104 protein-coding genes and 2 tRNA genes (2 of these 106 only partly in view) are annotated in these 115343 nt (G+C 73.3%); 83 read left to right on the top strand and 23 right to left on the bottom strand.

Annotation, left to right across the window (positions count from 1 at the left end):
• On the top strand, positions 1-127 hold the end of the coding sequence (locus tag C1N71_RS08820; protein WP_137756051.1) for a peptide deformylase. It extends 365 nt beyond the left edge of the window; only the last 127 of its 492 coding nucleotides appear in the window; its start codon lies beyond the left edge, outside the window; the stop codon is at positions 125-127.
• Positions 128-200: 73 nt separating this feature from the next.
• On the opposite strand, the gene C1N71_RS08815 is transcribed toward C1N71_RS08820, so the two are convergent.
• On the bottom strand, positions 201-2021 hold the full coding sequence (locus C1N71_RS08815) for an AMP-dependent synthetase/ligase (protein WP_254677958.1): 1821 nt from the start codon (positions 2019-2021) through the stop codon (positions 201-203).
• Positions 2022-2151: 130 nt separating this feature from the next.
• Here C1N71_RS08815 and C1N71_RS08810 point away from each other — a divergent pair, with 130 nt between their 5' ends.
• Positions 2152-2868, top strand: coding sequence for a lysophospholipid acyltransferase family protein (locus C1N71_RS08810; protein ID WP_137756050.1), 717 nt, complete (start codon positions 2152-2154; stop codon positions 2866-2868).
• A gap of 49 nt (positions 2869-2917) precedes the next feature.
• On the top strand, positions 2918-4282 hold the full coding sequence (locus C1N71_RS08805) for a class II 3-deoxy-7-phosphoheptulonate synthase (protein WP_175414167.1): 1365 nt from the start codon (positions 2918-2920) through the stop codon (positions 4280-4282).
• 69 nt (positions 4283-4351) lie between these two features.
• Here C1N71_RS08805 and pknB read toward each other — a convergent pair whose 3' ends face one another.
• A complete protein-coding gene (pknB, locus tag C1N71_RS08800) occupies positions 4352-6307 on the bottom strand; it encodes a Stk1 family PASTA domain-containing Ser/Thr kinase (RefSeq protein WP_254677957.1) in 1956 nt (651 codons plus the stop codon).
• Positions 6308-6417: 110 nt separating this feature from the next.
• Between pknB and C1N71_RS08795 the strand changes: the two genes are divergently transcribed.
• A complete protein-coding gene (locus C1N71_RS08795) occupies positions 6418-6705 on the top strand; it encodes an Rv2175c family DNA-binding protein (protein WP_137757278.1) in 288 nt (95 codons plus the stop codon).
• A 35-nt stretch (positions 6706-6740) separates the two neighbouring features.
• Here C1N71_RS08795 and C1N71_RS08790 read toward each other — a convergent pair whose 3' ends face one another.
• The gene (locus C1N71_RS08790) at positions 6741-7865 is read right to left on the bottom strand and encodes a polyprenyl synthetase family protein (protein WP_137756049.1); all 1125 of its coding nucleotides are present in this window, start codon (positions 7863-7865) and stop codon (positions 6741-6743) included.
• A gap of 58 nt (positions 7866-7923) precedes the next feature.
• On the opposite strand from C1N71_RS08790, the gene C1N71_RS08785 reads away from it, so the two are divergent.
• The 24 genes from C1N71_RS08785 to C1N71_RS08675 all read left to right on the top strand — a co-directional run bounded on the left by C1N71_RS08785 (position 7924) and on the right by C1N71_RS08675 (position 34312).
• Complete coding sequence (locus C1N71_RS08785; RefSeq protein ID WP_137756048.1) at positions 7924-8304, top strand: DUF3040 domain-containing protein; 381 nt, start codon at positions 7924-7926, stop codon at positions 8302-8304.
• A 315-nt stretch (positions 8305-8619) separates the two neighbouring features.
• A complete protein-coding gene (mraZ, locus tag C1N71_RS08780) occupies positions 8620-9051 on the top strand; it encodes a division/cell wall cluster transcriptional repressor MraZ (RefSeq protein WP_137756047.1) in 432 nt (143 codons plus the stop codon).
• A gap of 101 nt (positions 9052-9152) precedes the next feature.
• Positions 9153-10103, top strand: coding sequence for a 16S rRNA (cytosine(1402)-N(4))-methyltransferase RsmH (gene rsmH, locus C1N71_RS08775; RefSeq protein ID WP_137756046.1), 951 nt, complete (start codon positions 9153-9155; stop codon positions 10101-10103).
• Complete coding sequence (locus C1N71_RS14990) at positions 10100-10681, top strand: hypothetical protein (protein WP_175414166.1); 582 nt, start codon at positions 10100-10102, stop codon at positions 10679-10681. Before rsmH ends, C1N71_RS14990 begins: the two co-directional genes overlap by 4 nt.
• Positions 10682-10734: 53 nt before the next feature.
• A complete protein-coding gene (locus tag C1N71_RS08770; RefSeq protein WP_175414165.1) occupies positions 10735-12540 on the top strand; it encodes a peptidoglycan D,D-transpeptidase FtsI family protein in 1806 nt (601 codons plus the stop codon).
• 16 nt (positions 12541-12556) lie between these two features.
• On the top strand, positions 12557-14086 hold the full coding sequence (locus C1N71_RS08765) for a Mur ligase family protein (protein WP_254677955.1): 1530 nt from the start codon (positions 12557-12559) through the stop codon (positions 14084-14086).
• A complete protein-coding gene (locus tag C1N71_RS08760) occupies positions 14083-15483 on the top strand; it encodes a UDP-N-acetylmuramoyl-tripeptide--D-alanyl-D-alanine ligase (protein ID WP_137756043.1) in 1401 nt (466 codons plus the stop codon). Before C1N71_RS08765 ends, C1N71_RS08760 begins: the two co-directional genes overlap by 4 nt.
• Positions 15480-16625 (top strand): phospho-N-acetylmuramoyl-pentapeptide-transferase, encoded by a 1146-nt coding sequence (mraY, locus tag C1N71_RS08755; protein WP_137756042.1) that lies wholly within the window; start codon positions 15480-15482, stop codon positions 16623-16625. The genes C1N71_RS08760 and mraY overlap by 4 nt, the downstream gene beginning before the upstream one ends.
• Positions 16626-16686: 61 nt before the next feature.
• Positions 16687-18147, top strand: a complete 1461-nt coding sequence (gene murD / locus C1N71_RS08750; RefSeq protein ID WP_441297038.1) for a UDP-N-acetylmuramoyl-L-alanine--D-glutamate ligase — start codon at positions 16687-16689, stop codon at positions 18145-18147.
• Entirely contained in the window at positions 18092-19303 is a 1212-nt protein-coding gene (locus tag C1N71_RS08745; RefSeq protein ID WP_137756040.1) for a peptidoglycan glycosyltransferase FtsW, read from the top strand. The genes murD and C1N71_RS08745 overlap by 56 nt, the downstream gene beginning before the upstream one ends.
• The gene (locus tag C1N71_RS08740; RefSeq protein WP_137756039.1) at positions 19303-20382 is read left to right on the top strand and encodes a UDP-N-acetylglucosamine--N-acetylmuramyl-(pentapeptide) pyrophosphoryl-undecaprenol N-acetylglucosamine transferase; all 1080 of its coding nucleotides are present in this window, start codon (positions 19303-19305) and stop codon (positions 20380-20382) included. Before C1N71_RS08745 ends, C1N71_RS08740 begins: the two co-directional genes overlap by 1 nt.
• Complete coding sequence (murC, locus tag C1N71_RS08735) at positions 20379-21785, top strand: UDP-N-acetylmuramate--L-alanine ligase (RefSeq protein WP_137756038.1); 1407 nt, start codon at positions 20379-20381, stop codon at positions 21783-21785. The genes C1N71_RS08740 and murC overlap by 4 nt, the downstream gene beginning before the upstream one ends.
• Positions 21782-22816 (top strand): FtsQ-type POTRA domain-containing protein, encoded by a 1035-nt coding sequence (locus tag C1N71_RS08730; RefSeq protein WP_137756037.1) that lies wholly within the window; start codon positions 21782-21784, stop codon positions 22814-22816. Before murC ends, C1N71_RS08730 begins: the two co-directional genes overlap by 4 nt.
• Before the next feature lie 181 nt (positions 22817-22997).
• Positions 22998-24179, top strand: a complete 1182-nt coding sequence (ftsZ, locus tag C1N71_RS08725; protein WP_137756036.1) for a cell division protein FtsZ — start codon at positions 22998-23000, stop codon at positions 24177-24179.
• Between the two features lie 9 nt (positions 24180-24188).
• The gene (locus C1N71_RS08720; RefSeq protein WP_137756035.1) at positions 24189-24860 is read left to right on the top strand and encodes a YggS family pyridoxal phosphate-dependent enzyme; all 672 of its coding nucleotides are present in this window, start codon (positions 24189-24191) and stop codon (positions 24858-24860) included.
• 26 nt (positions 24861-24886) lie between these two features.
• Positions 24887-25354 carry a cell division protein SepF gene (locus tag C1N71_RS08715; RefSeq protein WP_137756034.1) on the top strand — a complete coding sequence of 156 codons (468 nt, stop codon included), beginning with the start codon at positions 24887-24889 and terminating at the stop codon, positions 25352-25354.
• A gap of 1 nt (position 25355) precedes the next feature.
• Entirely contained in the window at positions 25356-25646 is a 291-nt protein-coding gene (locus C1N71_RS08710; protein WP_175414163.1) for a YggT family protein, read from the top strand.
• Positions 25647-25770: 124 nt separating this feature from the next.
• Positions 25771-26394: a DivIVA domain-containing protein gene (locus C1N71_RS08705; protein ID WP_137756032.1), complete on the top strand. Its 624-nt coding sequence runs from the start codon at positions 25771-25773 to the stop codon at positions 26392-26394.
• Positions 26395-26973, top strand: a complete 579-nt coding sequence (gene lspA, locus C1N71_RS08700; RefSeq protein ID WP_137756031.1) for a signal peptidase II — start codon at positions 26395-26397, stop codon at positions 26971-26973. It begins immediately after the preceding gene.
• The gene (locus C1N71_RS08695; RefSeq protein ID WP_137756030.1) at positions 26973-27890 is read left to right on the top strand and encodes an RluA family pseudouridine synthase; all 918 of its coding nucleotides are present in this window, start codon (positions 26973-26975) and stop codon (positions 27888-27890) included. Before lspA ends, C1N71_RS08695 begins: the two co-directional genes overlap by 1 nt.
• A 72-nt stretch (positions 27891-27962) precedes the next feature.
• Complete coding sequence (dnaE, locus tag C1N71_RS08690) at positions 27963-31463, top strand: DNA polymerase III subunit alpha (RefSeq protein WP_137756029.1); 3501 nt, start codon at positions 27963-27965, stop codon at positions 31461-31463.
• A gap of 71 nt (positions 31464-31534) precedes the next feature.
• Entirely contained in the window at positions 31535-32818 is a 1284-nt protein-coding gene (hisD, locus tag C1N71_RS08685; protein ID WP_137756028.1) for a histidinol dehydrogenase, read from the top strand.
• 1 nt (position 32819) lies between these two features.
• The gene (nrdR, locus tag C1N71_RS08680) at positions 32820-33287 is read left to right on the top strand and encodes a transcriptional regulator NrdR (protein ID WP_137756027.1); all 468 of its coding nucleotides are present in this window, start codon (positions 32820-32822) and stop codon (positions 33285-33287) included.
• Positions 33288-33289: 2 nt separating this feature from the next.
• Positions 33290-34312, top strand: coding sequence for a quinone-dependent dihydroorotate dehydrogenase (locus C1N71_RS08675; RefSeq protein ID WP_137757277.1), 1023 nt, complete (start codon positions 33290-33292; stop codon positions 34310-34312).
• Positions 34313-34321: 9 nt separating this feature from the next.
• Here C1N71_RS08675 and C1N71_RS14985 read toward each other — a convergent pair whose 3' ends face one another.
• The 5 genes from C1N71_RS14985 to ku all read right to left on the bottom strand — a co-directional run bounded on the left by C1N71_RS14985 (position 34322) and on the right by ku (position 40824).
• Positions 34322-34480, bottom strand: a complete 159-nt coding sequence (locus tag C1N71_RS14985; RefSeq protein ID WP_175414162.1) for a hypothetical protein — start codon at positions 34478-34480, stop codon at positions 34322-34324.
• Between the two features lie 28 nt (positions 34481-34508).
• A complete protein-coding gene (locus C1N71_RS08670) occupies positions 34509-35279 on the bottom strand; it encodes a methyltransferase family protein (RefSeq protein ID WP_175414026.1) in 771 nt (256 codons plus the stop codon).
• Positions 35219-37009 (bottom strand): HNH endonuclease signature motif containing protein, encoded by a 1791-nt coding sequence (locus C1N71_RS08665; protein WP_137756025.1) that lies wholly within the window; start codon positions 37007-37009, stop codon positions 35219-35221. Before C1N71_RS08665 ends, C1N71_RS08670 begins: the two co-directional genes overlap by 61 nt.
• Before the next feature lie 616 nt (positions 37010-37625).
• Entirely contained in the window at positions 37626-39977 is a 2352-nt protein-coding gene (gene ligD / locus C1N71_RS08660) for a non-homologous end-joining DNA ligase (protein ID WP_254677954.1), read from the bottom strand.
• Between the two features lie 10 nt (positions 39978-39987).
• Complete coding sequence (gene ku / locus C1N71_RS08655; protein WP_137756024.1) at positions 39988-40824, bottom strand: non-homologous end joining protein Ku; 837 nt, start codon at positions 40822-40824, stop codon at positions 39988-39990.
• An 84-nt stretch (positions 40825-40908) separates the two neighbouring features.
• Here ku and C1N71_RS08650 point away from each other — a divergent pair, with 84 nt between their 5' ends.
• Genes C1N71_RS08650 through C1N71_RS08640 form a run of 3 tightly spaced genes read left to right on the top strand, consistent with a single transcriptional unit; the run spans position 40909 to position 46304 of the window.
• On the top strand, positions 40909-42876 hold the full coding sequence (locus tag C1N71_RS08650; RefSeq protein WP_137756023.1) for a hypothetical protein: 1968 nt from the start codon (positions 40909-40911) through the stop codon (positions 42874-42876).
• Between the two features lie 48 nt (positions 42877-42924).
• Complete coding sequence (locus C1N71_RS08645; protein WP_137756022.1) at positions 42925-44853, top strand: hypothetical protein; 1929 nt, start codon at positions 42925-42927, stop codon at positions 44851-44853.
• A complete protein-coding gene (locus C1N71_RS08640) occupies positions 44850-46304 on the top strand; it encodes an MFS transporter (protein ID WP_137756021.1) in 1455 nt (484 codons plus the stop codon). Before C1N71_RS08645 ends, C1N71_RS08640 begins: the two co-directional genes overlap by 4 nt.
• Here the strand turns inward: C1N71_RS08640 and C1N71_RS08635 are convergent.
• The 3 genes from C1N71_RS08635 to C1N71_RS08625 all read right to left on the bottom strand — a co-directional run bounded on the left by C1N71_RS08635 (position 46301) and on the right by C1N71_RS08625 (position 48082).
• The gene (locus tag C1N71_RS08635) at positions 46301-46783 is read right to left on the bottom strand and encodes a DUF6328 family protein (RefSeq protein ID WP_137756020.1); all 483 of its coding nucleotides are present in this window, start codon (positions 46781-46783) and stop codon (positions 46301-46303) included. The two genes, C1N71_RS08640 and C1N71_RS08635, sit on opposite strands and share 4 nt — an antisense overlap.
• 52 nt (positions 46784-46835) lie before the next feature.
• The gene (locus tag C1N71_RS08630) at positions 46836-47093 is read right to left on the bottom strand and encodes a Rho termination factor N-terminal domain-containing protein (protein ID WP_137756019.1); all 258 of its coding nucleotides are present in this window, start codon (positions 47091-47093) and stop codon (positions 46836-46838) included.
• 74 nt (positions 47094-47167) lie between these two features.
• Positions 47168-48082, bottom strand: a complete 915-nt coding sequence (locus C1N71_RS08625; protein WP_137756018.1) for a DMT family transporter — start codon at positions 48080-48082, stop codon at positions 47168-47170.
• Between the two features lie 74 nt (positions 48083-48156).
• Between C1N71_RS08625 and C1N71_RS08620 the strand changes: the two genes are divergently transcribed.
• Genes C1N71_RS08620 through C1N71_RS08590 form a run of 7 tightly spaced genes read left to right on the top strand, consistent with a single transcriptional unit; the run spans position 48157 to position 55094 of the window.
• Entirely contained in the window at positions 48157-48969 is an 813-nt protein-coding gene (locus C1N71_RS08620) for an EI24 domain-containing protein (protein WP_175414161.1), read from the top strand.
• Between the two features lie 10 nt (positions 48970-48979).
• On the top strand, positions 48980-50035 hold the full coding sequence (locus tag C1N71_RS08615; RefSeq protein WP_137756016.1) for a lipid II:glycine glycyltransferase FemX: 1056 nt from the start codon (positions 48980-48982) through the stop codon (positions 50033-50035).
• Positions 50032-51093, top strand: a complete 1062-nt coding sequence (locus C1N71_RS08610) for a lipid II:glycine glycyltransferase FemX (RefSeq protein WP_137756015.1) — start codon at positions 50032-50034, stop codon at positions 51091-51093. Before C1N71_RS08615 ends, C1N71_RS08610 begins: the two co-directional genes overlap by 4 nt.
• 14 nt (positions 51094-51107) lie before the next feature.
• Positions 51108-52178, top strand: coding sequence for a lipid II:glycine glycyltransferase FemX (locus C1N71_RS08605; protein WP_175414160.1), 1071 nt, complete (start codon positions 51108-51110; stop codon positions 52176-52178).
• A gap of 51 nt (positions 52179-52229) precedes the next feature.
• On the top strand, positions 52230-53312 hold the full coding sequence (locus tag C1N71_RS08600) for a lipid II:glycine glycyltransferase FemX (protein WP_137756013.1): 1083 nt from the start codon (positions 52230-52232) through the stop codon (positions 53310-53312).
• 59 nt (positions 53313-53371) lie between these two features.
• Positions 53372-53881 carry a hypothetical protein gene (locus tag C1N71_RS08595; RefSeq protein WP_137756012.1) on the top strand — a complete coding sequence of 170 codons (510 nt, stop codon included), beginning with the start codon at positions 53372-53374 and terminating at the stop codon, positions 53879-53881.
• Positions 53882-53900: 19 nt separating this feature from the next.
• A complete protein-coding gene (locus tag C1N71_RS08590) occupies positions 53901-55094 on the top strand; it encodes a phosphotransferase family protein (RefSeq protein ID WP_175414159.1) in 1194 nt (397 codons plus the stop codon).
• Between the two features lie 11 nt (positions 55095-55105).
• On the opposite strand, the gene C1N71_RS08585 is transcribed toward C1N71_RS08590, so the two are convergent.
• Both C1N71_RS08585 and C1N71_RS08580 read right to left on the bottom strand, forming a co-directional pair.
• The gene (locus tag C1N71_RS08585) at positions 55106-56140 is read right to left on the bottom strand and encodes an App1 family protein (protein ID WP_137756010.1); all 1035 of its coding nucleotides are present in this window, start codon (positions 56138-56140) and stop codon (positions 55106-55108) included.
• A 23-nt stretch (positions 56141-56163) separates the two neighbouring features.
• Positions 56164-56847 (bottom strand): SOS response-associated peptidase, encoded by a 684-nt coding sequence (locus C1N71_RS08580; RefSeq protein ID WP_254677953.1) that lies wholly within the window; start codon positions 56845-56847, stop codon positions 56164-56166.
• Positions 56848-56992: 145 nt separating this feature from the next.
• Between C1N71_RS08580 and C1N71_RS08575 the strand changes: the two genes are divergently transcribed.
• From C1N71_RS08575 to cydB, 7 genes are all read left to right on the top strand, one after another.
• Positions 56993-57640: a TetR/AcrR family transcriptional regulator gene (locus tag C1N71_RS08575; protein WP_175414158.1), complete on the top strand. Its 648-nt coding sequence runs from the start codon at positions 56993-56995 to the stop codon at positions 57638-57640.
• Positions 57637-58449, top strand: a complete 813-nt coding sequence (locus C1N71_RS08570; protein WP_137756007.1) for an ABC transporter ATP-binding protein — start codon at positions 57637-57639, stop codon at positions 58447-58449. Before C1N71_RS08575 ends, C1N71_RS08570 begins: the two co-directional genes overlap by 4 nt.
• A gap of 10 nt (positions 58450-58459) precedes the next feature.
• Complete coding sequence (locus tag C1N71_RS08565) at positions 58460-59089, top strand: ABC transporter permease (RefSeq protein WP_137756006.1); 630 nt, start codon at positions 58460-58462, stop codon at positions 59087-59089.
• Entirely contained in the window at positions 59089-59778 is a 690-nt protein-coding gene (locus C1N71_RS08560; protein WP_137756005.1) for an ABC transporter permease, read from the top strand. The genes C1N71_RS08565 and C1N71_RS08560 overlap by 1 nt, the downstream gene beginning before the upstream one ends.
• Before the next feature lie 114 nt (positions 59779-59892).
• Positions 59893-60816 (top strand): ABC transporter substrate-binding protein, encoded by a 924-nt coding sequence (locus tag C1N71_RS08555; protein WP_175414157.1) that lies wholly within the window; start codon positions 59893-59895, stop codon positions 60814-60816.
• A 126-nt stretch (positions 60817-60942) separates the two neighbouring features.
• A complete protein-coding gene (locus tag C1N71_RS08550; protein ID WP_137757275.1) occupies positions 60943-62349 on the top strand; it encodes a cytochrome ubiquinol oxidase subunit I in 1407 nt (468 codons plus the stop codon).
• Positions 62349-63383, top strand: a complete 1035-nt coding sequence (gene cydB / locus C1N71_RS08545) for a cytochrome d ubiquinol oxidase subunit II (protein ID WP_137756003.1) — start codon at positions 62349-62351, stop codon at positions 63381-63383. The genes C1N71_RS08550 and cydB overlap by 1 nt, the downstream gene beginning before the upstream one ends.
• A 39-nt stretch (positions 63384-63422) precedes the next feature.
• Here cydB and C1N71_RS08540 read toward each other — a convergent pair whose 3' ends face one another.
• Positions 63423-65525 (bottom strand): acyltransferase family protein, encoded by a 2103-nt coding sequence (locus C1N71_RS08540; protein WP_175414156.1) that lies wholly within the window; start codon positions 65523-65525, stop codon positions 63423-63425.
• Between the two features lie 148 nt (positions 65526-65673).
• Here C1N71_RS08540 and C1N71_RS08535 point away from each other — a divergent pair, with 148 nt between their 5' ends.
• Together C1N71_RS08535 and cydC are read left to right on the top strand one after the other, a co-directional pair.
• Positions 65674-67266 carry an ABC transporter ATP-binding protein/permease gene (locus C1N71_RS08535; protein ID WP_137756001.1) on the top strand — a complete coding sequence of 531 codons (1593 nt, stop codon included), beginning with the start codon at positions 65674-65676 and terminating at the stop codon, positions 67264-67266.
• The gene (cydC, locus tag C1N71_RS08530) at positions 67263-68879 is read left to right on the top strand and encodes a thiol reductant ABC exporter subunit CydC (protein WP_137756000.1); all 1617 of its coding nucleotides are present in this window, start codon (positions 67263-67265) and stop codon (positions 68877-68879) included. Before C1N71_RS08535 ends, cydC begins: the two co-directional genes overlap by 4 nt.
• Positions 68880-68888: 9 nt before the next feature.
• On the opposite strand, the gene C1N71_RS08525 is transcribed toward cydC, so the two are convergent.
• The gene (locus C1N71_RS08525) at positions 68889-69527 is read right to left on the bottom strand and encodes a DedA family protein (RefSeq protein ID WP_137757274.1); all 639 of its coding nucleotides are present in this window, start codon (positions 69525-69527) and stop codon (positions 68889-68891) included.
• Complete coding sequence (locus tag C1N71_RS08520) at positions 69524-70327, bottom strand: aminotransferase class IV (protein WP_137755999.1); 804 nt, start codon at positions 70325-70327, stop codon at positions 69524-69526. The genes C1N71_RS08525 and C1N71_RS08520 overlap by 4 nt, the downstream gene beginning before the upstream one ends.
• Before the next feature lie 12 nt (positions 70328-70339).
• Here C1N71_RS08520 and C1N71_RS08515 point away from each other — a divergent pair, with 12 nt between their 5' ends.
• The gene (locus tag C1N71_RS08515) at positions 70340-71692 is read left to right on the top strand and encodes an anthranilate synthase component I family protein (RefSeq protein WP_254677952.1); all 1353 of its coding nucleotides are present in this window, start codon (positions 70340-70342) and stop codon (positions 71690-71692) included.
• On the opposite strand, the gene C1N71_RS14980 is transcribed toward C1N71_RS08515, so the two are convergent.
• Positions 71668-72138: an SRPBCC domain-containing protein gene (locus C1N71_RS14980; RefSeq protein ID WP_175414155.1), complete on the bottom strand. Its 471-nt coding sequence runs from the start codon at positions 72136-72138 to the stop codon at positions 71668-71670. The genes C1N71_RS08515 and C1N71_RS14980 overlap by 25 nt on opposite strands.
• 114 nt (positions 72139-72252) lie before the next feature.
• Here C1N71_RS14980 and leuS point away from each other — a divergent pair, with 114 nt between their 5' ends.
• The 5 genes from leuS (at position 72253) to holA (ending at position 79345) form a co-directional block, all read left to right on the top strand.
• Entirely contained in the window at positions 72253-74823 is a 2571-nt protein-coding gene (gene leuS / locus C1N71_RS08505) for a leucine--tRNA ligase (protein ID WP_441297177.1), read from the top strand.
• A 107-nt stretch (positions 74824-74930) separates the two neighbouring features.
• Positions 74931-75482 (top strand): KH domain-containing protein, encoded by a 552-nt coding sequence (locus C1N71_RS08500; protein WP_137755995.1) that lies wholly within the window; start codon positions 74931-74933, stop codon positions 75480-75482.
• A gap of 117 nt (positions 75483-75599) precedes the next feature.
• A complete protein-coding gene (locus C1N71_RS08495; RefSeq protein ID WP_137755994.1) occupies positions 75600-76151 on the top strand; it encodes a ComEA family DNA-binding protein in 552 nt (183 codons plus the stop codon).
• A gap of 3 nt (positions 76152-76154) precedes the next feature.
• Entirely contained in the window at positions 76155-78344 is a 2190-nt protein-coding gene (locus tag C1N71_RS08490) for a ComEC/Rec2 family competence protein (protein ID WP_137755993.1), read from the top strand.
• Between the two features lie 35 nt (positions 78345-78379).
• Positions 78380-79345, top strand: a complete 966-nt coding sequence (gene holA, locus C1N71_RS08485) for a DNA polymerase III subunit delta (RefSeq protein ID WP_137755992.1) — start codon at positions 78380-78382, stop codon at positions 79343-79345.
• Positions 79346-79436: 91 nt separating this feature from the next.
• Here the strand turns inward: holA and rpsT are convergent, their stop codons facing one another.
• Both rpsT and C1N71_RS08475 read right to left on the bottom strand, forming a co-directional pair.
• Positions 79437-79697, bottom strand: a complete 261-nt coding sequence (gene rpsT / locus C1N71_RS08480) for a 30S ribosomal protein S20 (RefSeq protein WP_137755991.1) — start codon at positions 79695-79697, stop codon at positions 79437-79439.
• Between the two features lie 180 nt (positions 79698-79877).
• Complete coding sequence (locus C1N71_RS08475) at positions 79878-80513, bottom strand: hypothetical protein (RefSeq protein WP_137755990.1); 636 nt, start codon at positions 80511-80513, stop codon at positions 79878-79880.
• Between the two features lie 160 nt (positions 80514-80673).
• Here C1N71_RS08475 and lepA point away from each other — a divergent pair, with 160 nt between their 5' ends.
• Genes lepA through hemW form a run of 3 tightly spaced genes read left to right on the top strand, consistent with a single transcriptional unit; the run spans position 80674 to position 84396 of the window.
• Positions 80674-82515, top strand: a complete 1842-nt coding sequence (lepA, locus tag C1N71_RS08470; RefSeq protein ID WP_254677951.1) for a translation elongation factor 4 — start codon at positions 80674-80676, stop codon at positions 82513-82515.
• A gap of 10 nt (positions 82516-82525) precedes the next feature.
• The gene (locus tag C1N71_RS08465) at positions 82526-83161 is read left to right on the top strand and encodes a DUF1990 family protein (RefSeq protein ID WP_137755988.1); all 636 of its coding nucleotides are present in this window, start codon (positions 82526-82528) and stop codon (positions 83159-83161) included.
• Complete coding sequence (hemW, locus tag C1N71_RS08460; RefSeq protein ID WP_441297035.1) at positions 83161-84396, top strand: radical SAM family heme chaperone HemW; 1236 nt, start codon at positions 83161-83163, stop codon at positions 84394-84396. The genes C1N71_RS08465 and hemW overlap by 1 nt, the downstream gene beginning before the upstream one ends.
• 66 nt (positions 84397-84462) lie before the next feature.
• Here hemW and C1N71_RS08455 read toward each other — a convergent pair whose 3' ends face one another.
• A complete protein-coding gene (locus C1N71_RS08455) occupies positions 84463-85113 on the bottom strand; it encodes a DUF4870 domain-containing protein (RefSeq protein WP_137755987.1) in 651 nt (216 codons plus the stop codon).
• 128 nt (positions 85114-85241) lie between these two features.
• Here C1N71_RS08455 and hrcA point away from each other — a divergent pair, with 128 nt between their 5' ends.
• The 23 genes from hrcA (at position 85242) to C1N71_RS08340 (ending at position 109994) form a co-directional block, all read left to right on the top strand.
• Positions 85242-86264, top strand: a complete 1023-nt coding sequence (gene hrcA, locus C1N71_RS08450) for a heat-inducible transcriptional repressor HrcA (RefSeq protein WP_137755986.1) — start codon at positions 85242-85244, stop codon at positions 86262-86264.
• The gene (locus C1N71_RS08445) at positions 86261-87352 is read left to right on the top strand and encodes a DnaJ C-terminal domain-containing protein (protein WP_137755985.1); all 1092 of its coding nucleotides are present in this window, start codon (positions 86261-86263) and stop codon (positions 87350-87352) included. Before hrcA ends, C1N71_RS08445 begins: the two co-directional genes overlap by 4 nt.
• Positions 87352-88062 (top strand): 16S rRNA (uracil(1498)-N(3))-methyltransferase, encoded by a 711-nt coding sequence (locus tag C1N71_RS08440; RefSeq protein WP_137755984.1) that lies wholly within the window; start codon positions 87352-87354, stop codon positions 88060-88062. Before C1N71_RS08445 ends, C1N71_RS08440 begins: the two co-directional genes overlap by 1 nt.
• Positions 88063-88082: 20 nt before the next feature.
• The gene (locus tag C1N71_RS08435; RefSeq protein ID WP_137755983.1) at positions 88083-88430 is read left to right on the top strand and encodes an HIT domain-containing protein; all 348 of its coding nucleotides are present in this window, start codon (positions 88083-88085) and stop codon (positions 88428-88430) included.
• Between the two features lie 34 nt (positions 88431-88464).
• A complete protein-coding gene (locus tag C1N71_RS08430; protein ID WP_137757272.1) occupies positions 88465-89442 on the top strand; it encodes a PhoH family protein in 978 nt (325 codons plus the stop codon).
• The gene (gene ybeY / locus C1N71_RS08425; RefSeq protein ID WP_137755982.1) at positions 89439-89894 is read left to right on the top strand and encodes an rRNA maturation RNase YbeY; all 456 of its coding nucleotides are present in this window, start codon (positions 89439-89441) and stop codon (positions 89892-89894) included. Before C1N71_RS08430 ends, ybeY begins: the two co-directional genes overlap by 4 nt.
• Complete coding sequence (locus C1N71_RS08420) at positions 89887-91152, top strand: hemolysin family protein (protein WP_137755981.1); 1266 nt, start codon at positions 89887-89889, stop codon at positions 91150-91152. The genes ybeY and C1N71_RS08420 overlap by 8 nt, the downstream gene beginning before the upstream one ends.
• On the top strand, positions 91149-92036 hold the full coding sequence (gene era / locus C1N71_RS08415) for a GTPase Era (protein WP_137755980.1): 888 nt from the start codon (positions 91149-91151) through the stop codon (positions 92034-92036). The genes C1N71_RS08420 and era overlap by 4 nt, the downstream gene beginning before the upstream one ends.
• 272 nt (positions 92037-92308) lie before the next feature.
• Positions 92309-93247: a trypsin-like serine peptidase gene (locus C1N71_RS08410; RefSeq protein ID WP_137755979.1), complete on the top strand. Its 939-nt coding sequence runs from the start codon at positions 92309-92311 to the stop codon at positions 93245-93247.
• A 132-nt stretch (positions 93248-93379) separates the two neighbouring features.
• Positions 93380-94528 (top strand): sensor histidine kinase, encoded by a 1149-nt coding sequence (locus C1N71_RS08405; RefSeq protein WP_137755978.1) that lies wholly within the window; start codon positions 93380-93382, stop codon positions 94526-94528.
• Positions 94525-95160, top strand: coding sequence for a response regulator (locus C1N71_RS08400; RefSeq protein WP_137755977.1), 636 nt, complete (start codon positions 94525-94527; stop codon positions 95158-95160). Before C1N71_RS08405 ends, C1N71_RS08400 begins: the two co-directional genes overlap by 4 nt.
• Positions 95161-95256: 96 nt before the next feature.
• Entirely contained in the window at positions 95257-95997 is a 741-nt protein-coding gene (locus C1N71_RS08395; RefSeq protein WP_137755976.1) for an ABC transporter ATP-binding protein, read from the top strand.
• The gene (locus tag C1N71_RS08390; protein ID WP_137755975.1) at positions 95994-97358 is read left to right on the top strand and encodes an ABC transporter permease; all 1365 of its coding nucleotides are present in this window, start codon (positions 95994-95996) and stop codon (positions 97356-97358) included. Before C1N71_RS08395 ends, C1N71_RS08390 begins: the two co-directional genes overlap by 4 nt.
• Before the next feature lie 154 nt (positions 97359-97512).
• On the top strand, positions 97513-99282 hold the full coding sequence (gene leuA / locus C1N71_RS08385; RefSeq protein WP_137755974.1) for a 2-isopropylmalate synthase: 1770 nt from the start codon (positions 97513-97515) through the stop codon (positions 99280-99282).
• Positions 99283-99295: 13 nt separating this feature from the next.
• Positions 99296-100048, top strand: a complete 753-nt coding sequence (recO, locus tag C1N71_RS08380) for a DNA repair protein RecO (protein ID WP_137755973.1) — start codon at positions 99296-99298, stop codon at positions 100046-100048.
• Between the two features lie 11 nt (positions 100049-100059).
• Positions 100060-100866: an isoprenyl transferase gene (locus tag C1N71_RS08375; RefSeq protein ID WP_137755972.1), complete on the top strand. Its 807-nt coding sequence runs from the start codon at positions 100060-100062 to the stop codon at positions 100864-100866.
• 106 nt (positions 100867-100972) lie between these two features.
• Positions 100973-102460, top strand: a complete 1488-nt coding sequence (locus tag C1N71_RS08370; RefSeq protein WP_137755971.1) for a putative Ig domain-containing protein — start codon at positions 100973-100975, stop codon at positions 102458-102460.
• Between the two features lie 92 nt (positions 102461-102552).
• Positions 102553-103389 carry an endo alpha-1,4 polygalactosaminidase gene (locus C1N71_RS08365; protein ID WP_137755970.1) on the top strand — a complete coding sequence of 279 codons (837 nt, stop codon included), beginning with the start codon at positions 102553-102555 and terminating at the stop codon, positions 103387-103389.
• Between the two features lie 101 nt (positions 103390-103490).
• On the top strand, positions 103491-104873 hold the full coding sequence (locus C1N71_RS08360; RefSeq protein WP_137755969.1) for a glycine--tRNA ligase: 1383 nt from the start codon (positions 103491-103493) through the stop codon (positions 104871-104873).
• Between the two features lies 1 nt (position 104874).
• A complete protein-coding gene (gene dusB, locus C1N71_RS15340; RefSeq protein WP_137755968.1) occupies positions 104875-106038 on the top strand; it encodes a tRNA dihydrouridine synthase DusB in 1164 nt (387 codons plus the stop codon).
• The gene (locus tag C1N71_RS08350) at positions 106028-107260 is read left to right on the top strand and encodes a deoxyguanosinetriphosphate triphosphohydrolase (protein ID WP_254677950.1); all 1233 of its coding nucleotides are present in this window, start codon (positions 106028-106030) and stop codon (positions 107258-107260) included. Before dusB ends, C1N71_RS08350 begins: the two co-directional genes overlap by 11 nt.
• On the top strand, positions 107260-109209 hold the full coding sequence (dnaG, locus tag C1N71_RS08345) for a DNA primase (protein ID WP_137755966.1): 1950 nt from the start codon (positions 107260-107262) through the stop codon (positions 109207-109209). The genes C1N71_RS08350 and dnaG overlap by 1 nt, the downstream gene beginning before the upstream one ends.
• Positions 109206-109994, top strand: coding sequence for an ATP-binding cassette domain-containing protein (locus tag C1N71_RS08340; protein WP_137755965.1), 789 nt, complete (start codon positions 109206-109208; stop codon positions 109992-109994). The genes dnaG and C1N71_RS08340 overlap by 4 nt, the downstream gene beginning before the upstream one ends.
• 363 nt (positions 109995-110357) lie before the next feature.
• On the opposite strand, the gene C1N71_RS08335 is transcribed toward C1N71_RS08340, so the two are convergent.
• Positions 110358-110430, bottom strand: a tRNA-Asn gene (locus tag C1N71_RS08335).
• 68 nt (positions 110431-110498) lie between these two features.
• Complete coding sequence (def, locus tag C1N71_RS08330) at positions 110499-111062, bottom strand: peptide deformylase (protein ID WP_137755964.1); 564 nt, start codon at positions 111060-111062, stop codon at positions 110499-110501.
• A gap of 43 nt (positions 111063-111105) precedes the next feature.
• Between def and C1N71_RS08325 the strand changes: the two genes are divergently transcribed.
• The 3 genes from C1N71_RS08325 (at position 111106) to C1N71_RS08315 (ending at position 113396) form a co-directional block, all read left to right on the top strand.
• Positions 111106-112047 (top strand): multidrug DMT transporter permease, encoded by a 942-nt coding sequence (locus tag C1N71_RS08325; RefSeq protein WP_254677949.1) that lies wholly within the window; start codon positions 111106-111108, stop codon positions 112045-112047.
• Complete coding sequence (locus tag C1N71_RS08320; protein WP_254677948.1) at positions 112044-113312, top strand: glycosyltransferase; 1269 nt, start codon at positions 112044-112046, stop codon at positions 113310-113312. Before C1N71_RS08325 ends, C1N71_RS08320 begins: the two co-directional genes overlap by 4 nt.
• A 10-nt stretch (positions 113313-113322) precedes the next feature.
• Positions 113323-113396 (top strand) — tRNA-Ile (locus C1N71_RS08315).
• A 32-nt stretch (positions 113397-113428) separates the two neighbouring features.
• On the opposite strand, the gene C1N71_RS08310 is transcribed toward C1N71_RS08315, so the two are convergent.
• A complete protein-coding gene (locus C1N71_RS08310; protein ID WP_137755963.1) occupies positions 113429-114817 on the bottom strand; it encodes a dihydrolipoyl dehydrogenase family protein in 1389 nt (462 codons plus the stop codon).
• A gap of 87 nt (positions 114818-114904) precedes the next feature.
• On the opposite strand from C1N71_RS08310, the gene C1N71_RS08305 reads away from it, so the two are divergent.
• Positions 114905-115343, top strand: partial view of a hypothetical protein gene (locus C1N71_RS08305; protein WP_137755962.1) — the 5' portion only. The gene runs 71 nt beyond the window's last position; the window shows 439 of its 510 coding nt (coding positions 1-439); the start codon lies at positions 114905-114907; the stop codon falls past the right edge of the window.

Below are 115343 nucleotides of genomic sequence, written 5' to 3'. Positions count from 1 at the left end.
CGGCCTCATGGCGCAGATGCTGCAGCACGAGTGCGCGCACCTCGAGGGCAGGCTGTACGTGCAGACGCTCGAGCGCGAGACGCGCGCGCAGGCGATGGCCGACATCCGCGCATCCGCCTGGTTCTGAGCCGTTCGCGCACGAACGCCCCGGCGACCTCGCGGTCGGCCGGGGCGTCGTGTCGTCGATGCGTTCGGCGCGCCTACGGCACCGAGACGCCGTAGGCGTCGTCGGCGTACAGGCGGTCGATCTCGTCGGCGAAGTCCTTCACGATGTTGTGGCGCTTGATCGACATCTTCGGCGTCAGGTGCCCGCCGGCCTCGGTGAAGTCCACCGGCAGGATCGCGAACTTCCGCACGCCCTCGGCGCGCGACACCTGCGCGTTGCCCGCCTGCACGGCGCGCGTGACCTCGGCGATCACGGCCTCGTGCCGCACGGCGTCCTCGACGCGCATCGACTCGTCGAGGCCGTTGTTCTTCAGCCACGTCGGCAGCATCTCGGTGTCGAGCGTGACGAGCGCGCCGACGAAGGGCCGCTGGTCGCCGACCGCGACGACCTGGCCGACGATGAGGTTCGACCGGATCGGGTCCTCGAGCGCGGTGGGCGAGACGTTCTTGCCGCCCGCCGTCACCATGATCTCCTTCTTGCGGCCCGTGATCCGCAGGTAGCCGTCGGCATCGAGCTCGCCGATGTCGCCGGTCTTGAACCACTCGCCGTCGAAGGACTCGGCCGTCGCCTCGGGGTTGTTCCAGTACTCCTTGAACACCGCGATGCCGGCGACCTGCACCTCGCCGCCCTCGCCGATGCGCACGCCGTTGCCGGGCAGCACGGGGCCCACGGTGCCGATCTTGAAACGGTCGGGGCGGTTGACCGTCGCGGGCGCCGTCGTCTCGGTGAGGCCGTAGCCCTCGAGGATGCGGATGCCGAGGCTGCGGTAGAAGTGGCCGAGGAACGTCGACAGCGGTGCCGAGCCCGAGACGGCATAGCGCACGCGGCCGCCGAGCGCGGCCTTCAGCTTCTTGTAGACCAGGGCGTCGAAGACGCGGAACTGCAGCGCGAGGCCCAGCGGGACCTTGCCCTCGTCGAGGGCCTTCGAGTGCGCGACCGCGACCTCGGCGGCCTTGCGGAAGATCTTGCCCTTGCCGCCGGCCTCGGCCTTCTGCTCCGAGACGTTGAAGACCTTCTCGAACACGCGCGGCACCGCGAGCAGGAACGTGGGGGAGAAGGAGGTCATCGACTCGACGAGCCTCTTCGTGTCGGGCTGGTGGCCGACCTTGACGCCGGCCGTGACGGCGAGCGCGGCGATGAAGCGCGCGAAGACGTGCGCCGTCGTGATGAACAGCAGCGTCGAGGCGCCGGGCGCGACGACCTCCTTGAGGTCGACGGCGGCATTGCGCGAGAGGTCGACGAAGTTCGCGTTCGTGAGCACGACGCCCTTGGGGCGCCCCGTCGATCCCGAGGTGTAGATGATCGTCGCGATCGTGTCGGCGGTCGCGATGCGGCTGCGACGCTCGATCTCCTCGTCGGGCACGTCGACGCCCTTCGCGACGAGCTCGTCGAGGTGGCCCGAGTCGATGCGCCACACGTCGCCGATCGCGGGGAGGTCGCCCTGCACCTCGTCGAGCCGCGCGAGCATCTCCGCGGTCTCGACGATGATGCGCGTCGCGCCGGAGTCGGAGAGGATCCACTGGATCTGGCTCGGCGCGCTCGTCTCGTAGACGGGCACGAGGATGGCGCCGGCGAACCAGACGGCGAAGTCGATGAGCGTCCACTCGTAGCGCACGCGCGACATGATGCCGATGCGGTCGCCCGGCTCGACGCCCGCCGCGACGAGGCCCTTCGCGAGCGCCACGACCTGCGCGTGGAACTCGCGCGTCGAGACGTCCTTCCATCCTGCGCCGTCCGGCACGGCGAACAGGGGCGCGTCGGGCGAGATCGTCATGCGGTCGCGCAGCAGGTCGCACGTGTTCGCATTCGGATCGCGCTCGACGAGCACGGGTCGGATCTGGCCGGCGTCGGTCACGGTGGCTCCTTCGGCTCCGTACGTGAGGGCTCGTCACGATCCTACGGGGCGAGGCTGGAGGATGCGGCGGCGGCATGCCCCACGCCGCGGAGGCCCGTGGCTAGAGTGGTGCGCCGGGGGTGGTGCGCCGATGTTCTACTGGCTGCTGAAGCACTGGATCGTGGGCCCGTACATCCTCACGGTGTTCCGGCCGTGGATCACGGGCATGGAGCACATCCCCGCCAAGGGCCCCGTCATCATCGCCGGCAACCACCTGTCGTTCATCGACTCCGTGCTCATGCCGCTCGTCGTCCGTCGGCGCGTCTTCTTCCTCGCGAAGTCCGACTACTTCACGGGTCGCGGCCTGAAGGGGCGGCTCGTGCGCTGGTTCTTCGAGGCGTCCGGACAGCTGCCGATCGACCGCTCCGGCGGCAAGGCGAGCGAGGCGAGCCTCAACACGGGCCTCAAGGTCCTCGCGCGCGGCGACGTGCTCGGCATCTACCCCGAGGGCACGCGCAGCCCCGACGGCAAGCTGTACCGCGGCCGCACGGGCGTCGCCCGCATGGTGCTCGAGGGCCAGGTGCCCGTCGTGCCGTGCGTCATGATCGGCACCGAGCAGATCATGCCCACGGGGCGCATCCTGCCGAAGGTCGGCCGCGTCGGCATCGTGTTCGGCGAGCCGCTCGACTTCTCGCGCTACTACGGCCTCGACACCGACCGCTTCGTGCTGCGGTCGGTGACCGACGAGATCATGTACGCCCTCGCGCGGCTGAGCGACCAGGAGTACGTCGACGTGTACGCCTCGAGCGCGAAGGCGAAGCGCGCCGACGCGCGGCGCCCCGAGGCGGCGCCGAGCACCTCCGCCTGAGGCGGCGCGGTCGCCGCGCGGCACCCCCGCGCGCGTAGACTCGACCCTCGTGACCACCGCAGCCATCAGCCCCGATCCCACCCTCGTCGCCGGGCTCGACGCGTATCGCTCGCTGCCCGTGAAGCAGCAGCCCGCGTGGCCGGATGCGGATGCCATCGAGGCCGTGCGGGCGGAGCTCGCGACGCTGCCGCCGCTCGTCTTCGCCGGCGAGGTCGACATGCTGCGCGACCGGCTCGCCGCCGCGTCGCAGGGGCACGCGTTCGTGCTGCAGGGCGGCGACTGCGCCGAGACGTTCGCGGGAGCGACGGCCGACCAGATCCGCAATCGGGTCAAGACGATCCTGCAGATGGCGGTCGTGCTCACCTACGGTGCCGCGATGCCCGTCGTGAAGATGGGCCGCATGGCGGGCCAGTTCGCGAAGCCCCGCTCGAGCGACACCGAGACGCGCGAGGGCGTCACGCTTCCGGCGTACCGCGGCGACATCGTGAACGGCTACCCGTTCACGCCCGAGTCGCGTGCGGCCGACCCGCAGCGCATCCTGCGCGGCTACCACATGGCCGCATCGACGCTGAACCTCGTGCGCGCCTTCACCCAGGGTGGCTTCGCCGACCTGCGCGAGGTGCACTCGTGGAACAAGGGCTTCGCGAAGAATCCGGCCAACGCGCGCTACGAGGCGCTCGCCGGCGAGATCGACCGGGCCATCCGGTTCATGGAGGCCGCTGGCGCGAACTTCGACGAGCTGCGCGCCGTCGAGTTCTACACCGGCCACGAGGGGCTGCTGCTCGACTACGAGCGCCCCATGACGCGCGTCGACTCGCGCACGGGCCTCGCCTACGACACGTCGAGCCACTTCCAGTGGATCGGCGAGCGCACCCGCGAGATCGACGGCGCGCACGTCGACTTCTTCTCCCGCGTGCGCAACCCCATCGGCGTGAAGCTCGGGCCCTCGACGACCCCCGACGACATGGAGCGGCTCGTCGACCGGCTCGACCCGGACCGCGAGCCCGGCCGCCTCACCTTCATCACGCGCATGGGCGCCGGCCGCATCCGCGACGCGCTGCCCGCGCTGCTCGAGGCGTCGAAGGGACTGGAGTCGACGCCCGTGTGGATCACGGATCCGATGCACGGCAACGGCATCACGACGCGCAACGGCTACAAGTCGCGGCGCTTCGACGACGTCGTCGACGAGGTGCGCGGCTTCTTCGAGGCGCATCGCGCCGCGGGCACCTTCCCGGGCGGCCTGCACGTGGAGCTCACGGGCGACGACGTCACCGAGTGCCTCGGCGGCTCGGAGCAGATCGACGAGGCCGCGCTCGAGAGCCGCTACGAGTCGCTGTGCGACCCGCGCCTCAACCACATGCAGTCGCTCGAGCTCGCCTTCCTCGTCGCGGAGGAGCTGCGCGCGATCTCCTGATCGTCGAGCCACGGCACGAGGGCCGGTCCGCATCGCGGGCCGGCCCTCGTCGCGTCGGCGCTCGCCGGCTCAGTACTGGGCCGTGACGGTGACGGCCGAGCCCTCGTCGACCGTCGCGCCCGGCTCGGGGCTCACGGCCGTCGGTCGCGCGACGCCCTGCAGCGGTCCCGGCACGTTCGTGTCGAGCGACACGTCGAATCCGAGCGCCTCGAGCGCCGCGACGGCGTCCGGGATGCTGCGCTCGAGGATGTCGGCGGGGATCTGCACCTGCGGGGGCCCGCTCGAGACGACGATCGCGACGGGGGCACCCGACCCGTACTGCGCGCCGTCGGGGTAGCTCGCGCGGATGATCTGCCCTTCCGCGACCTCGCGGCTCGGCTCCGTCGACACGGCGCCGAGCGTGAGGCCCACGGCCTGCAGCACCATCTGCGCGTTCGCCTGGTCGAGGCCGACGAGGCTCGGCTGCGGACCGCGCGAGACGACGGGATGGAACGCCGTGCCGCGCGGCCACGTCTCCTGCGTCGACGCGTCGGCGCCGCCGTCGGCCCATGCGGCGACGACCGTGCCGGAGGGCTGGTCCGAGAAGACGTCGATCGTCGACGTCGCCACGAAGCCGGCAGCCTCGAGCGTGGCCGCGGCGTCCTGCTCCGCGACGCCCGCGAGCTGCGGGGCGGGCAGCATCTCGACGCCGAGCGACAGCACGAGCGTGACGACGCCCCCGCGCTGGAGCTCGGCGCCCGGACCCGGATCCGTGCGGATGAGCGTGTCGACGAGCACGTCGGGGCTGTGCTCGCGCTGGACCTCGTCGGCGACGACGAGACCCGCCTCCTCGAGCGCGGCGCGCGCATCCACCTCGCTCGTGCCCTGCGCGATCTCCGGCACGGTCGTGCGACCGCCCGGGCCGTCGTTGAACCACCAGCCGGCCCCCGCCGCGAGCAGCGCGAGGACGAGCACGAGCGCGAGCAGCACGAAGCCCCTGCGCCGTCGAGCCACGGCCTTGCGCTGCAGCGCGCGTGCCGCGGGCGGCACGTCGCCGGTGTCGAGCGCAGGCAGGTCGCCCGTGCCGAGCCCGCCGCGCCGAGGTGGGGTCGCGGCCGGGGCGTCCACGATCGCGGTCGCGGCGTCCGACGGCGCCGCCGCCGTGACCGGGAGCATGCGCGTGTGCGCGCTCGTGCCGGAGCGCTCGCCAGCGCGGATGCGCTGCACCTCGTCGAGCATCTCGCTCGCGTCGGCGGGCCGCAGGTTCGGGTCGCGATGCGTCGCCCAGTGCACGAGCAGGTCGAGCTCGCGCGGCACGGACGGCTCGAGCGACGAGGGCGAGGGCACCTGCTCGTGCGCGTGCTGATACGCGATCTGCAGCGGCTGCTCGCCCGTGTAGGGCTGCTTGCCCGTGAGCATCTCGAACAGCATGATCCCGACGGCGTAGATGTCGCTGCGCGCGTCGGCGACGCCGCGCGTGACGAGCTCGGGGGAGAGGTACGCGATCGTGCCCAGCAGCGCCTTGCCGGTCGCGGTGTTCGCGGTCGCGGCGCGCGCGAGGCCGAAGTCGGCGATCTTGATGCGGCCGTCGTGGGCGAGCAGCACGTTCTCGGGCTTGATGTCGCGGTGCACGATGCCGGCACGGTGCGCGGCGGCGAGCCCCGCGAGCACCGCCTCGAGCACCTGCAGGGACTGCTCGGGTCGCAGCCGGCCGCGCTCGAGCAGCAGGTCGCGCAGCGTGATGGACGGCACGTGCTCCATCGCGAGGTACGCGAGCCCCGGCTCCTCGCCCTGGTCGAGCACGTTCACGACGTTCGGATGCGCGAGCCGCGCGGCCTGCCGCGCCTCCTGGATGAACCGCTCGCGGAACTGGTCGTCGTCGGCGAGGTGCGGATGCATGACCTTGATGGCGATGCGCCGATCGAGCCGCAGGTCGGTGGCGACGTAGACCGTCGCCATGCCGCCGCGCGCGATGCGCTCGCCGACCTGGTACCTGCCGTCGACGAGGCGCCCGTAGAGCGGGTCGTCGTGGGGAGCAGCAGGCACGTCAGGATCGTAGGCCGTGCTCGGCGCTGCGCCGTGCGGGCACGCGGAGGACAGGGCACACTGGTGCCGTGGACACCGCCTGGCTCACGATCCCCGACCTCGTCGACCGCATGGGGCTCACGCCCTCCCGCATCCGCCGCCTCGTGGAGGAGCGCGCGCTGCCCGCCACCAGGCGCGAGGGCGTGCTCGTCGTGCCCGAGGTCTTCCTCGACGACGACGACGCGCCGATGAGCGAGCTGCGCGGCACCGTCATGCTGCTCGGCGACCTCGGCTTCGACGACGACGAGGCCGTGGCGTGGCTGCTCGACGACGAGCCGTCGCTCGGCACGAGCCCCATCGAGGCGCTGCGCGCCGGTCGCAAGGCCGAGGTGCGCCGCGTCGCGCAGGCGCTCGGCTAGACCCGGCCGCGTAGGACCCCGCGAGGACCCGACGCTCAGCGGTCGCGGTTCGCTGCCGCGGCCGCCAGGCGCTCGAGCTCGAGCACGGCGCCGCGCGAGAGCTCCGCGTCGCGCAGGGCCTCGAGCGCGCCGCCGACGGCGCGCTCGATCATCGCCTCGAGCCGCTCGAGCGCGCCGGCCTCCGCGATCGTGCGCTGCAGCATCCGGATCTGCTCGGGCTCGAGGTCCGGGTCGCCGAGCAGCTCGTCGAGCGTCGTACGCGGACCGGGCGCGAGCTCGCGGCGCGCGAGCTCGACGAGCACGGTGCGCTTGCCCTCGCGCAGGTCGTCGCCCGCGGGCTTGCCCGTGACGGCGGGATCGCCGAAGACGCCGAGGATGTCGTCGCGCATCTGGAAGGCGGTGCCCACGGGCACGCCGTAGCCGCACAGCGCCTCGACCTGCTGCGCGCTGCCGCCCGCCATCGTCGCTCCGAGCACGAGCGGCGCCTCGACGGAGTACTTCGCGGACTTGTAGACCGCGACGGCGTGGGCCCTCTCGAGCAGCGTGTGGGGCTCCTGGCGCACCCACGCGGACTCCTCGAGCACGTCGAGGAACTGGCCGTAGCCGACCTCCTCGCGCATGGTCGAGAAGACCTGCATCGCAGCGGCCTGCCGCTCGGCGGGCAGCGCGCCGGCGCCGGCGCGGGCGAGGTCGTCCGCCCATCCCAGCAGCAGGTCGCCGACGAGGATCGCGCCGTTCACGCCGAACGTCTCGGCGCGGCCGCTCCACTCGGCGGCGCGATGCGCGGCCTCGAGCCTGCGGTGCACGCTCGGGGCGCCGCGGCGCGTGTCGGAGGAGTCCATGACGTCGTCGTGCACGAGCGCCGCGGCGTGGAAGACCTCGACGGCCGCTGCCATCGAGACGATCGCGTCCCACTCGGGGTCCGAGGGGCTGCCCGTCGTGTGCGTCGCGTGGGGCCTCGCGGCGGCCACGGCATGCCATCCCCAGTGCAGGAATCCGGCGCGCATGCGCTTGCCGCCCGTGGTCAGCGCGGCCAGCGCGTCGAAGATGGGGGAGAGGTCGCCGGAGATGGCAGCGGCCGCCGCACGTCGCTCGGCGAGGAAGTCGCGGATGCGGACGTCGACCGCGGTGGAGAAGCGGGAGCCGGGCGACACATCCATAGCCTAGTGACAGTCCCAGGGCGTACACTGACACGTCCGGGAACCCTGGGGGGATCACATGCCACTGAGCGAGCAGGAGCAGCGCCTTCTCGACGAGATGGAGCGCAATCTCTACAAGCACGAGGCCGACATCGTGTCGACGCCCTCGGGTCCTCGCACCGTCAACTACACGCGCGTGGCGCTCGGCATCGCGCTCGTCGCGGCGGGCCTCGCGGTCGTGGTCGTCGGCGTCGTCGTGCAGTTCGCCCTCGTCGGTGTCGCGGGCTTCGGCCTCGCGGTCGGCGGCGCGATGGTCGCGCTGACGGCGTCGCGCCCGGCGGAGGTCGACGAGCAGGGCTCCGGCGCATCGCCGAAGGGCGGCGCCGCGCCGAAGGCGAAGGGTCGCTCGTCGCTCATGGATCGCCTCAGCGCGGAGTGGGACAAGCGGCAGCAGCAGTAGCGCGCCTCGAGCCTCCACCCGGCTCCACCAGCTCTCGAAGGCCGGCCCCACGGGGCCGGCCTTCGTCGTTCGTGCCCAGGGCCCTCGGCCCTCCACCTCCCTCCACCGTCACCGCCCCGAGCCGCCGTCGTGCGGCTCGGGGCGTTCGCATGCGCACTGGGAGCCGAAATCCCTCCACCCCGCTCCACCCCGCCATTCCTGGGAACTCGGCACGAATGTGTGCGAATCTCATCATCAGGTGGATGAAAGTGGAGTACGGTGGAGGGACGTGCAGGACGCACGTCCCAACCACTGGCCGGATGGAGAGGGGGCGCAGTGTTCCTCGGCACCTACGCCCCGAAGCTCGACGACAAGGGCCGCGTGATCCTCCCGGCGAAGTTCCGGCAGGACCTCGAGTCGGGCATCGTCCTCACGCGCGGCCAGGAGCGCTGCATCTACGTCTTCTCCGCCGTGGAGTTCCAGAAGGTGCACGAGCGCATCCGCCAGGCGCCGCTCACGAGCGCCGGGGCGCGCGACTTCCTGCGCCTGTTCCTCTCCGGCGCCTCGAGCGAGTCGCCCGACAGCCAGCACCGCATCACGATCCCCACGTCGCTGCGCGAGTACGCGGGCCTCGAGCGCGACCTGACGGTCATCGGCGTCGGCGACCGCGCCGAGATCTGGGCCACGGACGCGTGGACCGCCTACTACGAGGCCAAGGAGGCCAACTTCTCGAGCACCACGGAGGAGGTGATCCCGGGCATCTTCTGATCCCGTCTCCTCGACCCTCAGCCGAGGCCGTGCCGCACCTTCCCCGGTGGCACGACCGCGGATGGGGATCCGGGATCCGGGATCGCGAAGCCCCTCGCATCATGGACGCCAGCTCCCTCCACACCCCCGTCATGCTCGAGCGCTGCCTCGAGCTGCTCGCACCCGTCGCCGCGCGCGACGGCGCCGTCGTCGCCGACGCGACGCTCGGGATGGGCGGCCACGCCGAGCAGCTCCTCGAGCGGCACCCCGGCCTGACCCTCGTCGGCATCGATCGCGACCCCGACGCCATCCGCCTCGCCGGCGAGCGGCTGCAGCGCTTCGGCGACCGCGTCCGCATCGTGCGCCACGTCTACGACGAGCTCGAGGCGTCGCTCGACGACGCGGGCGTCGACCGGCTCGACGGCATCCTGTTCGACCTCGGCGTGTCGAGCCTGCAGCTCGACGACGCCGAGCGCGGCTTCGCCTACGCGAAGGACGCGCCGCTCGACATGCGCATGGGGCAGGAGGGGCCGACGGCTGCCGACCTCGTCGCGACGCTCGACGAGCGCGAGCTCGCGCGCATCATGCAGCGCTACGGCGACGAGCGGCTCGCCGGCCGCTACGCCCGCGCCATCGTGCGCGAGCGTCAGCAGCGGCCCATCCTCACGAGCGCGCACCTCGTCGAGGTGCTCGACGCCGCGACCCCCGCCGCCGCCCGGAAGCCGGGCCACGTCGCCAAGCGCGTCTTCCAGGCGCTGCGCATCGTCGTGAACGACGAGCTCGGCGTGCTCGAGCGCGCCATCCCCGCCGCCCTCGACGCCCTCGAGCCGGGCGGGCGGATCGTCGTGATGGCCTATCAGTCGCTCGAGGACCGCATCGTCAAGACGGCGTTGCGCGACGCGACGACGGACCGCACGCCGCTCGGCGTGCCCGCCGCGCTGCCCGAGCACGCCGCGCCCTACCGGCTGCTCGTGCGCGGCGCCGAGCTCGCCGACGAGGCCGAGCGAGCCAGGAACCCCAGATCCATCCCCGTGCGGCTGCGTGCCGCCGAGCGCATCGGAGGTGCGGCGTGAGCGCACTGGAGAGCATCCGCACGCTGTCCGACCCGGCGCCCCAGCGCGCTCCGGAGCGGGAGCGCGAGCCCCGCCGTCGGCTCGTCGCGCTGCCGCGGCCCACCGTGCGGCGCGCGCCGAGCGTCGCCCACGGCGTCGTGGCGCTCGCCGGGCTCGGCGCCATCATCCTCGGCCAGCTCGGCCTGTCGATGGCGATCGGCGAGGGCGCCTACGAGATCGCGAGCCTGCAGTCGACGTCGGCGCAGCTGAGCCGCGAGCAGCAGACGCTCCAGGAGCAGCTCGACGCGCTCGAGTCGCCCCAGCAGGTGGCGCTCGCCGCCGAGTCGCTCGGGATGGTCCAGGGCCAGGCGAGCGAGTTCCTGCAGCTGTCGACCGGTGCCGTGCTCGGCGGCCCCGACGCGCTCCACATGCAGCAGCCGAGCGTCGGCGCGGACGGCAGCCTGCTCGTCGGCAACGAGATCCTGCAGGCCTCGACGCCCGCGCCGCAGGCGCCCGTCGCCGAGGAGCCGGCCGAGCCCGAGCCATATCCGGGGATGCTTCTGCCCGCGGAGGGCGTGGCACCGACCGTCGGCGGCTGACCGCCGATACCGTCCGAACCCAGCGGATCCGTCCGCACGCGAGAGGGGGAGCCGTGGCGAAGCGCCAGCGCACCGCAGGCACGTCGAGATGGCGACCGATCGTCACGGGGATCGTCGTCGTCGCGCTCGTGGGCGCGTGCGTCGTACGGCTCGTGGACATCCAGCTCGTGCGTGCCGATGCGCTCAACGCGGAGGCCGCGGGTCGCGTCGGGGCGACGGCCCCCATCCACGGCACGCGCGGCGACATCGTCGACGCGAACGGCACCGTGCTCGCCGGCACCGTCGACCGGTGGGACCTCACGATCTCGCCGCAGTTCGTGCACGACCTCACCGAGCGCGACGGGCTCGAGCCCGGCGAGGTCGTGACGGGCGGGCAGATCTTCGAGCGGCTCGCCGCCATCACGGGCGACGACCCGCTCGTCTACCAGGCCGCCGTCGACGCCGCCCTGCAGGCGAACCCCGAGTCCGACTACCTCGTGCTGGCGACGGGACTCGACGGCACGCAGTACCAGCAGATGCGCGACCTGCAGCAGGAGCTGCCGATCGGATTCGTGACGTTGCGATCGAACCCGCAGCGCGTGTACCCCTCCGGCGCGGTGGCGGGCAACCTCGTCGGCTTCATGGGCACGGACGGTCCGCTCGCCGGGCTCGAGATGACCGAGGACCAGTCGTGCCTCGCACCCGAGCCGGGGGAGCAGTCCTTCGAGCGCGGCGCGGACGGCACGCCCATCCCGGGCTCCACCGTCGTCACCGAGGAGTCCGCGGACGGCGGCGAGCTGCAGCTCACGATCGACGCCGACGTGCAGTTCCAGGCCCAGCAGCTCGCCGAGCAGTACCGCCAGCAGTACCAGGCGCAGTCGGCGAACGTCATCGTCGCGCGCGTCGACGGGTCGCTCGTGGCCGTCGCACAGACCCCGACCGTCGACCCCAACGACCCTGCGGCGACGGACGCTGCCGACTACGGCGCCTTCGCGTTCACGCAGGGCCTCGAGCCCGGCTCGATCTTCAAGACCATGGCGATGGCGGCGATGCTCGACCTCGGCCTCGTCACGCCCACCGACGAGCGCACCGTGCCGTGGCGCTACGACCCCGACGGCCCCGTGCGCGTCTCCGACGCGCACTCGCACCCCGACATGCCGTGGACGGCGACGGGGATCCTCGTGAACTCGTCGAACGTCGGCATGGTCGACCTCGCGCAGGGCATGAGCCGCGACGACTACTTCGACTACCTCGCCCGCTTCGGCTTCGGCGAGCCCACCGTCGGCTTCCCCGGCGAGTCGAGCTTCCCGCTCGCCGCCGACCCGTCGGGCCTCGACGCGCAGACGCAGCTGAACGTGCTCTTCGGCCAGGGCATCCAGGTCACGCCCATGCAGATGGTCGGCGCGTACCAGGCGATCGCGAACGGCGGCGTGCGGCAGGACCTGCGCCTCGTCGAGTCGTGCACGCTCGCCGACGGCACCGTCGTGACGCCAGAGCAGGGCGACGACACGCGCGTCGTCAGCGAGCACACCGCCGACGAGCTGCTCGCGATGATGGAGCACGTCGTCACCGACTATGGCGCCGTCACGTTCCCGATCCCGGGCTACCGCGTCGCGGCGAAGACCGGCACGGCCGAGGTCGTGCTCGACCCGGCGGCGGGCTACGACCCCGTGCAGCGCATCGTGACGACGGCCGGCGTGTTCCCCGCGGACGACCCGCAGTTCGTCGTCTACGTGCAGCTGAACCTGCCGCAGACGGAGCGCACGAGCGCGGCGGCCATCCCGCTGTTCCACGATATGGTGAGTCTCCTGATCCGGGAGTACGACATCCCGCCGAGCACGTCGCAGGCCCCTGACCTGCCGCTCGAATGGACCGACTGACATGGACGGGGGAACGGTGGAGGGAGTCGTCCCGCCGATCCTGAGGCCCGAGCATCCGACACCCAGACCGCTGAGCGCGCTCGTCGACGAGTTCACGCTCGACGTGGTCGGGGATGCGGATGGCGTCGAGGTGACGGGCATCACGAACGCATCGCACGACGTGCGGCCCGGCGACATCTTCGCCGCGCTGCCAGGGCTGCGCCGCCACGGCGCCGAGTTCGCGAGCGACGCCGTCGCGCGCGGCGCCGTCGCGATCGTCACCGACGCAGCGGGCGTGCCGCTCGCCGGCGTCGACGCCCCGATCATCGTGCTCGACGAGCCGCGCGCCGCCCTGGGCGAGATCGCCGCGTGGGTCTACCGCACGCGGGAGGACCCGCCGCGCCTCTACGGCGTCACCGGCACGAACGGCAAGACGTCGACGGCGTTCATGCTCGAGGGACTGCTCGCCGACCTCGGCTTCGTCACCGGCCTGTCCACGACGGCGGAGCGCCACGTCGGCGACGAGGTCGTCACGTCGAAGCTCACGACGCCGGAGGCGAGCGAGCTGCACGCGCTGCTGGCGCGCATGCGCGAGGCCGGGGTGCGGGCCGCGGTGCTCGAGGTGAGCGCACAGGCCATCGAGCGCCACCGCGTCGACGGGGTCGAGTTCGACGTCGTCGCGTTCACGAACCTGAGCCACGACCACCTCGACGACTACGGCTCGATGGAGGCGTACTTCGCCGTCAAGCTCGAGCTCTTCACGCCCGACCGCGCCGAGCGCGGCGTCGTGTGCGTCGACTCCGAGTGGGGTCGCCGCGTCGCCGAGGAGACGCGCATCCCCGTCACGACCGTGAGCTCGACGGATGCGGAGGCGGACTGGCGGGTCGAGATCCTCGCCGAGCGGGTCGACGGCACGCGCTTCGCGCTCGTCGGACGCGAGCGCACGGTCGAGGTCGAGATCCCGTTCATCGGCAGGCACCTCGCCGTCGACGCCGCCATCGCCATCCTCATGCTCGTCGAGGACGGCTTCGAGCTCGACGCGATCGCCGAGTCCGTCGAGCGCGGCGTGCGCCCCACGCTCCCCGGCCGCATGGAGCGCGTCTCCGGCGACCGCGGGCCGGCGCTCTTCGTCGACTACGGGCACAGCCCCGACGCCTTCCAGGCGACCCTCGAGGCGCTGCGCCGCGTCACCCCCGGGCGCCTCGTGTTCGTCTTCGGCGCCGACGGCGACCGCGACGCCACGAAGCGCGCCGAGATGGGCCGCATCGGCGCGACGTTCGCCGACGAGCTCGTCGTCACCGACTTCAACCCGCGCACGGAGGATGCCGCGAGCATCCGCGCGCAGATCCTCGAGGGCGCGCGCGGCGTCGATCCGGGCCGCGTCCACGAGGTCAGCCCCGAGGAGGACGCCATCCGTCTGGCCGTCACGCTCGCCGGTCCCGGCGACACGATCCTGTGGGCGGGCCCCGGCGACGCCGACTACCGCGACGTCGCAGGCGTCCGAGAGCCGTTCGTCGCCCGCGACGAGGCCAGGCTCGCGCTGCACGAGGCGGGCTGGACCGAGTGATCGCGCTCCAGGCATCCGAGATCGCGCGCGTCGTCGACGGCGCGCTCGTCGGCGACGACGTGCGCGTCGAGGGCTCCGTGCAGACCGACTCGCGCCTCGTCGAGCCGGGCGACGTGTTCGTCGCCATGCCCGGCGAGGTCACCGACGGGCACCGCTTCGTCGGCACGGCCGTGGAGGCCGGCGCCGCCCTCGTCCTGTGCGAGCGGCCGATCGACGCCGACGTGCCGCACGTCGTCGTCTCCTCGGGCCTCGCCGCCCTGCAGGCGCTCGCGGCGCACGTCGTCGCCGCCGTGCGCGAGCGCTGCACCGTCGTGGGCATCACTGGCTCGAACGGCAAGACGACGACGAAGAACATGCTGCAGGCGATCCTCGAGCAGCACGGCGAGACGGTGAGCCCCGTCAAGTCGTTCAACAACGAGGTCGGCGCACCCATGACGATGCTGCGCGTCACCGAGGCCACGCGCTACCTCGTGCTCGAGCTCGGCGCGAGCCGCGTGGGCGACATCGCCTCCCTCGTGGCGCTCGCGATGCCCGACGTGTCCGTCGTCCTCAAGGTCGGCCTCGCGCACGCCGGCGAGTTCGGCGGCGTCGAGCGCACGCAGCGCGCGAAGCACGAGATCGTCCGCGACCTCCCGGACACCGCCGTCGCCGTGCTCAACCGCGACGACGACCGCGTCGTCTGGATGGCCGACCGCACCGCGGCGCGCGTGCGCTGGTTCGGCCTCGACGCCGGCGGCGACGCACCCGCGGACACCGTGTGGGCGTCGGACGTCGCCTCGTCGATCGATGGCACGTCCGCGACGATCCATCGGGGCGAGGAGTCCTGGCCCCTCACGCTGCGCATCCTCGGCGAGCACCACGTCATGAACGCCCTCGCGGCGCTCTCGGTGGCCGACGAGCTCGGCGTGCCGATCGACGACGCCATCGCCGCGCTCGAGTCGATGGTGCGCGCCGAGCGCTGGCGCATGGAGCTGCTGCGCCCCGAGTCGGGCGTCGTCGTCATCAACGACGCGTACAACGCGAGCCCCGACTCCATGGCGGCGGCGCTGAAGACGCTCGCGCACGTGTCGCGGACCTCGGGCGCGCGCTCCGTCGCCGTCGTCGGCGCCATGACCGAGCTCGGCGACAGCCAGGTCGAGGAGCACGACCGCATCGGCCGCCTCGTCGTGCGCCTCGGCATCGACCGGCTCGTCGTGGTCGGCGAGGGCGCGAAGCCCGCGCACGACGCGGCCGAGCACGAGTCCTCCTACGGCCAGGACACGACGTACGTCGAGACGCAGGAGCAGGCGCTCGCGCTGCTGCGCGCGACCCTCGAGCCCGGCGAGGTCGTGCTCGTGAAGTCCTCCCTGTCGGCGGGCCTCAAGGACCTCGGCGACCGGCTCGGCGGCGTCGCATGATCGTCCTGCTCGTCTCCGCGACGATCTCGCTCGTCTTCGCCCTCGCCGCGACGCCCGTGTACGTGCGGCTCGCCACGCGCCTGGGATGGGGCCAGTTCATCCGCGCCGACGGTCCGCAGTCGCACCACACGAAGCGCGGCACGCCCCAGATGGGTGGCCTCGTCTTCATCGTCGCGACGATCGTCGGCTACGCAGGCGGCAAGCTCGTCGGCTCGCTCGACGGCGTGCCGAACTACCCCAGCGCGCCGGCGCTGCTCGTGCTCCTGCTCATGGTGGGCCTCGGCGCCGTCGGATTCGTCGACGACTACCTCAAGGTGCGCAAGCGCCAGTCGCTGGGCCTCGGCGGATGGGCGAAGATCGCGGGCCAGGTCGCCGTCGGCGTCGTCTTCGCCGTCCTCGCGCTGCAGCTGCCGGACCGCTACGGCCAGACGCCCGCATCCACGGCCATCTCCGCGGTGCGCGACATCGAGTGGCTCGACCTCACCCGGCTCGGCCTCGTCGTCGGCATCGGGCTCGCCGTGCTGTGGTTCCTCTTCATCATCGTCGCGACGTCGAACGCCGTGAACGTGCTCGACGGCCTCGACGGCCTCGCCGCGGGCTCCACGATCTTCTCGGCGTCGGCGTTCGTGCTCATCGGCTTCTGGCAGAACGGCCAGGCGTGCCTCGGCGGGCTCGCCGATCGCGTCGCACCCGGGGGAGCGGTCGACGCCGACCTCTACCGCTGCTACCCCGTGCAGGCGCCCCTCGACCTCGCGGTCGTCGCCGCGTGCCTCGCCGCCGCGCTCATCGGCTTCCTCTGGTACAACACGAGCCCCGCGCAGCTCTTCATGGGCGACGTCGGCTCGCTCGGCCTCGGCGGCGCGCTCGCGGGCCTCGCGATCATGACGCACACGCAGCTGCTGCTCGTGCTCGTCGCGGGCCTGCCGCTCGTCGTCACCGGCAGCGTCATCCTGCAGCGCCTGTACTTCAAGGTCACGGGCGGCAAGCGCATCTTCCTCATGAGCCCGCTGCACCACCACTTCGAGCTGAAGGGGTGGGCGGAGATCCGCATCGTCGTGCGCTTCTGGATCGTCTCCGGCCTCTTCGTCGCCCTCGCCGTCGGCCTGTTCTACCTCGATTGGGTGATCCATCCTGTCCCGTGACGCCGCCCGCGACCTCGACGCGCTCACGAGCTGGCACGACGACTGGACGGGCATCCGCGCCGTGGTGCTCGGCCTGGGCGTGACCGGCTTCGCCGCCGCCGACACGCTCGTCGAGCTCGGCGCGAACGTCACGGTCGTCGCAGAGCGCGGCGACGCGGAGCGCGAGCGCATCCTGTCGGTGCTCGGCATCGACACGGTCGTGACGGACGCCGGCGAGACGCCGGACGTCCTCGCCGCCGCCGAGCTCGTCATCGCCTCGCCGGGGCTGCCCCCGACGCATCCCTGGCTCGTGGGCGCCGCGGAGCGCGGCGCGACGATCTGGGGCGACGTCGAGCTCGCATGGCGCGTGCGCGACAAGGTGCGCGCGGCGGAGTGGGTGCTCGTCACCGGCACGAACGGCAAGACGACGACGACGCAGCTCGCCGCGCACATGCTCCAGGCGGGCGGCCTCCGCGTCGCGCCGGTCGGGAACATCGGCACCCCCGTGCTCGACGCCGTCCGCGATCCGGAGGGCTTCGACGTGCTCGTCGTCGAGCTGTCGTCGTTCCAGCTCCACGCGCTCGGCGAGATCTGGCCGCACTCGGCCGTCTGCCTCAACCTCGACGACGACCACCTCGACTGGCACGCCGGCGCGCAGGCCTACCGCGATGCGAAGGCGAAGGTGTACCGCAACGCCCGTGTCGCGGCCGTCTACAACGTCGCCGACCCGGCGACGATGCGCATGGTCGAGGAGGCCGACGTCGTCGAAGGGTGCCGTGCGATCGGCTTCGGGCTCGGCATGCCGGGCCGCTCGGAGCTCGGGATCGTCGAGGGCATCCTCGCCGATCGCGCCTTCCTCGACGACCGACGCGACTCGGCGCTCGAGCTCGCGACGCTCGCCGACCTCGAGGTCGCGGGCCTCGCGACGCCCCACATGGCGCAGAACGTGCTCGCCGCCGCAGCGCTCGCACGCGCGGTCGGCGTCGAGCCCGCGGCGATCCGCGACGCCATCCGCTCCTTCCGCCTCGACCACCATCGGACCGAGGTCGTCGCCGACATCGGCGGCGTGCGCTTCGTCGACGACTCGAAGGCGACGAACCCGCACGCGGCGAACGGCTCGCTCCAGGCGTTCGCGTCGGTCGTGTGGATCGTCGGCGGCCTGCTGAAGGGGGTCGACGTCGCTCCGCTCGTCGAGCGCCACGCGGCACGCCTGCGCGCCGCCGTCGTCATCGGCGTCGATCGCGCCGCGATCCTCGCCGCGTTCGCGCGACACGCGCCCGGCATCCCGCTCGTCGAGGTCGACGAGGCGGACACTGAGGAGGTCATGCCGACGGCCGTCGCGGCTGCGCGGGCGCACGCATCCAGCGGCGACACCGTGCTCCTCGCCCCGGCTGCGGCGTCGATGGACCAGTTCGAGTCCTACGCGGATCGTGGCCGGCGGTTCCAGCGAGCCGTGCACGACGAGCGGATGCGAGAGGGAGGCGCCGATGGCCCAGGTGGCGGTGGACGCACCCCCGATCCCGGCGGTCCGCGGTCGCGGTAGCACCGCGGTCGTCCGGCTGCGTCGGCTCTTCCCGACCGTCACGGGCAACGAGCTGCTGCTCGTCGGGACGACGCTCTTCCTCGTCGTCTTCGGCCTCGTCATGGTGCTGTCGTCGTCGGCGATCGAGAGCCGCGCCGAGTACGGCAGCATGCTGGGCGCGTTCCAGCGCCAGGGGCTCTTCGCGCTCGTCGGCGTGCCCCTCATGCTCGTCGCGAGCCGCGTGCCCGCCATCTGGTGGCGTCGGCTCGCCTGGCCCGGCATCGGCCTCGCGATCGCGCTGCAGGCACTCGTCGTCTTCACGCCCCTCGGCGTCGTCATCGGCGGCAACCGCAACTGGCTGTCGATCGGCGGCTTCACGCTGCAGCCCGGCGAGCTCGGCAAGCTCGCGCTGTGCGTGTTCATCGGCGCGATCTTCGCGATGAAGGGCGACCTCGGCAGGCGCTTCTGGCACGCGTGGATCCCCGTCGCGCCCGTCGGAGGAGCCTTCATCCTGCTCGTGCTGCGCGGCAACGACTTCGGCACCGTCGTCATCCTCGCGCTCGTCGTGCTCGGCGCCATGTTCTTCGCGGGCGTGCGCTGGTGGCACCTCCTGCTGCCCGCGGTCGCCGCGGGCGTCGCGGCCGTGCCGGTGCTGCTGTCGGCCGACTCGCGCGTCCGCCGCCTCGAGTCCTTCCTCGTGGGCTGCCAGAACACCGACGACGACTACTTCTCGGGCTGCTGGCAGCAGCTGCACGGCACGTGGGCGCTGGCGAACGGCGGCCTGTTCGGCGTCGGCCTCGGCAACTCGCGGGCGAAGTGGATGTGGCTGGCCGAGGCCGACAACGACTACATCTTCGCCATCATCGGCGAGGAGCTCGGCCTCGTCGGCGCCGTCGTCGTGCTGCTGCTCTTCGTCGTGCTCGCCGTCGCGCTGCTGCGCATCGTGCGCGAGGCGACGCTGCCGATGACGCGCATCGTCACGGGCGGCGTGCTCGTGTGGCTCGTCGGCCAGGCGATCGTGAACGTCGCGGTCGTGCTCGGCCTGCTGCCCGTGCTCGGCGTGCCGCTCCCGCTCATCTCGGCGGGAGGATCGCAGCTCGTCGCCGCGCTGCTGGCGATCGGCATCGTGCTGTCGCTCGCACGGCACGATGCGCGCCTGCGCCAGACTGGGACCTGATGGCGTCCTACCTCTTCGCCGGCGGCGGCACCGCCGGCCATGTGAACCCGCTGCTCGCGACCGCCGACCGGCTGCGCGAGCGCGAGCCCGACGCCCGCGTCGTCGTGCTCGGCACGCAGGAGGGCCTCGAGCGCGAGCTCGTGCCGGCCGCGGGCTACGAGCTCGTGACGATCCCCAAGCTGCCCTTCCCGCGCCGCCCGGATGCCGCGGCGCTGCGATTCGCGCGCTCGTGGGCGCCGACCGTCGCGCGCGTGCGGCGCCTGCTGGGCGAGCGCGACGTCGACGTCGTCGTGGGCTTCGGCGGCTACGCCTCCGCTCCCGCATACCGCGCGGCGCACCTCGCGCGCACGCCGCTCGCGATCCACGAGGCGAACGCGCGCCCCGGCATGGCGAACCGCCTCGGCGCGAGGTGGACGCGTCACGTGGGCCTCACGTACGCGCCGACGACGCTGCCGGGCACGGTCGTAGGCATGCCGCTGCGCCGCTCGATCACGACGCTCGACCGTGCGGCGCTGCGGCCCCGCGCTCGCCGCGAGCTCGGTCTCGACCCCGATCGCCCGACGCTGCTCGTCACGGGCGGCTCGCAGGGCGCGCGGTCGATCAACCGCGCGATCGTCGCCGCCGCGGGCGCGATCGTCGACGCGGGCTGGCAGATCCTGCATCTCTCGGGCGGGCGGCAGACGGACTTCGTGCCAGCGACCGTCGACCACTACGTCGCCGTGGAGTACCTCGACGGCATGCATCTGGCCTACGCGGCCGCCGACCTGGTCGTGTGCCGTGCAGGCAGCCTGACGGTGAGCGAGCTCATGGCCGTCGGCCTGCCGGCGGTCTACGTGCCGTTGCCCTTCGGCAACGGCGAGCAGGCGCTCAACGCCCACGATCAGGTCGCCGCGGGCGGCGCGCTGCTCGTCGACGACGCGCTGCTCGCGCAGGGGTGGGTCGAGGACGCGCTCGTGCCGCTCCTCGCCGACCGCGAGCGGGTCGCCGCGATGGCCGCCGCGACGCGCGGCTCGGGCATCGCCGACGGGGACGACCGCATGTGCGACCTCGTGCGGCGAGCGATGGAGGACGACGCGTGATCGAGCCCGACCTGACCCAGCCGATCCCCGAGCGCATCGAGCGCGTCCACATGATCGGCATCGGCGGCTCCGGCATGTCCGGCATCGCGCACATGCTGCTCGACGAGGGCGTGCGCGTGACGGGGTCCGACCGTTCGGGCTCGGCGACGGTCGACGCGCTCGTCGCGCATGGCGCGACCGTCGCCGTCGGGCACGACGCGGCGAACCTGCCGCACGACGTCGACGCCGTGGTCGTCACGAGCGCCCTGTGGCCCACGAACCCCGAGCTCGTCGCCGCGCAGGAGCGCGGCGTGCCCGTGCTGCACCGCTCGCAGGCGCTGCACCTGCTCGCGCGCGGCAAGCGCCTCGTGGCCGTCGCGGGCGCGCACGGCAAGACGACCTCCACCGGCATGGTCGTGTGGGCGCTGCATCGGCTGGATGCGGGCGCGAGCTACGTCAACGGCGGCACCATCGCGGGCCTCGGCGGCTCGAGCGGCCACGGCACCGGCGACCTCTTCGTGCTCGAGGCCGACGAGTCCGACGGCTCCTTCCTCCTCTACGACGTCGCCGTCGCCCTCGTGACGAACGTCGACACCGACCACCTCGACCACTACGGCACGCCGGGCGCCTTCGACGCGGCCTTCGCACGCTTCGCCGACGGCGCATCGGAGGCGGTCGTGATCTCCTGCGACGACGCCGGCGCGCGTCGCGTGCGCGACCTCGTGCACCACGAGCGCGTCGTGACCTTCGGCGAGCGCGAGGAGGCCGACGTGCGCGTGACGGACATCGTCACGGGCGAGGGCATCGCGTGCGTCGTCGAGCACGCGGGGCAGCGGCACGCGATCGCGATGGACGTCGTCGGCAGGCACAACGCCGTGAACGCGGCCGGCGCCTTCGCGGTGCTCCTGCAGCTCGGCATCGAGCCGGCCGCGGCCGCCGACGCGCTCTCGGGCTTCGCAGGCACCGGGCGGCGCTTCGAGTCGCACGGCGAGCGTCGCGGCGTGCGCGTCTACGACGACTACGCGCATCATCCCGCCGAGGTCGAGGCCGCGCTCACGGGCGCGCGCACCGTGCTCGGCTCCGGGCGCCTCATCGCCGTGCACCAGCCGCATCTCTACTCCCGCACGCGCGACATGGCGGACGAGTTCGCGGCCGCCTACGAGCGCCTCGCGGACCACACGATCGTGCTCGACGTCTACGGGGCGCGCGAGGATCCGATCCCCGGCGTCTCCGGCGCCCTGGTGTCGGCGGCCTTCGACGACCCGTCGCGCGTCGACTTCCTACCCGACTGGCAGGCGGCGGCGGATCGGGTCGGCGAGATCGCGCGCGAGGGCGACCTCGTCATGACGCTCTCGTGCGGCGACGTGTACCGCATCATCCCGCAGCTGCTCGACGCGCTCGAGGCCACGGACGGCGACGGGTGAGGCGGCCGGAGGGCTTCGACGGGCCGCCGCGTCGGCCCGAGCCGCCGTCGGGCGCAGATCCTCGCGCGTCCGAGCAGCGCGAGCCCGAGCCGGTCGAGCCGCGGCAGCCCCGCGAGGCGCGCGCGCAGGCGGATGTGGCGGCGACGGAGGACCTCGACGCCGTCGTCGTGGCGCGCGTGCGCGGTCGCAGGCGCAGCGAGTCGAACGCGAGCCGCACGGATCGACTGCTGCGCGAGGCCGAGCTGCGCCAGCTGCGGCTCGATCGTGGCGAGCAGCGCAGGGCGCAGGCCGTCGCACGACAGGCGGCACGCGCGCGGCGTCGTGCCGAGCGATCGGAGGTGCGCCGCTTCACGGCGACGTCGCGTCGGAGGCTGCGCCGCTCGCTCATCGTCGTCGGCGTGCTCGTCGCCTCCTTCGCGCTGCTCGTCGGCCTCGTGCACTCGCCGCTCATGGCCGTGCGCGAGATCGAGGTCCAGGGCACGCAGCGCCTCGACGCCGCGGCGCTGCGCGCCGCGCTCGCCGGGCACCTGGGACAGCCGATCGCGACCGTCACCGACACGGGCGTGCGCGAGGACCTCGAGCGCTTCACGGGGCTCGAGTCGTTCGTCGTTGACGTCGTGCCTCCCGGCACGATCGTCGTCCGCGTCGTCGAGCGGCAGCCCGTCGTCGTCGCGTCCATCGACGGGCAGGACATGATGCTCGATCCCGCGGGCGTCACGCTCGGCATGCCGGACGACACGCCCCTGCCGCGGCTCGAGGACGTCGAGGTGGGATCGGCGGCGTACGAGGCCGTCGCGGCCTCGCTCGTCGCGATGCCGAGCGCGCTGCGGCAGCAGGTCGCGGCGATCACGGCGTCGACCGATGCCGATGTGACGATGACGCTCGCCTCGGGGCAGCAGGTGGTGTGGGGGAGCGCCGACGAGGCGCGCCTCAAGGCCGACGTGCTCGCGGCGCTCGTCGCCGCCGCGGATCCCGCGGTCCCCGTCACGTTCGACGTCAGCGCGCCCGAGCACCCCGTCGTCCGTCCCTGATGCGACGTCGTCGGCGCACGGCGACACGCGCGGGATGCGCCAGCATCGCGTCCTCGTCGTCGCGCGGCGTGTCTCGGGGCCGGGTTCCAGCCGCGGCCCTACCGTCGGAACCGACAACGAACGCTGAGGAAATCTCTAAACCTCTACCTGAGGTTGAAGGTTTCGATCGAGGGGCCGGACCGTGACTTCGAACAACAACTACCTCGCCGTCATCAAGGTGGTCGGCGTCGGCGGCGGCGGCGTGAACGCCGTGAACCGGATGATCGACCTCGGCCTGCGCGGCGTCGAGTTCATCGCCATCAACACCGATGCGCAGGCGCTGCTGCTCAGCGACGCCGACGTCAAGCTCGACGTCGGTCGCGAGCTCACGAAGGGGCTCGGCGCAGGTGCCGACCCCGAGGTCGGCCGCCGTGCGGCCGAGGATCACGCGGAGGAGATCGAGGAGGCCCTCGCGGGCTCCGACATGGTCTTCGTGACCGCGGGCGAGGGCGGCGGCACCGGCACGGGCGGCGCGCCGGTCGTGGCGCGCATCGCCAAGAGCCTCGGCGCGCTCACCGTCGGCGTCGTGACCAAGCCGTTCTCGTTCGAGGGCAAGCGCCGCCAGGCGCAGGCGGAGGCGGGCGTCGAGGCGCTGAAGAACGAGGTCGACACGCTCATCGTCGTGCCGAACGACCGCCTGCTCGAGATCTCGGACATGGGCATCTCGATGGTGGAGGCGTTCGAGACCGCCGACCAGGTGCTCCTCGCCGGCGTGCAGGGCATCACCGACCTCATCACGACGCCGGGCCTCATCAACGTCGACTTCGCCGACGTGAAGAGCGTCATGCAGGGTGCGGGCTCCGCGCTCATGGGCATCGGCTCGTCGCGCGGCGCCGACCGCGCGATCAAGGCGGCGGAGCTCGCGGTCGCGAGCCCGCTGCTCGAGGCGAAGATCGACGGCGCGCACGGCGTGCTGCTGTCGATCCAGGCCTCCAGCAACCTCGGCATCCACGAGACCTACGACGCGGCCAAGCTCGTGCAGGAGGCCGTGCACCCCGAGGCGAACATCATCTTCGGCACCGTCATCGACGACACGCTCGGCGACGAGGTGCGCGTCACGGTGATCGCGGCCGGCTTCGACGGCGGCGCGCCGCTCGCGCGCACCGACGACGAGGTGCTGCGCACGACGCCCGCGCGCGACATGGGCATCGGCGGCTTCCTCGGTGCCTCGGCCACCGAGGCGGCCGACGAGCCAGCGCCGACGCCGGGCCGCCACGCCGCACCGACGCCCGAGGTGCCGCAGCACCTCACGGGTCCCGTGCAGCCGCTCGGCGACAGCGACGAGGACGAGGACGAGTTCCTGCCCGACTTCCTGCGCCAGTAGGTCGCGCGCATGTCGACGGCGGCCGAGCGGCTCGCAGCCGTCCGCGACGAGATCGCGTCGGCGCCGGGAGGCGCCGACGCGACGCTCGTCGTCGTGACGAAGTTCCATCCCGCGTCCCTCGTGGAGGAGCTCGCCGCGGCGGGCCAGCGGGACATGGGGGAGTCGCGGCATCCCGAGGCGCGCGAGAAGGCCGCGCAGCTGGCGCACCTGGGCTTGACGTGGCACTACGTGGGGCAGCTGCAGCGCAAGAAGATGCGACAGGTGGCCCGGTACGCCGACGTGCTGCACTCGATCGACGCGCCAGAGCTCGTCGACGCCCTCGAGGGCGGCGAGAGCCCGCACGAGATCCCCGTGCGCGACGCGTTCGTGCAGGTGAACCTCACGGCCGATCCGGGGCGCGGCGGCGTGCAGCCCGACGCGCTCGAGGCGCTCGCGGAGCGGGTCGAGGCGTCGCCGGCGCTGCGCCTGCTCGGAGTCATGGCCATCGCGCCGCTCGACGAGGAGCCCGCATCCGCGTTCGCACGCCTCGCGACGTACGCGGATCGCGTCCACCGCATCGCGCCGACGGCCCGCTGGCTGTCGGCGGGCATGTCGCAGGACTGGCGCGTCGCGCTCGAGCACGGCGCGACACACCTGCGGATCGGCACGGCAATCACGGGAGAACGGCCCACCACTCCGTAGCCTGGAGTGCAGATCGGGAGGATCGCATGAGCAACGCATTGAAGAAGGCGGCCGTCTACTTCGGCTTCGCCGAGGAGGACGAGCTGACGCAGGAGTCGCCCGCCGTGCGCGCCTCCGAGCCGGAGCCGCGCGAGGAGCGTGCCGACCGTCGGCACGAGCGCCAGGAGGCCAAGCCGCGCGCCGTCGCGCCGCTGCGCCCCGCAGCCCAGGAGGTCGGCTCGATGCACGAGATCATGACGGTGCACCCGCGCCAGTACAAGGATGCGCAGGAGATCGCCGGCGCGTTCCGCGACGGCACGCCCGTCATCATCAACCTGTCGCAGATGACGGACGGCGACGCGCGTCGCCTCATCGACTTCTCGGCCGGCCTCACGCAGGGCCTGCAGGGTCGCATCGAGCGCGTGACGACCAAGGTGTACCTGCTCACGCCGGAGCACATCGCGATCGCTGGCGGCCGCACGGAGGTCGGCGAGGCCGACGCCTTCGCCCACTGACGTGCAGGTCGTCGCCCTCGTCGTGTACGTCGCGGCGAACGTGCTCTTCTACGTCCTGTGGGCACGCGTCATCCTCGACGTCGTGCGGCAGGTGCGTCGCGACTGGAAGCCCCGCGGGCTCTGGCTGGCGCTCTCCGTCGCGATCCTCACGCTCACCGATCCCATCCTGCGCGTCGCACGCCGCGTCGTGAAGCCGATCCGCGTCGGCGGCGCGATGCTCGACCTGTCGATGCTCGCCGTCATGGCGATCGTGCTCGTCGTGGTCGTGGTCTCCGGCGCGCTCGCCTCCTGAGCGCCCGCGTGCGGACCGATCACGCGGCGCCGGGCACCCGCGACGCCGGGTAGGCTCGTCACTCGATCCATCCCCCGGAGCCGCCCACTACAGTGGACTCCGATCCTCGAGGAAAGGCTGCACGATGGCACTGACGCCGAACGACATCGTCGAGAGGACGTTCGAGACGACGCGCTTCCGCGACGGCTACGACCAGGATGAGGTCGACAACTTCCTCGACGAGATCGTCACGGAGTTCCGCAAGGTCATCGCCGAGAAGGAGCGCCTCGAGGCGCGCGTCGCCGAGCTCGAGGCCGGCGCGCCCGCCGCCCCTGCCGCCGCGGCACCGGCGCCCGAGGCCGCGCCCGAGCCGGTCGTCGAGCAGCAGCCGGCCGCGACGAGCGAGGCCGACGCATCGGCGTCCGCCGTGTCGCCCGAGGGCCTCCTCGCCCTCGCGCAGCGCGTGCACGACGAGCACGTCGCCGAGGGTCAGCGCCGCAAGGACGAGCTCGTCGCCGAGGCCGAGACGCAGGCCGCCGAGATCGAGACCGCCGCGACGAAGCGTCGTGCGGACCTCGAGCGCGAGTTCGAGAAGACGAAGTCGGCCCTCGAGCAGGAGAAGTCGGACCTCGAGACGAAGATCGACGAGCTGAAGACCTTCGAGCGCGACTACCGCCTGCGCCTGCGCGGCTACATCGAGAGCCAGCTGCGCGACCTCGACCGCACGTCCTTCGCGTTCGGCGGCTCCGGCGCACCCGCGCAGCAGTAGGTGACCGCCTCCCGCGGCGTCGCCTGGCGCCTCGTCGCGCTCATCGTCGGCCTCGCCGCGGTCGTGTGGGCCGTCGACCTGCTCGTGAAGGAGTGGGTGCTCGCGACGCTGCCCGAGGGGCGGCAGGTGCAGGTGCTCGGCGAGGTGCTGCAGTGGCACTTCGTGCGCAACCCCGGTGCCGCCTTCTCGCTCGCGGCAGGCATGACGTGGATCTTCACGCTCATCTCGGCGGTCGTCGCGGTCGCGGTGGTCGTCGTCGCCTTCCGCGTGCGCTCCCTGCCGTGGGCGATCGTCCTCGGCTGCCTGCTCGGCGGCGTCGTCGGGAACCTCACCGACCGCATCATCCGCGAGCCGGGCGGCCTCCAGGGGCACGTCATCGACTTCATCCAGGTCTGGGGCTTCCCCGCGATCTTCAACGTCGCCGACATGTTCGTGGTGTGCGCCATGGGCGCGTTCATCGTGCTCGTGCTGCGCGGCGAGGGGATCGACGGGGTGCGCCGCACCGACGAGCCGGGTGCCGAGCCGGAGCCGGCTGCCGAGGAGAGCGCCGAGCCCGAGGCGCGGAGCAGCGCCGACTGATGGAGGAGCGCTCGCTCATCGTGCCGCCTGGGCTCGACGGCCAGCGCGCCGATGCCGGCATCGCCCGCGTCCTCGGGCTCTCGCGGACGGCGGTCGCCGAGGCGATCGAGGCGGGCGGCGCCGTGCAGGACGGCCGCGTGCTCGGCAAGTCGGATCGCCTGCGCGGCGACGCGTGGCTCGAGGTGCGGTGGGAGGCGAGGCGCGAGCCGACGATCGAGCCGATCCCCGTGCCCGAGCTCGGCATCGTGCACGACGACGACGACCTCGTGGTCGTCGACAAGCCCGCCGGCGTCGCCGCGCATCCCTCGATGGGATGGACGGGTCCGACGGTCGTCGGCGCGCTCGCCGCCGCCGGGTACCGCATCTCGACGTCGGGCGCCGCGGAGCGGCAGGGCGTCGTCCATCGGCTCGACGCGGGCACGAGCGGCCTCATGGTCGTAGCGAAGAGCGAGCGCGCCTACGCGTCGCTCAAGGCGCAGTTCCACGACCGCGAGGTCGAGAAGGTCTACCACGCGGCGGTGCAGGGGCGTCCGGATCCGCTGCGCGGCACGATCGATGCGCCCATCGGGCGGCATCCGAGCCACGAGTGGCGCTTCGCCGTCGTCTCGAGCGGCAAGCACGCCGTGACGCACTACGAGACGCTCGAGGCGTTCCGGGACGGCAGCCTCGTCGAGGTGCACCTCGAGACCGGGCGCACCCATCAGATCCGTGTGCACATGGCGGCGCAGCGCCATCCGTGCCTCGGCGACGCGATGTACGGCGCGGACCCGACCCTCTCGGCGCGCCTGGGCCTCGAGCGGCAGTGGCTCCACGCCGTGCGGCTCGGCTTCACGCATCCCGGCACGGGGGAGTGGCTGGAGTCGACGAGCGAGCCGTCCGCCGACCTGCGGCACGCGCTCGAGGTGCTCGAGACCTGAGCCGGGCCGCCGCCGATCGCGGCTCGTGTCGGGTCGTGTCGTGACGGTGGCCGCTCGTAGCATGGAGGTCCCATGGCCGAGCAGTTCGCGCATCTCCACGTCCACACCGAGTACTCGATGCTCGACGGCGCGGCGCACGTCGGCCCCCTCGTCGAGGCGGCGGTCGAGCAGGGCATGCCCGCCATCGCGATGACCGACCACGGCAACGTGTTCGGCGCGTTCGACTTCTGGTCGAAGGCGACGGCCGCGGGCATCAAGCCCATCATCGGCATGGAGGCGTACGTCACGCCCGGCACGCATCGCAGCGACCGCACGCGCGTCAAGTGGGGCGACGACGCCGGTGGCGACGACGTGTCGGGCGGCGGCTCGTACACGCACATGACGCTGCTCGCGGAGACGACCGAGGGCATGCACAACCTCTTCCGCATGGCGTCCCTCGCGTCGATGGAGGGCTACTACTTCAAGCCGCGCCTCGATCGCGAGCTGCTCGCCCGGTACTCGGAGGGCATCATCGCCACGACGGGCTGCGTCGGCGGCGAGGTGCAGACGCGCCTCAGGCTCGGCCAGTACGACGAGGCGAGGCGCGCCGCGGCGGAGTTCCGCGACATCTTCGGCAAGGAGCGCTTCTTCGCCGAGGTCATGGACCACGGCATCGACGTCGAGCGGCGCACGATGGGCGATCTCCTGCGCCTGGCGAAGGAGCTCGACCTGCCGCTCGTCGCGACGAACGACCTCCACTACACGCACGCCTCCGACGCGACGGCCCACTCGGCGCTGCTGTGCGTGCAGTCGGGCACGACGCTCCACGACCCGAAGCGCTTCAAGTTCGACGGCGAGGGCTACTACCTGAAGTCGGCCGCCGAGATGCGGCACATCTTCCGCGACCACCCGGAGGCGTGCGACAACACGCTGCTCATCGCCGAGCGCGCCGACGTGCGGTTCGACACCTCGGCGAACTACATGCCGCGCTACCCCGTGCCCGAGGGGCACACGGAGGAGTCGTGGTTCCGCGCCGAGGTGGCCGCAGGCCTCGAGCGCCGGTACCCGGCGGGCATCCCCGAGCGGGTGCAGGCCCAGGCCGACTACGAGATGGGCGTCATCGCCCAGATGGGCTTCCCCGGCTACTTCCTCGTCGTCGCCGACTTCATCAACTGGGCGAAGGACAACGGCATCCGCGTCGGCCCCGGACGCGGCTCGGGCGCAGGCTCGATGGCGGCCTACGCCATGCGCATCACCGACCTCGACCCGCTCGAGCACGGCCTCATCTTCGAGCGCTTCCTGAACCCGGACCGCGTCTCGATGCCCGACTTCGACGTCGACTTCGACGATCGGCGTCGCGGCGAGGTGATCCGCTACGTGACGGAGAAGTACGGCACGGAGCGCGTGGCGCAGATCGTGACGTACGGCACGATCAAGTCGAAGCAGGCCCTGAAGGACGCCACGCGCGTGCTCGGGCAGCCCTTCGGTCTCGGCGAGCGGCTCACGAAGGCGATGCCCGCGCCGATCATGGCGAAGGACATCCCGCTCTCGGGCATCACCGACCCCGAGCACCCGCGCTACAAGGAGGCGGGCGACTTCCGCGCCATCCTCGACGCGGATCCCGACGCGCGCACCGTCTACGACACCGCGCTCGGCCTCGAGAACCTCAAGCGCCAGTGGGGCGTGCACGCGGCCGGCGTCATCATGTCGTCCGACCCGCTCATCGACATCATCCCCATCATGAAGCGGGAGCAGGACGGCGCGATCATCACGCAGTTCGACTACCCGACCTGCGAGGCCCTCGGCCTCATCAAGATGGACTTCCTCGGGCTGCGCAACCTCACGATCATCTCGGACGCGCTCGACAACATCGTCGCCAACCGCGGCGAGACGCTCGACCTCGAGACGCTGCCGCTCGACGACCGCGGCGCGTACGACCTGCTCGCACGCGGCGACTCCCTCGGCGTCTTCCAGCTCGACGGCGGGCCGCTGCGCTCGCTCATGCGCCTCATGCGGCCGGACTCCTTCGAGGACATCTCCGCCCTCATCGCGCTCTACCGCCCCGGCCCCATGGGCGCGAACTCGCACACGAACTACGCGCTGCGCAAGAACGGTCAGCAGGCGATCACGCCGATCCATCCCGAGCTCGCCGAGCCGCTCGCGGAGATCCTCGAGGAGTCGTACGGCCTCATCATCTACCAGGAGCAGGTGATGGCGATCGCGCAGAAGGTCGCCGGCTTCACGCTCGGCGAGGCCGACATCCTGCGCCGCGCGATGGGCAAGAAGAAGAAGGCGGAGCTCGACAAGCAGTTCGCCGGCTTCTCGCAGGGCATGCTCGACCGCGGCTACTCGATGTCGGCGGTCGAGAAGCTGTGGGAGATCCTGCTGCCGTTCTCGGACTACGCCTTCAACAAGGCGCACTCCGCGGCGTACGGCGTCATCTCGTACTGGACGGCGTACCTCAAGGCGCACTACGCGCCCGAGTACATGGCCGCGCTGCTCACGAGCGTCGGCGACTCGAAGGACAAGATGGCGCTCTACCTCTCGGAGTGCCGTCGCATGGGCATCACGGTGCTGCCGCCGGACGTCAACGCCTCGTCGCTGCGCTTCACGGCCGTCGGCGACGACATCCGCTTCGGCCTCGGCGCCGTGCGGAACGTCGGCGCGAACGTCGTCGACGCCATCGTCGCGGCGCGGTCGCCGGAGCCGTACGAGTCGTTCCACGACTACCTGAAGAAGGTGCCGGTCGCGGCCGCGAACAAGCGCACGGTCGAGTCGCTCATCAAGGCGGGCGCCTTCGACTCGATGGGATCGACGCGGCGGGCGCTGCTCGAGGTGCACGAGGCCGCGGTCGACCAGGCCGTCACCGACAAGAAGCGCGAGGAGTTCGGTGCCGTCGGCTTCGACTTCGACGCACTGTGGGACGAGCCCGAGCATCAGCAGAAGGTGCCCGAGCGGCCCGAGTGGGTCAAGCGCGACAAGCTGGCCTTCGAGCGCGAGATGCTGGGCCTCTACGTCTCCGACCATCCCCTCGCCGGCCTCGACCTCGAGCTCGCGAAGCACGCGAGCCACCAGATCCAGACGCTCGCCGACGACTGCGAGGACGGCGACACCGTGACGATCGCGGGCCTCATCACGACGGCGCAGCATCGCGTCGCTCGGCAGTCGGGCAATCCCTACGGCATCCTCACGATCGAGGACTTCGGCGGCGAGGTCGACGTCATGGTGCTCGGCAAGACGTACACCGCCTTCCAGCACGACATGGCCGCCGATCGCATCGCCGTGGTCAAGGGGCGCTTCCGCACGCGCGACGAGGGCTTCACGCTGCACGCGAACCACCTCGAGTTCCCCGACCTGCTGCCGGTCGACGAGTCGAAGCCGCTCGAGCTGCGGCTCATGGAGCGCCGCGCGACGCTCGCCGTCACGCGCGACCTGCGGGCCGTGCTCGAGCGCCACCAGGGGCCGACGGAGGTGCGGATGCGCCTCGAGCGGCCGGGCGCGGCGCGCGTGTTCCGACTGCAGCATCAGGTGCAGATCTCCTCGGCGCTCTTCGGCGAGCTGAAGAGCCTGCTCGGCCCGTCGGCGCTCGTCTGACGCCGGCGACCGGAAGGCGAGCGGATGCCACCCGGTTCGAGGGAGCATCGTCGGCGCAATACCCTGGATGCATGCTGCGACGCCTCGATCTGTCCGCGCGCGCCGACCTCCCCGAGCTGCCCCGTGCGGCGCACGACGTCGACCGCGCGCTCGATGCCGCTCGCACGCTGATCGAGGCCGTGCGCGCCGAGGGTGCCGAGGCCCTGCTCGCGCAGGCCGAGCGCTTCGATGCCGTGCGCCCCGCTGCGCTGCGCGTGCCGCAGGCCGCGCTCGATGCGGCCCTCGCCGCGCTCGACCCTGCGGTGCGCGCGGCGCTCGAGACCGCCATCGCGCGCGTGCGCCTCGCGACGGCCGCGCAGGTGCCCCCGCCCGCGTCGACGACGCTCGCCGCCGGCGCGGTCGTCGAGCAGCGGTGGATGCCGGTCGCCCGCGCCGGCGTCTACGTGCCAGGAGGCAAGGCCGTCTACCCGTCGAGCGTCGTGATGAACGTCGTGGCCGCCCAGGTCGCGGGCGTCGAGCGCATCGTGCTCGCCTCGCCGCCGCAGGCCGACCACGACGGGCTGCCGCACCCGACGATCCTCGCGGCGGCGGCGCTGCTCGGCGTCGACGAGGTGCTCGCGGCCGGCGGTGCGGGCGCGATCGGCGCGCTCGCCTACGGCGTGCCCGGCGTCGTCGACGCCGTCGACGTGGTCACGGGGCCCGGCAACGTCTTCGTCGCCGCGGCGAAGCGCGTCGTCGGCGGGCACGTGCGCGTCGACTCCGAGGCCGGGCCGACCGAGATCCTCGTCATCGCCGACGCCACGGCCGACGCCGACCTCGTCGCCGCCGACCTCGTGAGCCAGGCGGAGCACGACGAGCTCGCCGCCGCCGTCCTCGTCACCGACTCCGTCGCGCTCGCGGATGCGGTCGACGCCGCCCTCGAGGTGCGCGTGGCGGCGACGCCCCACGCGGGGCGCGTGCGCGTCTCGCTGACCGCCGAGCAGTCGGCGACCATCATCGTCGCCGACGTCGACCAGGCGATCGCGGTCTCGGACGCCTACGCGCCCGAGCACCTCGAGATCATGACGGCCGACGACGACGCCGTGACCCGGCGCATCCGCAACGCCGGCGCGATCTTCGTCGGACCCGCGACGCCCGTGAGCCTCGGCGACTACGCCGCGGGCTCCAACCACGTGCTGCCCACGGGCGGTCAGGCGGCTCGGGTCTCGGGGCTCGGCGCCGCGACGTTCCTGCGTCCGCAGCAGGTCGTGCGCTACGACCTCGAGGGCCTGCGCGGCGTCGCGGACGCGGTCGTCGCGCTCGCCGAGAGCGAGGACCTGCCCGCGCATGCCGAGGCGATCCGAGCGAGGCTCTGACATGCACTGCCCCTTCTGCCGCCATCCCGACTCCCGCGTCGTCGACACGCGCTCGTCGGACGATGGGCTCTCGATCCGTCGCCGTCGGCAGTGCCCGCGCTGCGAGCGACGCTTCACGACGACGGAGTCGGCGAGCCTCCTCGTCGTGAAGCGCTCGGGCGTCGTCGAGCCCTTCAGTCGCGACAAGGTGATCGAGGGCGTGCGCAAGGCGTGCCAGGGCCGACCGGTGACGGACGCGGACCTCGCGACGGTCGCGCAGAGCGTCGAGGAGGCCATCCGCGCGACGGGCGTGAGCCAGATCGACGCGAACGACATCGGCCTCGCCGTGCTGCCGCCGCTGCGGGAGCTCGACGAGGTCGCGTACCTGCGCTTCGCGAGCGTCTACCAGGCGTTCGAGTCGCTCGAGGACTTCGAGTCGGCGATCGAGGGGCTGCGCCGCGACCACGGCGTGCAGCGGGCGGACGCATGAGCCTGTACGGCGCGCTGTACGACCACGTGCTCACGCGCATCGACGCCGAGCGTGCGCATCACCTTGGCGCGATCGTCGTGCGGGCCGCGGGCCGGGTGCGGCCGGGCGTGCGGACGGATCCGTCCCTCCGCGTCCGTGCCCTCGGGCGCGAGTTCCCGACCCCGTTCGGCCTCGCCGCGGGCTTCGACAAGGACGCGTCGATGATCGCGGGGCTCGGCGCGCTCGGCTTCGGGCACGTCGAGGTCGGCACCGTCACCGCCATCCCGCAGCCCGGCAACGATCGTCCGCGGCTCTTCCGCCTCGTCGCCGACGCGGCCCTCGTCAACCGGATGGGCTTCAACAACGCCGGCGCCGAGGCCGCGGCCGAGCGGCTGCGCGCTGCGCGTCGCGCGCGGTCCCGTCCCGTGATCGGCGTCAACATCGGCAAGAGCCGCGTCGTCGACGTCGACGACGCCATCGACGACTACCTCGTCTCGACGCGCCTGCTCGCGCCGCTCGCCGACTACCTCGCCGTCAACGTCTCCTCGCCCAATACGCCGGGGCTGCGCGGGCTGCAGGACGAGGAGCGTCTCGCCCCGCTGCTCGAGGCCGTCCGCGACGCCGCGGGCGCGACGCCGGTGCTCGTGAAGATCGCTCCCGACCTCGACGACGAGGCGATCGAGGGGGTCGCGACGCTCGTGCAGCGCCTCGGCCTCGCGGGCGTCATCGCGACGAACACCACGATCGCGCGCGACGGCCTCGTGTCCGACGCCGCGCTCGTGGAGGCCGCGGGCGCCGGCGGGCTCTCCGGCGCCCCGCTGCGAGCGAGGTCGCTCGAGGTGCTCCGCGTGCTCCGACGGGTGCTGCCTCGCGACGTGTGCGTCATCTCGGTCGGCGGCGTCACCACCGCCGAGCACGTGGCTGAGCGCCTGGCGGCCGGCGCGACGCTCGTGCAGGGCTACTCGGCGTTCGTGTACGAGGGCCCCGGGTGGGCGGCCCGCATCAACCGCGAGCTGCCTGCGCTGCTCGCGGCAGCGCGCGCCTGAGACGGTCCGCTAGAGCTGCGACTCGTCCTCCGCCGTCGCGTCCGGCGTCGGCGCCGGGCGCTCGTGCGTGATCGGATCGTCGTGGATCCACTCGGTGTCGGGCAGCGGCGACGCGGACTGCACGCCGCTCACCAGCCGCCCCATCTCGTCGACGGACTTCTCGGTCATGGCGACCTCCTTCGTGCTCCTGTGGACGCTACGCCCGCTCGTGACCCGGGGGAAGGGGGTGGCCGGGGACCCAGCAGCGCACGCGATCGCGGTAGGCGGCGTAGTCGGCTCCGAAGCGCGCGAGCAGATCCGCCTCCTCCTCGGGCCGCACGACGTGGTTCCACACGAGCGAGCCGGCAGCGGCCCACACGACGACCATCCACGAGCCGATCGCGAGCCCCACGGCGATGCCCTGCACGATGCCGGCGATCGCCATGGGGTTCCGCACCCACCGGTACGGGCCCGCGACGACGAGCCTGCGCGGCTGCGCCGACGGCAGCGGCGTGCCCTCGCCGTACGTGACCATCGCGCGCGCCGACGCGATCCCGAGGACGCTCGCAGCGACGAAGAGCAGGATGCCCGCCGCCTGCACGATGGGCGGTGGCTCGACGCGCAGCTGCCATCGAGCCTCGACGAGCGCGATGAGGATCGGGAGCACGATGAGGAAGGTGCCCCAGAACACGACGATCTGCCCCGCGGTGCGGGCGCCGTTGGCGCGCGCCGCCGCGACGGGGGCGACGGCGAAGGCGAACGGGCCGCGCACGACGAGCTCGCTCGGGACGCGGCCGAGCAGCACGAGGCATGCCGCAGCGACGCTGGCCGCTGCAGCTGCGAGCATGAGCACGGCGCCGATGCCCGCGAGCTGCGTGACGGTCGCGTAGCCGGCCATGCCGACCGCGACGAGCAGCGTCCACGCCGTCACGAGCCACGCCGCCCATCGGATGCCGGCGGCGGCGATCGCCGATGCTGCGACGAACAACGGGATGTCGAACGCGGCGACGAGCACGGGCGGTAGGTCGCCGAGCGTCGCCTCGCGCACGCCGGGGACCACGAACACGGCGATCCACCACGCGGCGCCGGCGAGTGCCTGCACGCCGAAGTACGCTCGGCCGAGGCGACGAAGGCGATGGTCGGGCGGCGGCGATGCGGGCGCGCTCGAGTCCATGCAGCGAGGGTATCCATGCGACGGAGCGGTGCCCGCAGCACGGTCGGCGGGCCGTGCGGCGGGTCGTCGGGGCCGTTCGTCGCGCGCGCGAGCTCGGGCTGCGACCAGTCCGGGAGCCGCAGGGCTCGGGAGCCGAGAGGAAGCGGACTCGGCGACCGCTGGAAGGTCGGCTGCTGGAAGCCGGAGCCGGCGTCCGTCGCGGCGGTCGGTGGACCCCATGCGTCGGCTGCTGCGATGGCAGCGGTCGACTCGGATGCGTCGGTGAAGGTGGGTCCGGTCGCTGGTGGTCGGTCGACGTAGTCCTCGCCCAGCGGTGATCGCCAGTGGAGGTGGCCGGGTCGTGGTTGGTGGACGGTCCAGGCGGTGGCGTGCTTGAGGGTGTGGCGGCGTCTGCAGAGGTGGGCGAGGTTGCTCAGGCTGGTGGTGCCGCCGTGGTCCCAGGCGATGGTGTGGTCGACGTCGGCGGTGCGTGCGTGGGATGCGCAGCCGGGGAATCGGCAGTGCTGGTCGCGGGCGATGAGCAGCCGGCGTTGGGCGGCGGTGGGCTGGTAGGTGTCGACCTCGACGACGGTGCCGCGGATCGGGTCGGTGAGCAGTCGCTCCCAGGTCGCGGCGACGACGGCGAGGATGCGGGCGGTCTCCGCGTCGATGGGCTGGACGCCGTCGAGCGTGGCGGGTGCGTCGTCGTGCCCGGTGAGGGTCGTGACGGGGATCGTGACCTGCACGACCGGACGGACCGTCGAGAGCAGACCTGCATGCTCGGTCGCATCGTCGGCGCCGACGCTCTGGGTGGCGCCATCCGGCGCGCCGCTGCCGGTGAGGAGGAGCTCGCAGAATGCGTCGGCGCGCCATTGGTCGATGGTGCGCGGGTCGTCCTTGGGCTTGGTGCGGGCGCCGGCGCGGAGGCGGTGGTCGATGCCGTGCGCGAGGACTGCGGGGACGTAGGCGCCGATCCACGCCATCCCGTCGTCGGCGGGTTCGATGGTCACGCGTCTGTCGTCGCGGGCGGCGCGGTGGCGGTCGACGAGCGGCTCGGCCAGTTGCGCATCCGCAGCCTTCCGGGCAGCCTTCGCGACGCGGGCGGGCGTGGTCGTCTCGGCGAGGGCGACCATCCGCTCCTCGTAGGCGGCGCGCTGCTCCGCGGTCACGTCGGAAGACGAGAGGACCGAGCCTGCCTCCGTGATCGCGCGCACATGGCCGCGGCTGATGCGTCCGTCGGCGAACGCGTCGAGCACGAGCGGCCACGTGTCGACCAGGTGCATCGCATCGCCGATCTGCCGCTCGACCGTGCGATCCGACACGCGCGCCTGGACGCCGATCTCGGCGGCGATGGATCGCAGCTCCATCGCCGACCGCTCGCTCGACCCACCCCCGGCACGCTCGAGCGCGAGATGCCCGAGGGACGCGAGGAGCCGCAGCTCGTAGGCTTCGAGCGCCTGCCTGCCGAAGCGGAGCGCGGCGAGCTGGGAGAGGGCGTTCGCCTCGATCGCGGCCAGCGCGGCAGGGTCAGGACCCGGTGCCGTGCCGTCGATCTCCTGCGCCATGACCCGACTCTGCCAGCGACCACCGACACGGAACCCCCGGCGCGGATGGCCGGTTCGGGAGGGTCGGTGCTCCTTTCGAGGCTCGCTGCGCTCGCACCTCAAGGAGCGGTTCGGGGGAGCGGCACGGGACGGTCGGAGCGAGCGCAGCGCGCGTCTCGAAGGGTCCACCTCGAGGAGCGGTTCGGGGAGGTGGCGCGGGTCAGTCGGGTGGCCGGAGTGGGAGGGTCGGTGCTCCTTTCGAGGCTCGCTGCGCTCGCACCTCAAGGAGCGGTTCAGGGGAGCGGCACGGGACGGTCGGAGCGAGCGCAGCGCGCGTCTCGAAGGGTCCACTTCAAGGTGCGGTGCGGGGAGGTGGCGCGGGTCAGTCGGGTGGCCGGGGTGGGAGGGTCGGTGCTCCTTTCGAGGCTCGGTGCGCTCGCACCTCAAGGAGCGGTTGGGAGAGACGGCACGGGTCAGGCGGGTGGCCGGGGTGTGAGGGTCGGTGCTCCTTTCGAGGCTCGCTGCGCGGGTCCTGAGGAGCGAGCGCAGCGAGCGTCTCGAAGGGCGCACCGCAAGGAGCGGTGGGGAGGAGCTGGGAGATCGCCATTCGCGGCCGGGTTGCTCCTCACGCCGCGGCTCAGCGATCGGGGAGCGGGGTCAGGTCGTCGAGCGACTTGTCGGGGCGCAGGCCGCGCCACACGGGCTGGCGGAATGCGCCCGCCTCCGTCACCGCAGTGAAGCGCACCTCGCCGACGGCGGCGCGCATCCACGTCATCGCCCTCGCGACGTCGGGCGGCACGTCGTCGACGGCGCGGGAGGCGCGCGTCTGGTCGGGCAGCCGCTCGCGGATCGTCGCGCGATCGCGGGCCGAGAAGCCCGTGCCGACGCGGCCGGCGTAGCGCAGCCGCCCGTCCGCGTCCGGCGCCGCCAGCACGAGCGAGCCGAAGGTGCGGCCGAGCGAGCCCTCGCCGGGCAGCCATCCGACGACCGCGACCTCGTGCGTGCGCACGTGCACGACCTTGCGCCAGTCGTCGCTGCGCGCGCCCGGCTGATACGTCGACGACAGGCGCTTGGCCACGAGCCCCTCGATGCCGAGCCGCTGCGACGCCTCGACGATCGCCGCCGCCGACCCCGAGAGCTGCTCGGTGATCGCGACGCGATCGGAGGGCACGACGATGCGCTCGAGCTCCTCGCGCCGCTCGGCGAGCGGCAGGCGCAGGAGCGAGCGTCCGTCGACCTCGAGCGCGTCGAAGAGCACGAGGGCCACGGGCTCGCCGCGGTCGACGGCGCGCCCACGCGCGCGAGGGTCGCCAAGCCGGCCCTGCAGCGAGGAGAAGTCGCCGCCGCCAGCGCCTGCGACGAGCTCACCGTCGACGATGGCGCGCTCCGCGGTCACCGCCTGCCGGATGGGCGCGAGCAGCTCCGAGAACCCGTCCGTGAGCGACTGGCCGGACCGCGACCGCAGCCGCACGTCGTCGCCGTCGACGGTCACGAGCGCGCGCCATCCGTCCCACTTCGGCTCGAACACCCATCCGTCGCCGACGTCGGCGAGCGAGCGCGTCGACGCGAGCATCGGCGACGGCGTGCGCGGCACGGCAGCACCGCGCGAGCGCTGCGATCGCTCTGCCGACGCCGTCGGCAGCCGCATGCGGTGGCACAGCCACTGGTCGCCGTCGGTCTGCACGAGCGCGATCCGCACGGGCGAGCCGCCGAGGCCGCCGTCGGGTCGCCCGTGCAGCGTGACGGCCTTCAGGCCCGGATCCCAGTCCTTCACGGTGTAGTCGCCGGCATCCCAGATGCGGATCTCGCCCGCGCCGTACTCTCCCTTCGGGATCACGCCCTCGAAGCGGCCGTACTCGAGCGGATGGTCCTCGGTGCGCACCGCGAGCCGATCCTTCTCGCCGGAGGTCGGGATGCCCTTCGGGATCGCCCACGACATGAGCACGCCGTCGTGCTCGAGCCGGAGGTCCCAGTGGAGGCTCGAGGCGTGATGCTCGTGGATCACGAAGGAACGGCCGTACGTCGGCTGCGGCGCCTCGTCGGGCACGGGCTCCGGGGTGCGGTCGGCGGAGCGCTTCTGGCGGTACACGGCGAGACGGTCGACCATGGGCGGTGGCGCGAGGGGCGCGAGGAGGTCGCCGTCGCGGGCGACGCGCTCGAGCACCTCGCGGTAGGTGAGCTGCGCGAGCCCGTCCGACTCGATCTCGCGCCACGTGCGCGGTGCCGCGACGGTCGGCGTCGGGCGTCCGCGCAGCGAGTAGGGCGCGACGGTCGTCTTGGCGCCGGAGTTCTGGCTCCAGTCGACGAGCACCTTGCCGACACGGCTCGCCTTGCGCTGCGACGAGACGACGAGATCGGGATGCAGCTCCTCGAGCGACACGGCGATCGCCTTCGCGAGCGCGGACGCCTGCTCCGCATCCAGGCCGTCGATGCGCGCGTAGAGGTGGATGCCCTTCGAGCCGCTCGTGACGGGCAGCGGCCGCAGCCCCATGTCCTCGAGCAGGTCGCGCGCGAGCAACGCCACCTCCTGGCACTGCGCCAGCCCGGCGCCCTCGCCGGGGTCGAGGTCGAGCACGAGCCGGTCGGGATCGCGGCGCGCGCCGTCCGGACCGAAGCGCCACTGCGGCACGTGCAGCTCGAGCGCCGCCATCTGCGCGAGCCATGCGAGCGTCGCGGCGTCCTCGACGAGCGGGTACTCCTTCGGCCCCTCCTTGTGCTCGATGGGTCGGCGGGGGATCCACGAGGGCGCACCCTGCTCGAGCGCCTTCACGAAGAAGACCTCGCCGGGGTCCTCGGCCGTGCCGACGCCGTGCACCCAGCGCTTGCGGGTCACGGGGCGGTCGCGCACGTGCGGCAGCATGACGGGCGCGACCTCCTGCAGGTACGCGATGACGTCGGCCTTCGTCGTGCCTGCGTCGGGGTAGAGCACCTTGTCGAGGTTCGACACGCCGAGCGTGCGACCACCGACGCGCACGCTCTGCTCGGCCACGCGCGACTCCTCAGGCCGACTTCGAGCGCTTCGAGCCCGAGCCCTTCGCGCCCTTCGCGTCGGCCTTCGCGCCCTTGCGGCGCTCGACGGACCGCTGCAGCGCCTCCATGAGGTCGAGCACCTCGGCCTCCTCGGCCTCCTCGCCGAACGTCGCGGCCGTGTCGATCGCATCGCCCTGCTCGAGCTTCGCGTCGACGAGCTGCCGCAGCTGCACCTGGTAGTCGTCCTCGTACTCCTCCGGCGCGAAGTCGCCCGAGAGCTCCTTGACGATCGCCTTCGCGAGGTCGAGCTCCTTCGCGGCGATGCGCGGACGCTCGTCGAGCGAGGCGAACTCGGCGGCGCGGATCTCGTCGTCCCACAGCATCGTCTGCACCATGAGCACGTCGTCGTGCACGCGCAGCACGGCGAGGCGCTGGCGCTGGCGGATCGAGATGCGCACGATCGCGGTGCGGGCGGTCTCGTCGAGCACGCGTCGCAGCAGCGTGTACGCCTTGAGCGCGGAGCCCGTGGGCTCGAGGTAGTACGACTTCTCGAGTCGGATGGGGTCGATCTGCTTCGACGGCACGAACTGCACGACCTCGATCTCGCGCGAGCGCTCGACGGGCAGCGACTTCAGGTCCTCGTCGCGCAGCACGACCGTCTTGCCGTCCTCCTCGTACGCCTTGTCGATGTGCTCGTACGGCACGACCTCGCCGCACACCTCGCACTTGCGCTGATACCGGATGCGGCCGCCGTCCTCGTCGTGCACCTGATGCAGCCGCACGTCGTGGGTCTCGGTCGCCGAGTAGAGCTTCACGGGGACGTTGACGAGCCCGAAGGCGATGGATCCCTTCCACATGGCGCGCATGCAGCCATGCTGCACCGGCGTCGAACCTTCGACAAGGCCTCGAGGGATGCGGTGCTCAGGTTGCCGCGACGCTCGGATGCGAGCATGGCGGGCGACGAGAGGGGCGGCATGGCGCAGCGGCGACGGCGATCGTGGCGCGACCACGACCGCGGCCGCTCCGCCGAGGCGGCGTCGCGGGTCGACGACGGGTCGGAGCGCTGGCGTCGTCCTCGTGCCCGGACGCGGGTTGCGACGCCGCCCGAGCCCGTGGGGCCGCCGCCGCCCGTGCGACGGCTGCTCGTCGAGGTCGACGGCTCGCCCGTCGAGGTGGGCTCGCTGCGCGTGGAGGGCGAGCCGAGCCCGCAGGAGCTGCTCGGCTCCCTCGCCACGCTCGGACTGGACGATCTCGACGCCGAGGTGCGCGCGTCCCAGGCCGCCCTCGCCGCGTCGCTGCGCGTCGAGCGCTCGCCGCGGACGGCGCTGCTGCGGGCGCTCGCGGTCGCGCGGCGGGTGCTGCGATGGCGCGGATGGCCTCCGGTCGCGGGTCTCGTGGGATTCGCCGCAGCGCTCGTGGTCCTCTGCGCCCCCATCTGGGTCTCGGCGCGGCGGGACGTCGACCTGCGCGGCGAGCTGGAGGCGACCGCGCTGCTCACGGGCGCGGGCGCGTTCGTGCTCGTCGGGCTGCCGCTCTCGCTCACCATCGAGCCGAGGCGGCCGACGGCGGCACCGGCCGGCCGGCCGGGCGTCGGCGCGGGCGGGGTGCTGCTCATGGTCGGCCTCCTCGTCTGGATGCTCGTGCCGATCGTCGTGCTCGTCGTCCGCACGTCGTCCCTCTCGGCGTGGCAGCCCGGCATCGTCGCCGGGCTCGCGGTGCACGCGGCCGCGCTCGTCGCCTGGGTCGTGCTGCTGATCGTGCTGCGGCGTGGGCCGATCGTGCTCGAGCCCGCGGCGCACGCGCCGAGCGCGCGCACGGCGCCGCCCGAGCAGGCGATCGTCGCGCTCGAGCGCACGTTCCGAGGGCGCCTGGCGGCGCTGGATGCGGGCGACTGGACGGCGCTGCGCTCCGCGGTGGCGTCGCAGACCGACCGGCTCGTCGCATCCGGCACCGTCGATGCGGGCGCGCGAGCGGCGATGCTGCGCGTGGGTCCGACCGGCGTCGCGCTCGACGCCGCGCTCGCCGCGCGGCTCGCGCACGACCCGTCGGTCGAGGTCGTGCTCCGGCCGCACCTCCCGGTGCCGGTCGTCGCCGCCGTCATCGGCGGCCGGCCGCGCTCGGCTGGGCTCGTGCGCCGCGTCGTGCGCGAGGTGGCGGGGGAGCGGCTCGCCGTCGGCCTGCCCTTCGACGCAGCCGTGCTCGTCGACCTCGTCGCCGCGGCGCGCGTGCCCATCCTGGCTCGCGATCGCAGACTCGCCATCGCGCTCTCGCGCCTGTGGCCGACCGTCGTCCTCGCGGGCTGGGGCACGGCGCTCGGCAGCCTCGCCGCGACGCTCGCATGGCTGCCCGAGGCAGCGGCGTTCCGCGAGCCGACGTCGCCGTCCGCCGCCGTCGCCTTCGCATGGATCGCCGCGGTGCTGCTCGCGCTCGTCGACGTGCGCGAGCGCGTCGGATCCCTGCGCGCGCGCCCGACGACGCTCGGGTGGATTGCAACGGCGGCGTGCGCGGGGATCGCCGCCTCCCTCGTCGCCGGAGCGGGCGCGTCCTCGCCCTACCTCCGCGGCCTTCGCGCCGGGGACGTCGCGATGCTCGCGGTCGTCGCGCTCGTCGCGCTCGCGGCCGGTGGGTGGCGCGTCGCGGAGGCGCTCGGCGGTCGACGGCACGACGCGGTGCATCCGGGATCCGCCGAGTGGCCCCTCTCGCGTGCACGCGCCGCGCAGGTGGAGGCGGATCGCCGGCGTCGAGCCCTCGTGCAGGACGCGCTGCTCGACGAGGTCGCCGACGAGCTCGAGCCCGCGCTCCGCCTCGCGGTCGACCTCGGCAGGCTCGACGCGGCGGTGCTGAACTCCGTCGCCACCGCCGCCCGCCGCGCGAGCTGGTCGAGGGAGGCGGACGCGCGCGACGCCGACGACGCCTGATCCGCCGCACCCGCGACCCCTTGGCAGCGGAGCGCGGAGCGTGGGATCGTGAGCCCTGGACGAGGGGAGCGCCCCATGACGGCGGATCGGCGCGATGCCGACGCCGCGAGCGCCCTCGAGCGTCGCTGGTCGCGCCACGACGACGGCGCCCAGGACGCGGGCGCCGTGCGCGCACCCGACGCCCCCGCGCATCCCGGGCTGGGCGCCGCGAGCGCCACGATCGCCGTGCTCGACGTCGACCCCCGCGCGTCCCTGTCCGACCAGGCGCTGCGCGACGCGCTCGCGACGCTCGTGCTCACCCGGTCCGATGCCGAGCTGCGCCGAGCGCAGGAGGCCCTCGTCGGCGCGTTCGCGGTCGCGGGCACCACGCTCGGCCGCATCGCGCGCCTGGAGGGCCGTGCGCGCGCCGCCGGCCGGCGCCTCGGGCTCGCAGGGCGCGTCGCGGGCGTCGCGCTCGCGATGGCGGCCGTCATCGGCACGGTCGGCGCGCCCGTCTGGCTCGTCGCGACCGACGGCGAGACGCTGCGCGACGACCTCGGCGCCTGCGCGCTCGTCGCCGGCCTGTCCGCGCTCGTCGTCGCGAGCACGGTGCTCGCGACCGGCGAGGCGGGCAGGGAGCGCGGCGGAGCCCTGCGCGCGCTCGCGCCGCTCGAGCTCGCAGCGGGCCTCGTGTCGCTCATGCTGTGGGCGGCGACGTTCGCGATCGTCGTGCTGCGCGCCGGCGAGCTCCAGGCCTTCTCGCCCGCCGTCGCCGCCGGCCTCCTGCTGCAGTGCCTCGCAGGGGTCGTCGGCGTCTGCGCCGTCGTCGTGGCAGTCGCGCCGCAGCTGCTCGGGCGCTCGGCGGCCGAGCCGTCGCTCGGGGTCGTGCTCGCCACCCCGAGCGTGCGCCTGCGCGCGCTCGCCGCGCGCTTCGACGACAGCATCCGCTCGCTCGACGCCGCGGAGGGCCGCGAGCTCGTCGAGGCCATGCGGGCATGGACGGCGCGTCTGATCGAGCGCGGCATCCTCTCGACGCGGGCGTGGGATGCGGTCGCGCGCATCGACGTGCGACGCCTGCGGCTCGACGCGCACCTCGCGGCGCGCTGCGCGCTCGCCCCCGACGCGCCGGTCGTGCTGCGCCCGTCGCTGCCGATCGGCGCCGTCACGGCGGTGCTCGACGGTGGCGCGCACGGCGGCAGGCTCGTACGGCGCATCGTGCAGGCCGTCTCGGGACGGCGGTCGCGTCGACACGTGCCGTGGGAGGCGGGCATGCTCGTCGACCTCGTCGCCGCGGCGCGCGTGCCCGTGCTCGAGGACGACGCCCCGCTGCCGATCGTGCGCGCATACGGCCGCACCGTGCTGCTGGTCGTCGCGTCCTCCGCGATCGCCGCGGCGACGTGGGCGCTCGGCGCGTGGAGGGCGGTCGCGGCCGACGCCACCGACGTCGCAGCGCCCGCGGCGACGCTCGCGCTGCTCGGGCTCGCCGCAGCGCTCGTCGCGGCCGCCGACGTGCTCGAGCGCGCCGGTGGGGTCCGATCGGCGCCGACGACGACGGCGTGGGCGATCCTCGCCCTCGCGGCAGGCGCGGCGAGCGGGGTCGTCGCCGCCGCGACCCCGTACTCGGCCTACCTCGTGCAGGCGCGTGCGCCGTGGGCGGTCGCGCTCGCCGCGCTCGCGGTCGCCGCGGCGCCCCCGTGCGTCGTGCGTCTCGCGGCACGGCTGCGCGGACGCCCGCACGACGCCGTGCAGTGGACGTCCGCGTCCTGGCCCATGACGCGCGCGTCGGTCGACGCGCACGAGGCGCGCCGCCGCGCGCGGATCGCGGCGGCCTCGGCCGCGCACGTCGACGCGCTCGTCGAGCGCGTCGCGCCGGCCATCGCCCTGGCGGTCGACGTGGGGCTGCTCGAGCCGCGCGTGCTCGCATCCCTGCCGCACCCCGCCCGCCACGCCGCACCTGCGGAATGCGCGCCGACCGCCGCGGGTTCGCCCTCGCGATGAGCACCTCCAGCGCCCCTGCCGCCTCCGCCGTCGGCCTCCGATCCGAGCGCGGGCCGCTGCTGCTCGCGATGATGCTCTCGACGGGCCTCGTCGCCATCGATGCGACGATCCTGTCGACGGCCGTGCCGACGATCGTCGACGACCTCGGCGGCTTCGCGTCGTTCCCGTGGCTGTTCTCGATCTACCTGCTCACGTCGTCGGTGACGACGCCGATCTACGCGAAGCTCGCCGACACGATCGGTCGCAAGCCGGTCATGCTCTTCGGCATCGGGGCGTTCCTCGTGGGCTCGCTGCTGTGCGGCGTCGCGTGGGACATGCCCTCGCTCATCGCCTTCCGGGCGGTGCAGGGCATCGGCGCCGGCGCGATCCTGCCGGTGTCGATGACGATCGTCGGCGACGTCTACACGCTCGAGGAGCGGGCTCGCGTCCAGGGCTACCTCGCGTCCGTGTGGGCGATCTCGGCGGTGGTGGGCCCCACCCTCGGCGGGATCTTCGCCCAGCTCGACGCGTGGCGCTGGATCTTCCTCGTCAACGTGCCGCTGTGCATCCTCGCGGGGTGGCTCGTGATCACGCGCTTCCAGGAGCGCGTGGAGCGCACGACGCATCGGCTCGACTGGCTGGGAGCGCTGCTGCTCACCGGCTCGCTTTCCCTGCTCATCCTCGGCGTGCTCGAGGGCGGGCGCGCATGGGCGTGGGCGTCGCCGATCTCGATCGCCGTCCTCGGCGTCGGCGCCGTGCTGCTCGCGCTCTTCGTCGTCGTCGAGCGCCGCGCCGCGGAGCCGATCCTCCCGCCGATGCTGCTCACACGACCGCTGCTGCGCACGACGGCGCTCATGGGCCTCGCGATCGGCGGCGGCCTCATCGGCCTCACCGCCTACGTGCCGACCTACCTCGAGGGCTCGATCGGCCTCGCGCCGATCTGGGCCGGCCTCGCGCTCGCGACCCTGACGATCGGATGGCCGATCGCCGCCTCGTTGTCCGGCCGCCTGTACCTGCGCATCGGCTTCCGCGCCACGACCATCGTGGGCGGCGTCATCCTCGTCGTCGGCGCGGTGACGCTCGCCGCGCTCGCAGGAGCTCCGTCGCCGTGGATCGTCGGGGCGCTGTGCCTCCTCGTCGGGCTCGGGTTCGGATTCACCGCCGTGCCGAGCGTCGTCGCCGCGCAGGCGAGCGTCGACTGGTCCGAGCGCGGCGTCGTCACGGGTGCCCAGATGTTCTCGCGCTCGATCGGCCAGGCGATCGGCGCCGCCGTGCTCGGCGCGCTGGCGAACGCGACGGTGGATGCCGCGGGTGGCGACGCGAGCGACCCCGCGACGATCGTCTCCGCCTCGCAGGTCGTCTTCGTCGGCACGGCCGTGCTCGCGGTGCTCGTGCTCGTCGCGGCCATCGCGATGCCCCGCGATCGCGGCGTGCACGCGGCGCAGGCCGCCGAGGAGCCGGCGGCGGGCTAGTCGGAGCGCGCCCGCAGGCGCGCGCCGATGCCGAGCGCCCACATGCCGCAGGCGACGAGCGCCGCCACCGCCGCGGCGACGAGCCCCGCGACCGCGCCCGCGACGAACTCGAACACGAACGCCGCGACGCCGATCACGAGCAGCGTCACGACGACGAGCGTGGCGAGCAGGAGCCGGTTGCCCAGGCGCACGGTCGCGGCCTTCACGCGCCTGCGGAACAGCAGCCGGTGCACCGCGACCGGTGCGAGGCCGAGGAGGGTCGCGAGCGCCGCGAGCCCCACGAGCACGAGGTAGTGCACGACGAGCTCGGGCGTGAGGTCCTCGAACCGCGACTGGAAGGCGACGGCGAGCAGGAAGCCCGAGATCAGCTGCGTGCCCGTGAGGGCCACGCGCAGCTCCTGCAGGATGTCCTGCCAGTTGCGGTCGAGCCGCTCGTTCGCGGTCTCGTCGCGGCCGTCGCCGGGCACGTCGTCGTCCATTCGCTCATCCTGCACGCGCATGCGCAGCCGGTCGCGCGACGCGCGGGCGCGATCAGTGCGAGCGGATGCGGTCGACGAGCTGCTGCTTGCGCAGCCCGGAGTAGCCCGTGATGCCGAGCTCCTTCGCGCGCGCCCTGAGCTCGGGGACCGTGCGATCCTCGAGGTCCTCGGCCGTGCCGCCGCGACGCCCGACGGCCTTCCGTCCGTCGCGTGCGGCCGCGTTCGCGATGCGCGCGGCCTTCTCGGCGCTCGCGCCGTCCTCACGCAGCTCGCGGTAGAGCTCCTCGTCCTTGATGCTGGGGTTCGGCATGCTCCCACGCTCGCGCTCGACGACGGGTGGGGCGAGGGGCTTGACGCGAGCGCGAGGCCGTCCGAAGGCGTTCCCTACCGCACGCGCATCCGGGCGCGCAGCGCGCCGAGCCCGCGCGCGGGCACGCTCACGAGCACGATGCCGACCGCGACCGCCGCGAGGCCCGCCCACGCGAGGGCCGAGAGGCGCTCCTGCACCACGACGACCGCGAGCAGCGTCGCGACGACCGGCTCGGCGAGCGCGAGCGTCGTCGCCGTCGAGGCGGTGAGGGCGCGCAGCGCGAAGCCGAACAGCAGATACGACGCCGCCATCGGCACGAGCGCGAGGTACGCGACGGTGAGGGCGCCGTGGCCGGAGGCGAGCGGCCCCGGGCCGAGCAGCAGGAAGAGCGGCAGCATGACGGCGCTGCCCACGAGGAAGACGGCCGCCATCGACCCCTGCGACGATCGGCCGCCGGCGATGAGGCGCGCACCCGAGTACGAGTAGAGCGCGTAGCCGACGCCCGCGGCCAGCGCGAGGAGAATGCCGGCGATGGGGTTCGTCCCCGTCGTCGACTCGCCGGATGCGACCGCGAGCGCAGCGACGCCGACCGCGGCGATCGCCGTGGCGATGCCCCAGCGCACCGTGGGCCTGCGTCGATCGAGCGCCCACTCGAGCGCCGCCGCGAAGATCGGACCCGAGCCGAGCGCGAGCACGTTGCCGACCGCGACGCCCGCGAGGTCCATCGCCGGGTAGTACGCGGTGGGGTAGAGCACGGCGCCGGCGCCGCCAGCGAGCAGCCAGCCCCACGCGCGCCGGTCGCGCAGCACCCGCGCCACGGCGCGCCACGAGATGACGGCGAGCACGAGGCCGCCGAACCCGAACGTCGCCATGCCGATGAGCAGCGGCGACGAGCCCTCGGGTGCGAAGTGCGCGACGGTGCCGGTCGTGCCCCACAGCACGGCCGCGGCGAGCACGGCGGCGGTGTGCCGGGGCCGCGGATCGCTCACGCCTCCGAGCCTAGGCGGCGCGCGCCGCGACGATGCTCCAGGCGGTTGCAGGATGCGTCGGGGAGGATGTGCGCGTGCGACGCATCCGATCCCTCCTCCACGGCATGTCGATCCTCGCCGCAGGGCTGCGCCTCAGCTGGCGCAACCCGCGCCTGGCGATCCTCGGCATGGTGCCGCCGATCGTCGTCGGCGTCGCCTTCGTCGTCGGCCTCGTCGTGCTCGGCCTCAACGCCCTCTCGCTCGCGACCGCGCTCACGCCGTTCGCCGACGGCTGGGCGGATCCCTGGCCCGACGTGACGCGGGTCGTGCTCGCGATCGCGATCGTCGCGGGCGCCGGCGTGCTCGGGGTGCTGCTGTTCGCCGCCGTGACGCTGCTCGTCGGCGCCCCGTTCTACGAGCGCATCTGGCGGCGCGCGGAGGACGAGCTCGGCGGCATCCGCGACGAGGTCGAGCTCTCGATCGGCCAGTCGATCGCCAAGGGCATCGACGACGGCCTGCGCCTGGCGGGCGTCGCGATCCTCACGGGCCTCGTCGTCGTGCTGCTCGGCCTCATCCCGGGCGTCGGCACGATCCTCGGCTGGGTCGGCGGGGCGCTCGTGGGATCGCGCGCGCTCGCGGTCGAGCTCTCGGGCATGCCCGCCGACGCGCGCGGGCTGAGCCTCGACGAGCGGCGCAGGCTGCTCGACGCCGCGCCCGACGTCGCGCGCGGCTTCGGCCTCGCCGTCTACCTGCTCTTCCTCGTGCCCGGCGGCGCCGTGCTGTGCACGCCCGCCGCGACGGTGGGCGGCATGCTGCTCGTGCGCGAGCTCCGCGGCGAGCCGACGGGACCGCTCGCCCGCGATCGAGCGGTCGCGGACGAGGCGCCGCCCCCGCCGCCGCTCGCGTAGGCTTGGCGCAATGTCGGGCCCCTTCACCGTGCGTGCCGCCACTCGCGACGAGATCGGCGACTGGGACGATCTCATCGCCCGGAACCCGGACGGCGGGCACATGGTGCAGTCGGCGGCGTTCGCCGAGGTCAAGCGCGGCGACGGCCTCGAGCCGCGCTTCCTCGTGATCGAGGGTCCGCAGACCATCCACGTGCTCGCGCTCGAGGGCCGCGTGTGGCTCGGACGCTACTGGTACGTGCCGCTCGGTCCCACGGGCGACGACCTCGAGGGCATCGTCGCGGCGCTGCGGGCCTACGCGCGCGCGCAGCCGGGCCTGCTCGTCGTGAAGATCGAGCCGCGGCTCGAGCGCACGGACGCGCTCGTCGCGCGCCTGACGGCGATGGGCCTCGAGCCGAGCCGCGACATGCAGGTGCAGACGCACACGGTCGTGCTCGACCTCGCGCAGGGTGCGGAGGCGCTGCTCGCGTCGTTCTCGCAGTCGACCAGGCGCCACATCCGCAAGGCGGAGCGCGACGGCTATCGCGTCGAGCGGGTCGACGTCACGCCCGAGACGCGCGACCGCATGCACGCCATGATGCAGACGGTCGCGGGCGGCAAGGGCATGGAGGGCATGCGCGAGCGCGCCTACTACGACCGCTTCTGGCAGGCGTTCGCCGACCACGGCACGGGGCAGCTCTACCTCGGCTTCGACGACGACGGCGACGAGCCGCAGGCGGGGATCTTCGTGACCTTCTCGGGGCGCACCGCCGTCTACAAGGACGGCGGATCCCGCCCGGATCGGCGCATCGCGGGCGGCGCGCCCCTGCTGCTCTACACGGCGATGCAGGACGCCATCGCGCGGGGCTGCACCGCCTTCGACCTCGCGGGCACGCCGCCGGCGGATCGACTCGACGATCCCGAGCATCCGTTCCACGGGCTCGGCCAGTTCAAGACGCGCTTCGGGCCCGTGACGAGCCACCTGCCCTCGTTCGACCTCGTGCTGCATCCCGTGCGGCACCGACTCTGGGAGCATGGCCTGCGCAGGATCGAGTGGCGGCTGCGGCCGGGACCGGACACGCTGCGATGACGGGGGAGACGGTGCACGAGCTGCGCGAGGCGACGGCGGCCGAGATCGCCGACTGGGACGCGCTCGTGGCGCAGAACCCCGACGGCGGGCAGTTCACCCAGACGCTCGCGTTCGCCGAGGTCAAGCGGTGGGACGGCTTCCGCACCCACCACATGGTCTACGACGGCGACGAGCCGGTGCGCGCGCTCGTGCTCGAGCGGCACGGCGTCGTCGGCCGCTTCTGGTACGTGCCGTCGGGCCCGTGGCATCCGCGCCTCGACTCGATCGTGGCGGCGACGCGCGCCTACGTCGAGCGGCACCGCCGCGACCTCGTGTCGGTGAAGCTCGAGCCGCGCCTGCGACGCACCGACGAGCACATGGCGCTGCTGCGCGACGCCGGGCTCGTGGAGGCCGACGACGTGCAGATCCACACGCACACGGTGATCGCGGACCTCGCGCAGGGCCCGGACGCGCTCTTCGCGAGCTTCTCGAAGGCGGCGCGCAAGAACATCCGCCACGCCGAGCGCGAGGGCTACACGGTCGAGCGCGTCGAGCCCACGCCGGCGCTCATGGACCAGATGTGGGCGCGCATGCAGACGATCTCGGGCGGTCGCGGTCTCGCCGGCATGCGCGGCGAGGAGTACTACCGCACGGTGTGGAAGGCCTTCACCGACCACGGCATGGCCGACTGGTGGGTCGGCGAGGACGGCGGCGACGGCCCCCAGACCATCACGTTCACGATCCCGTTCGGCCGCGACGTCATCGACAAGGACGAGGGATCGAGGCCCGACCGGCGCATCAACGGCGGCGCCCACCTGGGCCGCTGGACCCGCATGCGCCACTACGCCGAGCGGGGCTTCGAGGGCTTCGACATGATGGGCGCGCCGCCGTCATGGCGCAAGGACGACGAGACGCACTTCATGCACTCGCTCGCGCGCTTCAAGACCCAGTTCGCGCCGATCGCCGACTTCGTGCCCTCGTTCGACCTCGAGCTGAAGCCCGGCAGGCAGCGGCTGTGGGACCGCTACGTGCGGCCGATCGAGTGGCGCGCGAAGCGCCGGTACACGGGACTGTGGTGATGGGAGCGGATGCCGTGGCGACGCTGAGGACGGCGACGGCGGCGGAGGTCGCCGACTGGGACGCGCTCGTGCAGGCGAATCCCGACGGCGGGCAGTGGGCGCAGGGCGAGGCCTACGCGGCGCTCAAGCGCCACGAAGACGGCCTGCATCCCCTCCACCTCATGCTCGAGGGTGCGCCGGGCGTCGACGGCGCGATCGCGATGCTCGCGCTCGAGCACCGCTCGATCGTGGGCCGCCAGTGGTACCTGCCGCAGGGTCCGAGCCTGCCGATCGAGGCCGTGCCGGCGTTCACCGAGGCGCTGCGCGCGTTCGCGCGGACCGTGCCCCGCCTGTACGCCGTGCGCATCGAGCCGTTCGTCGTCGACGAGCCCGAGGTGCGCGGCATCCTCGCGGACGCCGGCTGGATCGCCTCCGACCGCATGCAGCAGAACCAGCACACGGTGCTCGTCGACCTCGAGCCGGAGACGGACGCCATCTTCGCCGGCTTCTCGAAGAACCTGCGCAACCACATCCGCAAGGCGTCGCGGGACGGGTACCGCGTCGAGAAGGTCGAGCCGACCGACGACAACCTCGAGACGATGTACCGCCTCATGCAGACCGTCTCCGGCGGCAAGGGCGTCGCCGGCATGAAGCCGTACCGCTACTACCGCAGGCTCTGGACCGAGCTGCGCGACCGCGGCCAGGGGCACCTGTGGTTCGGCTACGACGGGGCGCACGAGGGCCCCCAGGCGTCGTCGTTCATGATCGGCTACGGCCGCTATGCCCTCGCGAAGGACGGCGGGTCGGTGCCCGACCGCGCGATCCGCGGCGGCGCGCACCTCATCCGCTGGACCGCGATGCAGTGGTTCAAGGAGCACGACGGTCGCAGGATCTACGACGCGTACGCGACGCCGCCGTCGTGGAAGGCGGACGACCCGAGCGAGCAGCTGTACGGCCCCGGCCGCTTCAAGCTGCTCTTCGGACCGATCACCGACCACGTGCCGAGCCACCTGCTGCTGCTCGACGCGCGCCGCTGGCGGCTCTTCTCGCGGCTCGTGCTGCCGATCGAGTGGCGCGTCCGCCGCCGCCCCTACGGCATCTGGTAGCGCCCTGGGAACGAGGACACCTCACCCCCGCTAGCGTGGCTCGCGGGGGACATGATGACGCGAACGGGCCAGTGGTCGCTGCGGCGCGCCACGACGGCGGAGGTGCGCGACTGGGATGCGCTCGTCGAGCGCAACCCGGACGGCGGCCAGTGGACGCAGGGTGCGGCGTTCGCCGCGCTCAAGGCGCCGGAGCGGCTCGTGCCGCGCTTCCTCGTCCTCGAGCGCGACGACGCCACCCGCATCCACGTGCTCGCCCTCGAGCACCGCAGCCTCGCCGGTCGCTTCTGGTACCTGCCCACGGGCCCCGGCGTCGCATCGGTCGACGACCTCCCCGGCATCGTCGCGGCGCTGCGTGCCGAGCGCTCCGGGCTGCTGCGCGGCGTCTTCGCGTGCAAGCTCGAGCCGTTCCTGGTCGACTCGCCCGAGCGTCGCGACGTGCTGCGCGACGCGGGCCTGCGGGCCTCCGCGGTCATCCAGAAGAACGCCCACACGGTGATCGTCTCGCTCGAGCCGGAGCCCGAGCAGATCTTCCGCGGCTTCTCGAAGAGCCTGCGCAACCACATCCGCACCGCCGACCGCCTGGGCTACCGGGTCGAGAAGGTCGAGCCGGGCGAGGAGACGTATCGCACGATGTACCGCCTCATGCAGACGATCTCCGGCGGGCGCGGCAGCCCGCTCACGCGGCCGTACGCCTACTACCACCGGCTCTGGAGCGAGCTGTGCGCGCGAGGCCAGGGCCACTTCTGGTTCGGCTACGACGGCGCCCACGACGGTCCGCAGGCCTCGGCGTTCATGATCGGCTACGGCCGGTACGCCATCGCGAAGGACGGCGGCTCCGTGCCCGACCGCGCGATCCGCGGCGGTGCCGCGCTCATCCGCTGGACGGCGATGCAGTGGTTCCGCGCGCACGGACGCACGATCTACGACGCCTACGTCACGCCGCCGTCCTGGCTCGCCCACGACCGGGACCAGCCGATGCACGGGCCGGGCGTCTTCAAGCTGCAGTTCGGGCCGATCGTCGACCATCTGCCGAGCCACGACCTCGTGCTCGACGAGCGGCGCTTCCAGCTCTTCACGCGCCTGCTGCTGCCGATCGAATGGCGCCTGCGACGTCGTCCCGGCGGCATCTGGTAGCACGCGGCTCGCCGCCGACGACGCCGGATCGGTGGGGGACGGCCCGCTACGCTGGCTCCATGGCACGCGTCCAGGATCCTGCCGAGCTCGCTCGCATCCTGCGGGGCGAGTGGGCCATCCGGGCGACGACCTTCCCGTACTGGCTCTCGCCGAACCGCCGCAACACGCGCGTGACGATCGAGACGATCGAGGGCTCGCCGCTCAGGCTGCGCGAGACGTACGAGTACCACCGGCCCGACAAGGGCTACCGAGAGCTCGTCGCCGAGCTGCGATGGAAGGGCGACCACTTCGCGTGGAAGGCGCTCGGGGCGACGAAGCTCATCCGCACCGCGTGCGTCGTGAGCGACACGCCGGCCACGCCGGACATCGTCAGCGTGCACTACGGGCGAAGCGCGATGGTCGGTCAGCCGGCCGTGAGCCTGCTCGCGCGGCCCCACCTCGATCCCGACGACGTGCGCGCCATGGTGTCGCGCGACACGCACTCGTTCGAGCTGTCGGCGAGCGAGTTCTGGCGGCTGCAATGGCTGCAGGTGCACCCGATCGTGTCGTCGGAGCCCACGCCCACCTGAGTCGTGTTGGATGGGGGGCATGCTCGACGACGCAGGCGGCATCCTCAGGCGCCTCGCCGCGAGCACCGGCCGCGAGCTGCTCTCGTTCCGGCAGCAGGATCTCGAGCCCGTCTCGGACGGCATCATCCTCGGCTACGCATGCACGCTGCGCGGCTCCGACGACCGCGTCGAGCGCGTCACGATCTACGTGAACACGTCGCCGGACGCCCCCGTGGGGGAGCAGACGGTGCAGCTCGTCGACCGCGCGACGGGCGAGCGGCTCACCGCGTGGACGTACCCGCAGGATCCCTCGCTGCCGTCGCTGCCCGCCGTCTCGTATCCCGAGGCCGCGGGCGTCGTGCTGGCGAAGTTCGGCATCGAGGCGGCGGGAGCCACGCTCACGATGGAGTCGTACCGGCCGGGCAAGCGCGCCGTGCTGCGCGTCGACACCGGCGGCACGCAGCACTTCGCCAAGGTCGTGCAGCCCGCCCTCGCCGCGACGATCCACGACCTGCACGTCGCGCTGCACGCCGCGGGCCTGCCCGTGCCGCGCAGCCTCGGCTACTCGGAGGCCGGCCTGCTGCTGCTCGAGAGCATGCCGGGCGATCCGGCCCTCGAGCACGTCTCGGCGATCGCCGACGACCCGCGATTCCTCCACGGCCTCGAGCAGCTCGTCGCTCGGCTCGCGAGCGTGCGCGTCGGCGTCGCCGCGCGCGAGTCGCTCGCCCGTCGGGCCGACTGGTACGCGGCGCGCATGGCCGAGACCGCGCCGGTGCTCGCGCCGCGCGCCGGAGCGATCGTCGAGCGCGTACGGGCGCTGTACGGCGCGACCGCCGTGCCGTCGCCCGTGACCGTCCACGGCGATCTGCACCTCGGGCAGCTGCTCGTCGATCCGCGCGAGCCGTGGCGCATCACGGGCCTCATCGACATCGACACCGCCGGGCTCGGCGACCCCGCCGACGACGCTGCGGCGCTCGCGGCGCACGTCGTCGTGACGGCGTTCGAGTCGGCCACGGCGGGCGCCCGCTCCGACGCGGATGCGCTGCGCCGGCTCGCAGCCACGCTGCGATCACGCTGGCATGACGGCGGCCGCACCGCGGCGATCGCAGCCATCCATCTCACAGGTCACGCGCTCGCCGTCGCCGGCCGCGGCGACGAGCACCTGCCGGTCGCGGCGCGCCTCCTCGACGAGGCGGACCTCGCCCTCGCGACGACGCTGCATCCGCAGCGCTGACGCCTGCCCGCTCAGTCGAGCGGGATGCCGGCGTCGCGCAGGCTGCGCTCGAGCCCGCCGCCGTTCGGCGCGAAGTGCCACGGCACCGACGAGTCCTGCCGCTCGTGCTTGCGGCCGCCGGCGAGCACGGCCTCCTGCGGCGAGAGCTGCCGGATCGCGACCGCCGCGACCGACTCCGGATGCTCCTGCGCGAAGGCGGCGTAGATGGACTCGTCGTGCTGGCCGTCGTCGCCCACGAGCAGCCACCGGATGTCGGGGAAGTCGCGGACGAGCCTGCGCAGCTGCGCGCGCTTGTGCGCCTGGCCCGACCGGAAGAAGCGGTCGTGGGTCGGGCCCCAGTCGGTGAGGAGCAGCGGGCCGGCGGGGTAGAGGTTCCGCGACAGGAATCGACGCAGGGCGGGTGCGACGTTCCACGCGCCGGTCGAGAGGTAGATGAAGGGCGCGGTCGGGTTCGCCCGGCGAACGCGGTCGTACAGCACCGCCATGCCGGGCACGGGGCGCCGGGCGTGCTCGTCGAGCACGAACGCGTTCCACGCTGCGAGCATCGGGCGCGGCAGCAGCGTGACCATGACGGTGTCGTCGACGTCGGACACGACGCCGACGCGCGTCGCGGGGTCGACGACGAAGATCGGCGCCTGCACGGGCTCCGAGCCGGGCACCGACAGCGTGATCTCCTGCCATCCCGGCTCGAGCGACACGGGCACGACGGCGTCGACGACCCCGCCGCGATCGGCGGTGACCGTCGCGGTCGTCGAGCCCGACGAGACCGTGACCTCCGCCGAGGCGAGGCTGATGGACGTGAACGTGCGCCAGCCCCGCATGTTCTCGTAGAGCGCGCGCTGCTCGGCGCCCGGCGTCACGAGCAGCACGCGGCACAGCACGCGCACCCATCCCTCCCCGCCGTAGCCGGCGTAGGGGATGACGGCGGGGCGGCGACCGCTGCGCAGCGCCCGCGCCTCGCGGCGCTCCTGGAACCAGTCCTCGATGCGTGCGGCGCGATGCAGGATCGGATCCGGCACGTGGGCCAGGGGGTCGAGCTCAGCCACGTCGGTGCCTCATCGACTCCACGCTACCCGCGGTCGTCCGCGACAGGCGCCACGAGGTCCGGCCCGTCCGCCCGGACGTTCCCGACCTCGCGGCCCACCTCGCGCAGGGTCAGCGACTCGACCTGCTCGGCCGCAGCGGCGACGACGGCGTCCACGAGGTCCTGGTCGCCCTCCGTCTCCGCGTCGAGCCACGTGTCCCACAGCTCGGGCGCGAGCACGACGGGCATGCGGTCGTGGAGCGGCGCGAGCCGACCGGTCGCCTCGGCGGTGAGGATCGTCGACGACAGCACCCACGCGCCCTCGGGGCTGCGCCACCAGGCGTACAGGCCCGCGAAGGCGATGGGGCGCTCGTCGTCGGCGTGCACGTAGAACGGCGTGCGCTCGGGCTTGCGCCACTCGTACCAGCCGCTCGCGGGCACGATCGCGCGCCGCGTGGCGAGGGAGGCCGCGAAGGTGCGCCGCTCGGCGACCGTCTCGCTGCGCGCGTTGATCGCCTTGACCCCGACGGACGGATCCTTCGCCCACGCTGGGACGAGACCCCACCTCGCGGCCTCGAGACGGCGCGACGGCGGCCCGCCGTCTCGGGACGGCGGCTCGACGACGACGGGCGCGGGATCGGTGGGCGCGACGTTCCACGACCGCTCGGGCAGATCGCCCATCTCGTCGACCTCGAACAGGGCGACGAGGTCGCTGGGCTCCGCAGCCATCACGTAGCGTCCGCACACGGTGTCATCGTCCCACGACCGCGCCGCGCGGGCGCGTCCCGCCTCGCCGATGGCCGGGCAGGGGTAGAGTCGGGCGAACTGAGCGTCGCTCGAAGTCCTCGCGCGGCGCTCCATGCAGGACGGAGCGATGCCCATGCCCATGTCGGTGCACCCGGACGCCGCATCGGTGGCGGTCCGCAGCGAGCCCGTGCAGCCGAGGGCCGCCGCGCGCATCGAGGCCCTGCTCGACGCGGCGGCGCACTGCGTCGACGACGTCGGCTCCGAGCTGCTCACGACCGCGATGGTCGCGAAGTCGGCCGGCGCCTCCATCGGCACGGTCTACCGCTACTTCCCGGACCGCATCGCGGTGCTCGTCGCGCTCGCCGGTCGCAACCTCGAGCGGCTCCGCGCCCGGTTCGAGCGCACGCTCAGCGACCCCGACCATGCCTCCTGGGAGGACGCGGTCACCGCGCTGCTGCGCGACTTCATCGGCGCCTACCGCGAGATCCCGTCGTTCCGGTCCGTGCGCACCGGCGACTGGCTCGACGTCGGCGCGGAGCGCCCCGCGGACTCGACCGACCTCATCGCCGCCGAGACCCTCGCAGTGCTCGTCGCGCGCTTCGGCGTGCCCGACGACGACGCGGCGCGCGCCGCGCTGCGCCGCGGCTTCCGCGTCGCGGACGCCCTCGTGATGTTCGCCTTCCAGCGCGACCGGTTCGGCGACGAGGAGATGCTGCAGATGGCGCTCGATCACGGCCTCATGGAGGCCAAGGTCGGCTTGGCGCCGCGATCGTGATCACCTTCGAGCAGGTCTCCAAGCGCTACGGCGACGCCGTCGCCGTCCGTGACTGCTCCCTCGAGGTCCCGCCGCGCACCTGCACGGTGCTCGTCGGCTCGTCGGGATCCGGCAAGACGACGCTCATGCGGATGGTGAACCGCATGGTCGACCCGACCTCCGGTCGCGTCCTCATCGACGGCGAGGACGTCGCGACCAAGGATCCCGTGCGCCTGCGCCGCGGCATCGGCTACGTGCTGCAGGCCGCCGGCCTGCTGCCGCACCGCACCGTGTGGCAGAACGTCGCGACGGTGCCGATGCTCGACGGGACCGGGAGGCGCGACGCGCGGGCGCGGGCGCTCGAGCTGCTCGCGACGGTCGGCCTCGACGCCGACCTCGCCGATCGCTACCCCCACCAGCTCTCGGGCGGGCAGCAGCAGCGCGTCGGCGTCGCGCGCGCGCTCGCCGCCGACCCCAACATCCTGCTCATGGACGAGCCGTTCGGCGCCGTCGACCCCATCGTGCGCCTCGAGCTGCAGCGCGAGACGCGCAGGCTGCAGCGCGACCTCGGCAAGACCGTGCTCTTCGTCACCCACGACATCCAGGAGGCGTTCGCCCTCGCCGACCAGGTGGTCGTGCTCGAGAAGGAGGGCGTGATCGCGCAGGCGGGCACGCCTGCCGAGATCGTCGCGGCGCCCGCGAACGACTTCGTGCGCGAGTTCATCGGCGCGAGCGCGGGGGAGCGGTCGCTGCACGTGCAGGAGGTCGACGGCAGGCAGGTCGTCGTCGATCGCGACGGCACGCCGCTCGGCACCCTCGACGCAGCCTGAGACGCGCGCCATGGACTGGGTCATCGCGAACTGGAACCAGGTCTGGGACCTGACGCTCAACCACGCCCGCCTGTCCGTCGCGCCCATCGTCGTCGGCTTCCTCGTCGCCGTGCCGCTCGGCAGGCTCGCGGCGGGCAATCGCGCCGCACGCGGCATCATCCTGTCGACGGGCAGCGCGCTCTACGCCATCCCGTCGCTGCCCCTCTTCCTCATCCTCCCGCTCATCCTCGCGACGCGGACGCTCGACGAGATCAACCTCACCGTCGCACTCACGCTCTACGCGATCGCGATCATGGTCCGCAGCGCCACCGACGCGTTCCAGTCGCTGCCGCCCGCGACCATCGGCGCCGCGACCGCGATCGGCTACGGTCGCGCCGGTCGCTTCTGGCGTGTCGAGCTGCCGCTCGCCGGGCCCGTGCTGCTCGCCGGGCTCCGCGTCGTGTCGGTCTCGACGGTCGCGATGGTGACGGTCGGCGCGCTCATCGGCAGCGACAACCTCGGCTACCTCTTCACGAACGGCCGCGCGACGAACAACGTCGACTCGGTGCTCGCCGGTCTCGTCGGCACCGTCGTGCTCGCCGCGATCTTCGACCTCGTCCTGCAGCTCGCCGGCCGACTCGCCATGCCCTGGAGGCGCTGATGGAGTTCTTGCTCAGCGCCTTTCGCTGGCTGCTCTCGCCCGATCGCTACGCGCCCGGCGCGCTCTACTCGATCCCCGAGCGGCTCGGGCAGCACCTGCAGATCACGCTCGCCTGCGTCGCGATCGCCGCCGTCGTCGCGCTGCCGCTCGGCTGCTGGATCGGGCACACGGGCAAGGGCAGGCAGGCCGTGATCGCCATCACGAGCGCCGCGCGCGCAGCACCGGCGCTCGGCCTGCTCATCCTGCTGGTCATGGTGCTCACGGGTCCGCTCGGCTCGCGGCAGGCGTCGCTCGTCGGCTGCGGCGTGGCGCTCGCCGTGCTCGCGATCCCGTCGATCCTCGCCGGCACCTACGCGGGCATCGAGGCCGTCGACCGCGTGACGGTGGACGCTGCGCGGGCGACGGGCATGACCGAGTGGCAGATCCTCACGCGCGTCGAGCTGCCGCTCGCCGCGCCCGTCATCCTCGGCGGCCTGCGCGCCGCGGTGCTCATGGTGGTCGCGACCGCGACGATCGCATCCTTCGCGGGCTTCGGCGGCCTCGGATCGATCATCGCCTCCGGCATCGGGCTCAACGACTACGACCTCATGCTCGGCGCCTCGATCCTCGTCGCCCTGCTCGCGCTCGTGCTCGACGCCGCCCTCGCGCTCGTGCAGCGCTCGGCGCAGCGCGCCCGTCACCTGGGCTGAGCGGTCCGCGTCGCGCATGCCGCGCGCGTCGCATCTCGTCAAGGGTCGGTGTGGCGGATGCGCTCGTCGGAGGTGGCTGGTTCGATGAGAGTCCCTTCACCCCGAGGAGCTCCCATGCAGCGTCCCATCCGTGCCATCGCGGCCCTCGCCGTCGCGGGCGTCGCCCTCGCAGGCTGCGCCACGTCCGACCCCACCGGCAGCGGCGGAGGCGAGGCGGCCGGCGACGGCGAGATCGTCATCGGCTCCAACGCCTTCCCCGAGGCCGAGATCCTCGCCTACATCTACGGCATCGCGCTGGAGGACGGCGGCCTCGACGTCTCCTACACGCTCTCGATCGGCGCGCGGCAGCAGACGTTCCCCGCGCTCGAGGACGGCTCGATCACGCTCCAGCCGGAGTACACGGGCAACCTGCTGAACTACCTCGACGAGAGCAACACGCTCACCGACCCGCAGGAGGTCGCCGACGCGCTCGACACGGCCCTCGAGGGCACGGGGCTCGTCGCCTACGACTACGCCGAGGCGCAGGACCAGGACGCGTACGTCGTCACGAGCGAGTACGCCGAGGCGAACGGCCTCGAGTCGATCGCCGACCTGGCGCCGCTGCAGCCCTTCACGCTCGGCTCCAACCCGCAGTTCGCCGAGCTGCCCTACGGCATCCCCGGCCTCGAGCGCGCCTACGGCATCACCGACGTCGAGTTCGTGCAGTTCGAGGACTACGGCGGGCCGGCGACGGTGCAGGCCCTCCTCGACGGCACCGTCGACGTCGCCGACATCTACACGACGAGCCCCGCGCTCGAGCAGTACGGCCTCGTCGTGCTCGACGACCCCGAGCAGATCATCGCGGCGCAGAACATCGTCCCGGTCCTCTCCGAGTCGATCGCGTCCGACCAGGTCGAGGAGATCCTGAACGGCATCTCCGCCGAGCTGACGACCGACGACCTCATCGCGCTGCGCACGCGCGTCGAGGGCGACGAGACGGCCGCTCCCGAGACCGCGGCTCGCGACTGGCTCGTCGAGAAGGGCCTCATCGACGGCTAGGCTCGACCGGTCCGCGGGGGCTGCGCGTGGCATCGGCGACGCACAGCCCCCGCTTCCGTGTCGCACAGATGCGCGGCGCTGCGGCCGAGAGGATGATGGAGGGACATCCCGCATCCCGAGGTGACCTTGGACGACCTGCTCGACCCTCTGTCGCTCGCGCGTTGGCAGTTCGCGCTCACGACGATCTACCACTTCCTCTTCGTGCCGATCACCCTCGGCACCGTGTGGCTCGTCGCGGCCTTCCAGACCGTGTGGCTGCGCACGGGCGAGCTCGCGTGGCTGCGGCTCACCCACCTGTTCGGCCGCATCTTCCTCATCAACTTCGCGATCGGCGTCGCGACCGGCATCGTGCAGGAGTTCCAGTTCGGCATGAACTGGTCGGACTACTCGCGCTTCGTCGGCGACGTCTTCGGCGCCCCGCTCGCGTTCGAGGGGCTCATCGCCTTCGCGTTCGAGGCCACGTTCATCGGCCTGTGGATCTTCGGCTGGGACAAGCTGCCCCCGAAGGTGCACCTCGCGTGCATCTACCTCACGGGCATCGGCACCGCCGCGTCGGCGTACTTCATCCTCGCCGCGAACGCGTTCATGCAGAACCCCGTCGGGTTCGAGATGAACGAGGAGCTCGGGCGTGCCCAGCTCACCGACATCGGTGCCGTGCTCACGAACCCGGTCGCGGTCGCGGCCTTCCCGCACACGATGTTCGGCGCCTTCATGGTCGCGGGCACCGTCGCCGTCGCCGTCGCCGCGTGGCACCTCAAGCGCGGCCAGCACGTCGACACCATGCGCAAGGCGCTGCGCGTGGGGCTGTGGACCACCCTGGTCGCGACGGGGCTGACGTTCGTCGCCGGCGACGCGGTCTCGCTCGCGATGGTCGAGGCGCAGCCGATGAAGATGGCGGCCGCGGAGGCGCTCTACGACACCGCGACGGGCGCCGACGCGTCGTTCTCCGTCTTCTCCATCGGCACGCCGGACGGATCGAGCGAGATCTTCTCCTTCCGCATCCCGTACCTCCTCGCACTGCTGTCGACGCACGACCCGAACGGCACCGTCGAGGGCATCAACGACCTGCAGGCCGAGTACGTCGCGGCGTTCGGGCCCGGCGACTACACCCCGACGATCTGGATCACCTACTGGTCGTTCCGCTGGATGATCGGCCTCGGCGCCGTCACGGGGCTCGTCGCGCTCGTGGGGCTGTGGATCACCAGGAGGGGCCGCGAGGTGCCGCGCTGGGCGTGGACCGTCGCGATCTGGACCGTGCCGCTGCCGCTGCTGGCGATGATCGTCGGCTGGATCTTCACGGAGATGGGCAGGCAGCCGTGGCTCGTCTTCTCCCTCCTGCGCACGGAGGACGGCGTGAGCCCGGGCACGACGAGCGGCGAGGTGCTGCTGTCGCTCGTGGCCTTCACCGTCGTGTACGGGGTGCTCGGGGTCATCAACTTCACCCTGCTCCGCAAGACCGCGCAGGCGGGTCCGCCCGAGGCGCCCGCGCTCGACGAGGACGGCCGCCCCGAGCAGCCGGTCACGGTGTACTGATGGACCTGCAGCTCGTCTGGTTCTGCATCGTCGGCGTCATGTTCGTCGCGTACTTCGTGCTCGACGGCTTCGACTTCGGCGTCGGCATGGCGATGCCCGTGCTCTCGAGGGATGACGTCGACCGACGGCACATGATCAACACGATCGCGCCCGTGTGGGACCTCAACGAGACGTGGCTCATCATCGGCGGCGCCGCGCTCTTCGCGGCGTTCCCCGAGTGGTACGCGACGATGTTCTCGGGCTTCTACGTGCCGCTGCTGCTCATCCTGCTCGCGCTCATCGTGCGCGCCGTGTCGTTCGAGTGGCGGCACCAGCACGACGACACGCGCTGGCGGCGGGCGTGGGATGCGTGCATCGTGGCCGGGTCGGTGCTGCCGCCGCTGCTGTGGGGCGTCGCGTTCGCGAACCTCGCGCACGGCGTGGCGCTGGAGCCGCACCTCGGCGGCGCGCTCATGGTCGACGGCCTCGGCGCGCTGCTGCATCCCTACGCCCTGCTCGGCGGCCTCGCGCTCGTCGCGCTCTGCTTCGCGCACGGCGTCGTCTTCACGGCCCTCAAGACCGACGGCGACCTGCAGCGCCGTGCGATCCGGCTGTCGCGCCTCGCGCTGCCCGCCGCGATCGTGGTCGGCGGCGGCTTCGTCGCGTGGACGATCGCCCTCGTGCCCGCCGCCGGGGTGGTCGCGGCCGCCGCCGTCGCTGCGATCGCGCTCGTCGTCGCGCTGCTGGCTGCCCTCCGCACCCGTGAGGGCATCGCCTTCGCGGCGACCGCCGTCGCGATCGCCGCGGCGGTCGCGACGATCCTGCTCGCCCTCGCCCTGCGCGACGGCGGCCCCTACGTCATGCCCGCGTCGAACCCCGTCGGCGACTTCGCAGGCCTCACGATCCGCAACGCCTCGAGCTCCGAGTACACGCTCCAGGTCATGACGTGGGCGGCCGTCGCGGCGATGCCGCTCGTCGCGGCCTACCAGATCTGGACGTACTGGGTGTTCCGCAGGCGCGTGCTGCGGCAGACGATCGCCGCCGCGGCGCACTGACGACGTCCGGCCGGCCGACGCGCTCGGCGAGCGGCGGCGTCAGCCGACGAGCTCGGTGATGCGCTGCATCCAGAGCGGCTGCAGGGTGCGGGAGTACGTGCCCGTCACGTGGGAGGCCGGCGTGTCCATGTAGACGACGACGTTGCCGACCACGCTGTGGCAGCCCTCGGCGTCGCACAGGGGTGCGGTCATGTCCACGAGCGGGACGTCGTGCTCGAGCGCGTACGGCGTCACCCGATTCGGGATCTCGTCCAGCGCCTCGTCGAGCGGCGTGAGGCACGCCGCCGCCGCCACGGGGTCGCCGCCGGACGCGTCGACGCATGCGAAGGCATCCGCCGAGTGCTGCGGCGGACCCGCGACGAGCAGGAGCGGCAGCCCGGCGTCGCGCAGCAGATCCCAGAACGCATGCAGCTCCTCGTCGCTGTGCGTCGAGATGCGAGCGGACGTCGCGATGACGAGATCCGGCTGGCTCGCGAGGATCTGCGAGACCATCTCGTCGCCGCCGGCGCACTCGGGCTCCTGCGGCGCGTCGCACAGGATGCCGAGGTACGTCGTGAGCCGGCCCCCGAGCTCGTTCACGGCGCGCCACATCCCCGGCACCAGGTGCGCGCCGTGGGAGTCTCCGATGAGCGCGACGTCGAAGGCGGGGTCGGTCTGGACGCCGTACGGGCAGATGTAGGGGCCGCTGCCGTTCAGGTCGAAGCAGTCGTACATGTTCGCGAAGTCCGTCCCGCGGGCGCCGATCGTGGGCACGAGGGGCTGGGCGGGATCGGGCGGAGGCACGCTCGCCGAGGGCGTCGGGAGCCCTGGCGAGGCGCTCGGCGACGCGGGTGGCGGCGAGGCGAGCGCCTCGTCGAGCGCCTCCTCGAGCGCCGCTGCGGCAAGCGTCTCGGAGCGCTCGCGCTCCACCTGCACCGCGACGAGGCCGGAGCCGGCGAGGGCGAGCACGACGGCGCTGCCGACGGCTGCGATCGCGAACCCGCGCCACGGGCGCGCGCGCCACACGGGGCGGAACCGGAACGGATCCTCGACGACTCGTCGCGACACGGCGGCGAGCGCGATCGTCGCGACGACGACGAGCAGCTGCCAGCCGATCGTCAGCGGGCCGACGACGGCGGGCAGCAGGACGATGAGCGGCCAATGCCACAGGTAGACGCCGTAGGACACGTCGCCGAGCCACACGAGCGGTCGGATGCGCGCGAGTCCGCCCGGCGCCCAGACCCGATCGATCGCGCCGCCTGCGACGAGGAGCACCGTGCCGACCACGGGCAGCAGCGCCGCGACGCCCGGGTAGGGCGTCGACCCCGAGATCGCGAAGGCGCCGCCCACGACGAGCGCGAGTCCCAGCCACGCGCCGGCGACGCGCAGGGCGAGCCCGAGTCGATCCGTGCTCTGCCGACCGGTCGCATCGAAGGCGAAGGCGAGCAGGCCTCCGGCGGCGAACTCCCACGCGCGCGTCGTGGTCGCGAAGTACGCGGCGCCGGGCTCGCTCCACGTCGCGACGAGCGAGTGGGCGAACGAACCCACGAGCACGACGGCGAGCGCGACCGCGACCACCCGCCGCACGGCGCGGGCACGGTCGCGACGGCGCCGACGCGATGCATGGCGGGCGCCGAGCATCGCGGCCGCGAGCACGATGAGCGGCCAGACGAGGTAGAGCTGCTCCTCGACGGAGAGCGACCAGAAGTGCTGCGTCGGCAGCGGGGCCTGCTGCGCGGCGAGGTAGTCGACGCTGTCGGAGGCGAGCAGCCAGTTCTCCACGTAGAGCGTCGAGGCGACGACGTGCCGCAGGATGGCCTCGAGCTGCGACGGCGGCGCGACGAGCCATGCGACGATCGCGGTCGCGGCGAGCACCGTGAAGGCCAAGGGCAGCAGTCGCCTGGCACGGTTGGACCAGAAGCGCGCGAGGCGCACGCGACCGGTGGCCTCCGCCTCGCGCAGCAGGTGAGCGGTGATGAGGGTGCCCGAGATCACGAAGAAGACGTCGACGCCGACGAAGCCGCCCGGCAGGGCTGCGGGCCACAGGTGGTACGCGAGCACGAGCGCGACGGCGATCGCGCGCAGCACCTGCATGTCGAGGCGGACGACGCGCGTGGGCTCGGGCGACGACGTGCGCGCCTCGAGCTGCGTGGGGTGGGGCACCCGCCGATCCTGCCGTACCCCGGTCCGCGCATCCTGCGGGCGCGCTGGGGACGCCTCGACGAGGCGGGCGACCCAGGCGGGACCGCCGTAGCATGGAGGGGATGCGCCCGCCCCGCTTCGGGGCGCGAGCGCGCGGGATGGGAGGACGGTGCGGCCACTCGATCCCCGCCTCCTCCGCGCGGCCGGCGCTGCGCGCGCGCTGCTGGCGGGATCCGCGCTCGTCGCGCTCGTGCAGGCGATCGCGATCGTCGCCTTCGCGTGGGCGGCGGGCCTCGCCATCGCGATCGTCCTCGGCGGCGCGCAGGGCGACCTCGCGCCGCCGCTCGCCGTCGCGGGCATCGCGATCGTCGCCCGGGGGGCGCTCGGCTGGGTCGACCAGGCGCTCGCGACGCGCGGCTCGGTGCGCGTGCGCTCGCAGCTGCGCGAGCAGGCGCTGCGGCGGATCGGCGTCGCCGGCGCCGCCGACCCGGTCGTGGCCGCGACGGGCATCGGTCGCGGGCTCGATGCGCTCGACGGCTACCTCGCGGGCTTCATGCCGCAGCTCGCCCGGACCGTCGTCGCCGTGCCGATCGTGCTCGTCGCCCTCGCCGTGCAGGATCCGTTCTCCGGCATCGCCGCGGCGCTCTGCCTGCCGCTCATCCCGGTCTTCATGGTGCTCATCGGGCTCGCCACCCAGTCGGTGCAGCGACGCCAGTGGCGCGAGACCGAGCGGCTGGCCGCCGTGACGCTCGACACGCTCGAGGGGCTCGCGACGCTCAAGCTGTTCCGCCGCGACCGTCGCGCGCGAGCCCTCGTCGCGCAGCGCAGCGCCGAGCACGGCGCACGCACGATGTCGGTGCTGCGCGTGTCGTTCCTGTCGAGCCTCGTGCTCGAGCTCGCGGGCTCGATCGCGATCGCGATCGTGGCGGTGTCGGTCGGCGTGCGCCTGCTCGAGGGCGGCATCCCGCTCGCGACGGCGTTCAGCGTGCTCATCCTCGTGCCCGACGCCTTCGGGCCCGTGCGCCTGGTCGGCATGGCGTTCCACGCGTCCACCGAGGGCGTCGAGGCGACCTCGCGCGTGCTCGACCTCCTCGAGCGCGAGCCCGCGGCCGGTCCGGGCGTCGCCGACGGCCAGGCGGGCCTCGTGCTCGAGGGGATCGGCGCCGTGCACGGCGGCGGCACCGTGACGGCGACGCTGCCGCGGGATGCGCTCGTGTGCCTGCACGGTGCCTCCGGCGTGGGCAAGTCGAGCGTGCTCGCCGCGCTGCTGGGCCTCGTCGATGCTCGCGGCGCCGCGAGCCTCGACGGCCGGCCCGTGACCCGCGCTGACCTGGCGTGGGCGCCGCAGCGCTCGGCCGACGCGCTCGTGGGCGGATCCGTGCACGACAACGTCGCGCTCGGCGGCGACGACGCGCACGTCGAGGAGGCGATGATGCTCGCCGGCGTCGACCTCGACGCGACCCTCGAGGTCGATCCGGCGACGGGAGGCGTGCGCGGCGCCTCCGGCGGGCAGCTGCAGCGCGTCGTGCTCGCGCGCGCCATCCGCCGGCATCTCGACGGCGCCGAGGTGCTGCTCGTCGACGAGCCGACCTCGGCGCTCGACGCGGAGCACGAGGCGCACGTCGTGCGGAGCCTTCGCGCGCTCGCCGACGCGGGCGGCATCGTCGTCGTCGCGAGCCATCGCGCCGCCGTGCGCGCGGCCGCGGACGTCGTCGTCGAGCCCCAGCCGAGCGCCGCACCCGTCGAGGAGGCCGCGACGTGAGACCGCCGAGCCAGTGGAGCGTGCGCAGCGCGCGCGCGTTCGGCTACGCCGTCGCGGCGGCGACGGGACTCGCCTCCATCGCCCTCATGGGCACCGCCGGCTGGCTCCTCGCCTCCGCGTGGCAGCAGCCGCCCATCCTGCACCTGCAGATCGCGATCGTCGGCGTGCGCGCGTTCGCCATCGGTCGCGCGGCGCTGCGCTACCTCGAGCGGCTCGTCTCCCACGACGCGGCGTTCCGCGACCTCACCCGCGAGCGCGTCGCACTGATCGATCGCCTGCGCCCGGTGCTGCCTGCGGGTGCGGGCGCGCGGTCGTCGCAGCTGCTCGCGCGCGTCGTCGCCGACGTCGATCGGCTGCAGGACCGGCCGCTGCGCGGCGTCGGTCCGCTCGTCACCGCCGCCGCATGCGCGGTGGTCACCGTCGCGGTGGTCGCATGGATCGACCTCGCGGTCGGTGCCGCGCTGCTCGTCGCGCTCGTCGCGAGCGGTGCCGCCGCGACCTGGCTCGCGGTGCGGGTCGCCGCCCGCGCCGAGCGGGAGGTCGCGCCGCTCGCCGCCGAGCTCGACGCGACCCTGCTCGAGGCGCTGCGGGCGCGCGACCTCCTCGTGGCGTTCGACGCGTGGGATGCGCAGGCCGCGCGCATCCTCGCGCTCGAGCGGCGGCTGGGGGAGCGGAGCCGACGCCTCGCGATCGCTGCGGGAGCGGGCTCGGCCGTCGTCGTCGCAGCCGGCGGCCTCGCCGTCGCCGCCGCGGTCGCGCTCCTCGCGGGCGATGCCGGCGCCCTCGCGCCCGGCCTCGTCGGCCTCGCCGCACTCGTGCCCCTCGCGCTCTTCGAGGTGTGGGGCGCCGTGCCGGCGGCGGCGCTCGTGTTGCGCGAGTCGCGCGTCCGTCGCGCTCGCGTCGACGCCGTGGCCCAGGTGGACGGGGTGCCCGCCGAGACGGGCGACGGGACGCCGCCGAGCGGTGCGCTGCGCCTGGTCGGCGTCACCGCCGCGTGGCCGGGCGCATCGTGCGCCTTCGCGCCGGTCGACCTCGTCGCCGAGCCCGGCGACGTCGTCGCCGTCCGCGGCGCGTCCGGCGTCGGCAAGTCGACGCTCGCCGCCGCGCTCGTGCGCTTCCTCGAGCACGAGGGCGAGGCGACGGTCGGCGGCGTCGACCTGCGCACGCTGCATCCGGAGGCGGTGCGCACGTCGATCGTGCTCGTCGAGCAGCTGCCGCATCTGCTCGACACGAGCGTGCGCGAGAACCTGCGCTTCGCACGCGACGGGGCGACGGACGACGACCTGTGGTCGGCGCTCGAGGACGTGGGTCTCGCCGAGTGGGCGCGCAGCCGCGACGGGCTCGACACGATGCCGGGCGATCGCGCCGCGCTCGTCTCCGGCGGTCAGGCCCAGCGCCTCGCGCTCGCGCGAGCGCTGCTCGCCGCACCGCCGATCCTCGTGCTCGACGAGCCCACCGCCAACGTCGACGACGAGGTCGCGCTGCCGCTCATGCGCCGCATGCTCGAGGCGGCGCGCGCATCCGGCCGCATCGTGGTCGTCACGAGCCACACGCCGGTGCCGGACGACCTCGTGACGCGCACGGTCACGCTGCAGCCGGCCCTCCGCACCTGAGCCGCGGCATCAGTCCATGTGCTGCGACTCGCGGCGCACGAGCCACCGCTTCGCGAGCCACACGACCGCGAGGAATGCGGCGATGATCGCCACGAAGAGGTACCCGGCGCCGTGCAGGCTCTCGGAGAGCTCGCGGAACGAGCCCGCTGCGAGCCAGCCCACGCTGCCGTAGGCGAGGGCCCACAGGACGCACGCCGGCACGGTCCACGCGATGAACCTGCGGTAGCGCATGCCGCTCGCGCCGACGACGAGCGGCACGAGGGAGTGCGCGACCGGCAGGAAGCGCGAGAGGAAGATCGCCGGTCCGCCGCGACGGCGCAGGTAGCGCTCGACGCGACCCCAGCGCGCCGCGGCGCGCGGCCATCGGCGGACGAGGGTCGCGTCGATGCGCGGCCCGAGCCAGCGTCCGAGGACGAAGCCGATCGACTCGCCGAGGATCGCGCCGACGATGCAGGCGACGACGAGCGCGGCCCACTGCACGACGTCCTCGATGCCCGTCGCCGCGACGATGACGACCGTGTCGCCGGGCACGAGCAGGCCGAGCAGCACGCTCGTCTCGAGCATGATCGCGACGCCCGCGATGAGCGTCCTCAGCCAGGGCTCCACCGACTGCACGACGTCGAGGAAGCTCGTGATCCAGGCGTTCAGGTCCACGGCCGTCGCAGCCGCTCGAGCGCCGTGTGCCACGCGTCCGCCCGCCGCGGCTGCGCGATCGCATGATGCGTGCCGTCGGGCTCCGCCCACGCCGTGACGCCGCGGATGCCGTGCAGCGCGTTGACGAGCCAGACCTCCGCGCCGGCGAGGGATGCGGGCGCCGCCGCCTCCTCGCGCACCTCCACGCCGCGGGCGAGCGCGACCGCGACGAGCTGCCGTGCGGTGGTCGACGCGACGCGGGTCGCGCTCGCGGGCGGCAGGTGCAGCGCATCGTCGCGCCACCATGCGACGGCGCTCGTCGCGCCGTCGACCACGATGCCGCCGACCGTCACGACCGCCTCGTCCGCGCCCTCGCCGCGCGCGCGCTCGCGCAGCGCACCGAGCGCCGTGAGATCGGGTCCCTTCACGTGCGGCGTGGTCCTCGGATCCTCCTCGGCGGTGCGCACGCGCGCGCGTCGTGCGAGCGCCGGGGCTGGGCGCACGTGCAGGATCGGGGCGTCGTGGACGGCGGGATCCGGCCAGTCGAGCCGGGGGAACCACGCGCCGGCGGCCGGCACGGCGCTCGGCACCGCCGACGCAGCCCGCTGGGCGAGGGCCGCGTCGCCGCCCTGGCGCGCGACCGATCCGGCGAAGCGCTCCACGTGCGTCGCCCATCCGACGACGCCCGCGTCGACGACGAGCCAGGAGTCGGCGACGAGGGGATCGCGCGCGGGCGCGTCGACGGGCACGAATCCCGCGCCGTCGAAGGCGAGCGTGCGAGCGCCGGCGGACGTCGTCGCTGCAGCCCCGCTCATAGGATGCAGGGTATGGCACCAGCCCATGGGCTCCTCATGCCCTGGCTCGGCGCAGCGTCGTGGCAGGACATCCCCGTCGAGGACGCCGCGGGCATCGCGACGGCGCTGTGGGGCATGCGTGCGCATGGGTGCCCGAGGGACGTCGTCTGGCTCGACTCCGCGTCGGGCGGTCGGCACGTGCTCGGCGTCGGCGATGCGACCCTCGTCGTGCGCGACGGCGTCGCGACGCGCGACGGCGCACCGATCGCGGGCGACGCCCTCGACGCGCTCGAGGCGGCGAGCGCCGAGGGCGGCGCGTGGGTCGGCTGGCTCGGCTACGAGGCCGGCGTGCGGCTGCTCGGCCTCGAGCCGCGAGCGTCGCGCCATCCCGACGCCGCCTGGCTGCGCCTGTCGACCTGGATCGTGCTCGACGACGAGACGGGCAGGGCGCAGCTGCAGTCGCGGCACGCGCAGCCCGAGCCGTTGCCGGCGGCGACTCGACCGCCCTGGTACGTCGACGCCCCGCCCGCCGCCGTCCGTCGGCGCGACGACGCGGCGTCCTACCTCGCGGCGATCGCGGCGTGCCAGCGGGCGATCCGCGACGGCGACTCGTACCTGCTGTGCCTCACGACGGCGCTCGAGACCGGGCCGATCGACGCGCTCGCCACGTACCTGCGGCTGCGGGCCACGGCGCGCGCGCACCACGGCGGGCTCCTGCGCATCGCGGGCACGACGCTCGCATCCGCGAGTCCCGAGCGCTTCCTGCGGCTCGAGGACGGCCGGGTGCAGACGAGCCCCATCAAGGGCACGCGCAGGCGCGGCACGGGTGCCGACGACGCCGCGCTCGCGGAGGAGCTGCGCACGAGCGAGAAGGAGCGGGCCGAGAACGTCATGATCGTCGACCTGTGCCGCAACGACCTGCAGCGCGTGTGCGAGCCAGGCAGCGTCGCCGTGACGAGCCTCCTCGCGGTCGAGACGTACCCGACGGTGCACCAGCTCGTCTCGACGATCGCCGGCACCGTGCGCGACGGCGTCGGCCCGGTCGACGTGCTGCGCGCGACGTTCCCGGCGGGATCGATGACCGGTGCGCCCAAGCGCCGGACCGTCGAGCTGCTGCAGTCGCTCGAGACGGGACCGCGCGGCGTCTACTCCGGCTGCTTCGGCGCCGTGACCGCCGACGCGTGCGACCTCGCGATGGTCATCCGCTCGATCGTCGCCGACGACGCGGGTGCGACGATCGGCGTCGGCGGCGGCATCACGGCGCTCTCGGTGCCCGAGGAGGAGCTCGACGAGGTCGCGCTCAAGGCGGAGGCGCTCGTGCGTGCGCTCGTGCCCGCCGGTGCGGGCGACGGCGCGCGGGGTCAGGCCGCGCGCGACTCCGCGTAGGCGACGAGCTCGTCGAGCTCCACCGTCCACCCCTGGGCGAGGGCGCGCAGCGACGCGCGCACCTGCGACGGCGAGCCGTCGAGCTGGAAGCCGCGCTCCTCGAAGTGCACGAGCGTGCCACCCTCGGTGGGCTTGAGCGCGAAGGTCACCTGCGTCGCGTCCTTGCCGACGAATCCCTCCGACCACTCGAACGACAGCCGCTCGGTGGGCACGACGTCGAGCACGCGCGCGGCGAGCACGACCTCGCCCGTCCAGGCGAAGCGGCCCTGCGCGCCCTCCACGAGCCCGTCGGGGAACGCGGCGATGTCGCCGAGCCAGCGGGCGAGGTGCTCGGGCTGCGTGATGCACGTCCACACCGCGTCGGGGGTCGCGTCGACCGTGACGATCCTCGTGACCCGGTGGTCGTGCAGGTCGATCGTCGCGGGCGGATTGTCGAATCCGGGCACCACGCTCCCTTCCGAGGAGCCAGTCTGCCACCCGTCCGCGGACGGCGCACGGGAGCGCGCGCCGCGCGTCGTAGGATCGGATGCGGTGCTCGCACGCCGTTCGCGCGCGTGCGGATCATGCACGGACACCCCAGGAGACCACCGGTGAGCGAAGCGTACGACGTCCACTCGATGCAGGAGCGCTGGCTGCAGGAGTGGGATCGACTTCGCCCGTTCGCCACCGACGACGCGTCGGACACCCGGCCGCGCAAGTACGTGCTCGACATGTTCCCGTATCCCTCGGGCGACCTGCACATGGGTCACGCGGAGTCGTACGCCTACGGCGACGTGCTCGCGCGCTACTGGCGCCAGCAGGGCTTCAACGTGCTGCATCCCATCGGCTGGGACTCGTTCGGCCTGCCCGCCGAGAACGCCGCCATCAAGCGCGGCGCCGACCCGGCGCGGTGGACGAACGAGAACATCGAGCAGCACAAGCGCTCGATGCGGCGCTACGCGACCGCGTTCGACTGGGATCGCATCCTGCACACGTCGGACCCCGGCTACTACAAGTGGAACCAGTGGCTGTTCCTCGAGCTGTTCGAGGCAGGGCTCGCGTACCGCAAGCCCGCGAACGTGAACTGGTGCCCGAAGGACCAGACCGTGCTCGCGAACGAGCAGGTCATCGACGGCCACTGCGAGCGCTGCGACTCGCTCGTGGAGAAGAAGCTGCTGACGCAGTGGTTCTTCAAGATCACCGACTACGCCGACCGGCTGCTCGACGACCTCAACCAGCTCGAGGGACGGTGGCCCGAGAAGGTGCTGCGCATGCAGCGCAACTGGATCGGCCGCTCCGAGGGCGCCGACGTCGACTTCGCGATCGAGGGCCGCGACGAGCCCGTGCGCGTGTTCACGACGCGCCCCGACACGCTCTTCGGCGTGACGTTCATGGTCGTCGCGCCCGACTCCGAGCTCGCCGCCGAGCTCGTCGCCGGCGCCGACGACGCGACGCAGGCCGCGTTCGCCGAGTACCTGCAGCGCACGCAGCGCATGACGGACATCGACCGGCAGTCGACCGAGCGCGAGAAGACGGGCGTGCCGCTCGGCCGCCACGCGATCCATCCGTTCACCGGCGAGCGCCTGCCGATCTGGGCCGCCGACTACGTGCTGGCCGACTACGGCCACGGTGCGGTCATGGCCGTGCCCGCGCACGATCAGCGCGACCTCGAGTTCGCACGCGCCTTCGACCTGCCCATCCGCGTCGTGGTCGACACGAACGCCCCCATCACGGGCGTCATGCCGATGATCCCCATCGACGACGACGGCAACGCGATCGAGCCCGAGGCGTACGAGCCCGTCGACCCCGCGGTCACGGGGGAGGCGCTGACCGGCGACGGACGCATGATCCAGTCGGGTCCGCTCGACGGGCTCTCGAAGCAGAACGCCATCGCCCGTGCGATCGCGATGCTCGAGGAGCGCGGCATCGGCGGTGCGGCCAAGACGTACCGCCTGCGCGACTGGCTCATCTCGCGTCAGCGCTACTGGGGCACGCCGATCCCGATCGTGCACACCGCCGACGGCGAGATGGTGCCCGTGCCGCTCGAGCAGCTGCCCGTGACCCTGCCGGACGCCGCCGGCCTCGACCTGAGCCCCAAGGGCACGAGCCCGCTGGGCGCAGCCACCGAGTGGATGCAGGTGCCCTCGCCGGTCGACGGCAGCCCCGCGCAGCGCGACCCGGACACGATGGACACGTTCGTCGACTCGTCCTGGTACTACCTGCGCTTCCTGTCGCCGAACGACGACAGCCAGGCATTCGACCGGGCCGAGGTCGAGCGCTGGGCGCCCGTCGACCGCTACGTCGGCGGCGTCGAGCACGCGATCCTGCACCTGCTCTACGCGCGATTCATCACGAAGGTGCTGTTCGACCTCGGCCACGTGTCGTTCACCGAGCCGTTCGAGTCGCTGCTCAACCAGGGCATGGTCATCCTCGACGGCGCGAAGATGTCGAAGTCGAAGGGCAACCTCGTCACGCTGTCCGAGGAGCTCGACCGCTACGGCGTCGACGCCGTGCGCGTGACGATGTCGTTCGCCGGACCGCCGGAGGACGACATCGACTGGAAGGACGTCAGCCCCGCGGGTGCGCAGAAGTTCCTCGCGCGCGCGTGGCGCCTGTCGGGCGAGGTGAAGGCGCCCAAGGGCGCCGACGCGAAGGGCGGCGACGCCGCGCTGCGCCGCGAGACGCATCGCTTCTGGCGGGATGCGCCCGGCCTCATCGAGGCGCTGAAGTTCAATGTCGTCGTCGCGCGCCTCATGGAGCTGACGAATGCGGCGCGCAAGGCCGTCGACGGCGCCGCTGGGCCCGCGGATCCCGCGGTGCGCGAGGCCGTCGAGGCGATCGCGCTCGGCCTGTCGCTGTACGCGCCGTACACGGCCGAGGACATGTGGGCGAGGCTCGGCCACGAGCCGTCGATCGCGAACGCGGGATGGCGCAAGGCGGATGCGACGCTGCTCGTCGAGCAGTCGACGACGGCGGTCGTGCAGGTCAACGGCAAGGTCCGCGACCGCGTCGAGGTGCCGGCGTCGATCGGCGCCGACGAGCTCGAGGCGCTCGCGCGCGCGCTGCCTGGCGTGGTGCGCTCGGTCGGCGACGGGCAGATCGTGAAGGCGATCGTGCGCGCGCCGCAGCTCGTGAACCTCGTGGTGCGCTGACCTGATGACCCTGGAGGTGTGCGTCTCGCAGGCGATTCGGGGTGGCGGAGGGGCATCCTCCCTCCCACCCATCTGATCGCCTGCGAAGCGCAGCCCGGAGAGCCGTCATGGACGTACCCGTCGTCGCCGTCGCGCTCGGCGCGCTGCTGCTCGTCGTCGTCGCGGGCCTGCTGCTGCGTCGTCGTCGCGGGCGCCGCGCCGGCGAGCGCGTCGCAGCGCTGCCGTCGACGACGCCGGTGCGGCTCACGACGCACGCGCGGGAGCGCATGGCGCAGCGTGGCGTGCTCGAGCGCGACGTGGCGCTGACGGCGCGCGCACCGCATCGACGCGTGACGGATGCCGAGGAGGGCAGCGTGCGCCTCGAGCGCGACCTCGACGGCGACGTGCTGCGCGTGTGGGTCGTCGCTCCGTGGCCGCCGGCGACCGAGGTCGTCGTGAAGTCCACCGCGTGGCAGCGCGTCGCCCTCGGACGCATCGCGCGCGACGCGGTCGGCGCGGTCGTCGGACCGGGCGGCGCGAGGATCCGGGAGGTCGAGCGTGCGAGCGGCGCGCGCGTCGCGATCGATCGCGCGACAGGGGAGGTCCGGGCGACGGCGGACGACCGCCGCGCCGCGGAGGACGCCGTGCGACGCGTCGAGGCCCTCGCTCGTCGCGCCTGATGCCCGGATCGGCGGCGCCGCGCCCGCGCCCTCGTCGCTCCCGCACAGGGCGCCCGCATCCACAGGTCGCGCTCGGAGCGCGGACCGCCGCGGCGCTCGCGCCTAGCGTCGGCGGGCATGGAGCAGTCCCTGCGATGGCGGATCGGCGTCGGGGCGGCAGCCGTGCTCGTCGGCGGCGCGGTCGTGGGTGCCGTCGTCACGCAGGCCGCCGCGCCGCAGGTCGCACCCGCGGTCGTCGAAGAGGTCGCGGAGGCGTCGGCGACGACGATCCTCGTCGACGTCGCGGGCGCCGTCGCGCGGCCCGGCGTCTACGCGCTCGCCGACGGCGCGCGCGTCGTCGACGCGATCGCACGCGCGGGCGGCACGACCGCCGAGGCAGACGCGTCGTCGCTCAACCTCGCGCAACCCCTCGTCGACGGGGCGCAGGTGCGGGTGCCGGTCGTCGGCGAGGCTCCGCCGGGCGCGATCGACGCCGGCGGCCTCGTGAACGTCAACCAGGCGTCGATCGACGAGCTCGACACCCTGCCGCGCATCGGGCCGGCGCTCGCCGCCGCGATCGTCGCGCATCGCGACGAGCACGGGCCGTTCGGCTCGATCGACGACCTCGACGCCGTCTCGGGCATCGGCCCTGCGATGCTCGCCGCGCTCGAGCCGCTCGTCGCGTTCTGAGTCGTGCGCTGGGCGGGCGGCACGGACGCGCGGCTCGTGGTGCCCGCGGCGGTCGCGTGGGCGGCGATGGCGCTCGCGTGGGGCTCCGAGGGGCAGCGCGTCGTCGCGGTGGCGACGCTGGTCGCGGCCGTCGCGTCTTTGGTCCTCGCGCATCGCGTCGTGCGCGCCCGCGCCGTCGCGACGACGCTCGCCGTGGGCCTCGCGTTCGCGGGGCTGCTGCTGGCCGTGCCGACGATCGAGCGCGACCTCGAGCACTGCTCGGCGATGACGCTCGAGCTCGGCGGCCATGCGGCGCCGATGCCGGCGCGCGTCGTGGAGGCCGCGTGCGGCGACGAGACGCTCGTCGACGTGCGCGTCGTGGTCGTCGTGCTCGAGGCAGGGGAGGCCGACGTCGCGCTCGGCGACACGGTGACCGCGACGTGCGAGGCGTGGCCCGGCGATGCCGGGCAGGCGGACGCGTGGCGGCTCGCGTGCGAGGACGTGGAGCGCACGGACCGCGCGTGGTGGGCGGGGTGGTCGGCCGCGGTGCGCGCCGGCCTGCGCGACGCGACGGCGCACCTGCCCGGCGACGGCGGCGCGCTGCTGCCCGGGCTCGCGATCGGGGACACGTCGCTCGTGACGCCCGCGCTCGACGCGGCGATGCTGCAGGCGGGCCTGACGCATCTCACGGCGGTGTCGGGCGCGAACTGCGCCATCGTCGTCGGCCTCGCGCTCGGCGCGACGATGGCGCTCGGGTTGCGCCGCTGGGCGCGCAGCGTGATCGCGGGCCTGGCGCTCGCCGCCTTCGTCGTGCTCGTCGGACCGGAGCCGAGCGTCGTGCGCGCGTCGATCATGGCGGGGCTCGCGCTCGTGGCGCTCCACCGCGGCGTGCGTCGCGTCGGCGTCGCCCTGCTGGCGCTCGCCGTGCTCGTCGCCCTGCTCGTCGATCCGACGCTCGCGCGCTCCGCCGGCTTCGCGCTGTCGGTGCTCGCGACCGCGGGCCTCCTCGTCCACGCGCAGCCGCTCGCCGAGGCGCTCGCACGCCGGATGCCGCTGCCGGTGGCGGCAGCGATCGGCGTGCCGCTCGCGGCGCAGCTGTGGTGCCTGCCCGTGCTCGTCGTGCTGGACCCGCGCCTCGCGCTCGTCGCGGTGCCCGCCAACGTGCTCGCGGCGCCCGCGGCACCGGTCGCGACGGTGCTCGGCCTCGTCGTGTGCGCCGTCGCCGTCGTCGCGCCCGCGGTCGCCGCAGCCGTCGCGTGGCTCGCGTGGCTGCCGTCGGCGTGGATCGCAGGGCTCGCGCACGCGTCGACCCTCCTGCCGCCCGGGCCGCCGTGGCCGGCCGGCTGGCTCGGCGTGGCGCTCGCCGTCGCGGTCGTCGGTGCCGTCGGCGCTGGTGTCGCAGCACGGCGCACGGGGCGCGGCGCGGCCGCGGCGATCGGCGTCGTCGTGCTCGCGACCGGCAGCGTGCACCTGCCGACGCTCGTCGCCCGTGCGACGCTGCCGGACTGGACGATCGCGCAGTGCGACGTCGGCCAGGGAGCTGCGACCGTGCTGCGCCTGGGCGACGCGACGGTGCTGATCGACACGGGCCGCGAGCCCGAGCCGGTCGCGGCGTGCCTCGACCTGCTCGGCATCGGCCGTCTCGACGTGCTCGTGCTGACGCACTTCGACGCCGACCACGTCGGCGGCGTCGACGCGGTCGCGGGCCGCAGCGACCTCGTCGTGCACGGTCCGCCGGACGACGAGGCGCCGGCGCTGCTCGACGACCTCGCGGACCGGGGCGCACGTCTGCACGCGGGCGCCGCGGGGGAGTCGGTGCGCGTCGGCGACGGGGCGCTCGACCTGCTGTGGCCCGAGGATCGGGACGCGGTGCCTGGCAACGACGCCTCGCTCGTCGTCGCAGCGAGCCTCGGCGACCGGCGCGTGCTCGTCCTCGGCGACCTCGGCGCAGAGGCGCAGCGGGCGTTGCTCGCCGACGGCGTGCCGGCCTCCGACGTCGTCGTGGTCGCGCATCACGGCTCGCCCGACCAGCACCTGCCGCTCTACGACGCGATCGACGCGGACGTCGCTCTCGTGCCCGTCGGCCCGAACGACTACGGGCATCCGGCGCCCGACCTCATGGCCGAGCTCGAGCGCCGCGGCATGATCGTGCTGCGCACCGACGAGCGCGGCACGCTCGCGCTCGACGGCGTCGTCGTGTGGTCGCAGCGGTGAGGGCTCCCGTCGTCCGTTCGGCCTACGCTGGAGGCATGCCGAGGCAGATGACGTGGGACGCCGCCGCGCCCGCACCCGTCGTGCTCGTCTCCGGCAAGGAGGACTACCTCGCGCAGCGCGCGATGCAGCGCATCCGCGCCATCCTCGCCCACGAGGATCCGTCGCTCGAGATCTCCGACATCGAGGCGGACCAGTACGTGCCGGGCACGCTCATCCAGCTCGCGAGCCCCTCGCTGTTCGGCGAGCCCCGCCTCATCCGCGTGACGCGCGTGCAGGCGACGACCGACGCCTTCCTCGAGGAGGCGCTCGCGTACGTCGCCGAGCCCGTGCCCGACACGACGCTCGTGCTGCGCCACGACGGCTCGAGCGTCCGAGGCAAGCGGCTGCTCGACGCCGTGCGGAAGGCGCACGTCGAGGTGCCGTGCCTGCCGATCACGAAGGACGCCGATCGCATCGCCTTCGCGCGCGCCGAGATCCAGGCGGAGGGTCGCACGGTGACGCAGGGCGCGCTCAAGGCGCTCGCGGAGGCGTTCTCGAAGGACCTCGGCGAGCTCGCCGCCGCATGCAACCAGCTCGTGCAGGACACGCAGGGCGAGATCAGCGACGAGACCGTGCGCGAGTACTACGCCGGCCACGTCGAGACGACGGCGTTCGACGTCGCCGACGCCGTCGTGGCCGGCGACGCCGCCGGCGCGCTCGTGCGGCTTCGCCAGGCCGTCGCGTCGGGCGCCGACCCCGTTCCCGTCGTCGCAGCCTTCGCGATGCGCTTCCGGCAGCTCGCGAAGGTCTCCACGAACCACGGCCCGGAGGGCCAGGCGGCGAAGGCGCTGGGCATGGCGCCGTGGCAGGTGCGCAACGCGCGCCGCGACCTGCAGCGCTACTCCGACGACCGGCTCGGCCGTGCGATCGCGCTCATCGCCGAGACGGACCACGCCGTGAAGGGCGCGGCGCGCAGTCCCATGCACGCCCTCGAGCGCATGGTGCGCGTCCTCGCGTCCTGAGGATCGCCGACCCTCGCCTCGCCGCCGCGCGCCCGGGAACGACGAAGGGCCCGTCCTGGCGGACGGGCCCTTGCGTGCGATGCGTGCTCGATCAGAGCGCGGCGACCTGCTTCGCGAGCGCCGACTTGCGGTTGGCGGCCTGGTTGGCGTGGATGACGCCCTTCGAGACGGCCTTGTCGAGCTTGCGGGTGGCCTGCGTGAGGGCGGCCTGCGCGGCGTCCTTGTCGCCGGCGGCGATCGCGGCGCGCGTCGCGCGGACGTGCGTGCGGAGCTCGCTCTTGACGGCGCGGTTGCGCTGCGTCGCCTTCTCGTTGGTGAGGATGCGCTTGATCTGCGACTTGATGTTCGCCATGGTGATTCCTTCGGTCGTGATTGCCTGTGGGGCTGGCGGCCTCGCGAGCGTGGGACTCGGCTCGGCTCGTGGCCCCGGACACGCGATCGCGGAAGAGGGCGCGACGCATGGAAGCCAGCAGGCAACGTTACCAGGGTCGCGGATGCTCCGCCAACGCGCGCGGGCGCGTCGCGCGCGGCGTCATGCGGAGGACGCGCGCACGAGGATCGCGATCACCACGACCACGCCCTCGACGGCCAGGAGCACGGCCGTCGCGCGGACGAGGCCCGGCCCCAGGCGCTCGATCCGCGTCGTCGCGCCCGGGATGCGTCGGTCGAGCTCGGGCGCGCGCATCGGCTCGCTCAGCGGCACGGGGCGCATGCCCCACGGCGCGACGAAGGCGGCGGGGTCGAAGGGCTCGCTCGTCCACGACGCGGCGAGCAGCGACCGCCCGTCGTGGCCGACGAGCACGAATCGCTGCCAGCGCTGGTCGCCGTGCCGCGTCGGCACCATGAACGCCGTCGCGACGACGACGTCGCGCACCTCGGCCCGCGCCACGCGCACGGCCGATCCGAGGATGCGCAGCGCCTCGATGCCGCTCGGGTCGATGCGCAGCGCGACCACCGTGCCGCGTGCGACGGCGACGATCGGCGCGAGCACGAGGGTCGACACCGCCATGACCGCGAGCCCGACGAGCCCGTCGGGCAGCAGCAGGAGGGGCAGCGGCACGACGACGCCCGCGGCGGCGACGACGAGGACGACCCAGACGAGGGCGACCTGCCAGGCCGGCAGCAGTCGGCTCGTGCGGGAGGGCGCGGGCGGCGGCGAGGGATGCACACGGCGACCCTACGGACCACGCCTTCGCACGCACTGGACGCTCGGACTCGTCCCCGCCGGCCCATACGCCCGGGTCGCAGGGACCGCCGGGCTCGCGGGCCCGCCGCGGGTCCGTGAGAGGATGGAGGGTCCGCGCCGTCCCGTGAGCCCCAGGAGCACCGTGCCCCGCTCGTCCACCGCCCTCGAGCCCGCCTCGACCGCGCCCGAGCGCATCCGCAACTTCTGCATCATCGCGCACATCGACCACGGCAAGTCGACGCTCGCCGACCGCATGCTGCAGCTCACGGGCGTCGTGGAGGATCGCGCGATGCGCGCGCAGTACCTCGACCGCATGGACATCGAGCGCGAGCGCGGCATCACGATCAAGTCGCAGGCCGTGCGCATGCCGTGGGACGTCGACGGCACGACGTACGCGCTCAACATGATCGACACCCCGGGCCACGTCGACTTCACCTACGAGGTCTCGCGCTCGCTCGCCGCATGCGAGGGCGCGATCCTGCTCGTCGACGCGGCGCAGGGCATCGAGGCGCAGACCCTCGCGAACCTGTACCTCGCGATGTCGAACGACCTCGAGATCATCCCCGTGCTCAACAAGATCGACCTGCCGGCGGCGGACCCCGAGAAGTACGCGGCGGAGATCGCGGGCCTCATCGGCGGCGACCCCGCCGACGTGCTGCGCGTGTCCGGCAAGACCGGCGAGGGCGTCGAGGCGCTGCTCGACCGCGTCGTCGGCACGATCCCCGCGCCGACGGGCGAGGTCGAGGCCGCGCCGCGCGCCATGATCTTCGACTCCGTCTACGACTCGTATCGCGGCGTCGTGACCTACGTGCGCATGGTGGACGGCACGTTGCGGCCGCGCGACAAGATCCAGATGATGTCGACCGGCACGACGCACGAGCTGCTCGAGATCGGCGTCTCGAGCCCCGAGCCGACGCCGTCGAAGGGCCTGTCGGTCGGCGAGGTGGGCTACCTCATCACTGGCGTGAAGGACGTGCGCCAGTCGAAGGTCGGCGACACGGTGACGACGGCCCGCGGCGCCGCGACCGAGCCGCTGCAGGGCTACGCGGACCCGAAGCCCATGGTCTTCTCGGGCCTGTACCCGATCGACGGCTCCGACTACCCGGACCTGCGCGAGGCGCTCGACAAGCTGAAGCTCTCGGATGCCGCGCTCGTCTACGAGCCCGAGACGTCGGTCGCGCTGGGCTTCGGCTTCCGCTGCGGCTTCCTCGGCCTGCTGCACCTCGAGATCATCTCCGAGCGGCTGCAGCGCGAGTTCGGCCTCGACCTCATCGCGACGGCGCCGAGCGTCGTCTACGAGGTGCGCACGGAGGACAGGAAGGTCGTGACCGTCACGAACCCGTCCGAGTTCCCCGAGGGCAAGATCGACGCCGTCGTCGAGCCGGTCGTCAACGCCACGGTGCTCGCGCCGAAGGACTACGTCGGCGCGATCATGGACCTCTGCCAGACGCGCCGCGGCACGCTGCAGGGCATGGAGTACCTCTCGGAGGACCGCGTCGAGCTGCGCTACCGCCTGCCGCTGGGCGAGATCGTCTTCGACTTCTTCGACCAGCTGAAGTCGCGCACGCAGGGCTACGCGTCGCTCGACTACGAGATCGACGGCACGCAGGAGGCCGACCTCGTCAAGGTCGACATCCTGCTGCAGGGCGACCAGGTCGACGCGTTCAGCGCCATCGTGCACCGCGACAAGGCGTACGCGTACGGCACGCTCATGGCGGGCAAGCTGCGCGAGCTCATCCCGCGCCAGCAGTTCGAGGTGCCGATCCAGGCCGCGATCGGCGCGCGCATCATCGCCCGCGAGACGATCCGCGCCATCCGCAAGGACGTGCTCGCGAAGTGCTACGGCGGCGACATCACCCGCAAGCGCAAGCTGCTCGAGAAGCAGAAGGAGGGCAAGAAGCGCATGAAGATGGTCGGACGCGTCGAGGTGCCCCAGGAGGCGTTCATCGCCGCCCTCTCGACCGGCGAGCGCAAGGAGTCGTAGCGTGGCGCGCATGCGAGACCTCGCCGCACGACCCGCCAACTACGGCATCATCGGCGCGACGGCGCACTTCGACTTCGATCGCTTCCCGCCGAAGGGCTACGAGCTCATCGCGAGGCGCTCGCGCATCGGCCACGGTCGCGCGCGCTACGAGGCCGCCGTCGCGGGCCTGCGCACGTGGCGCGTGCAGCGGCTGTCGGGCATCGAGGTCGACGTGCAGCCGACGACCGATCGCACGACCTACCGACCCGTCGGCTTCGAGGGCAAGGACCCCGCACGCGCCGCCTCGACCGAGGCGCAGCAGGTCTTCGCCGCCGACGGCGAGCCGTTCCTGCAGCCGGGGGACTCGGCGATGCAGCGCATCCGCCTCGGGCCCGTGCAGATCCACGCGCCGATCCGCGTCATCGCGGTGGAGGACGAGGCGACGACGCACGCCGTGATCTTCGGCACCCTCGAGGGGCACCCGGAGTCGGGCGAGGAGCGGATGCTCGTCGAGCTCGCCGAGGACGAGTCGGTCTTCTTCCACCTGCGCGTGCTCGCGAAGCCGCACGCCTGGTGGGCGAGGCTGGGCGGTCCCGTCGCACGCCGCGTGCAGCGCCGCTACCACGAGCGCTACCTCGACGCGCTGCGCCGCATCCGCGTCGACTGATGGGTCGGCTGCCCGACGGCGATGCGGCGCCCGCGGACGGCGCCCTGCCCGCCTCGGCGGCGACGGGCGCCGCGAGCCGCGACCTGGGCGTCTACCTGCACGTGCCGTTCTGCCGCGTCCGCTGCGGCTACTGCGACTTCAACACGTACACCTCGACCGAGCTGCGCGGCGCTCGGCAGGACGACTACGCCGACCAGGCGATCGCCGAGGTGCGCCTGGCTGGACGCGTGCTCGAGGACCTCGCGCAGCACGACGCCGCGGTGCGCCGGCCGATCTCGACGGTCTTCGTCGGCGGCGGCACGCCGACGCTGCTGCCGCCCGGCGACCTCGCCCGCATGCTCGCGGCGGTGCGCGACGAGTGGGGCCTTGGCCCCGGCGCCGAGGTCACGACGGAGGCGAATCCCGACTCGGTGGACGCGGCCGACCTCCGCGCGCTCGCCGACGCCGGCTTCACGCGCGTGAGCCTCGGCATGCAGTCGGTCGTGCCGCACGTGCTCGCCACGCTCGACCGCACGCACGATCCCGAGCGCGTGCCGCGGGTCGTGCGGTGGGCGAAGGACGCCGGCCTCGCCGTGAGCGTCGACCTCATCTACGGCACGCCGGGGGAGTCGCTCGACGACTGGCGACGCTCGCTCGATGCCGCCCTGTCGTACGACGCGGGACACCTGTCGGCCTACGCGCTCATCGTCGAGGAGGGCACGGCGCTCGCCCGGCGCATCCGCCGCGGGGAGGTCGCGCCCGTCGACGACGACCTGCACGCGGCGATGTACGAGGCTGCCGACGCCGCGCTCGCCGGCGCGGGCTACGAGTGGTACGAGGTGTCGAACTGGGCGCGCGACGGGGCCGTCTCGAGGCACAACCTCGCGTACTGGCTCGGCCACGACTGGTGGGGCGTCGGCCCTGGCGCGCACAGCCACGTGGGCGGCGTGCGGTGGTGGAACGTCAAGCATCCCGCCGCCTACGCGCAGCGGCTCGCGACCGGCCTGTCGCCGGCCCTCGCACGGGAGGTGCTCGACGAGGGCACGCGTCGCGTCGAGCGCGTGCTGCTCGAGACCCGCATCCGCGACGGGCTGCCGACCGAGGCGCTCGAGGGCGCGGCCCGCGCGGAGGTCGCCGGGCTCATCGCCGACGGCCTCGTCGACGGCGCCGCCGCCGTGCGCGGCCGCGTGGTGCCGACGCTCCGCGGCCGGCTCCTCGCCGACGCCATCGTCCGCCGCCTCACCGCCGCCGACTGACCGCGGCGGCGACACGACGAAGGGCACCCCGTGCGGGGTGCCCTTCGTCGAGCGCAGTCGATCGCGCTACTTGATGATGCGCCAGTTGAACGGGTAGCGGTACGAGCCGCCGCCGTTCACGCGGACGCCGCCGATGATGGCGAAGATGATGCCGACGATCGGGGCTGCGAAGACGATCAGGTAGAGGATCGACGCGAGCCCGAAGGTGATGGCCGTGAGGATGCTCACGACGATCGAGCCGCCGACGGTGATGATCGTCATGAGGAGCTGGAAGTTCAGCGCCTCCTTCGACTCCTGGCGGACGAACGGGCTGCGGTCCTTGTACATCAGGAACACGATGAGCGGACCGAGCCAGCCGAGCGAGACGACCCAGAGGATGCCGCCGAGGTGGCCGAACATCGCCCACTGCTTCTCGTCCTGCGGGCTCATGGGCGCACCTGCGGGCGCGCCGTACTGGGGCTGGCCGGGGGCGCCGTACTGGGGAGCGCCGTAGGGAGCCTGCTGGCCGGGTGCGCCGTAGGGCTGCTGCCCGGGTGCGCCGTAGGGCTGCTGGCCGGCACCGGGCTGCGGCGGGACCGCGCCGGGGGCGGGGCTGGAGAAGGGCTGCGCGGGCTCGCCGGGTGCGGGCGCCGGGGCAGGCGTCCCCTGGCCGGGCGCGCCGAACTGGGGAGCCTGGGGCTCGTCCGGCGTCGCGGCGGGGCCGTTGGGGTCGGTCATGGTCGAACCTCTCGATCACGGGTGCCGGAACTGGCTGGACCCATCATGCTCGCACCCGGCTGGGAACGCACCCACGGTCGCGGTAGGATTGGCAGTCCGAAGTGGCGAGTGCCAGACGAGGGGGGACGATGGTCACGGATCGCGGCCTCGAGGTCCTGCGGGCGATCGTGCAGGACTACGTCGCCTCCAGCGAGCCCGTCGGGTCGAAGTCCATCGTCGAGCGCCACTCCTTCGGGGTGAGCGCGGCGACGATCCGCAACGACATGGCCCTGCTCGAAGAGGCAGAGCTCATCGTCGCGCCGCACACCTCCTCCGGCCGCATCCCCACCGACAAGGGCTACCGCGTGTTCGTCGACCGGCTGCAGGGCATGCAGCCGCTGTCGCCGGCGCAGCGCCAGGCCATCGCCCGCTTCCTCGGCGAGGCCGACGACCTCGACGACGTCATGGCGCGCTCCGTTCGCCTGCTGTCGCAGCTGACGAACCAGGTCGCGCTCGCGCAGTACCCTTCGGTCGCGAAGGCGCGGGTGCGCCGCATCGAGGTCGTGCAGCTCGCGCAGTCGCGGCTGCTGCTCGTCGTCATCCTCGACTCCGGCCGCGTCGAGCAGCGCACGGTCGACGCCGGCCAGCAGCTCGAGGCCACCGATGCGCAGGCCATCGGCCGCGCGCTCGACGATGCCGTCGGCGGCAAGCCGACGACGGAGGCGGAGGGTGCGCTCGTCGCCGTCGTCGACGGCGCGGCGCCCGCCGTGGCCACGGCGACGCAGCGGCTCGTCGCCGCGCTCGGCGAGGTGCTCGAGCCGACCGCGGGCGACCGGCTCGTCATCGCCGGCGCCTCGCACCTCGTGCGCGGCGCCGCCGACATGGGCTCGCTGACGCTCGTGCTCGAGGCCATCGAGGAGCAGGTCACGCTGCTGCGGCTCTTCGGCGAGATGGACGCGGAGGAGCGGTCGGTCGCGACGCGCATCGGCCGCGAGATGACGCACGGGCTCGAGGAGACGTCGATCGTCACGGGCGCCTACGGCGCCGGCGGGCACGAGGCCGGCCGCGTCGGCGTGCTCGGCCCCACCCGCATGGACTACGCATCGAACATGGCAGCCGTTCGCGCCGTCGCGCGGTACCTCACCCGGCTGCTCGACGACGAGGAGCGATGAGCGATCACTACGAGGTCCTGGGCGTGCCCCGCGAGGCCAGCCAGGACGACATCAAGCGCGCGTACCGGAGGCTCGCTCGGCAGCTGCACCCCGACGTGAACCCGTCGGCGGAGGCCGCGGAGCGGTTCAAGGAGGTCACGCACGCCTACGACGTGCTCTCGGACCCGCAGTCGCGCGCGGACTACGACCGCGGCCCGCAGGCGCAGGGCTTCGGGCTCGGGGACATCTTCGAGCAGTTCTTCGGCGGCGGAGGCGGGGGCAGGCAGCCCGGACCGCGTCCGCGCCGGCGCCCCGGGCAGGACTCGCTGCTGCGCATCGACCTCGATCTGCACGACGTCGTCTTCGGCGTCCACAAGGACCTGCGCGTGCAGACCGCCGTGCTCTGCGAGACGTGCGAGGGGCGCTGCACGGCGCCCGGCACGCGCGAGGAGACGTGCGACATCTGCGGCGGCTCGGGCCACGTGCAGCGCCAGGTGCGCTCGCTCCTGGGCACCATGGTCACGAACCAGCCCTGCGGCTCGTGCCAGGGCCACGGCACCGTCATCCCGTACCCGTGCCCGACGTGTGCAGGCCACGGTCGCGTCCGTGCCGAGCGCAGCATCCCCGTCGACGTCCCCGCTGGCGTCGACACGGGCCTGCGCATCCAGCTCCCCGGGCAGGGCGAGGTCGGCGAGGCGGGCGGCGAGCCCGGCACCCTCTTCCTCGAGGTGCACGTCGCGCACCACGACGTCTTCAGCCGCGACGGCGACGACCTGCTCGGCACGCTCGAGGTGTCGATGATCGACGCGGCGCTCGGCACGGAGGCGACGATCGAGTCGATCGACGGACCCGTGACGGTCTCGGTCGAGCCGGGCACGCAGTCGGCGGACGTGCTCACCGTCGTCGGTCGCGGCGTCGGGAGGCTGCGCGGCTCGGGCCGCGGCGACCTGCGCCTGGGCGTGCAGGTCGTCACGCCCACGCGGCTCGACCGCAAGGCGCAGGACCTGCTCCAGCAGCTGCGGGACCGCACGAAGCCGCCCGCGCCGCGCATGGCGCAGTTCCAGCAGGGGCTGTTCTCGAAGCTGCGCGATCGGTTCCTGCGCTTCTGATGGCCCACTGCTACTACGTCGACGCGCTCGAGGGCGCGGTCGGCGAGCGCGTGCGACTCGGCCCCGAGGACGCGCGGCACGCCGCGACCGTGAGCCGCGCACGCGTGGGCGAGACGGTGCTCGTGGGCGACGGCCGCGGCACGCTCGCGACCGCGAGGTTCGTCGAGGTGCGCCCCGAGGTCGTGCTCGAGGTCTCCGACGTGCGCCGCGAGCGCGTGCCGAGCCCCCGCATCGGCCTCGCGCAGGCGCTCGCGAAGGGCGACCGCGACGAGCTGGCGATCCAGGCGGCGACGGAGCTCGGCGTCGACCTCGTCGTGCCGTGGCAGGCGTCCCGATCGATCGTGACGTGGAAGGGGGAGCGCGGCGCGAAGGCGCTCGCCCGCTGGCGCACCATCGTGCGCGAGGCGGGCAAGCAGTCGCTGCGCGCCCACGTGCCCGAGGTGGCCGAGCCCGTCGGCACGGCGCAGCTCGCGGCGCTCGGCGATCGGATGCGGCTCGTCGTGCTCGATCCGACCGCGGAGGCCTCGCTCGCGAGCGTGGAGCCCGACGGCCGCGACCTCCTGCTCGTCGTCGGCCCCGAGGGCGGCATCGCGCCCGACGAGCTCGAGCGGCTCGGCGGCGAGCGCGTCGCGATGGGCCCCCACGTCGTGCGCACCTCCACCGCGGGACCCGCGGCCATCGCCGCCCTCGCGGCCAGGTGGCGCTGGTGACGCGCGAGTACGCTGGAGCCATGGCCGACAAGACCGTCTTCGAGCGCATCGTCGATCGCGAGATCCCCGCCGAGATCGTGCTCGAGGACGACGACCTCATCGCCTTCACCGACATCGCGCCGAAGGCCGAGATGCACGTGCTCGTCGTGCCGAAGACGGCGCGCTACCGCGACGTCGTCGAGCTCGCCGCCGGCGACCCCGAGCTGCTCGCCGCCATGGTGCGGGCCGCGCGGGCCATCGCGCTCGAGCGCGCCGACGGCGACTTCCGCCTCGTGTTCAACACGGGCGAGCAGGCCGGCCAGACCGTCTTCCACGTCCACGCCCACGTCCTCGCGGGCGCCGACCTCACCGAGGAGTCCCTTGCCTGACGCACATGCCGAGCTCGAGGTCGACGGCATCCAGATGGTGCGACTGCTCGGGCCGCAGGATCGTCTGCTCACGAGGCTCGAGCGGGAGTACCCCGAGGTCACCGTCGCCGTGCGCGGCAACCAGGTGACGTTCGACGGCGATCCGGAGCAGGTCGACCAGGCCTCGCGCCTCGTGCGCGAGCTCGCCGACCTCGTGCAGGGCGGCGTCGACCTCGGGCAGTCCGAGGTCGGCGAGGGCGCCCGGCTCATCCGCGAGGACTCGCCGCGCACGCTCGCGGACGTCGCGGGCGACGCGATCCTCACGACGGGCCGCAAGAGCATCCGAGCGAAGACGGAGGGTCAGCGCGCGTACGTCGACGCCATCGGCCAGCACACGATCGTCTTCGGCATCGGCCCCGCGGGCACCGGCAAGACCTACCTCGCGATGGCGAAGGCCGTGCAGGCGCTGCAGCGGCGCGAGGTGCAGCGCATCATCCTGACGCGGCCCGCCGTCGAGGCCGGCGAGCGGCTCGGCTTCCTGCCCGGCACGCTCACCGACAAGATCGACCCCTACCTGCGGCCGCTGTACGACGCGCTCAACGAGATGATGGATCCCGAGCTCGTGCCGAAGCTGCTCGCGACGGGCGTCGTCGAGGTCGCGCCGCTCGCGTACATGCGCGGCCGCACGCTCAACGACGCGTTCGTCATCCTCGACGAGGCGCAGAACACGACGCCCGAGCAGATGAAGATGTTCCTCACGCGCCTGGGCTTCGGCTCGCGCATGATCGTGACGGGCGACATCACGCAGGTCGACCTGCCCGAGGGCACGAGCGGCCTGCAGGTCGCGAGCCGCGTGCTCGGCGGGATCGACGACATCCACTTCGCGCAGCTCACGAGCGCCGACGTCGTGCGCCACACGCTCGTCGGTCGCATCGTCGACGCCTACACGGCGCACGAGGCGCGCGTCATGGCGCAGGAGGGCGGCACGCGCGAGCAGCGCCGCGAGCACCTGCAGCGGCGGGGTCGTCGATGAGCGTCGAGGTGCTGAACGAGTCGGGCGTCGCCGTCGACGAGGCGCGGCTGTCGCGCCTCGTGTCGTTCGACCTCGAGGCGCTCTTCGTGCACTCGGAGGCCGAGGTGAGCATCGTGCTCGTCGACGTCGCCGCCATGGAGCAGCTGCACGTGCAGTGGATGGACGAGCCCGGCCCGACCGACGTGCTGTCGTTCCCGATGGACGAGCTGCGCCCGGGCACCGCCGACCGGCCGACGCCCGCGGGGCTGCTCGGCGACATCGTGCTGTGCCCGCAGGTCGCCGAGGCGCAGGCGGCGGAGGCCGGGCACTCGCTCATGGCGGAGCTCGAGCTGCTCACGACCCACGGCATGCTGCACCTGCTGGGCTTCGACCACGCGGAGCCGGCCGAGCGCGACGAGATGTTCGCGCTGCAGGACGAGCTGCTGCAGCGCTTCCGAGCCGCCGATGCTTGAGCTGTCGCTCTTCGCGGTCGCCGCCGTCCTCGTCGTCATCGGCGCCTGGCTCGCCGCGTGCGACGCCGCGCTGTCGGTCACGAGCACGCGCGACCTGCAGGAGATGGCGACCGAGTCGCGGCGCGGCGGATCGCTCGAGGGCATCGCGCACGACCTCACGGGCCACGTCATGGTCGTGCAGTTCGGTCGCATCCTCTTCGAGACGACCGCGGCCGTGCTGCTGACGATCGGGCTCACGCGACTGCTCGACTGGTGGTGGGCGCTCGTCGTCGCGGTGGCGATCATGGCCGTGACGTCGTTCATCCTCGTCGGATCGAGCCCGCGCGCCGTCGGTCGCACGAACGCCCGCACGCTCCTGCGGCTGTCGGCCGGACCCATCCGCGCCCTGCGCGTCCTCTTCGGCCCCATCGCGACGCTCGTGCTCGCGGTCGGCGACCGGGTCACGCCGGGCCGTCAGCGCGAGACGGCGTTCACGAGCGAGGAGCAGCTGCTGTCGATGGTCGACGAGGCCACGACGCGCTCCGTGCTCGAGGAGGACGACCGCGAGCTCATCCACTCGATCTTCGAGTTCAACGCGACCTACGTGCGCGAGGTCATGGTGCCGCGCACCGACATGATCGTCGCGGAGTCGGACATGACCGCCGAGGAGGCGCTGCGCCGCTTCCTCGAATCGGGGCTCTCGCGCATGCCGGTCGCGGGGGAGTCGCTCGACGAGATCGAGGGCATCCTCTACCTCCGCGACGTCGTGCGCAGCCGCACGATGCGCCCCGACGAGCACGAGACCGCGCGCTCGCTCGCCCGCGTCGCCCTCTTCGTGCCCGAGTCGAAGAAGGCCGACGACACGCTCGCGCACATGCAGGCGGAGCGCGTGCACGTCGCCATGGTCGTCGACGAGTACGGCGGCATCGCCGGGCTCGTGACGCTCGAGGACCTCATCGAGGAGCTCATCGGCGACATCCACGACGAGCACGACCGCACGGGCGCGGAGGCCGTCGCGCTCGCGGACGGCACGTACCTCGTGTCCGCGCGCCTGCAGATCGACGAGCTCGGCGACCTCTTCGACCTGACGCTCGACGACGACGACGTCGACTCCGTCGGCGGCCTGCTGCAGAAGGAGCTCGGCCGCATCGCCGAGGTCGGCGACGTCGTCGAGGCGCACGGGCTGCGCCTCGCGGTCGAGCGGATCGACGGTCGCGGACGCGAGGCGGGGCGCGTGCGCGTCGAGCGCCTCGCCCCGGCGGAGGTGGAGGCCGAGTGACGCATCGCAGCGGATTCGTGACGTTCGTGGGCAGGCCGAACGCCGGCAAGTCGACGCTCATGAACGCCCTCGTCGGCGAGAAGGTCGCCATCACCTCCTCGAAGCCGCAGACGACGCGACGCGCCATCCGCGGCATCGTGCACCGCGACGAGGCGCAGATCGTCATCGTCGACACGCCTGGCATGCACAAGCCCCGCACGCTGCTGGGCAAGCGGCTGAACGCCGTCGTGCAGACGACGCTCGGCGACGTCGACGTCATCTGCCTGTGCGTGCCCGCGAACGAGCGACTCGGCCCCGGCGATCGCTTCATCGACCAGCAGCTGGACGGCTTCCCGAATGCGCGCAAGGTCGCGATCGTCACGAAGGTCGACGCCGCGTCGAAGGAGCGCATCGCCGAGCAGCTGCTCGAGGTGTCGGCCCTGCGCGAGTGGGATGCGGTCATCCCGCTCTCGTCGGTGTCGGGCTCGCAGCTCGACGTGCTGCTCGACGAGCTCGCGCGGCTGCTGCCCGAGGCGCCGCCGCTCTACGACGCCGAGACGTCGACCGAGGAGCGGCTCGACGACCGCATCGCCGAGCTCATCCGCGAGGCGGCGCTCGAGGACGTGCGCGACGAGCTGCCGCACTCGATCATCGTCACGGTCGACGACGTCGTCGCCCGCGAGGACAAGCCCATCACGGACGTGTACGCGAACCTCTGGGTCGAGCGCGACAGCCAGAAGGGCATCGTCATCGGCCGCGGCGGCGAGCGCCTGCGCCGCATCGGCAAGGACGCGCGCGCCGAGATCGAGGCGCTCGTGGGGCAGCAGGTGCACCTCGACCTTCGGGTGAAGATCGCCAAGGAGTGGCAGGGCGACCCCAAGCAGCTGGGACGCTTCGGGCTCTGACGCGGGTCGAGGGCGCGCATCGCGTCCCGTCGTCGCCGTGCGCCGGCCTCGACACCCGACGAACCCTCGAAGAAGTTCGAGGATCGCTCAGCCCTCATGGCGAGCACTCTCAGGATAGCGATGCGAGCCGCGCGATGGCAGGGATCCCTCGATGCGCACGGAGTGCTCGTCGGAACCCACGAATCCGGCGCGAATCGGGAATGCGCGCCCGCAGGATCGACGGAACGCCCGGCACCACGCGCCGGACGAGTCGACGAGAGGATCCCATCCCCATGAGACGCAGCATCCAGGCCATCACCACCGCGACGCTCGCAGGCGCCCTGCTGGCGTTCGGCAGCGGCATGGCGGTCGCAGCACCCGCCCCGGCCGCGAGCGACGTCGAGACGCACAGCGTGAGCGCCGCCGAGGCGGCGGAGGCGGCGACCGCGTGGAGCCCCGAGCGCATGGAGGCGGCCGCGCCGGCCGACGACCTCGTGCTCGACCAGGTCGGCCAGCTCGACCCGAACCCGGCGCCCGACGGCGAGGCCACGACGTACGCGGGCGAGCAGCCCGTGCTGCTCGCGACGCAGGTGAACCCCATCGCGCACATCGGCAAGGTGTTCTTCACGCTCGGCGGCCAGGACTACGTGTGCTCGGCGAACTCCGTGACCTCCGCGAACGGCAGCACCGTCTCCACCGCCGGCCACTGCCTCAACGAGGGCCCGGGCGCCTTCGCGTCGGAGTTCATCTTCGTGCCGGCCTACCAGAACGGCTCCGCGCCGTACGGCCAGTGGCCGGCCGTCGAGCTCGTCGCTCCCACGCAGTGGACGAACGGCGGCGACATCGACTACGACACCGGCTTCGCGGTCGTCGCGACCCAGGGCGGTCGCACCCTCAGCGCGACGGTGGGCGCCTCCGGCGTCTCGTTCAACCAGTCGACAGGCCTGTCGTACACGCTCTACGGCTACCCGGCGGCGAGCCCGTTCACGGGCGAGACGCTGCAGCGCTGCGCCGGCTCGGCGTCGCCCGACCGTCTCGGTGGCACGACGTCGCAGGGCGTCTCGTGCGACATGACCGGCGGTTCCTCGGGCGGCCCCTGGTTCGTCGGCTCGGGCTCGAACGGGGTGCAGAACTCGGTGAACAGCTTCGGCTACAACTCGCAGCCGGGCGTCATGTACGGCCCGTACTGGGGCTCCGTGATCCAGAGCGCGTATCAGTCGGCGCAGGGCTGACGCCGCGCGACGCGGCAGGGAGGGGGTCGGCGTCCGCCGGCCCCCTCCTCTCGTGCGCCGGGGCGTCGTCCGAGCGGATGATTCCCGCGGCCGCAGCATCGGCTCGGGCCGCGGCGGCCGTAGCGTGATGGGGTGATCCGCTCCGTCTCCCGCGCGCAGCTGACGTTCGACGTCGTGCTGGCGCTCGTGCTGGGGATCCTGCTGGGCGGCCCCTCCGTGCTCGTCAGCGTGTCGAGCCCGGAGCTGCCGTGGGTCGTGCTCGTGGGGCTCGCGTTCGGCGCCCTCGTCGCCCTGCGCCGCGTGGCGCCGATGCTCACGCTGCTCGCAGGGCTCGCGATGGGCGTCGCGTTCGTCGCCGCCGACCTCACGGCGCTGTCGCCGCTGTGGTTCCAGGTGCTCGTGCTGCTCTACACCGTCGGGCGCTGGTGCGACGGGCTGCAGCGCGGGCTCGGCGCCATCGTCGCCGTGCTCGGCGCGAGCCTCGTCGGGCTCTGGTTCGTGCGCTTCGGCTACGGCGTGGGCGCGTCGGGCTCGCCGCTCGAGATCCTGCTGCCCTTCGGCCTCGGCACGTTCGGCTTCGCGCTGCTGTTCGGGCTCGCGCTCGTCTCGGGCATCCTCGTCGCGGAGATCGTCCGCAGCCAGTCGCTCGCTCGCGAGACGCGCGTCGAGCGGGAGCGCGCCGAGGTGGAGCAGGAGCGCGCCGGCATCGCGCGCGACATGCACGACGTCGTCGCGCACTCGCTCGCCGTGGTCATCGCGCAGGCGAACGGCGCGCGCTACGCGGGTGCGGTGGAGGCGAAGGACGAGAGCCTGCAGCAGATCGCGCAGACCGCGTCGGCGGCCCTCGGCGACGTGCGCGGGCTGCTCGAGCGCCTGCGCCACGCGCAGGCCGCCGACCCCGCCGCGTCGCTCGCGACGCTGCCGGCGCTCGTGCAGCGCGTGCGCGCCGCGGGGCTCGCCGTCGAGGTGCGCGAGCAGGGCGCCCCGGGGCCGCTGCCGCAGAGCGTCGAGATCGCCGCCTACCGCATCGTGCAGGAGGCGCTCACGAACGCGCTGCGCCACGGCGACCGCACGCATCCCGTGCTCGTGACCATCGTGCACGGCCAGCACCTCGAGCTCGCGGTGCGCAACGCGCTGCGGCAGGCGCCCGGCGACCCCGGCCACGGGCTCGTGGGCATGCGCGAGCGTGCGAGGATCGCCGGAGGGCACGTCGACGTCGGGATCTCCGGCGGCGCCTGGATCGTCCGGGCCGTGCTGCCGCGTCAGGAGGCCTCCGCATGATCCGCGTGCTGCTCGTCGACGACCAGGCGCTGTTTCGCAGCGGCATGCGCATGCTCGTCGACTCCCAGCGCGACCTCGAGGTCGTGGGGGAGGCGGGCGACGGCCGGGAGGCGGTGCGCGAGACGCTGCGGCTGCGGCCGGACATCGTCCTCATGGACGTGCGCATGCCCGTGCTCGACGGCATCGACGCCACCGCCGAGATCGTCGCCGCCGGCTCCGAGGCGCGCGTCGTCGTGCTCACGACGTTCGACCTCGACGAGGCCGTCGCACGTGCGCTGCGCGCCGGCGCGAGCGGCTTCCTGCTGAAGGACGCCGACCCCGAGCTCGTGCTCGCGACCATCCGCGCCGTGCAGGGCGGCGGCGAGGTCGTCGCGGCGTCGGCGACGCGGCAGCTGCTCGCGCGTCACGCCGAGGCGCCCGCGGCGCCGCCCGCGGCGCTCGCGACCCTCACGCCCCGCGAGCACGAGATCCTGCTGCAGGTCGCGCGCGGACTGTCGAACGCCGAGATCGCACGCAGCGAGTTCGTCTCGGAGACGACCGTGAAGACGCACGTCTCCCGCATGCTGCAGAAGCTCGAGCTGCGCGACCGCGTGCAGGCCGTCGTCTTCGCGCACGCGCACGGCCTCGTCTAGCGGCGGACGGCGCGGGCGCCCACCTCATCCGCTCGGAGGACGAGGACGGCACGCGCGGACGACGCGGGCCGCAGGCTGCGCCGCTGGAATGGAGGCATGCACTCCACCCCAGCTCTCCGCCTCACCGACGTCACCCGCCGCTACGGCTCCGGCGACGCGGCCGTCGTCGCGCTCGATCGCGCGTCCCTCTCGATCGACCCCGGCGAGTTCGTCGCCATCATGGGGCCGTCCGGCTCGGGCAAGTCGACGCTCATGCACCTCGCGGCGGGGCTCGACGCCCCCACGTCCGGCTCGGTGTGCATCGGCGACGCCGAGCTCGTGGGCCTCGACGACGCCGCGCTGACGCGCCTGCGTCGCGATCGGGTCGGCTTCGTCTTCCAGGCCTTCAACCTCGTGCCGACCCTCTCGGCCCGCGACAACATCCGCCTGCCGTTCGACCTCGCCGGCCGTCGCGCCGACGACGCGCTCATCGACCTGCTCGTGTCGTGGCTCGGGCTCGAGAGCCGCATCGACCACCGACCCGGCGAGCTCTCCGGCGGCCAGCAGCAGCGCGTCGCGATCGCCCGCGCGCTCGCGACGCGCCCCGCGATCGTCTTCGCCGACGAGCCGACCGGCAACCTCGACTCCCGCACCGCGGAGGACGTGCTCGAGATCCTGCAGCGGGCGGCGCGCGAGCACGGGCAGGCGATCTGCATGGTGACGCACGACGCCGTCGCGGCCGAGGCGGCCGACCGCGTCGTGCTGCTCGCCGACGGCCGCATCCGCGGCGACGAGCGCGGCCTCGACCGCGCCCGGATCGCCGAGCGGATGCTGCGGCTGCAGGAGCGTGCGGCATGAGCCGCGCGCATCTGCCCACCGTCGCGGTCACGGCGGTCGCCGCGTGCTTCGCGGTGCTGCTCACGAGCGTGACCGAGATGCTCTTCACGCTCGTGCTCGCCTCGCGGCTCCTCGCCGCGGGGGCTGCGCCCTTCCTGGCCGCCATCGCCGTCGTGTGCCTCACGATCGTCGCGATGGTCGTCGCCGCGATCGTGACGCGCACGACGGTGCAGCACGTCGTCGAGGAGCAGCGCGCGCTCATCGCGCTGCGACGCCTGCTCGGCGCCTCGCAGGCGCAGGAGCGCTCGCGCGTGCTGCGCTCGTCGCTCGTCGCCGGCGTCGCCGGCACGCTCGGCGGCGCGCTCGTCGGCATCGGGCTCGGCGTGGCCGTGCAGCTCGCGCTCGCCGCCTCGGGGGCGGTCGTCGGCGCCCAGGTGCGGGCGCTGCCGCCCACCGCGATCGTGCCCGTCGTCGGCATCGCCCTCGCCGTCGCCGCCATCGCGCGATCGGGCACGCGCGGCGTGCTCGAGGTCACGCCCATCGAGGCGCTCGGCGCCGCGGGCGCCCAGCCGCGCCGCGCCGCGCGACCCGTCGCGGCGCTCGTCCTCCTCGGGCTCGCCGCGGCGATCCTCGCGACGGCGATCGCGCTCGGCTCCGTCACCCCGCTGGCGATCCTCGTCGCGGTCGTCGGCGGCGTGCTGCTCGCGAGCGGCATCGTCCTCGTCGCACCCGCGGCGCTCGTCCCGGTGCTCGGCGCGGTCGGGCGACTGCTCGGACGCTCGGTGCCCGCACGCGCCGCGGTGCGGTCGGCCCAGGACGCGCGTGAACGCTCGAGCGGCCTCGTCCTGTCGCTCATGGTCGGCGTCGCGACCGTCGTGCTGCTCGCGACCGCAGGCGGGACGCTGCGCGACGCGCTCGTCGCCATCGAGCGAGACCCCGCCTACGTCGCCGAGATCACCCGCATCGTCGACGGCGTCGTGCTCGCCCTCGGCATCCTCGTCGGGTCGTCGGCCGTCGTCGCCGTCCTCGGCTTCGTCACGAGCATGCTCACGGCCGTCCGCCAGCGCACGCGGGAGATCGGACTCCTGCGGGCGCTCGGGATGACGAGCCGTCAGGTGCGCGCGATGGTCACGGCCGAGACCGTCGCGATCGCGATCGTCGCGCTCGTCGGCGGGCTCGCGCTCGGCATCGGGCTCGGCTGGGTCGCGGCGTGGACGCTGCTCGGATCCTCGTGGGGCATCGGCCCCATCGTGCCGTCGGTCTCGCCCTGGCTCGTCGCCGGCGCCGCGGTCGCGGCGGGCGTCGTCGCGCTCGTCGCCGCCGCGCCGGCGACGTCGCGCGCGCGCCGCATCGCGCCCATCGAGGCGCTCCGCGTCGCCTGACGCGCGTCGGCCGAGGAGCGCGTGCGGTGTATCGTTGCCGCATGCGCTCCTCGCTGCTCCTCCTTCGCCGCCGCGGCGAGGCCTAGACACCGGGCCTCCTCGCCGCGGAGTCGTCCTGCAGCCCGGAGTCGATCCGACCCCAGGAGCATCCAGCATGAAGAGCATGCAGCAGCCGTCGGGCATGCCGGCGCATCGCTACGTCCCGTATCACGAGCAGATCCGCGTGGACCTGCCCGACCGCACATGGCCGGACCGCCGCATCGAGCGGGCGCCGCTGTGGTGCGCCGTCGACCTGCGCGACGGCAACCAGGCCCTCGTCGAGCCCATGACCCCCGAGCGCAAGCGGATCATGTTCCAGCTGCTCGTCGAGATGGGCTACAAGGAGATCGAGGTCGGCTTCCCCTCGGCGAGCCAGACCGACTTCGACTTCGTCCGCCAGCTCATCGACGACGGCCTCATCCCCGACGACGTCACGATCCAGGTGCTGACGCAGTGCCGCGACCACCTCATCCGCCGCACGTTCGAGGCGATCGACGGCGCCAAGCAGGCGATCGTCCACATCTACAACTCCACGAGCGTGCTGCAGCGCGACGTCGTCTTCCGCTCCGACCGCGAGGGCGTGAAGCAGATCGCCGTCGACGGCGCGCGGCTGTGCCTCGAGCTCGAGGGCATGCTGCAGCACACGCAGGTGCGCTACGAGTACAGCCCCGAGTCGTACACCGGCACCGAGCTCGACTACGCGCTCGAGGTCTGCAACGCGATCATCGAGGTGCTCGACGCGCGCCCCGAGCGGCCCGTCATCATCAACCTGCCCGCGACGGTCGAGATGGCGACGCCCAACGTGTACGCCGACTCGATCGAGTGGATGCACCGCAACCTCGCCCGCCGCGAGTCGGTCATCCTCTCGCTGCACCCGCACAACGACCGCGGCACGGGCATCGCCGCGGCCGAGCTCGGCTACATGGCCGGCGCGGACCGCATCGAGGGCTGCCTGTTCGGCAACGGCGAGCGCACCGGCAACGTCGACCTCGTCGCGCTGGGCCTCAACCTGCTGACGCAGGGCATCGACCCCGAGATCGACTTCTCGGACCTCGACCGCATCCGCCGCACCGCGGAGCACTGCAACCAGCTGCGCGTGCACGAGCGCTCGCCGTGGGCCGGCGACCTCGTCTACACGGCGTTCTCGGGCTCGCACCAGGATGCGATCAAGAAGGGCTTCGAGCGCATGGCCGCCGACGCCGCGGCTGCCGGGCAGAGCGTCGACGAGATGCCGTGGGCCGTGCCGTACCTGCCGATCGACCCGAAGGACGTCGGTCGCTCGTACGAGGCCGTCATCCGCGTCAACTCGCAGTCGGGCAAGGGCGGCGTCGCCTACCTGCTGCAGACCGACCACGGCCTCGACCTGCCGCGTCGGCTGCAGATCGAGTTCTCGAACATCGTGCAGGCGCGCACCGACTCGGAGGGCGGCGAGGTCTCGAGCGAGGCGATCTGGCAGATCTTCGGCGACGAGTACCTGCCGAACCCCTCGCGCCAGGCCGAGGACCAGTGGGGTCGCTTCGAGCTGCGCGAGGTCGCGTCGCAGTCGTCGCTCGGCGGGCAGACGCACCTGAAGGTCGTGCTGCGCGACGAGCAGACGCTGCGCGACGCGGAGGCGTCGGGCAACGGCCCGATCGACGCGCTGCTGTCGCTGCTGCGCGCCGAGGGCGTCGAGGTCTCGCTCGTCGACTACGTCGAGCACACGATGGCCGCCGGCCAGGACGCGCAGGCGGCCTCGTACGTCGAGCTCGAGCTCGGCGGCGAGCGCTTCTGGGGCGTCGGCATCGACCACTCCACCTCCCACGCCTCGCTGCGCGCCATCGTGTCGGCCGTGAACCGCGGCCTGCGCGGGCGCGTCGCCGCGGGCGCAGGCGCGGCATCCGCCTGAGCGGTCGCGCACGGTGCCGGTCTACCGCGACGAGGGCGTGGTGCTCACCACGCACCACCTCGGCGAGGCCGACCGCATCGTCGTGCTGCTGACGCGCGAGCACGGCAAGGTGCGCGCCGTCGCGAAGGGCGTGCGCCGGACCTCCTCGAGGTTCGGCGCACGCCTCGAGCCGTTCATGGTCGCCGACCTGCAGCTCGCGGTCGGCCGCAGCCTCGACATCGTGACGCAGGCGGAGACGCTCGGCGCCTACGCCGACCAGATCATGGTCGACTACCCGCGCTACACGGCCGCCGCCGCCATGGTCGAGACCGCCGACCGGCTCACCGACCACGACGCCTCCGTGCAGCAGTACCTGCTGCTCGTCGGCGCGCTGCGCTCCCTCTCGCGCGGCGAGCACGACCCCGGCCTCACGCTCGACTCCTACCTCCTGCGCGCCATGGCGATCGCGGGCTGGGCGCCGACGTTCGGCGACTGCGCCGTCTCGGGCGAGCCAGGACCGCACACGGCCTTCGTGCCGCAGCTCGGCGGCATGGTCGCCGACGGCCACGCACCGCCGGGCGTCGCACGGCTCGATGCCGAGACAGTCGGGCTGCTCGCAGCCCTGCTCACGGGCGACTGGGCCGTGGCCGACGCGACCGGGGAGCGAGCCCGCGGTCGCGCCTCCGGGATCGTCGGGGCGTGGGTGCAGTGGCACCTCGAGCGCGGCCTGCGCAGCCTCGAGCACGTCGACCGCTCGCGTGCGCCGGGCGCGGCCGCGCCGCAGTAGCCTCGTCATCGATGAGCGAGCGACGCATCCCGAGGCATCCCGACGCCGTCGCGTCGAGGCCGATCGACTGGACCGGCCAGCAGCCGCCCGCCTACGAGCCCGGCACGGTGCCGAGCCACGTCGCGATCATCATGGACGGCAACGGACGGTGGGCGAACCGGCAGGGCAAGACGCGCATCGAGGGGCATCAGGCGGGCGAGGAGGTGCTGCTCGACGTCGTCGCGGGCGCGCTGCAGGCCGGGGTGCGGCACCTGTCCGTGTACGCGTTCTCGACGGAGAACTGGAAGCGGGACCCCGCCGAGGTGCGCTTCCTCATGGGCTTCAACCGGAAGGTGCTGCACCGCAGGCGCGACCAGCTGCACGACTGGGGCGTGCGCATCCGCTGGGCCGGCCGCAGGCCGAGGCTGTGGCGCTCCGTCATCGACGAGCTGCGCGTCGCCGAGCGCCTCACCGAGGCGAACGACCGCATGACGCTGACGATGTGCATCAACTACGGCGGCAGGCTCGAGATCACGGATGCCGTGCGCTCGATCGCCGAGGACGTCGCCGCGGGCCGGCTGTCGCCGTCGGGGGTCACCGAGCGCGTCATCCGCAGCCGCATGTACCTGCCCGACGTGCCCGACGTCGACCTGTACGTGCGCTCGTCGGGGGAGCAGCGCATCTCGAACTTCCTCACCTGGCAGGGCGCGTACGCCGAGATGGTCTTCCTCGACACGCTCTGGCCCGACTTCTCGCGCACCGACCTGTGGCGCGCGATCGACCAGTACACGGGGCGTGAGCGCCGCTTCGGCGGCGCGATCGACGCGCCGAGCGTCTGACTCCGACCCCTCGGATCGAGCGACGCAGGGAGCCATGCTCGCCGTCGGGTGACGGTCGACGCCGCGCCGCCATCGAACGACGCCCGCGGGCAGTACCGTCGGCGATGTGCGCCGAATCCTCCCCGCCCTTGCCGCCGCCGCCCTCGCGGGCGGCCTCGTGCTGAGCGCCCCCGCGCTCGCCTCCGCCGCCGTGACCCTCACGGCCACCAACTCGACCCCGGCCGAGGTCGACGAGTCGAGCGCGACGCGGGACCTGCAGATCACGACCGATCGCGACGTGGCCTCGGTCACGATCGCCGTCGACTGGCTGAAGACCAGCGGCACCTGCGCAGCCCCGACCGGCAACAACGCCCATCACCACGAGACCGAGCTGTACCTCACCTCGCCGGAGGGCACCACCGTGACGCTCGTGGACGGCGGGACGAACCCGGGGGAGACGCCCGTGGGACCGGTCTCGGTCGTCTTCGACGACGCAGCCGCCCTCCCGCTCTCGTCCACGGGCCAGGCGCCGGCATCCGGCACCTTCCGTCCGGAGCAGCCGCTGTCCACCTTCGCGGGGCAGGCCGCCGGCGGCGCCTGGTCGCTGCAGATCACCGACAACGGCGGCGCCGATCCGCTCTGCTTCCTCTCCGCCACGCTCGAGGTCACCCTCGTCGGCCCCACCCTGTCGACCGCGCCGCTCGCGGACGGCATCGTGGGCGACGCGTACGACGCGCAGCTGCCCGCGGCGACGGGATCGACCGGCTCGGTCACCTACGCCGCGGTCGATCCCGCCGACCTGCCCGACGGGCTGACGCTCGCGGCGGACGGCTCGATCTCGGGCACTCCCAGCGAGGCCGGCACGTTCGTGTTCGCCGCGACCGCGACGGACGACGTCGGCACCTCGGAGGAGGCGGAGTACACGATCGTCGTCGAGGCGCGCGCCGGCTTCGCAGGAGCGACGTCGACCGACGCGGCCATCGGCGTCCCCTTCACCTACGACCCGCAGCTGCAGCCGGGATCGCCGCCCGCGACCGTCACCGCCTCGGGCCTGCCGGCGTGGCTCTCGATCGACCCCGCCACGGGCGTGCTCGCCGGCACGCCGACGGCAGGCGTCGGCGCGGTGGAGGTCACGCTGACGGCCTCGAACGGCGTGGAGCCGGATGCCGTGCTCGAGCTCACGATCGACGTCGTCGCGGGCCCAGCGGTGAGCATCGCCCTCACGCCCGAGACCCTCGCCATCGGCACCGGCGGCAGCCAGACGTACGTCGTCACCGGCGTCGACGCGGAGGGCAACGCAGCCGACGTCTCGGCTGCGACGCTGACGTCGTCCGACGCGTCGGACGTCGTGGACGGCCGCGTCGTCACGTTCGGCGCAGCGGGCGGGCGCACGATCACCGCGACGCTCGGCGAGCTGACCGACACCGCCGCGGTCGAGGTCGCCGCGGCGCCCGTGCCCTCGGCGCCGGTGCCCTCGGCCCCCGCGCCGTCGGCACCCGCTGCCGCAGGGCCGTCGCTGCCGCAGACCGGCGGCGCGATCGCGGGGTGGCTGGCGCTCGTCGCCGGGCTGCTCGTCGCGGGCGGCCTCGTCGCGCGACGCCTCGCGCGCCGCTGACGCATCGCACCGACGCGGGCGCCCCTCGACGGGGCGCCCTCGTCGTGCGTGCAGGCACGACGCACCCACCGCGCGGCGTGCGACGATCGACCATGCGCATCCGTCGCCTGGTCGTCGCTGTCGTCGCCACCGCGTCGCTCGCGGGCTGCGCGACCGCCGGACCCGGGCCCGTCGAGGCCGGCGGCGACGCCGCCGAGCGGTGGGAGGCGGCGTCGCAGGGCACGATCGACTACCAGCTCGGCGGCGCGTACGAGCCCGACCCGGGCACGACGATCGTCGCGCGCGACGCATCCGACCCGCCCGCAGACGGCGCGTTCTCGATCTGCTACCTCAACGGCTTCCAGACGCAGCCGGGCGACGCCGCGTGGTGGCTCGACGAGCACCCCGACCTGCTGCTGCGCGACGACGCCGGCGAGCCGATGATCGACCCCGGCTGGCCCGACGAGATGGCGCTCGACACCTCCACGGCCGATCGCCGCGCCGCGATTGCCGCCATCGTGCAGCCGTGGATCGCCGGCTGCGCCGACGCCGGCTACGACGCCGTCGAGCTCGACAACCTCGACTCGTGGACGCGCTTCGAGGGACTCACGATGGAGGGCAACCTCGCGCTCGCCGCCGACCTCGTCGCCGCCATCCACGACGCCGGGCTCTGGGCGGCGCAGAAGAACGCCCTCGAGGCGGGGGAGGCGGGGCCGGACGCGGGCTTCGACATGGTCGTCACCGAGGAGTGCGGGCAGTTCGACGAATGCGCCGACTACGCCGCGCTCTACGCAGATCGCCACATCGACGTCGAGTACGTCGAGTCGACGTCGGAGGCGTCGTTCCTCGCGATGTGCGACGCCGGCGACGTGCCGCGTCTGAGCGTGCTGCGCGACCTCGCGCTCTCGGTCGCAGGCGAGGCCGACCACGTGCGCGTGCCCTGCCCGTGAGCCGTGCCTCCCGTGCACCGCGCGCGCGGTGGTCGCCGGTAGGATCGACTGTCCCCACGAAGCCCAGCGCGCACTCCGGCGCGCATGATCCAGGAGCATCCATGCCCGCAAGTCGGCTCGACCAGGTCATCAATCTCGCGAAGCGTCGCGGATTCGTCTTCCAGGCCGGTGAGATCTACGGCGGCTCGCGCTCCGCATGGGACTACGGACCCCTCGGCGTGGCGCTGAAGGAGAACATCAAGCGTCAGTGGTGGAAGACGTTCGTGCAGGGTCGCGACGACATGGTCGGCCTCGACTCGTCGATCATCCTGCCGCAGAAGGTGTGGCACGCCTCCGGCCACGTGGCGACGTTCACCGACCCGCTCGTCGAGTCGCTGCACACCCACAAGCGCTACCGCGCCGACCACCTCATCGAGGCGTACGAGGCCAACCACGGCCACCCGCCCGCGAACGGCCTCGCCGACGTCAAGGACCCGGAGACGGGCCAGCCCGGCGCGTGGACCGAGCCCAAGGCGTTCTCGGGCCTCATGAAGACCTACCTCGGCCCCGTCGACGACGAGGAGGGCCTGCACTACCTGCGGCCCGAGACCGCGCAGGGCATCTTCGTGAACTTCAACAACGTCGTCACGACCGCCCGCCGCAAGCCGCCGTTCGGCATCGGCCAGATCGGCAAGTCGTTCCGCAACGAGATCACGCCCGGCAACTTCATCTTCCGCACGCGCGAGTTCGAGCAGATGGAGATCGAGTTCTTCGTGCCGCCGGCCGACGCTCCCGAGTGGTTCGACCGCTGGGTCGCCGACTGCGAGGCGTGGTTCCACGACCTCGGCCTTCGCCCCGAGAACATCCGCCACCTCGACGTGCCCGACGGCGAGCGCGCGCACTACTCGGCGCGCACGATCGACCTCGAGTACCGCTTCGGCTTCCAGGGCAGCGAGTGGGGCGAGCTCATGGGCGTCGCCAACCGCACCGACTACGACCTCACGACGCACTCCGAGCACTCGGGCAAGAAGCTCGAGTACTTCGACCAGGCGGCGAACGAGCGCTACACGCCGTACGTGATCGAGCCGGCGTTCGGCCTCACGCGCAGCCTCATGGCCTTCCTCATCGAGGCCTACGACGAGGAGGAGGTGCCGAACGCGAAGGGCGGCACCGACACGCGCACCGTCCTGCGGCTCGACCCGCGCCTCGCGCCGGTCAAGGCTGCCGTGCTGCCGCTGTCGCGCAACGAGCAGCTCTCGCCGCTCGCGCGCGAGGTCGCGCAGGGGCTGCGCAAGCACTGGGCCATCGAGTTCGACGACGCCGGCGCCATCGGCCGGCGCTACCGCCGTCAGGACGAGGTCGGCACGCCGTTCTGCATCACCGTCGACTTCGACTCGCTCGAGGATCAGGCGGTCACGGTGCGCGAGCGGGACACGATGCAGCAGCAGCGCGTCGCCATCGCGGAGCTCGAGGGCTTCCTGGCGCAGGCGCTCGTCGGAGCCTGAGATGACCGGCACGCAGAGCCTCTCCGCGACGCGGGCGCCGGCGCTGCGGATCGGCCCCATCGAGCTCGAGGCCCCCGTGGTGCTCGCGCCGATGGCGGGCATCACGAACACGGCGTTCCGCAGGCTGTGCCGCGAGCACGGCGCGGGGCTGTACGTCGCGGAGATGGTCACCTCTCGCGCCCTCGTCGAGCGCGGCGAGGAGACCTACCGCCTCCTGTCGCACCACGAGTCGGAGACGCCGCGCTCGGTGCAGCTCTACGGCGTCGACCCGGCGACGGTCGAGCGCGCCGTGCGCATCATCGTCGACGAGGACCTCGCCGACCACGTCGACCTCAACTTCGGCTGCCCCGTGCCGAAGGTCACGCGCCGCGGCGGCGGCTCGGCGCTGCCGTGGAAGCACGAGCTCTTCCGCGCGATCGTCGAGCGCGCCGTGCGCGCCGCGGGCGACCTGCCGCTCACGGTCAAGATGCGCAAGGGCATCGACGACGACCACCTCACCTACCTCGAGGCGGGTCGGGCTGCCGAGGCGGCGGGCGTCGCGGCCGTCGCCCTCCACGGACGCACCGCCGCGCAGCACTACTCGGGCACCGCCGACTGGGATGCCATCGCACGCCTCAAGGAGGCCGTGACGACGGTGCCCGTGCTCGGCAACGGCGACATCTGGCAGGCCGAGGACGCCGTGCGCATGATACGCGAGACCGGCTGCGACGGCGTCGTCGTCGGTCGCGGCTGCCTCGGGCGCCCCTGGCTCTTCGGCGACCTCGTCGCCGCGTTCGAGGGGCGCGACGACCGCTTCCGCCCGTCGCTGCACGAGGTCTTCGCCGTCTTCCGCCGGCATGCCGAGCTGCTCGTCGAGCACTTCGGCGACGAGGACCGCGCCTGCCGCGACATCCGCAAGCACGTCGCCTGGTACGGCAAGGGCTACCCGATGGGCGGCGACGTGCGCCGTGCGCTCGCAGCCGTGTCGAGCATCGCCGAGATCGACGAGCTCGTGGCGACGCTCCCGGACGCGCCCTACGACGCCGCCGGCGTCGAGGGCCAGCGCGGTCGCGCAGGCAGCCCGAAGCGCCCCGCGCTGCCGGACGGCTGGCTCGACAGCCCAGAGCTCACCCCCGCGCAGCGCGCCGCCCTCATCGAGGACGAGAGCGACACGCGTGGCGGCTGACTACGTCGGGCACGACCGCGAGCGCTGGCTGCCCGAGACGCACTCGACGCGGCGCAGCGACTTCGCGCGCGACCGAGCGCGCCTGCTGCACTCGAGCGCCCTGCGCCGCCTCGCGCAGAAGACGCAGGTCGTCTCGCCCACGTCGGGCCTCGACTTCGCCCGCAACCGGCTGACGCACTCGCTGGAGGTGGCGCAGGTGGGCCGCGAGCTCGCGGGCGCGCTGGGACTCGATCCCGACGTCGTCGACACCGCCTGCCTCGCGCACGACATCGGTCATCCGCCCTTCGGGCACAACGGCGAGCGCGCGCTCAACGCGTGGGCGGCGGCCATCGGCGGCTTCGAGGGGAACGCGCAGACGCTGCGCGTCATCACGCGTCTCGAGCCGAAGATCGTCGCCGACCGCCCCTACGGGCTCAACCTCACGCGCGCGAGCGTCGACGCCGCGACGAAGTACCCGTGGCCCGCCGACCAGGAGGTGCTCGACGCGGGATCCGGGCGCGTGAAGTTCGGCTTCTACGCCGTCGACCGCGACGTCTTCGCATGGGCGCGCGAGGGCGCGCCCGAGGGGCGTCGCTGCATCGAGGCGGAGGTCATGGACCTCGCCGACGACATCGCCTACTCGGTGCACGACTTCGAGGACGCGATCGTCAACGGCTTCATCGACCCGCGCGCGCTCGCAGCCCGCGCCGACCACGACGAGCTCGTCGACCGCATGGAGCGCTGGGTCGGCGACGTGCCGCGCGACGAGCTGCTCGCCGCGTTCGACCGGCTCGACGACCTCGACACGTGGCTCGACGGCTTCGACGGTGGCCGCGGCGATCAGGCGCGCCTGAAGAACCTCACCTCCCGCCTCATCGGGCGCTTCGCGACGGCCGCGGCAGCCGCCACCCGTGCGGCGTACTCGGGGCCGCTCGCGCGCTTCGGCGGCTCGGTCGTCGTGCCGAGCGAGGTGCGCGCCGAGATCGCCGTGCTGAAGGGCACCGTCGCGGCGTACGTCATGGACGTCGAGCATCGCCAGCCGATCTACGAGCAGCAGCGCGAGATCCTCGGCGAGCTCGCCGACCGGCTGCTCGAGATGGGGGAGGGGGCGCTCGACGCGACCTTCGCCGAGGACTGGCGCGAGGCATCCGACGACGCAGGCCGCATGCGCGTCGTCGTCGACCAGGTCGCGAGCCTCTCGGACCAGACGGCCGTCGCCTGGCACGCGCAGCAGGTGGTCTGATGCCCGGCCGCATCCGCAGGGAGGACATCGACGAGGTCCGCAGCCGCATGTCGATCGTCGACGTCGTGTCGGACCACGTCACCTTGAAGTCCGCGGGCGTCGGCAGCCTCAAGGGGCTGTGCCCCTTCCACGACGAGCGCACGCCGTCGTTCCACGTGCGCCCCGCCATCGGCCGCTACCACTGCTTCGGCTGCGGCGAGGACGGCGACGTCATCGGCTTCGTGATGGCGATGGACCACACGTCGTTCGCCGAGACGGTCGAGCGCTTCGCCGCGCAGCTCGGCATCACGCTGCGCTACGAGGACGGCGGGGCGCCGCAGATCGAGGCCGGCTCGCGGCTGCGGCTGCTCGAGGCCTCGAAGGCGGCGGCGGAGTTCTTCCAGGCGCAGCTGCTCACGCCGGCCGCCGAGCCGGGCCAGCGCTTCCTCGGCGAGCGCGGGTTCGACCTCGCCGCCGCGCAGCGCTTCGGCGTCGGCTTCGCCCCGCAGTCGTTCGAGGCGCTGCGCACCCACCTGCGCGGGCTGGGATTCACCGACGACGAGCAGCTGCGCGCCGGACTGCTCTCCGAGGGGCAGCGAGGGCCCTACGACCGCTTCCGCGGCCGGCTCGTGTGGCCCATCCGCGACGTCACGGGCGCGACCGTCGGCTTCGGCGCGCGGCGGCTCCTCGACGACGACCCCGGCCCGAAGTACCTCAACACGCCCGAGACGGCGATCTACCACAAGTCGCAGGTGCTCTACGGGCTCGACCTCGCCAAGCGCGACATCTCGAAGCAGCGCGAGGCGGTCATCGTCGAGGGCTACACGGACGTCATGGCGTGCCATCTCGCGGGTGTGACGACCGCGATCGCGACCTGCGGCACGGCGTTCGGCGTCGACCACATCAAGGTGCTGCGGCGCGTGCTCGGCGACGTGTCCACGACCGACACGACCTCGCTCGGCAAGGTCGTCTTCACGTTCGACCCGGACGAGGCGGGGCAGAAGGCCGCGAGCCGTGCGTTCGCCGAGGAGCAGCGGTTCGCAGCGCAGACGTTCGTCGCCGTCGCACCAGACGGGCTCGACCCGTGCGACCTGCGCCTGCAGCGGGGCGACGACGCCGTGCGGCGGCTCGTCGAGACGCGCAGGCCGATGTTCGAGTTCATGCTGCGCCGCGTCGTCGACGCGTTCGACCTCGAGACCGTCGAGGGTCGCGTGCAGGCGACGCGCGCCGCGGCGCCCGTCCTCGCCACGATCCGCGATCGAGCGCTCGCGGACGGCTACCAGCGGCAGGTCGCGGGCTGGCTCGGCGTCGAGCCGCGCGACGTGCAGCGGGCGCTGCAGGGATGGCGAGCCCAGCAGGCGCGGCAGCAGGACGCGCGCGGCCAGCAGTCGCGCCCGGGCTCGCAGGGCGCGCTCGGCGCACCGGCGCGGCCGGGCGGCCCGGCCGGCCAGGCGGCGCAGGGCGCCGCGGCGCCGCCCGCCGCTCCCGCCGAGCCGCGCGTCACCCTCCAGCAGCTGCCGAAGGATCCCGCGACGATCCTCGAGCGCGAGGCGATCGTCGCGATGCTGCAGCAGGGCGGGCACGTGCCCGTCGAGATGCGGGCGCGCGGCGCGTCGGCGCACGTCGGCGACGGCTCGCTCCGCATCGTCCGCGACGGCATCCTCGCCGAGCTCGACCACATCGCCGAGCCCACGTTCTCCGAGCGCGTGGCGGCCGCGGTGCCCGAGCCGCTCGCGCCGCTCGTGCGCGAGCTCGCGATCGCGCCGATGGTCGCGGGTCCGCGCGGGGTGGAGGCGAGCGTGCGCGGCGTGGTCGTCACGCTCATCCTGCGTGACATCCTGAGGGAGAAGGGCGAGCTGCTCGGACAGCTGTACCGCCTGCGGGACGGCGATCCGGCGGCGGCGCGGCGCATCGCCACGAGGATCGACGAGCTCGACGCCGAGCGGGCGCGGATGGAGGAGCAGCGATGACCGAGCCGACCCACGCGGCGATCCGCGTGCACGACGCATCCCTCGCCCACGCGGGCGCGACGGGCCTCGTCGTGCGAGGCGCGTCGCTCGTCGCCGAGCCGGGCGCGCCGATCACGGTGCTCGGGCCGACGGGCTCCGGCAAGTCGACGCTGCTCGACGCCATCGCGCTGCGAACGCCGAAGGAGGGCGGCCCCGAGCTGCACGGCGGCTCGATCGCCGTGCTCGGGCACGACGTGCGCGGCCTCGGCCCGCGAGCCAGGACACGGCTGCTCGCCTTCGTCGGGCACGCGCAGCAGCGCGGCTCCGAGCATCTCGACGGCACGCTGACGGTCGGCGACGTCGTCGCGAGCCCCATCTTCGACCGCGACCCCCGCTTCGATCGCGCGGAGGCGGGCATCGCCGTCGCCGGAGCGCTCGACGCCGTGCGACTGCCGCTCGGCATGCTCGACCGCCACGTGTTCGAGCTCTCGCGAGGCCAGCGCCAGCGGGTGTCGCTCGCCCGTGCGCTCGTGCTCGACCCGCGCGCGCTCGTCGTCGACGACCCGATCTCGGGCCTCGACCCGGTCGTCGCGCCCGACGTGCTCGAGGGCCTGCGCGAGCTCGCCAGGACGCGTGCGGTCGTCGCGGTCGTGCGCACGCCGCATCAGGCGCGTGCGATCGGCGGCTCCTCGATCGTCCTGCACCGCGGACGCGTCGTCGGCGCGGGCGCGATCGACGCGCTGCTCGCCGACCCGCGCCATCCCTACGTCGAGGCGCTCGCCCGCGCGGAGCGCCCGGCCGCCTGACGCCGGCGTCCCACGGTGGCCAGGAGTGGCTGCCCTTCGTGGCCGATGCTCGCCCTTCCTGGCCACCGTGCTGGTGGAGCCGGCGGGCGGGGCAGGCCCGGCAGGCTCGGCAGGCGGGCTGCGCAAGGTCGCGCGTCACGCTGACTGACCACGAGGGATCGCGAGTGGCCACGCGGGGTCCCACGGTGGCCAGGAGTGGCTGCCTTTCGTGGCCGATGCTCGCCCTTCGTGGCCACCGTGCTGGAGGGGAGGGTGCTTGCCCTTGGTGGCCCGGTCGGGAGGTGGGACGGCGGCGGGCAGGGGATGCGCGGCAGCGGCCGGGAACGACGAGGGCCCCACCGCGAACGGTGGGGCCCTCTGCTGCTCCCCGAGATGGACTCGAACCATCAACCTGCCGGTTAACAGCCGGCTGCTCTGCCAATTGAGCTATCGAGGAATGCTGGGAACAGCCCGGCTAGCCTAGCACCCTCGCGCGGTCGACTCGAACCACGCGGGGCCTCCGCGTCAGGCCTCGACGTCGTCGACGCCGGGCGTCCACGAGAGCCCGGGCCGCCCGTAGCGCGCCTTCCTGATCGCCTTCTCGAGCGACTTCCACTCGCGGTGCGCGAGGCGATCGGCGTAGAGCACGCCGTCGAGGTGGTCGTACTCGTGCTGGAAGATCCGAGCGAGCCATCCCGTCGCCTCGATGCGGAAGCGCTGCCCGTCGAGGTCCGTCGCCTCGAGGATCGCGGCGGGCGATCGGGTGAGCGCCTCGCGCGGGCCGGGGATCGAGAGGCAGCCCTCCTCGTCGTCCTCGGTGGGCTCGTCGATCGGCACGGGCGCGATCCACAGCGTCGGGTCGATCGCCACGCCCGAGGACTCGACGCCGTCCGCATCCGTCCATGACCAGACGAAGAGCCGCTTGCCGACGCCGACCTGGGGCGCTGCGAGCCCCACGCCGGGCGCCGCGTGCATCGTCTCGACCATGTCCGCGACGAGCGTGCGCAGCGCGTCGTCGATCGCGGTCACCTCGTCGGCGCGGGCGTGGAGCACCGGGTCGCCGGTGATGCGGATCGGGAGGACGGCCATGTCGCCAAGGCTATCGACGGCGCAGGGCCGGTACTGTCGAGTGGTGCGGCTGGCTGACATCACCGATCTGACCGATCAGATCTCGCTGACGCCGTTGCAGGCGCTCGGCATCCCGATCGCGCTCGTCGGCGCGATCGTGCTCTCCCTCGGGACGCAGTTCCAGCACCGCGGCGTCTCGCTCGTGGAGGGAAGGACGGGCAGGTCCGGCGCGTCGCTCGACCTCCGGCAGCTCGCACTCCTGATCGGCCGCCCGTCGTGGGTGATCGGCACCGTGATGCTCGGCCTCGCCGCGCTCATGCAGCTCTGGGCGCTGTCGCTCGCGCCGCTCATCGTCGTGCAGCCGCTCGGCGCCGTGGCGCTCGTCGTCACGGCGATCGTCAACGCCCGCGTGGCCAGGCATCGTCTCGACCGGCCGACGATCAACTCGATCGCGTTCTGCCTCGTCGGCATCGGCATCTTCGTCACGGTCGCGGCGGTCTTCGCCGTCGAGCACCCCATCCGCGACCAGCAGCTGCTCACGGTGCTGAGCCTGCTGCTCGTCGTCGGCATCGGCCTCGGGCTCGCGTGGTGGCGGTGGCGCGACCGGGCGAGCGCGATCTTCTACGTCATCGCCGCCGGCGTGCTCTACGGCTTCGTCGTGACCCTGATGAAGGTCGTGCTGAACCGCATCACGACCGGTAACTTCGAGTGGCTGACGATCCTGTGCCTCCTCGGCGTCGCGGGCGCGCTCGCGTTCGGCGGCTACTTCGTGCAGCTCGCGCACGCGTCGGGCCCGCCGGACCTCGTCATCGCCGGGCTCACGGTCGTCGACCCGCTCGTCGCCGTCCTCATCGGCGTCACGGTCCTCGGCGAGGCCGCGCAGACGCCCCCGTGGGCGCTCATCGTCTTCGTGCTCGCGGGAGGGCTCGCCGTGTTCGGCGTCTTCCAGCTCGCGCGCCACCACCCCCAGCTCCAGGCATCGACCCGCACGGAGGACGACGCGTGACGGACCCGCTCCGCATCCTCATCACCGGCGACACGTTCGCGCCCGACGTCAACGGCGCGGCGACGTTCGCCACGCAGCTCGCGGCGGGGCTCGTGCGACGCGGCCACGAGGTGCACGTCGTGGCGTCCGCCACGGGTCGCGGGAAGCAGGGCACGCGCGTCGAGGAGCACGAGGGGGTGCGCTTCACGGTGCACCGCCTGCGGTCGCTGAGGTACCCGCGCCACGAGTGGCTGCGCTTCGCGGAGCCGTGGCGCATCGTGCAGAACGCGGGCTCGCTGCTCGATGCGCTGCAGCCCGACGTCGTGCACTTCCAGTCGCACCTCGTCGTCGGCCGCGGCTTCGCGGCGGCGGCTCGGGCGCGCGGCATCCGCCTCGTCGGCACGAACCACATCATGTTCGAGAACCTCATGGACCACTCGAACATCCCCGGCCCCGCGCAGAAGCCGCTCATCGGCGCGCTGTGGGCGGATGCGGGACGCGTGTTCGGGCGGTGCGACGTCGTCACGACGCCGACGCGCCGCAGCGCCGACTACCTCGAGAAGATGACGGGCCTGCGTCACGTGCACGCGATCTCGTGCGGCATCCGCGCCTCCGACTACACCGTCTCGCCCGCGCGCAACCGCGGCACGATGGTCTTCGTCGGCCGCGTCACGAGCGAGAAGCGCATCGAGGTCGCCATCCGCGCCCTCGCGCTGCTGCCGAGCGACCTCGATGCACGGCTGCAGATCGTCGGCGGTGGCGACCTCGTCGAGGAGCTCCGCCGGCTCGCCCGCGAGCTCGGCGTCGGCGATCGCGTCGAGCTCACGGGACTCGTCTCCACGCAGGAGCTGCGCGCGCGCCTCACCGGCGGCGAGGTCTTCGTCATGCCCTCGACGGCGGAGCTGCAGTCGATCGCGACGCTCGAGGCGATGGCGTCGGGACTGCCCGTCGTCGCCGCCGACGCCATCGCGCTGCCGCACCTCGTCGACGGCAACGGGTACCTCTTCCGCCCGGACGACGAGCGCGACCTGGCGGACAAGCTCGAGCGCGTGCTGCGCGCGAGCGACGAGGAGTGGCTGCGCATGCGCCACCGGTCGCTGCAGATGGTGCAGCCGCACGACATCGAGACGACGCTCGAGACCTTCGAGGCGCTCTACCGCGGCGAGGACGTCGTCGACCCCGTCACCGAGTTGCCGCACCTCGAGACCGACTCCGGGCGCATCGAGCTCGACGCCGACGGCGCCGTGCTCGACGACGCCGACGAGCGCACGAGCGAGCCTCGGTAGGCTCGAGCGCGGGGCGGTAGCTCAGCCGGTCAGAGCAGCGGACTCATAATCCGTCGGTCACGGGTTCAAGTCCCGTCCGCCCTACGAGTGCGTCCGGTCGGTCGCGACCGACCCTCTCACGACGCCGCGAGCACCGCCCGCGCTGCCATGCCGATGATCGCCGAGTACGTCGGGTAGGCGAAGCGCACCTCGGCGAGGGTCTGCACGCGCACGCCGGCCGCCATGGCGGTCGTGAGGGCCTGCACGACCTCGACGGCGCTCTCGCCCGCAGCGTGGGCGCCGAGCACCGTCGAGCGAGAGCGGTCGACGACGAGCTTCAGGAAGCCGACGTCGCGGTCGTCGATGACGGCGCGATCGAGCGCGTCGTAGCGGATCGTCGCGACGACGCAGCGGGGATCGCGCGCCCGCGCCTGCTCCTCGGTGAAGCCGACGCCGGCGTAGTCGGGATCCGTGAAGCCTCCGGCGGGCAGCAGCCGATGCGGCGCGCGCACGGAGGCGCCGAGCACGGCGTTCTCCGCTGCCGCCTCTCCCTCGAACTGCGCCGCCTGCACGAGCATGTCGCGACCGTTCGCGTCGCCGACGGCGAAGACGTGCGGCACCGCGGTGCGCAGGTACTCGTCGGCGGGTATCGCGCCGCGCTCGACGCGCAGCCCGGCGTGCTCGAGGCCGAGGTCGTCGACGTCGGCGGGCCAGCCCGTGGCCATGATGACGGCGTCGACCTCGATCGTGCGCTCGGCGCCGTCCTCCACGAGCACGAGGTCGATGGCGCCGTCCGCCGAGTGCGCCAACCGCGAGACTCCGTCGATCCCGACCCGCACGTCGACGCCACGCGCCACGAACGCGGCCGTGACCTCGTCGGCGATCGCGGCGTCGGAGGCCATGAGGATGCGCGGGGCGAGGTCGAGCAGCGTGACGCGGCTGCCGAACGCGTCGAGCACCGTCGCGAGCTGCGCGCCCGTGTTGCCGCCACCGATGACGGCGACGCGCTGCGGCAGCGCCGGCAGGTCGAGCACCTCGTCGGGGAGGATCGCGAGCTCGGCGCCGGGGATGGGCAGCCGGCGCGCGTGCCCGCCGACGCAGACGAGCACGGCGTCGCCCGCGACGTGCCGGCCGGAGTCGAGCTCGAGCGTGTGCGGATCGACGAAGCGCGCACGGCCCTCCTGCACGAGGTCGACGCCCGCGGCGGCGAAGCGCTCGGCCTCGCGCTTCATCGCCCGTACCTCGTCGACGCGCGCGTGGACGCGCTCGACGACGCCGCGCCAGTCGAGCGTGACGTCGCCGACGACGACGCCGTGCTCGCGCGCGGACCGCGCGTCGCGCACGAGGCGCGCCGCACGGGCGAGCACGCGCGTGGGCACGCACCCGGAGTTCACGCACGTCCCGCCGAGCCGCGCCGCCTCGAGCACGACGACGCGCGCCCCGAGGTCGGCGGCGCGCAGCGCGGCGGCGGTGCCGCCCGGGCCGGCGCCGATGACGACGACGTCGTAGCGATCGATGTCGGGCATGGCGAGACTCCTCCTGCGGGTCGGGCCTCCATCCTCCCCAGGTCGCGCAGCGCGGGGGAAGGGCTGGCGCTGGCGTAGCGTGACCCCATGCGCGCACGCGACGACTCCGCGGCGGGCCGCGAGGAGCGCGCGGCCGTGCTCAAGGAGCGCATCTACCTGACCTTCGCCTCCCTCGCGGTCGTGCTCGCCCTCGCCGGCCACGGCGAGCCGACGGCGAAGGAGGCCCTCGCGACGCTCGGCATCACGCTCGCGGGCACGGTGCTCGCCGTCTTCACCGCCGACGTCGTGAGCCACGTCGTCGTCCACGAGTCGCTGCCGACCACCGACGAGCTGCGTCACATCGTCGGCACGCTCGTGGGCGCGCTGGGCGGCGTCGCGCTGCCCTTCGTCTTCCTCGGCCTCGCGGCGATCGGCGCGTGGGAGCCGGCTCGTGCGCTGCATGCATCCGCCGTCGCGCTCATCGTCGCGCTCGTCGTCATCGGCTGGCTCGCGGTGCGCCGCGCGCGCATCGCGTGGTGGCAGCGCC

This window comes from Agrococcus sp. SGAir0287 (genome assembly GCF_005484985.1).
In the GTDB taxonomy this organism is placed as follows: domain Bacteria; phylum Actinomycetota; class Actinomycetes; order Actinomycetales; family Microbacteriaceae; genus Agrococcus.
The sequence above is the reverse complement of the archived record's forward strand: the minus strand, read 5'-3'. Positions and strand labels throughout refer to the sequence as shown.

Coding starts and splice junctions, on each gene's coding strand:
- C1N71_RS08745 (WP_137756040.1), top strand. CDS start 18,092: ATGGCCCAGGTGGCGGTGGACGCACCCCCGATCCCGGCGGTCCGCGGT.
- C1N71_RS08715 (WP_137756034.1), top strand. CDS start 24,887: ATGAGCAACGCATTGAAGAAGGCGGCCGTCTACTTCGGCTTCGCCGAG.
- C1N71_RS08440 (WP_137755984.1), top strand. CDS start 87,352: ATGGCCCACTGCTACTACGTCGACGCGCTCGAGGGCGCGGTCGGCGAG.
- C1N71_RS08610 (WP_137756015.1), top strand. CDS start 50,032: ATGACGGGGGAGACGGTGCACGAGCTGCGCGAGGCGACGGCGGCCGAG.
- C1N71_RS08640 (WP_137756021.1), top strand. CDS start 44,850: ATGAGCACCTCCAGCGCCCCTGCCGCCTCCGCCGTCGGCCTCCGATCC.
- C1N71_RS08495 (WP_137755994.1), top strand. CDS start 75,600: ATGGAGCAGTCCCTGCGATGGCGGATCGGCGTCGGGGCGGCAGCCGTG.
- def (WP_137755964.1), bottom strand. CDS start 111,062: ATGGCCGTCCTCCCGATCCGCATCACCGGCGACCCGGTGCTCCACGCC.
- C1N71_RS08445 (WP_137755985.1), top strand. CDS start 86,261: ATGAGCGATCACTACGAGGTCCTGGGCGTGCCCCGCGAGGCCAGCCAG.
- C1N71_RS08665 (WP_137756025.1), bottom strand. CDS start 37,009: ATGGCGCAGGAGATCGACGGCACGGCACCGGGTCCTGACCCTGCCGCG.
- hisD (WP_137756028.1), top strand. CDS start 31,535: ATGCTGCGACGCCTCGATCTGTCCGCGCGCGCCGACCTCCCCGAGCTG.
- C1N71_RS08455 (WP_137755987.1), bottom strand. CDS start 85,113: ATGACCGACCCCAACGGCCCCGCCGCGACGCCGGACGAGCCCCAGGCT.
- C1N71_RS08395 (WP_137755976.1), top strand. CDS start 95,257: ATGCACTCCACCCCAGCTCTCCGCCTCACCGACGTCACCCGCCGCTAC.
- C1N71_RS08435 (WP_137755983.1), top strand. CDS start 88,083: ATGGCCGACAAGACCGTCTTCGAGCGCATCGTCGATCGCGAGATCCCC.
- dusB (WP_137755968.1), top strand. CDS start 104,875: ATGACCGGCACGCAGAGCCTCTCCGCGACGCGGGCGCCGGCGCTGCGG.
- C1N71_RS08565 (WP_137756006.1), top strand. CDS start 58,460: ATGGACTGGGTCATCGCGAACTGGAACCAGGTCTGGGACCTGACGCTC.
- C1N71_RS08810 (WP_137756050.1), top strand. CDS start 2,152: ATGTTCTACTGGCTGCTGAAGCACTGGATCGTGGGCCCGTACATCCTC.
- C1N71_RS08365 (WP_137755970.1), top strand. CDS start 102,553: ATGCGCATCCGTCGCCTGGTCGTCGCTGTCGTCGCCACCGCGTCGCTC.
- C1N71_RS08390 (WP_137755975.1), top strand. CDS start 95,994: ATGAGCCGCGCGCATCTGCCCACCGTCGCGGTCACGGCGGTCGCCGCG.
- hemW (WP_441297035.1), top strand. CDS start 83,161: ATGGGTCGGCTGCCCGACGGCGATGCGGCGCCCGCGGACGGCGCCCTG.
- C1N71_RS08560 (WP_137756005.1), top strand. CDS start 59,089: ATGGAGTTCTTGCTCAGCGCCTTTCGCTGGCTGCTCTCGCCCGATCGC.
- C1N71_RS08340 (WP_137755965.1), top strand. CDS start 109,206: ATGACCGAGCCGACCCACGCGGCGATCCGCGTGCACGACGCATCCCTC.
- C1N71_RS08500 (WP_137755995.1), top strand. CDS start 74,931: ATGGACGTACCCGTCGTCGCCGTCGCGCTCGGCGCGCTGCTGCTCGTC.
- nrdR (WP_137756027.1), top strand. CDS start 32,820: ATGCACTGCCCCTTCTGCCGCCATCCCGACTCCCGCGTCGTCGACACG.
- C1N71_RS08795 (WP_137757278.1), top strand. CDS start 6,418: ATGGGGCTCACGCCCTCCCGCATCCGCCGCCTCGTGGAGGAGCGCGCG.
- C1N71_RS08360 (WP_137755969.1), top strand. CDS start 103,491: ATGCCCGCAAGTCGGCTCGACCAGGTCATCAATCTCGCGAAGCGTCGC.
- C1N71_RS08790 (WP_137756049.1), bottom strand. CDS start 7,865: ATGGATGTGTCGCCCGGCTCCCGCTTCTCCACCGCGGTCGACGTCCGC.
- C1N71_RS08785 (WP_137756048.1), top strand. CDS start 7,924: ATGCCACTGAGCGAGCAGGAGCAGCGCCTTCTCGACGAGATGGAGCGC.
- C1N71_RS08555 (WP_175414157.1), top strand. CDS start 59,893: ATGCAGCGTCCCATCCGTGCCATCGCGGCCCTCGCCGTCGCGGGCGTC.
- rpsT (WP_137755991.1), bottom strand. CDS start 79,697: ATGGCGAACATCAAGTCGCAGATCAAGCGCATCCTCACCAACGAGAAG.
- C1N71_RS08740 (WP_137756039.1), top strand. CDS start 19,303: ATGGCGTCCTACCTCTTCGCCGGCGGCGGCACCGCCGGCCATGTGAAC.
- C1N71_RS08400 (WP_137755977.1), top strand. CDS start 94,525: ATGATCCGCGTGCTGCTCGTCGACGACCAGGCGCTGTTTCGCAGCGGC.
- C1N71_RS08430 (WP_137757272.1), top strand. CDS start 88,465: ATGGTGCGACTGCTCGGGCCGCAGGATCGTCTGCTCACGAGGCTCGAG.
- C1N71_RS08420 (WP_137755981.1), top strand. CDS start 89,887: ATGCTTGAGCTGTCGCTCTTCGCGGTCGCCGCCGTCCTCGTCGTCATC.
- C1N71_RS08310 (WP_137755963.1), bottom strand. CDS start 114,817: ATGCCCGACATCGATCGCTACGACGTCGTCGTCATCGGCGCCGGCCCG.
- C1N71_RS08695 (WP_137756030.1), top strand. CDS start 26,973: ATGGAGGAGCGCTCGCTCATCGTGCCGCCTGGGCTCGACGGCCAGCGC.
- C1N71_RS08705 (WP_137756032.1), top strand. CDS start 25,771: ATGGCACTGACGCCGAACGACATCGTCGAGAGGACGTTCGAGACGACG.
- ybeY (WP_137755982.1), top strand. CDS start 89,439: ATGAGCGTCGAGGTGCTGAACGAGTCGGGCGTCGCCGTCGACGAGGCG.
- C1N71_RS08630 (WP_137756019.1), bottom strand. CDS start 47,093: ATGCCGAACCCCAGCATCAAGGACGAGGAGCTCTACCGCGAGCTGCGT.
- C1N71_RS08650 (WP_137756023.1), top strand. CDS start 40,909: ATGGCGGGCGACGAGAGGGGCGGCATGGCGCAGCGGCGACGGCGATCG.
- C1N71_RS08590 (WP_175414159.1), top strand. CDS start 53,901: ATGCTCGACGACGCAGGCGGCATCCTCAGGCGCCTCGCCGCGAGCACC.
- dnaG (WP_137755966.1), top strand. CDS start 107,260: ATGCCCGGCCGCATCCGCAGGGAGGACATCGACGAGGTCCGCAGCCGC.
- C1N71_RS08595 (WP_137756012.1), top strand. CDS start 53,372: ATGGCACGCGTCCAGGATCCTGCCGAGCTCGCTCGCATCCTGCGGGGC.
- C1N71_RS08575 (WP_175414158.1), top strand. CDS start 56,993: ATGCCCATGCCCATGTCGGTGCACCCGGACGCCGCATCGGTGGCGGTC.
- hrcA (WP_137755986.1), top strand. CDS start 85,242: ATGGTCACGGATCGCGGCCTCGAGGTCCTGCGGGCGATCGTGCAGGAC.
- C1N71_RS08580 (WP_254677953.1), bottom strand. CDS start 56,847: ATGGCTGCGGAGCCCAGCGACCTCGTCGCCCTGTTCGAGGTCGACGAG.
- C1N71_RS08615 (WP_137756016.1), top strand. CDS start 48,980: ATGTCGGGCCCCTTCACCGTGCGTGCCGCCACTCGCGACGAGATCGGC.
- leuA (WP_137755974.1), top strand. CDS start 97,513: ATGAAGAGCATGCAGCAGCCGTCGGGCATGCCGGCGCATCGCTACGTC.
- C1N71_RS14985 (WP_175414162.1), bottom strand. CDS start 34,480: ATGACCGAGAAGTCCGTCGACGAGATGGGGCGGCTGGTGAGCGGCGTG.
- mraY (WP_137756042.1), top strand. CDS start 15,480: ATGATCGTCCTGCTCGTCTCCGCGACGATCTCGCTCGTCTTCGCCCTC.
- C1N71_RS08720 (WP_137756035.1), top strand. CDS start 24,189: ATGTCGACGGCGGCCGAGCGGCTCGCAGCCGTCCGCGACGAGATCGCG.
- C1N71_RS08375 (WP_137755972.1), top strand. CDS start 100,060: ATGAGCGAGCGACGCATCCCGAGGCATCCCGACGCCGTCGCGTCGAGG.
- C1N71_RS08600 (WP_137756013.1), top strand. CDS start 52,230: ATGATGACGCGAACGGGCCAGTGGTCGCTGCGGCGCGCCACGACGGCG.
- C1N71_RS08520 (WP_137755999.1), bottom strand. CDS start 70,327: ATGAGCGGGGCTGCAGCGACGACGTCCGCCGGCGCTCGCACGCTCGCC.
- C1N71_RS08410 (WP_137755979.1), top strand. CDS start 92,309: ATGAGACGCAGCATCCAGGCCATCACCACCGCGACGCTCGCAGGCGCC.
- dnaE (WP_137756029.1), top strand. CDS start 27,963: ATGGCCGAGCAGTTCGCGCATCTCCACGTCCACACCGAGTACTCGATG.
- C1N71_RS08465 (WP_137755988.1), top strand. CDS start 82,526: ATGCGAGACCTCGCCGCACGACCCGCCAACTACGGCATCATCGGCGCG.
- C1N71_RS08515 (WP_254677952.1), top strand. CDS start 70,340: ATGGCACCAGCCCATGGGCTCCTCATGCCCTGGCTCGGCGCAGCGTCG.
- holA (WP_137755992.1), top strand. CDS start 78,380: ATGCCGAGGCAGATGACGTGGGACGCCGCCGCGCCCGCACCCGTCGTG.
- ku (WP_137756024.1), bottom strand. CDS start 40,824: ATGCGCGCCATGTGGAAGGGATCCATCGCCTTCGGGCTCGTCAACGTC.
- cydB (WP_137756003.1), top strand. CDS start 62,349: ATGGACCTGCAGCTCGTCTGGTTCTGCATCGTCGGCGTCATGTTCGTC.
- C1N71_RS08635 (WP_137756020.1), bottom strand. CDS start 46,783: ATGGACGACGACGTGCCCGGCGACGGCCGCGACGAGACCGCGAACGAG.
- rsmH (WP_137756046.1), top strand. CDS start 9,153: ATGGACGCCAGCTCCCTCCACACCCCCGTCATGCTCGAGCGCTGCCTC.